Below are 114,066 nucleotides of genomic sequence, written 5' to 3' on the forward strand. Positions count from 1 at the left end.
GGCGACCCGCTTGCCGGCCTGCGTGTCCCAGCGGCGCATGACGAACGCGCCCACGATCGCCGTCGCCGCGGCGGCCGCGGCCAGGCCCCGGAGCACCAACGGCTCCGAGAACACCCACGGGCCGAGCGCGCAGGCGGCGGATACGCCCGCGATGGCCGACGGGGGCAGCAGCCGGTGCAAGGGTGGGGAATGGCGGTGACGTCCACGTGGCATGGCCAGAAACTTACCGCGCGTAGGCGAATCTTGGTGCCCCGCCCCGTAAAAACACAGCCATCCCTAAGCCTTCACGGAATTACAGCCCTAACACCAAGATCATTTATTGAGCAGGCCCGCGCGCGGAAGGCTCCGTACGCCCGCGGCAGCCCGCGCGGGGACCCGACCGTACGCCCCTCAACCCCGCCCGGACGCCCGCTCGTCCACACCAAGACCGCCGAAGTCGTGTCCAGTCGTGTCCTTTCCTTGGAGTTTCCTTTCCCCGATTCCCTACGCGGGTCCGCACGGAAGTACCGGCATGCCGTTGCCGTCCGCCCCATGGATCACCTCCGCGGACTGGAACCCGCTTTGGCGAGGCGAGTGAACCTCTCCCCCCAAGACACCGTCCTAGAGGGCGCAATGTCGCCGGATGCCCGAATCGGCACCGGATCCAAGCTCTTTCGCGGAACTACGGGATGCGATGTCTGTCAGGCCGGATGAGGAAATGTCGGGTGAGGTTCCGCCACGACCGGGCCGCGCGCGCCGGCTCCTGCGCGGCCCGCGCCCCGAGGCGGTGCCCCTTCTCGTCGGCCGAGCCTGTGCCCTGGTGGGCCTTTTGGACATCGCCGCCGGCGTCCTCCCGCGCTTCCGGCACAGCCGGACGCACACCCTCGCCGAGGTGCTGCCCGGGGCGCTCGGCCCCATCGCGGCGGCCCTCTCGCTCAGCGCCGGCGTCCTGTTGCTGCTGCTCGCCCAGGGTCTCGAGCGCGGCAAGCGGCGGGCATGGCGGGCCGCGGTGGCCCTGCTTCCGGTCGGCGCCGTGGCCCAGTTCGCCTACCGCGGCTCGCTGCTGAGCGCGGTCATCCCACTCGTCCTGCTGACCGCCCTGCTGCGCCACCGCGGCCGATTCGCGGCGCTGCCCGACCCGCGCAGCCGCTGGCGGGCGCTGGCCAACTTCGTCCTCATGGGCGCCGGTTCACTCGCCCTCGGGCTCGTCGTCGTCAGCGCCCATCCCACAACCCTGATCGGCAACCCGAGCCTGGCCGACCGCATCACCCACGTGCTGTACGGCCTGTACGGCGTCGAGGGCCCGGTCGACTACCGGGGCGCCACGTCCTGGACCGTCGCCTGCTCGCTGGGCGCCCTCGGCCTGCTCACCGCCGTCACCACGATCTACCTCGCCCTTCGCCCCGAACGTCCGGCCGCGCGCCTCACGGAGGAGGACGAGGCCCGGCTGCGGGCCCTGTTGGAGAGGCACGGCGGGCAAGACTCCCTCAGCCACTTCGCGCCGCGCCGCGACAAGGCCGTCGTCTTCTCGCCCAGCGGCAAGGCGGCCGTGACCTACCGCGTCGTCTCCGGCGTGATGCTCGCCGACGGCGACCCCATCGGCGACGTGGCGGCCTGGCCGGGCGCCATCGAGCGCTTCATGGACGTCGCCAAGGCCCACTCCTGGACCCCCGCCGTCATGGGCTGCTCGGAGACCGGCGGCGAGGTCTGGATCCGCGAGACCGGCCTCGACGCCCTCGGACCGGGCGACGAGGCGGTGGTGGACGGCGCGGATTTCTCGCTCGCCGGCCGCGCGATGCGCACCGTGCGCCGGACGGTCAAGCGCATCGAGCGAGCCGGTTACGACACCCGGGTACGACGAGTCCGTGACCTCGACAGGACCGAGCCGGAACGCGTCCGCCGCGCCACCGAGGACCGGCGCGGCACCGACACCGAACGCCGCTTCCCCCTGGCCCTCGGCCGGACCGGCGACCCCTCCGACGGCGACTGCCTCATCGCCACCGTTCACAAGGCCGAAGCCGTCCCGGGCCCGCACGGCGACCTCAAGGCGATCCCCCACTCCGTGCCGTGGCGAGCCGACGCCGTCCCCCTGGACCTGATGCGCCGCGACCGCTCGGCCGACCCAGGCCTCAACGCACTCCTCGTCCTCCCCCTCCGCTCCGCCGACCTGCCCCGCATCGGCCTGGCCGCCCCACGGACGGAGGGCTTCGTCGGGCTGCCGCTCCCCCTTCCGCGCCGCCTGCGCCACCGCACCACCCCCGCGCGCCCCCGCGCCCACGCCACGACGGACACCACCGTCCGCACGCCGGACACCGTCCACGCGGTGTGACCCGGACAGGTCCGGGCGGAAGCCCTCTGCCCCCCAGCCCCTGGGGCTTCCGCCCGGGCCGCACCCCTCGGCGCCGACCCCACACGCCCGCCACCGCACACCACCGCACGTCCGGCCCGGCCCGCCCGGGGCCTACGCTGAACGTATGAGCAAGCAGAGCGGACGCGGGCGCGTGGCAGGCCTTCCTGAATGGGACCGCTGCGCGGTCATGGGGGTCGTGAACGTCACCCCCGACTCCTTCTCCGACGGCGGCCGCTGGTTCGACACCACCGCGGCGGTCAAGCACGGACTCGCCCTGGTCTCCGAGGGCGCGGACCTGGTCGACGTCGGCGGCGAGTCCACCCGTCCCGGCGCCACCCGCGTCGACGAGGCCGAGGAACTCAAGCGCGTCATCCCCGTCGTCCGCGGCCTCGCCTCCGAGGGCGTCACGATCTCCGTCGACACCATGCGCGCGTCCGTCGCCGAACAGGCCCTCGCGGCCGGCGCCGCGCTCGTCAACGACGTCAGCGGCGGCCTCGCGGACCCCGCGATGATCCCGGTCGTCGCGGACGCCGGCGCCCCTTTCGTCGTCATGCACTGGCGCGGCTTCCTCGAGGGAGGCAACGTCAAGGGCGTCTACGACGATGTCGTCACCGAAGTCGTCGACGAGCTGCACGCACGCGTGGAGGCCGTTCTGGCGGGCGGCATCGCCCCCGACCGCATCGTCGTCGATCCCGGCCTCGGCTTCTCCAAGGACGCCGAGCACGACCTCGTGCTGCTCGCCCACCTCGACCGGCTGCTCGGCCTCGGCCACCCGCTGCTCGTCGCCGCCTCCCGCAAGCGCTTCCTCGGCAGGGTCCTGGCGGGCCCGGAGGCCGCGCCGCCGCCCGCGCGCGAGCGCGACGCGGCCACGGCGGCGGTCTCCGCGCTCGCGGCGCACGCCGGAGCCTGGGCGGTGCGCGTGCACGAGGTCCACGCGACGGCGGACGCGGTGCGGGTCGCACGCGCCGTCCAGGGAGCGCGCGACACGGCTCGCACGCCGGGCGCACACGCCCTGGAGCAGGGATCGCGCGCTCATGCGCACGACCCCTCACCCGCCCCCGCGCCGGGCGCGCACACCCCCGAACGGGGTGCGCACTCCCCCGAAGGAGCCCGGTGAGCGCCCCACACACCGACGTCGAGCAGGTGGAAGCCGCCAACACCGCCTTCTACGAGGCACTGGAGCGCGGCGACTTCGAGGAGCTGTCCTCCCTCTGGCTCACCCCGGGCGACCTGGGCGTCGACGAGACGTATCACGACCCGGCCGACAGCGGCGTGATCTCCTGCGTCCACCCCGGCTGGCCGGTGCTGACCGGCCGCGGCGAGGTGCTGCGGTCGTACGCGCTGATCATGGCGAACACCGAGTACATCCAGTTCTTCCTCACCGACGTGCATGTCTCGGTCACCGGCGACACCGCGGTCGTGACCTGCACGGAGAACATCCTCAGCGGCGGCCCGGCCCCCGAGGGCGGTGAGGAGCTGGGCCCGCTCGTCGGCCAGCTGGTCGTCGCCACCAACGTGCTGCGCCGCACCCCGGCGGGGTGGAAGCTCTGGTCCCACCACGCCTCGCCGGTACTGGCCGAAACCGACGAGGAAGAGGGCGACGAGACCCCGTAGTAAGTGGGTAGGCGCACCTCAGGAACGCTCGGCGGGAGCAACAAGTGGTTGGAATCACGCCGCCCCGGGTAGGGGCGGCTACCAACCCGTGAGCCGCCGGGTTCCCCAGGGGAAACACGCGATGAACCCTCCTGGCCCCGGCGCGCTCCCAGCCCCCGTGGAACGGCCCTGTCAGTGCCCGCAGGTAGATTCGTCCGAGGCCGGTGTGCCGCCCGCACGCGGTACGGACCGGTCGCTACCGACGATTGCAGGAGTGATTCGCGTGGATCGTGTCGCGCTGAGCGGCCTGAAGGCCCGCGGGCACCACGGTGTGTTCCCCAAGGAGCGCGAGGAGGGCCAGACCTTCATCGTGGACCTCGTGCTGGGCCTGGACACCCGGCCGGCCGCAGCCGACGACGACCTGGCGAAGACCGTGCACTACGGCATCGTGGCCGAGGAAGTCGTGGCCGTCGTCGAGGGCGAGCCCGTCAACCTCATCGAAACCCTCGCCGAGCGCATCGCCCAGGCCTGTCTGAAGCACGAAGGGGTCCAGGAGGTCGAGGTCCGCGTCCACAAACCGGACGCGCCGATCACGGTCCCCTTCGACGACGTGACCGTCACCATCACCCGGAGCCGAGTATGACCGCGTTCTTCACCGAGGGTCACAGCGACCCGACCGTACAGCCGGTACCCGCCTCCGTCGTCGAGCAGGTCGACGCCGCCGACACCACCCTGCACAACCCGCAGCGAGCCGTGATCTCCCTCGGCTCCAACCTCGGCAACCGCCTGGAGACCCTCCAGGGCGCCATCGACGCGCTGGAGGACACGCCGGGGCTGCGCGTCAAGGGCGTCTCCCCGGTGTACGAGACGGAGCCGTGGGGAGTGGAGCCGGGCAGCCAGCCCTCCTACTTCAACGCGGTCGTGGTCCTCAAGACGACCCTGCCCCCGTCCTCGCTGCTGGAGCGGGCGCAGGCGGTCGAGGAGGCCTTCCACCGCGTCCGCGACGAGCGCTGGGGCCCGCGCACCCTCGACGTCGACATCGTGGCCTACGCGGACGTCGTCTCCGACGACCCGGCGCTGACCCTGCCCCACCCGCGCGCCCATGAGCGCGCCTTCGTCCTCGCCCCCTGGCACGACGTGGAGCCCGAGGCCCAGGTGCCCGGCCGGGGCCCGGTGGCCGACCTGCTCGGCACGGTCACCCGCGAAGGCGTGCGGCCCCGCCCGGACCTGGAACTCCGGCTGCCCGAGTAGTCGTTAAGGTCAAGAAGATCGGCCACAGTCCGTGGCGATCCGGGGGAGCTGAAGGGACACCGTGAGAGAGCTGCGCATCAGGGTGCTGGCCGGCGTGTTCGTCGTCGCCGGCATCCTGTCCTGGGCGGGCGCCCGCCTCTGGAACTCGATCGGGACCCTGCCGAGCGTCCCTCTGGCCGCCCCCATCGTCCTCGCCCTGATCGCCGCGGTGCTGCTGGCCACCGCGCTCTCGCTGCGCGCCCGTCTCAGGGCCCAGCGTGAGCGCCGCCCCGGCGCCAAGGGCGTGGACCCCCTGATGGCCGCCCGCGCGGTCGTCTTCGGCCAGGCCAGCGCCCTGGTCGCCGCCCTCGTCGCCGGCATGTACGGCGGCACCGGCGTCTTCCTGCTGGAGGTCCTGGACATCCCCGCCCGTCGCGACCAGGCCATCTACGCCGGCTTCTCGGTCGTGGCGGGCATCGCCGTCATAGCGGCGGCCATCTTCCTGGAGCGGGTCTGCAAGCTCCCGGAGGACGACGAGCACAACGGCGCGGGCACGGCCCCGACGACGTAAGCGGCGCGCGGCACCTTCGCGAGCGGGCCCAAGGCATCACCGCGAGCGGGCCCGAGCCCTCAGCGCGCCATGATCAGACTCATCGCCTCGTTGCGCGTGGCCGCGTCCCGCAGCTGGCCGCGCACCGCCGAGGTGATGGTCTTCGCGCCGGGCTTGCGGATGCCCCGCATCGACATGCACATGTGCTCGCACTCCACGACGACGATCACACCGCGCGGCTCCAGGATCTCCATCAGGGAGTCCGCGATCTGCGTGGTGAGTCGTTCCTGCACCTGCGGGCGGCGAGCGTAGACGTCGACGAGCCTGGCCAGCTTGGACAGCCCGGTGATCTTGCCGGTGGTGGCCGGAATGTAGCCGACGTGCGCCACGCCCCGGAACGGCACCAGATGATGCTCGCAGGTGCTGTACACCTCGATGTCCTTCACTAGCACCATCTCGTCGTGCCCGAGGTCGAACGTCGTCGTCAGCACGTCCTCCGGCTTCTGCCACAGGCCCGCGAATATCTCCTTGTACGCCCTGGCCACGCGCCCGGGCGTCTCGCGGAGCCCCTCGCGGTCCGGGTCCTCCCCGACCGCGATCAGCAGCTCGCGTACGGCGTTCTCGGCGCGCTTCTCGTCGAACTCGCCGATGCGGCCCTCGCCGTCCAGCGTCACGGGGTCGGTCATGTGGTGCCTCGTTCCTGTGCGGGTGGCGCGTGTGGGTCACGCGTCTGAACTGCGGACATACGACGATGCCGCGCCCCCCAGGCTAAAACCAGGGGGGCGCGGCATCCATTCCGGGCCCGGTGAGGTCACCGGGGCCGGGGTGTCAGCTCTCGGGACGCTCCTCGGGAGCGGGCTCCGCGGCCGGGGCGGGCTCGGTCACCGTCGACTTGGCGGTGGTGATCGCCGGGGTCGCGCCGTTGGCGCCGTTCGTCAGGGCGAGCTCCTTGGGGGAGAGCACCGGCGGACGGGTGGACGGCGTACGGCGGGAGGAGCCGGTCCAGGCGGGCCGCGGCGGACGCTTGACGATGGGGGCGAAGATCTCGGCGATCTCCTCCTTGCCCAGCGTCTCCCGCTCCAGCAGTGCCAGGACCAGGTTGTCGAGGACGTCGCGGTTCTCGACCAGGATCTCCCAGGCCTCGTTGTGCGCCGTCTCGATGAGCTTCTTGACCTCCTCGTCCACCAGCGCGGCGACCTCTTCCGAGTAGTCGCGCTGGTGAGCCATCTCACGGCCGAGGAAGGGCTCGGTGTTGTCGCCGCCGAACTTGATCGCGCCGAGCCGCTCGGTCATGCCGTACTGCGTGACCATCGCGCGGGCCGTGGCCGTGGCCTTCTCGATGTCGTTCGCGGCGCCCGTGGTCGGGTCGTGGAAGACCAGTTCCTCCGCCGCGCGGCCGCCCAGCATGTAGGCAAGCTGGTCCAGCATCTCGTTGCGGGTGGTGGAGTACTTGTCCTCGTCCGGCAGGACCATCGTGTAGCCGAGGGCGCGGCCCCGGGACAGGATCGTGATCTTGTGGACCGGGTCGGAGTTCGGGGAGGCCGCCGCGACCAGGGCGTGTCCGCCCTCGTGGTACGCGGTGATCTTCTTTTCCTTGTCCGACATGATCCGGGTCCGCTTCTGCGGGCCCGCCACGACGCGGTCGATGGCCTCGTCGAGCATGTGGTTGTCGATCAGCTTCTTGTCCGAGCGGGCCGTCAGCAGGGCGGCCTCGTTCAGGACGTTGGACAGATCGGCACCGGTGAAGCCCGGCGTACGGCGGGCGACCGCCGACAGGTCGACGTCCGGGGCGACCGGCTTGCCCTTCTGGTGGACCTTGAGGATCTCCAGACGGCCCTGCATGTCCGGGCGGTCGACCGCGATCTGGCGGTCGAAGCGGCCGGGGCGCAGGAGGGCCGGGTCGAGGATGTCGGGCCGGTTCGTGGCGGCGATCAGGATCACGCCACCCTTCACGTCGAAGCCGTCCATCTCGACGAGCAGCTGGTTCAGGGTCTGCTCGCGCTCGTCGTGACCGCCGCCGAGGCCGGCGCCGCGGTGGCGGCCGACCGCGTCGATCTCGTCGACGAAGACGATCGCCGGGGCGTTCGCCTTGGCCTGCTCGAACAGGTCACGGACTCGGGAGGCACCGACGCCGACGAACATCTCGACGAAGTCGGAACCGGAGATCGAGTAGAACGGCACCCCGGCCTCGCCCGCGACGGCGCGCGCGAGCAGGGTCTTGCCGGTGCCGGGAGGGCCGTACAGGAGTACGCCCTTGGGAATCTTGGCGCCGACGGCCTGGAACTTGGCGGGCTCCTGCAGGAACTCCTTGATCTCGTGGAGTTCCTCGACCGCCTCGTCCGATCCGGCGACGTCGGCGAACGTCGTCTTCGGGGTGTCCTTGGTGATCAGCTTGGCCTTGGACTTCCCGAAGTTCATGACTCGGGAGCCGCCGCCCTGCATCTGGTTCATCAGGAACAGGAAGACGACCACGATCAGAACGAAGGGGAGCAGCGAGAGCAGGATGCTCACGAAGGCGTTCTGCTTCGTCGGCGAGACCGTGTAGCCGTCCGGGATCTGCTTGTCCTGGAACTTGGTCTGCAGGGTGTTGGCGATGGTCACACCCTGGTCGCCGATGTAGCTCGCCTGGATCTTCGAGCTGTCCTCGATCTTTTCGCCGTCCTTGAGCTGGACCTTGATGGTCTGCTCGTCGCCGGTGGTCAGCTTGGCCGACTCGACCTTGTTGTCATTGATCGCCTGGACGACCTGGCCGGTGTCCACCGTCTTGTAGCCGCCGGACGAGCCGACGACCTGCATCAACACGACCACGGCAAGGACGGCCAGCACGATCCACATGACCGGCCCACGGAAGTATCGCTTCACGTCCATCCATACGGAGCGGTGCCGCCCCGTCCCTCCTGCCATAGTGAGTTTGATAAGACAGTTCTTCTGACGGTACCCCAGCATTGTGGCCCGAAGCCGCACGCAGCCACTCGGCCGGCTGGCATTCCCGTCTCTGCATGCTCCAACGGCGCGAACCGCGCCGGGGTTCCCGATCGTCCTACAAGCCTCGCCCTTGTGGCTCAGCGCCGGGCCGGGGCCCGGCCGAGCCTGGGGGGGTCAGCCGCCGTAGACGTGGGGCGCGAGCGTACCGACGAACGGGAGGTTGCGGTACTTCTCGGCGTAGTCGAGGCCGTAGCCGACGACGAACTCGTTGGGGATGTCGAAGCCGACCCACTCCACGTCGATGGCGACCTTGGCGGCGTCCGGCTTGCGCAGCAGGGTGCACACCTTCAGCGACTCCGGCTCACGGGAGCCGAGGTTGGACAGCAGCCAGGACAGGGTCAGGCCGGAGTCGATGATGTCCTCGACGATCAGGACGTGCCTGCCCTTGATGTCGGTGTCCAGGTCCTTGAGGATCCGCACCACACCGGAGGACTGGGTGCCCGCGCCGTAGGAGGACACGGCCATCCAGTCCATGGTGACGGGGGTGGACAGCGCCCGGGCGAGGTCCGCCATGACCATCACCGCACCCTTGAGCACGCCGACGATGAGCAGGTCCTTGCCCGCGTACTCCGCGTCGATCTTCGCGGCCAGCTCGGCCAGCTTCGCGTCGATCTCTTCCTTGGTGATGAGCACCTGCTGGAGGTCGGCACCCATGTCTTTCGCGTCCACCCGCATCACTTTCGGTCGTCCCACCGGCCGTCCGCCCCTCCGAACAGGAGGCGAGGATTCAGCCTTGCCGAATCACCAGTCTGCCACCCTGACGCTGGGCCACGACTTTGCCGGGGAGATTGATCGCCCCCTGGCCGCGCCAACCGGTGATCAGCCGGTCGACTTCCTCGATGTGCCGGGCGAAGAGCGAACCCGCGGGGGCGCCCGCCTCGATGGCGGCGCGGCGCAGGATCCGGCGGCGCACGGCGGGCGGGAGGGCGTAGAGCTTGGCGCACTCCAGCAGGCCCGCCGCGTCGCGGACGGAGGCCTCGGCCTGACTGGCCCAGGCGTCGAGGGCGTCGGCGTCGTCCCGGGACAACTGGGCCGTACGGGCGAGGGCCTCCACGACGCCCTTGCCGAGCGCCTTCTCCAGGGCCGGCAGGCCCTCGTGGCGCAGGCGGGAGCGGGTGTAGGCGGGATCGGCGTTGTGCGGGTCGTCCCAGACGGGCAGCGACTGGACCATGCAGGCCCTGCGGGCGGTCTGCCGGTCGAGGGCGAGGAACGGGCGGCGATAACGGCCGTCGGCCCCCGAGACCGCGGCCATTCCGGACAGGGAGCGGATGCCGGAGCCGCGGGCGAGGCCGAGCAGGACGGTTTCGGCCTGGTCGTCGCGGGTGTGGCCGAGCAGGATCGCGGCGGCGCCGTGGCGCTGGGCGGCGGCGTCGAGGGCGGCGTAGCGGGCGTCCCGGGCGGCGGCCTCGGGGCCGCCCTCGCGGCCGACGGTCACGGCGGTGGACTCCACCGGGTCGAGGCCGAGTTCGCGCAGGCGCAGCACCACTTCCTGGGCGCGCAGGTCGGAGCCGGGCTGGAGGCCGTGGTCGACGGTGACACCGCCCGCGCGGATGCCGAGTTTGGGGGCCTCGAAGGCGAGGGCGGAGGCGAGGGCCATGGAGTCGGCGCCGCCGGAGCACGCCACGAGCACGAGCGGCGACGGCGGGCACTCGTGCGGGGGGTCGGCGAGGAGGTGGCTGTGTTCGTTGAGGATGTCGTGGAGGACGCGGCGGACCGCCAGGCGTATCGCCGCGACCGCAGGATGGGGACCCATGTCCGGTTCCCTTCATGAAGTTTTCGGGGGGTGAGCCCGAGGTTCGGTCACTCAGAGTGTGTAGATGGTGACAGAACCGGGCGGTTCCCCGAGCATTGCACGCCTCTCCATGGCCCACGGTCCCTCGGACGGGTGATTGAAGGGGCGTTCGCCTGCCGTCGGCCGGATTCGTTTCACGACCCTTCCCGCGGGGTCACGACTCGGCCCTGCGATGCACCCGCGCGACCCAGTCCGCCGGTTTGGCGATCTCCGCCTTGGTCGGGAGGGTGTTCGGGGAGGTCCACACCCGGTTGAAGCCGTCCATGCCGACCTGGTCGACGACGGCCCGCACGAAGCGCTCGCCGTCGCGGTACTGCCGGAGCTTGGCGTCCAGGCCCAGCAGCTTGCGCAGGGCCATGTCCAGGCGGGATGCCCCCTTGGCGCGGCGCTGCTGGAACTTCTCGCGGATCTCCGCGACCGAGGGCACCACGGCCGGACCCACGCCGTCCATGACGAAGTCGGCGTGACCCTCCAGGAGGGACATCACGGCGGTGAGCCGGCCGAGGATCTCGCGCTGGGCCGGGGTCTGCACGATCTCGACGAAGGAGCGCCCGCCGTCGTCCTCCTCGGCCTCGGGCCGGCCGCCGGCCAGGGACTGCGCGGCCTCCCGGATGCGCTCCAGGACGGTCATGGGGTCGACGTCGGTCTCGCCCAAGAACGACTGGATTTCGCCCTCCAGGTGGTCCCGCAGCCAGGGCACGGCGGTGAACTGGGTGCGGTGGGTCTCCTCGTGCAGGCACACCCACAGGCGGAAGTCGTGGGGCTGTACGTCGAGTTCGCGCTCCACGTGCACGATGTTCGGCGCGACGAGCAGCAGCCGCCCGCCGCCGCCCGCTCCGGCGGGCAGTTCGCGGGTGGCGGGGGCGAAGGTCTCGTACTGGCCGAGGACCCGGGAGGCCAGGAACGACAGCAGCATGCCCAGTTCGACGCCGGTGACCTTGCCGCCCACGGCGCCGAGGACCGCGCCGCCGGGGGTCGCGCCGCGGCGCTCCTGCATCTTGTCGAGGAGCGGTTTGAGGAGTTCCCGGAAACCGGCGACGTTGGCCCGGACCCAGCCCGGCCGGTCGACCACCAGCACGGGGGTGTCGTGGGTCTCCTCGATGCCGAGACCGGTGAACCCCCGGACGTGTTCCTCCGAGGCCTTGGCGTGCCGGCGCAGCTCGGCGACGACCGCACGGGCCTCGTCGCGGCTGACCTCGGGGCCCGGCCGCATCAGCCGGGTCGCGGTCGCCACCGCGAGGTTCCAGTCGACCATCCCAGGAGTTGCGGCACCACCGATGCTCGTCATGCGTCAACCGTACGTGAGCGCTGCCGCTTGGGGCAGGGCGTCGGGGTTGGCCGCGGCTGACGGGGTTTGTCCGGTGCGCGACGACTTCGGCGCCGACCGGACGCCGGACGACGTCACCGGCAGCCGCACGCGGCCAGGGCCGAGGCCGTCGCGTCCAGGGCCGACCGGGCCGCGTCCCGGTCCGGGGCGTCCGTGGCCAGGAACGCGAAGGCCAGCAGGTGGCCGTCCTGGTCCACGACCGTCCCGGCCAGCGCGTTCACCCCGGTCAGCGTCCCCGTCTTCGCCCGTACGATGCCGGCCGCGCCGTCCCCGTAACGAGTGGTCAGGGTGCCGGTGAAGCCGGCCACGGGCAGGCCCGTGAGGATGGGCCGCAGTTCGGGGTGGGCCGGGTCGCCGGACTTGGCCAGCAGGGCCGTCAGCAGATCCGCCGAGAGGCGGTTGTCGCGGTTCAGGCCGCTGCCGTCCTTGAACTCGGCGCCCTTCATGGGCAGTCCGAGCCGCTCGAGTTCGGCGTGGATCGCGCGGCCCGCGCCCGCGAAGTCGGCCCGCTCCCCGGTGGCCACCGCGGTCTGGCGGGCGAGGGCCTCGGCGAGGTCGTTGTCGCTGTTGGTCAGCATGCGTTCGACCAGTGCGGACAGCGGCGGCGAGGACACCTCCGCGAGGGTCTCGGCGCGGCCGGTCGCCTTGGAGGGACCGGGGGACGAGGTCTTGATGCCGTACTCGGCGAGGAACTCCCCGAACGCGCGGGTCGCCTCCGCCGCCGGGTCGGGCACGCGCTTGGCGGTTCCGCTGGTGGAGTCGTCGACACGGGCCTCGTCCGCCATCAGGGCGCTGACCCGCGCGAGGTTCTCGTCGTCCGCCCCGATCGGGTGGACCTCGTCACCCGCGTAGAGCGTGGTGTCGTACGACAGCGTCACCTCGCGCAAGCCGTCCTTCTTCAGGGCGGCGGCGGTCTTCTTCGCCAGGGTGCGCAGGCCGGCCTGGCCCTCGGCGTCCTCGCGGGCGGTGAGCGTGGGGTCGCCGCCGCCGACCAGGACGAGTTCCTCGGTGTCGGCCTCCAGGGCGGTACGGGTGGTGAGGCGGTGGTCCGGGCCGAGGGCGGACAGGACCGCGGCCGCGGTGGCGATCTTCGTGGTGGAGGCGGGGGTGAGCGCGGTCCCGGAGCCGGCGCCGTACAGGCGCTTGCCGGTGGTCACGTCCACGACGGCGGCGGACTGGCGGCCGCCGAGCGCGGGGGCGTCCAGGAGCGGGTCCAGGACGGCTGCCAGGGCCTTTTGGCCCGGTACCGACTTCACCCGGCCGGCGGCGCCGCCGAGACCGCTCAGGACGGACGCGGCGCTGGGGGCGGGCTCGGGGCCCTGGGCGGTCGTAGCGGAATTACGACCGTGATCTGCGCCACCCGTGTGCTCCCGGGCGACTGCCCGGTCCCGCTCGGCCGTACGCTGACCCGAGGAGTCCCAGGGACCGGCGGCGGTCACCACCCCGATGGCCAGCGCGAGGCCCGCGGTGGCGGCGCCGGTGGTGTACTGCCAGGTCTTCGGCCTTGTGACCTGCGTCGACACGGCTCGGCCGAGCCGCGCGACCCGCGGTCGCGTGGCCGTCGCGGCCCGTGCGAGACGCGGTCGTACGGCGCCCGCGATCCGTGCCAGCCGCGGTCCCGCGGCCCGCCAAGGCCTCAGCTCCGGCACGACCACCAGCCCCTTTCGCGATCACACACCTGCGTGAGGGACACTTAATCACCAGAACTATGTGCTGATCATGGAGGAGCCACCGGTGGAGTTCGACGTCACGATCGAGATTCCGAAGGGTTCGCGGAACAAGTACGAGGTGGACCACGAGACCGGTCGGATCCGCCTGGACCGTCGCCTCTTCACCTCGACCGCCTACCCGACCGACTACGGCTTCGTCGAGAACACCCTCGGCGAGGACGGCGACCCGCTGGACGCGCTGGTCATCCTGGACGAGCCGACCTTCCCGGGCTGCCTCATCAAGTGCCGCGCGATCGGCATGTTCCGGATGACGGACGAGGCCGGCGGCGACGACAAGCTGCTGTGCGTTCCGGCGACGGACCCGCGCCAGGAGCACCTGCGTGACATCCACCACGTGTCGGAGTTCGACCGCCTGGAGATCCAGCACTTCTTCGAGGTCTACAAGGACCTGGAGCCCGGCAAGTCCGTCGAGGGCGCCGACTGGGTGGGCCGCACCGAGGCCGAGGCCGAGATCGAGCGTTCCTACAAGCGCTTCAAGGACCAGGGCGGCCACTGAGCACCCAGTCCACCGATGGGCCGCACGCGCACGCGTGCGGCCCATTGTGTTTTGTTGTGTTTTGTGTGCGCATACTGAGGCTTGGCCTTATGGCGTCGTACAGGGAGCGCTGCGCAAGTGACGGATGCGGAGGACCGCAAGCCGCAGTCGGACGAGGCGACCGGCACGTTCGACCCCGAGATCACATCCGAGTTCGCCATTCCGGAAGGGCTCGCCGTCCCTCAGGGGGGCGAGTCGGAGACATCGTCCGAGTTCGCGCTCCCCCAGGGCTTCGACGCTCCGCCGGGCCCGCCCGTGGAGACGGAGGGGTCGGCGTTCAGCCTGCCGCGCACCTATCACGCCAAGGACGCGCCACCCGCGTTCACACCGGCGACCGGCGTTCCCGCGGTCAGTCTGACCAAGAACGTGCCCTGGCAGGACCGGATGCGCACGATGCTGCGCATGCCGGTGGCCGAGCGGCCCGCGCCGGAACGGATCCACAAGGCCGAGGAGGAGGGCCCGGCCGTCCCGCGCGTGCTCGACCTGACCCTGCGCATCGGCGAGCTGCTGCTGGCGGGCGGCGAGGGCGCCGAGGACGTCGAGGCGGCGATGTTCGCGGTCTGCCGGTCCTACGGCCTGGACCGCTGCGAGCCGAACGTCACCTTCACCCTGCTGTCGATCTCCTACCAGCCGTCCCTGGTGGACGATCCGGTGTCGGCGGCGCGTACGGTACGGCGCCGCGGGACCGATTACACGCGGCTCGCGGCCGTGTTCCGGCTGGTGGACGACCTCAGCGACCCGGAGAGCCACATCTCCCTGGAGGAGGCCTACCGGCGGCTCGCGGAGATCCGGCGCAACCGGCACCCGTATCCGACCTGGGTGCTGACCTCGGCGAGCGGGCTGCTCGCGGGCGCGGCCTCGGTGCTGGTCGGTGGTGACCTGATCGTGTTCATCGCCGCCGCGCTGGGCGCGATGCTCGGCGACCGGCTGGCGTGGCTGTGCGCGGGGCGGGGGCTGCCGGAGTTCTACCAGTTCACGGTGGCCGCGATGCCGCCTGCCGCGCTGGGGGTCGCGCTGAATCTGGCGGACGTGGATGCGAAGGCGTCCGCGGTGATCACCGGTGGGCTGTTCGCGCTGCTGCCCGGGCGGGCCCTGGTGGCGGGCGTCCAGGACGGTCTGACCGGGTTCTACATCACTGCCTCCGCGCGGCTGCTGGAGGTCATGTACTTCTTCGTGGGGATCGTCGTCGGGGTGCTGATCATCCTGTACTTCGGCGTGAACCTCGGCGCCAAGCTGAACCCGGACGCGGCACTGAACATCTCCGAGCGGCCGTACTGGCAGATCGGCGCGTCCATGCTGCTGTCGCTGACCTTCGCGGTGCTGCTGCAGCAGGAACGATCCACCGTGCTGGCGGTGACCCTGAACGGCGGAGTCGCCTGGTCGGTGTACGGCGCGCTGCACTACACGGCCGGCCTGTCACCGGTCGCTTCCACGGCCGTGGCGGCGGGCCTCGTCGGGCTGTTCGGGCAGTTGCTCTCGCGGTACCGGTTCGCGTCGGCCCTGCCGTACACGACCGCGGCGATCGGGCCCCTGCTGCCGGGATCCGCTACCTACTTCGGGCTGTTGTCCATCGCGCAGAACGAGGTGGACAAGGGGCTGGTGTCGCTGGCCACGGCCGCGTCCCTGGCCATGGCCATCGCCATCGGGGTGAACCTGGGGTCGGAGATCTCGCGCCTGTTCCTGCGGATTCCGGGCGGATCGGGGGCGGGGCGCAGGGCCGCGAAGCGGACTCGCGGTTTCTGAGCGCCCGCGCCCCTCCCGGGGTTCTAGTAGCCCTGGTTGTCGTACGGGTACTGGTTGTTCTGCTGCTGGCCGCCGTACTGCTGCTGGTTGCCGTAGGACTGCGGGTACTGCTGGGCGTAAGGCTGCTGCCGGCCGTAGTACTCGTTGCCGTACTGCTGCTGCGGGGGCTCGTCCGTCGGGTCGATGCGACGGAGCTGGGTCGTCGCGTCGTCCATCTGCGGCTGCTGCTGGTACTGCTGGTGCTGCTGCGCGGGCGGGGCCGCCGGCGCCTCGGCCGCCGCCCGCTTCTTCTTGGAGCGCTCGCGGAGGTACTCGATGATGATCGGGACGACCGAGAGGAAGACGATCAGGATGAGGATCGCCTCGACGTTGGTCTTGATGAAGGTGATCTGGCCGAGCCAGTAGCCGGCGAGGGTGACGCCGGTGCCCCAGGCGATGCCGCCGATGATGTTGTACGTCAGGAAGGTGCGGTACTTCATCCGGCCGGCGCCGGCCACGATGGGCGCGAAGGTGCGCACGATCGGCACGAAGCGGGCCAGCACGATCGCCTTCGGGCCGTACTTCTCCATGAACTCGTGGGCCTTCTCCAGGTTCTCCTGTTTGAAGAGCTTGGAGTTGGGCCGGTTGAAGAGCTTCGGGCCGAAGAACTTGCCGATCATGTAGCCGACCTGGTCGCCGATGACGGCGGCGAGCACGATCAGGGTGCAGACCAGCCACAGCGGCTGGGTGATGTACGTCCCCTCGGCCACGAAAAGGCCCGCCGTGAACAGCAGCGAGTCACCGGGCAGGAAGGCGAAGAGGCCCGACTCCGCGAAGACGATCAGCAGAATGCCGGGCAGGCTGAAGGTCTCGATCAGGTAGTCCGGGCTGAGCCACTCGGGGCCGAGCGCAAGCGTGGTCACGGGTTCGTGGCTCCTGCGGGGTGGGGCGGGCGGGGGCTGATGCTCAAAAGTACCAACGCGGCACTCCTACCAACGCACCGCTGGAGTCCCAGGTTCCATGGGCGCGCAAAGGATGCGCCGTGGTCCGGCTCGGGCAAAGCTGTGAACCATGGGCATCGAAGAGTACGGCGGCGGACAGGGCCCTCAGCCCGACGTCCTGGTGGTGACCACGAACGACGTACCCGGCCACCGGGTGCAGGAGGTCATCGGTGAGGTCTTCGGGTTGACGGTGCGCTCCCGGCATCTGGGCAGCCAGATCGGCGCGGGACTGAAGTCGATGATCGGCGGTGAGCTCAAAGGGCTCACCAAGACGCTGGTGGAGACCCGCAACCAGGCCATGGATCGGCTCGTCGAGCAGGCACGCGCGCGTGGCGCCAACGCGGTGCTCGCGTTCCGGTTCGACGTGACGGAGGCCGCCGACGTGGGCACGGAGGTGTGCGCGTACGGGACGGCCGTGGTCGTGGCCCGGGAGTAGGCCCCCCGGGCCGGACCTCATGCGTCGTGGCGGGCGGCGTTCGCCGTGATCGCGTCCCTGAGGTGCTGGGCGAGCCCTTCGCGCGTGGCGTCGTAGAACGCCTTGAAGCGCTCGTCCGAGACGTACATCTCACCCAGGCACCGGTGCATCTCGTACGGGCAGTCGTAGTACCACTTGCCGATGTGGCGGCGGTGTTCCTCGGCCAGGTCCATCGCCGCCTCACCGGTCGGCTGTTCGCCGGCGGCCATCAGGGCGCTGTAGCGCTCCATCCAGTCGGCACCTTCGGCCTGGATGCGTTTCCAGTCCTCCTTGGTGTAACTCGCGGCGCGGCGCTGCGACTCGGCGTAGGCCTCGGTGCCGCCCCAGCGCTGCTCCGCCTCCTCGGCGTACTGCTCCGGGTCCTTGTCGCCGAAGACCTCGAAGCGCTCCTCCGGCGTGAGATTGATCCCCATCGTGCGTGCCTCCATGGCCTGCTCCACGGCCGCCGCCATCTTCTGCAGCTTCTCGATCCGGGCGGTCAGCAGTTCGTGCTGGCGGCGCAGATGCGCGCGCGGGTCCGTGTCCGGATCGTCGAGCAGGGCGGCGACCTCGTCGAGCGGGAAGCCGAGCTCCCGGTAGAACAGGATCTGTTGCAGCCGGTCGAGGTCGCCGTCGCCGTAGCGCCGGTGGCCCGCGTGACTGCGCTCGCTCGGGACGAGCAGGCCGATGTCGTCGTAGTGGTGCAGCGTACGCACCGTCACACCGGCGAAGCCCGCGACCTGTCCCACGGAGTAGCTCACTTCGTCCGCTCCCTTCTCGGTACGCACTCCACGGTGAATCCTCACGCCACGTGAGGTGCAAGCCCATTTCATGTGACCGATTTGCCGCAATCGTCCGCTTATTGTGTCCCTCGTGGCTCAGGACTCCGCGCCGCAGGCGCCCGCTCCCCCGGCGACCCCGGCACGCGCCCTGCTCCCGTTGATCCTCCCCGCCCTGTTGGTGGGCGTGGGTGCGAGCCTGCTGCTCCTCGGGGTGAGCGAGGCGGCCGAGGCCCTTCAAGGCGTGCTGTGGAAGGACCTGCCCGACGCGCTGGGCGTGGGCCGCTATTCCGTGCTGTGGATGATGATCATGCTGACCGCGACCGGCGTGGCCGTCGGTCTGGTGGTGTGGAAGGCGCCCGGGCACGCCGGGCCCGATCCGGCCTCCACCGGTCTGGACGCTCCCGTCCTGCCGCCCGTCGCGCTGCCGGGCCTGCTGCTGGCGACCGCGCTGATGCTCGCGGGCGGCCCGAGCCTGGGCCCGGAGAACCCGATCATCGCCGTCAATGTCGGACTCACCTTCTGGCTCGGCTGCCGGTTCCTGCCCCGGGCGCCGGGTGCGCTGTGGCCGGTGCTCGCGGAGGCGGCCACGATCGGCGCGCTGTTCGGCACGCCGGTGGGAGCCGCCCTGGTGATCTCGGAGGCGCTGGCCGGGCGCAAGGCGCAGGGAGCCCTGTGGGACAACGTCTTCGCCCCGCTGATGGCGGCCACGGCCGGGGCCATCACCGCCTCACTGATCGCCCGTCCGGCCTTCGACCTGGACCTGCCCGCCTTCGGACACCCCGGCTGGGCTGACCTCCTGGCGGCACTGGTCGTCGCCTCGGCGGGCGCGCTGCTCGGCCTGACGGCGGTGTACGCCTTCCCGTACGTCCATGCCGCCTTCTCCCGGCTGCGGCACCCGATGCTGATGCTTCCGGTGGGCGGGGTGGTCCTGGGGCTGCTGGCGGCGCTGGGCGGGCATCTGACGCTCTTCAAAGGGCTGGACGAGGTCGGGGAGCTGGCCGCCGATCCCGACGGCTGGTCGTCCGGCGAGTTCGCCACCATGGCGGTGGTGAAGCTGGCCGCCATGGTCGTCGCGACCTGCTGCGGCTTCCGGGGTGGGCGGATCTTCCCGGCCGTCTTCGTCGGTGTCGCCCTCGGCCTGTGCGCCCATGCGCTGGTGCCGGAGGTGCATCCGTCGCTGGGCGTCGCGACGGCCGTGCTCGGTGTGCTGCTCGCCATCACCCGGCAGGGCTGGATCAGCCTGTTCGTCGCCGCCGTCCTGGTCGCCTCCCCCTCTCTCCTCGCCGTGCTGTGCGTGGCCTCGCTGCCCGCCTGGCTGCTGGTGACCGGCCGCCCTCAGTTGCAGCTGCGCGAGGACGGCACCCCGGTCCGCTGAACTCCCCCCGTCGCTCAAGGAGACTCAATGGCGCTGCACAAGGGCCCCAGCCGGCCCGATGACCGCCCCCTGGCCGTCAACCCCTTCTACGGCCAGGCCAACCCGGTCGTCGAAATGACCGAGGCACCACCCCAGCACCGCCTCCCGGACGGCCCGCTGCCGCCGATGACGGCCTATCAGCTCGTCCACGACGAGCTGATGCTGGACGGCAACTCCCGGCTGAACCTGGCCACCTTCGTCACCACCTGGATGGAGCCGCAGGCGGGGGTGCTGATGGCGGAGTGCCGGGACAAGAACATGATCGACAAGGACGAGTACCCGCGCACCGCCGAGCTGGAGCGGCGCTGCGTGGCGATGCTCGCCGACCTCTGGCACGCACCCGACCCGTCGGCGGCCGTGGGCTGCTCGACGACCGGTTCGAGCGAGGCGTGCATGCTCGCGGGGATGGCGCTCAAGCGCCGCTGGAGCAAGCGGAACACCGGCGGCCGCCCCAATCTCGTCATGGGCGTGAACGTCCAGGTCTGCTGGGACAAGTTCTGCAACTTCTGGGAGGTCGAGGCGCGCCAAGTGCCCATGGAGGGCGGGCGTTTCCACCTCGATCCGCAGGCCGCGGTCGAGCTGTGCGACGAGAACACCATCGGGGTCGTGGGCGTCCTCGGCTCCACCTTCGACGGCTCCTACGAGCCGATCGCCGACCTGTGCGCCGCCCTGGACTCCCTCCAGGAACGCACCGGGCTCGACATCCCGGTGCACGTGGACGGCGCCTCCGGCGCGATGGTCGCCCCCTTCCTGGACGAGGACCTGGTCTGGGACTTCCGCCTCCCCCGGGTGGCGTCCATCAACACCTCCGGGCACAAGTACGGGCTGGTCTACCCCGGCGTCGGCTGGGCCCTGTGGCGCGACAGGGCGGCCCTGCCCGAGGAACTCGTCTTCCGGGTGAACTACCTGGGCGGCGACATGCCGACCTTCGCGCTCAACTTCTCCCGCCCGGGCGCCCAGGTCGTCGCGCAGTACTACACCTTCCTGCGGCTCGGCCGCGAAGGCTACCGGGCCGTCCAGCAGGCCTCCCGCGACGTCGCCAACCACCTCGCCGAGCGCGTCGAGTCCCTCGGTGACTTCGAACTGCTCACCCGGGGCGACCAGTTGCCCGTCTTCGCCTTCACCACGGCACCCGAGGTGAAGGCGTACGACGTCTTCGACGTCTCCCGCCGGCTGCGCGAGCACGGCTGGCTGGTGCCCGCGTACACCTTCCCGCCGAACCGCGAGGACCTGTCCGTGCTGCGGGTGGTGTGCCGCAACGGCTTCTCCACCGACCTCGCGGCCCTGCTGATCGAGGACCTGGAACGACTGCTGCCGGAACTGCGACGGCAGTCGCATCCGCTGGGGCGGGACGTGGGGCAGGCGACCGCGTTCCATCACTAGGGCACGCTCTGCCGGCGGCTCTCACCGGGCCGCCTCCCCCAGAGCGAAGCGGTGCCAGCGCACCCCGTCCGCCGATATGCGGTATTCGCCGTTGCCGTAGCTGTCACTCCACAGCCAGCCGAGCGGGGTGCGGGTCACCGAGCCGGACGGGGCCCGGCCGCTGCCGCGCGGGCTGAAGGTGCGGGCGCCGTCGATGCTGCGCCAGACGCCGGTCTCGCCGTACACCGTGACGCTTCCGTCGCCGGCCGCGACGAGGTCGCCGAGGATCGACAGGGGTTCGACGCCCTCGCGGTAGGTCCAGACTCGCCTCCAGGTGCTGCCGCCGTCGGTACTGGTGTGGATCGCGCGCAGGCCGTTCTTCACCTGCTCCTCCTCCGGGAGCTGGCCCGGCTGGACGGCGAAGAGCCGCTCGGCGGCGGGGACGACGCGCAAGCCCCAACTCCCTCTGCCGGGACGGGCGATGCGCGTCACCGCCCAGGTGCGCCCGCGGTCGTCGCTCTTCGCCAGCGCCGGTCGGCCGGCGTCGTCGAGGCCGGAGACGAAGAGCGCGTCGCGGGCCACGTCACCGGCCGGTGCGAGGATGCCCTTCAACGGCGGTTGCCGCTTCAGGACGCGGTGTTCGCCGGTGTCGGGCATGACCACCAGCAGGCGGTTGCGGGCGCAGAAGCTGAGGTCCGGCTCCGGCTCCAGGCACTCCTCGGCCAGGAGAGCGCCCTCGGGGACGGTCGCGGTGCTGCCCCTCGGCCTGGTCGAACCGCGGGTCCAGGTGAGGCCGCCGTCCCGGGTGAACCAGGTCGGGGCCGGCTCCGACCAGTTCTCGCTCTGGTCGATGATCACGGCGCGGCCCGGCCCCAGCGCCGTGAGGCCCGCGGTGATGCCCAGGTCTCCGGTGACGTCCGGCAGCGGCGACGTGGCCAGGCCCCAGCGCCGGGCGCCCTTGTCGAGGACGGCCACGTGCTGTTCGCACCGGGGTTCCGCGCACTCCGCGAGCAGGGCGAAGCCCGAGCCGTCGGCAGCGAAGCCGAGACTGTGGGACCAGCCGGGCAGGCCCGGAGCGGAGGGTATGCGCGGAGGGGGAGCGGCCGAGCTTTCCCCGCGCCCGGAACGGGAATCCGACCCCGCTGCGTCGCACGCGGCCAGCGAGAGCAGCAGGAGCAGAACCGCGGCCGCGGCCCCGAGCGACAGCATCGCCCTCGACGTATGAAATCTCATGGATCCCCCCGGTCTGCGGTGGTCAGCAGCGGATTGCTACTTCTGGTACACCGCGGACCGGGCCCGGGTTCCACTCCCGTCCGGACTTTCTGCCGGACTACTTGCTCAACCGCCCGAACCTCCGCACCGCCAGCGGAAAGAACACCGCCAGCAGGACCAGCGGCCAGACGACCGCCGCCCAGATGTGGCCCGGTTCGCCGCCCGGGCTGCCGAAGAGGTCCCGGACGGCGGTGGCGGTCTGGGACATCGGGTTCCACTCGACCACCGTGCCCAGCCAGCCCGGCATGGACTCGGGGGTGGCGAAGGCGTTGGAGAGGAAACCGACCGGCCAGACCAGGATCTGCACGGCCTGCACCATCTCCGGCTTCCCCGCCACCATCGCCAGGTGGATGCCGATCCACAGCATCGCGAACCGGAACAGCAGCAGCAGCCCCACCGCGCCCAGGAAACCGCCCAACGAGCCGTTCGCCCGCCAGCCGAGCGCGTGGCCGACACCGATCAGCACCGCCAGGCCGAGCGCCGACTGGAGCATGTCGGCGACCGAACGGCCCACCAGCACGGCCCCGTTGGCCATCGGCATCGAGCGGAACCGGTCGATGACGCCCTTGTTGAGGTCCTGGGTGACGGCGATCATCGTGGCCTCCAGACCGAAGGCCATGGTGAGCGCGAGCATGCCGGGCACCAGATAGTCGATGTAGTCGCCCCGCACTCCCCGGCCGCCGCCGACGAGGTAGCCGAACATCACCAGCAGCATCACGGGGAAGACGAGCCCGACGACCATCTGGACCGGCTGCCGCGCCCAGTGGGCGAGTTCGCGGCGGGTCATGGTCCAGGAGTCGGTCAGTGCGTACGTGGTCATACGGCCTCCTTGGCCCGGTCCGCACGATCCGCGCGGTCCGCCGTCAGATGCAGGAACACCTCGTCCAGGGTCGGCCGGCGCAGGGCGACGTCCGCCGCCTCGATGCCGGCCTCCTCCAGGGCACGTACGACCCCGGAGAGCGCCGCCATCCGGTCGGTGACGGCGGCGCTCAGCAGCCGCCGGTCGGCGTCGACCCGGACGCCCGCCGGGTCGAACGGCAACAGGGCCACGGCGGCGCCCAGTTGCCCCGCGTCGCGCAGGACGACGTCGATACGGTCGCCGCCGATGGCCGCCTTCAGCTCGTCGGCCGTACCGTCGGCGACGACCCGTCCCGCGTCGACGACCGAGATGCGGTCGGCGAGCTGGTCGGCCTCCTCCAGGTACTGCGTGGTGAGCAGGACCGTCGTGCCGCCGCCCACCAGGGAGCGGACCGCGGCCCACACCTCCGCGCGGCCGCGGGGGTCGAGGCCGGTCGTGGGTTCGTCCAGGAACAGCACCTCCGGATCGGTGATCAAGGACGCGGCGAGGTCCAGGCGGCGCCGCATACCGCCGCTGTACTGCCGTACCGCCTTGCGGCCGGTTTCGGTCAGGTCGAAGCGCTCCAGGAGCTCGTCGGCCCGCACGCGCGCGTGCCGGGCGCCCAGGTGGTACAGGCGGCCGAACATCTCCAGGTTCTGGCGGCCGCCGAGTTCCTCGTCGAGGGCCGCGTGCTGGCCGAGCAGGCCGATGCGGTGGCGGACCTCGCGGGCCTGCCGTACGACGTCGTGCCCGGCCACCTCGACACGGCCGCCGTCGGGCCGCAGCAGGGTGGACAGGACGCGGACCAAGGTCGTCTTGCCGGCGCCGTTCGGGCCCAGCACGCCGTGGACCGTCCCGCGGGTGACCCGCAGGTCGAGACCGTCCAGGGCCTTCTTCTCGCCGTACTTCTTGTGTGCGCCTTCGACGTAAATCGCCGGGTCGGACACGAACACTCCCTCGCTAGTCAAAGTTGACTACAAGCTTGAGGGTAATACCCGCGACGTCGTTCGTCAAACTTGATTAGTCGACATCCTCCGAATGCCGCTCCCCCGTCGCGTACGGGTTCTCCTCGCCCTCCGCGAGGATGGCGACGAACGGCTCGCCCTCCCCCGCGAAGGTGTAGGCGCCGCCCTCGATCCGCTCGATCAGCCCCTGGGTCCACTCGGCCTCGGCGTCGGCCGTGTGGACCCAGAGGTTCATGATCTCGCCGATGTGGCCCAGCTGGCCGGGGCCTTCCTCGGGGACGTAGTGCTCGGTGACCGCCGAGCGCCACTCCTCGCTGCGCCGGATCCGTTCCTTGAGCAGGGACACCGTCTCCGCGCGCGGGAGGTCCACCATGAAGCCGATGGCCGCCGACTTGACGTCCATCTTCTGGTCGTAGGAGACCAGCGCCTCCCGGACCAGCCGGAGGTACTCCTCGGTGCCCTGCTCCGTGATCTCGTACTCGGTGCGGGGCGGGCCCCCGGCCGTGGACGGCGCGATCTCGTGCGCGTGCAGCAGCCCCTGCTTCGCCATCTGTTTCAGGGCGTGGTAGATCGAGCCGGGCTTGGCGTTGGACCACTCGTGCGCGCCCCAGTACTCCAGGTCGTTGCGCACCTGGTAGCCGTGGGCCCGCCCGTGCTGGCGGACCGCGCCGAGCACCAGGAGACGGATCGCTGACATGCGGTCCAGGTTATGGCCTTGGGCTTGCGCTCAGGACACGACCTATGCCCTCGGCCTAGGGCTCAGGACATGACCTGCGCCCTCGGCCCACTCCCCGCGCTCAGCCCTGGGCGAGGGCCACCAGCTCGAAGGCCGTCTTCCCGTCCAGCGACTCCCGGATGATGTCCGCGTGCCCGGCGTGCCGGGCGGTCTCGCGGATCAGGTGCAGGCAGAGCCAGCGCATCGAGAGCCACTCGTCCTTGGGGTTCCAGGACGCGGCCGGCAGCAGGAAGGTGTCGTCCAGGCTCGGGACCGACCGGATGAACGCCTCCGTCTCGGCGGCCACTTTCTCGTAGTACGCGAGTTGCTGTTCCACGGTCTCGTCACCGACCAGCTGGAAGCACTCGTGCCAGTTCGTCTCGTCCCGGTGGACGGCCGGCGGCTCGCCCTTGGCGCGGGCGATCCAGCCCTGTTCGACCTCGGCGACGTGCTTGAGCAGTCCGGCCAGGGACAGTTCGCTGGCGCTGGGGTGCGAGGACGCCTGCTCGTCGGTCAGGCCCAGCACCGACCGGCGGATGCCGCCGCGCTGCTCCGCGATGAAGTCGAGCAGCGCTCCGCGCTCGTCGCCGGGTGCTTCCGCGGGAACGTGAGTGACCATGGCCGGCCGCCTTTCGTCGGTGGGGCTCCTTGCCTGACACCCACGAAGCTACGGGCCATTGAGGTCAGTTTCTGGCCTCAATGGCCCGCGCGGAGAGAAATACCTGCCTGGGGGAAGAACAGCGGCCCTAGAAGGGGAAGCCGCTCCGCCCGTGCTGCACCGAGATCCACTTCAGCGTGGTGAACGCGTCCAGCATCGTCTCGCCGTTCAGACGGCCGAGCCCGGAGTGCTTCTCGCCGCCGAAGGGGACGATCGGCTCGTCGTGGACAGTGCCGTCGTTCACGTGGAACATGCCCGTGTCGATCCGCTTGGCGAAGGAGACGCCCCGCTCGATGTCCCCGGTGTGGACGGCGCCGCTGAGGCCGTAGGGGGTGTCGTTGACGAGGCGCACGGCCTCCTCCTCGCCGTCGAACGGGACGAGGAAGACGACCGGTCCGAAGACCTCCTGCCGGAGCAGGGCGGAGTCGGCCGGAAGGCCGGTCAGGACGGACGGCTCGACGAGGTTGTCGGTGGTCGCACCCCGCACCAGGGCGGTCGCCCCCTCGGCCACGGCCTGCTCGACGACGCCCGAAACGGCGTCCGCCTGCGAGGAGTTGATGACCGGACCGATGACGGTCTCCGGGTCGCGCGGGTCGCCGGCCTTGAGCGTCCTCACCTTGGCGACGAACTTCTCCGTGAACTCGTCGGCGATCGTACGGTCGACCAGGACGCGGTTGGCGGCCATGCAGACCTGGCCCTGGTGGACGTAACGGCTGAAGACCGCGGCGTCGACGGCGTAGTCGAGGTCGGCGTCGTCGAGGACCACCAGCGCGCTGTTGCCGCCGAGTTCGAGGACCGAGCGCTTGAAGTTCGAGGCGCAGACCGTCGCGACATGGCGGCCGACCTTGTCGGAGCCGGTGAAGGAGATGACCTTCGGGATCGGGTGCTCGATGAAGGCGTCGCCGATCTCGGCTATGTCGGTCACCACGACGTTGAGCAGTCCGCCCGGCAGGCCCGCGTCCTCGAAGAGCTTCGCGACCAGGGTGCCGCCGACGATCGGGGTGTTCTGGTGCGGCTTGAGGACGACGCCGTTGCCGAGCGCGAGGGCCGGGGCGACCGACTTCAGGGACAGCAGGAAGGGGAAGTTGAACGGGCTGATCACACCGACGACCCCGACCGGGACGCGGTAGACGCGGTTCTCCTTGCCGTCCACCGGCGAGGGGATGATCCGGCCCTCGGGGCGCAGCGCCAGATGGACCGCCTCGCGCAGGAACTCCTTGGCGAGGTGGAGCTCGAAGGCCGCCTTCAGCCGCGTACCGCCGAGCTCGGCGATGATCATCTCGCTGATCTCCGCCTCCCGGTCCTCGATGATCCTGAGGGCCTTCTCGAAGACGGCGCGGCGCGCGTACGCGTTGGTCGCGGCCCACTCCTTCTGGGCGCGGGCGGCGGCCTGGTAGGCCTGATCCACCTCGTCGACCGTGGCTATGGTGATCGAGGCGAGCTTCTCACCGTCGTACGGGTTGAAGTCGATGATGTCCCAGGAGCCGGTGCCCGGGCGCCACTCACCGTCGATGTACTGCTGGGCCAGGTCGGTGAAGTAGGACGACATGTGATCCCTCAATCCCCTAACGGGCATCCCTGCGGACACCTGATCAGCTTCTGATCAGCTCCACGGTCAGATCATCCCCACGGTCTGATCACGCGTCATCGTACTTGTGTTTCAAGACAGTTGGAGGAGACCCCGGAGAAGGTCCCGGCTCTCGTGCGGGCCCGGGCTGTCGTGCTGGAGTTCCTTCAGCGCCTTCTCGTACTGGGCGACGTCCTCGTGCTTGTCCAGATACAGCGCGCTGGTGAGCTGCTCCAGATAGACGACGTCCGACAGGTCGGACTCCGGGAAGCTGAGGATCGTGAAGGCGCCGGACTCGCCGGAGTGGCCGCCGAAGCTGAACGGCATGATCTGCAGGCGCACGTTGGGGCGTTCGGAGATCTCGATGAGGTGCTGGAGCTGCCCGCGCATCACCTCCCGGTCGCCGTAGGGGCGGCGCAGGGCGGCCTCGTCGAGGACGATGTGGAACTCCGGGGCGTTCTCGTCGACGAGGTACTTCTGCCGCTCCAGGCGAAGCGCCACCCGCCGTTCCACGTCGGCCTCGCTCGCGCCCTTCATCCCGCGCCGGACGACCGCGCGGGCGTAGGCCTCGGTCTGCAGCAGGCCGTGCACGAACTGCACCTCGTACGCCCGGATCAGCGCGGCGGCGCCCTCCAGGCCGACGTAGGTGGGGAACCAGCTGGGCAGCACGTCGGAGTAACTGTGCCACCAGCCCGCGACGTTGGCCTCCTTGGCGAGGGAGAGCAGCGAGGTGCGCTCGACCTCGTCCGTGATGCCGTACAGCGTCAACAGGTCTTCGACGTCCCTGGTCTTGAAGCTCACCCGGCCCAACTCCATCCGGCTGATCTTCGACTCGGACGCGCGGATCGAATACCCCGCGGCCTCACGCGTGATCCCGCGTGCCTCACGCAGTCGCCTGAGTTGCGAGCCGAGCAGCATGCGCCGCACCACCGATCCGGGCTCTCCCGCGCTCACGTTCGCCAGCCTCCCCAACCTCTTCAGGGCCCGAAGTCTGCCACTAAAACACTCCGAGCTGTACTCGCCTGATTACAGAGACGGAAAGAAGCCAAAGATTTCCTTCAGGAAGGGGGAAGCGGAAGGCAAGCGGGGAGCGAGAAGATGGCGGAAAAAATGGCCAACAAGCGGTACGGGAGGGTCCAATTCGGTCACGTGCACGTGCATCTGCCCTTGCATCTGCTGTACGCATCCGAAACCATGGTCCCGCGCAACCGCTGCATCGCAACGACCGCGAATTCCCGGGAGTGCCTCGCATGGGGACGAATGGATCGACCATGCTCGAGCCGTTACGGCAGGGCCTTCCGCCGCTGGATCCCGCGGCCGTGTCCAACGCCGCCTCCTGCGCACTGCCCGCCCGCTACGAAGCGGTCCGCGAGGCACGGCAGTTCACCCGCAGAACACTGGACCAGTGGGACATAGGCGAACGATTCGACGACGTCTGCCTGGTCGTGTCCGAACTCGTCACCAACGCGCTGCGTCACGGCCTGCCGCTTCCCCACCGCCACCCTTCCAACGAGGCCCTGCGGGCCACGCCTTTCGATCCGTCGACCCACCCGCGCGGGTGCGAGCAGACGCCTCCGGTACGGCTGCATCTGATGCGGTGGACCGAGCGGCTGGTGTGCGCGGTGCGCGACCCCAGCCACGACAGCCCGGTCGCGCGCGACTCGGACGACTTCTCGGCGGAGTCCGGGCGCGGGCTGTTCCTGGTGGACTCCTTCGCGGACGGCTGGGGCTGGCACCCGCTGGCCGGCACGCTCAACGGCAAGGTGGTCTGGGCGCTGTTCCGACTGCCGCAGGGGCCGCGGCCGAGCCCTGCCGAGTGAGGAACCGCGGCGCTTCACGGCGTCACGGTTCTACGCGCGTAACCACTCCGTCACGGCGCGTACTGACGCCGATTGCCCGGAATGTTCCGCGAGTTGCCCGGCCGGGCGTCAGCCCGCTATCAAGTGGTCGAACTCGCCGTCCTTGATGCCCAGGAGCATCGCCTCGATCTCGGCGCGGGTGTAGACGAGCGCCGGTCCGTCCGGGAAGCGCGAGTTGCGCACGGCTACATCACCGCCGGGCAACCGGGCGAACTCCACGCAGGAGCCCTGCGAGTTGCTGTGCCGGCTCTTCTGCCAGGCGACACCGCTGAGCTGGGTCGCGGCCATGCCGTTGTACACGCCGGACGCGTCTTCAACGTCGTACACGTCGTGGTCCACAGGTCGCTCCCCGGTGGTGCACTGGCTGGTGAGGCCATTGATGCATTGGTCAACTGACCCGGATCATAACCCTGTTCATGTGCAGATGCATGGGAGGATGCACGGGCAGATGCACGTGCACGTGGGGTGTTCCTGCGGTTACAGCTGTGACGTGCGCTTCGGCGAAGCCTTCCCCGCCATCCCCCGTCCATGACCTTCCGCGCTGCCTGCCGAGCCGGTTCGTCCGGATCGAATCGCTCGTGTATGAGGAACAGACGCACACAGAGCCGTTCGTGTTCCAACATCTGTGAACGTCTCGGCCCACAGTCTTGACCGGATCGCCGTCCTCCCAGTGGACGCCCGGCATCCGTCTCGCCGAGGTCGGGCGGCTACCTGGTGCCGGAGGGTTGTGCGCCCGGCACCTGCCCGGCGAAACGACCGCACCCGATGACGGTGAGGTCGTCATCGGGTGCGGTTGCCCTGTCGGGTCTTCGACGGGGATACGACCGGGCAGTCCGCCGAGTGGGTTCGGACGCGTGGGCCACAGGCGCTCGTACGGATTCGGGAGGTGCCGTACGTCGGTGAGCGCAGGGGGCGCCTGGTCGGGGGTGGGGTGTCGGCCGTCGGTCGGGCGTGGGGCTCGGTCGGCCGTCGGAGGTGGGGGGTCGGCCGTTAGTCGGGGGTGGAGTGCGGGTCGGCGGTCGGGGTGGGTGTCGGTCGGCGGGTCAGCGGCTCGCGTAGGGCAGGAGGGCCATCTCGCGCGCGTTCTTTACGGCCTTGGCGAGCTGTCGCTGCTGCTGTGCGGAGATCCGGGTCACGCGGCGGCTGCGGATCTTGCCGCGATCGGAGATGAACCTCCGGAGCAGGTCGGTGTCCTTGTAGTCGATGTACTCGACGCCGGCCTGGTCCAGCGGGTTGGGCCGGTTCTTGGCGGGCTTGCGTTCGGTCTTGCGGGGCATGGGGTCAGACCTCCAGGAGGGTGTCGAAGGCGGGCGGCAGCCGCTTCCAGGCGTCGCGCCCGGCGGCGTACTCGGCGTCGGTGAGCAGGCAGGACTCCAGCAGCCGTTCCAGGCCGTCGCGGTCCAGGCCGGGCGAGGTGAAGACGAGGCGCTGACCGCGGTCACCGTGCTCCGGGTGCCAGTCCAGGGCCGCGGCGGCGCGGCGCACGGGCGGGACCAGCTCCCAGGCGGCGTCGGGGAGGGAGGCGAGCCAGGGGCCGGCGCTCTCCACGCACAGGGCGCCCCCGGCCGCGTCCCAGTGGAGGAGCGTGTCCGGCTTGTCCGCCAGCCAGAACCGGCCCCGGCTGCGGGCGGCGGCGCAGGTCAGGTCCTCCAGCGCCGCGTACAGCCGCTCCGGGTGGAAGGGGCGGCGCCGGTGCCAGACGAGAGTGGAGACGCCGTGCGCGTCGGCCTCGACGGGCAGCAGCGCGCAGGCGGGGTGCTGGGCGGCGGCTGCCGCTTCCACGTCGAAGCCGGAGAGGACGGCGGCGGCCAGGGCGCCTTCGCCTCGCGGCGAGGCGGTGTGACCTGCTGTCGGGCCGACGGGACCGGCAGGCGGGGCGCCACGGCCCGCCATCGGAACGCCGGGACCGGCCGGATGGTCGGTGCCGCCGGCCTGAAGGTCGCTGTCACCGGCCCGAACGTCGCCGTCACCGGCCCGAAGGTCGCCGCGACCGGCCCGAAGGTCGCTGTCACCGGCCGGACGGTCGCTACCACCGGCCCGAGAGTCGCCGTCACCGGCCCGAAGCTCGCCGCCACCGATCCGAACGGCGCCGTCACCGGCCCGAAGGCCGCTGTCACCGGCCGGACGGTCGCTACCACCGGCCCGAACGCCGCCGGGACCGGCCCGAAGGTCGCCGTCACCGGTCCGAACGGCGCCGTCACCGGCCCGAAGGTCGCTGGGACTGGCCGGATGGTCGTTGCCACCGGCCCGATGGTCGCTGTCACCGGTCCGAACGGCGCCGTCACCGGCCCGAAGGTCGCTGGGGCTGGCCGGATGGTCGTTGCCGTCGGCCCGATGGTCGCTGTCACCGGTCCGGACGGCGCCTGGACCGAGCAGTGGGTCGTCGGCGCTCAGCGGTGGGGCGGCATGGTCGATCCGTACGTGGTGGGCCGTCGGGTGCAGTTGGGTGAGTAGTTCACGGTCCTCGTCGTCCGCCTCCGGGGAGTCGAGGACGGCCAGGACGGGGGCGTACTCCAGCTGGCGCGCGAAGGTGTCGGCGACGGTGCGCTGGTCGGTGGCGGCGGCTGCCAGGCCCCGCTCGGCCAGGTCGTCGCCGTTGCCGAGGTACGGCAGCAGCAGCGCCGGGTCCACGGCGGTGACCACGCCGGTGACGGTGAGGCCGCCGGAGGCGACCACCTCCGCCATCGCCTTGGGCTCGACGGAGTCCCACAGCTCGACGATCGCGAGCGGAGTGCCCTGATCGGCCAGCCGTCGCAGCTCCGGCACCAGGTCCTCGCGCAGCGCGCAGCACGCGCAGTCGTTGACGAGGGGCGCCTGGCCGGTGTCACGGACGCCGGTGGCGTCGCGGATCGTCCGGACGACCGTGCCGGCGGGGGCCGTGGCCAGGTCGTGGTGGAGGACGACGCTGCCGGGGACCTGGGCGAGCAGCCGGTCCACGGCGGCCCTGCGGGCGTCGGCGTGCAGTCCGCCGACGATCACGACGGGAAGCATCAGCCCTGCTTTCCGTACCGCCGCTCGAAGCGCTCCACGCGTCCGGCGGTGTCCAGCACGCGCGCGGTGCCGGTGTAGAAGGGGTGGCTGACGTTGGAGATCTCGACGTCCACGACCGGGTAGGTCCGGCCGTCCTCCCACTCGATCGTCTTCTCGCTGGTCATCGTCGAGCGGGTGAGGAAGGCGTGGTTCGCGGCGCGGTCACGGAAGACGACGAGGCCGTACGGCGGATGGATTCCCTTGCGCATGGCGGTTCAGCGCTCCTCTCGGAAGTCGACGTGCCGGCCGGCGACCGGGTCGAACTTGCGCAGGGTCATGCGGTCCGGGTCGTTGCGGCGGTTCTTGCGGGTGACGTACGTGTAGCCGGTCCCGGCCGTGGACCGGAGCTTGATGACCGGGCGGAGTTCGTTGCGAGCCATGACTGGTACCTTACTGAAAATGAATTCCATTTACGACAACGCTTCAGGAGAGGTGCGTCACCCATGTCCGCCCACTGCATGCTGACCGGGGCCCGGCCCGGCTTCGGCAACCACATCTCCCACTCCCACCGGCGCACTTCCCGCCGCTTCGACCCCAACATCCAGAGCAAGCGGTACTGGCTGCCGAGCGAGGCCCGCTTCGTGCGCCTGAAGTTGAGCGCGAAGGGGATCAAGACCGTCGACGCGATCGGCGTCGAGGCGGCCGTGGCACGCATCCGCGCGCGTGGGGGGCGAGTCTGATGGCCAAGAAGAGCAAGATCGCGAAGAACGAGCAGCGGCAGGAGACCGTCGCGCGGTACGCCCGGCGGCGGGCCGAGCTGAAGGAGATCATCCGGCGCCCGTCGACGCCGGAGGCCGAACGGCTCGCCGCACAGCAGGAGTTGCGCCGCCAGCCGCGCGACGCGAGCGCCACACGCGTGCGCAACCGGGACCAGGTCGACGGGCGCCCGCGCGGGTACTTCCGGACGTTCGGGCTGTCCCGGGTGTCGCTGCGGGAGCAGGCCCACGCGGGACATCTGCCCGGGGTTCGCAAGTCGTCCTGGTAGGGCCCGTCTCGGCGGTGGCCGTTCTGGTCCTGGTTACGTCCTGGTAGCTTGCGGCCGTACCGTCCGAACCGGCTCATCCTGGGGGCTTGCAGTGACTTCGTCGACGTACGCGCGCGTGGCGCGCAGGACGGCGTACGCGCGCGTGCCGCGCAAGCGGATGCGGATCGCGGCCGTGGCCGCCGGTCTTGCCGGTGTTCTCGTGCTGAGCGGGTGCAGCGACGACGGATCCTCCGACGACGGCTCGCCCAGCGCGAGCCCCACGCCGTCCGCCACCGAGACCGCCGACACCGGCGGGGGCGGCGGCGGTACGGCCTCGCCCGCGGGCGAGCTGGAGGGCAGTTGGCTCGCCACGACCGACGGCAAGGCCGTGGCGCTGATCGTCACCGGCAGCAAGGCGGGGCTCTTCGTGACCGGCGGGACCGTGTGCAGCGGCACGGCGGGCGAGACGATCGAGCTGGAGTGCTCCGACGGCACCGAGGACCGGTCGAGCGGGACGGTCGACTCCGTCGACAAGGACACCCTGAAGGTGACCTGGGCCGGCGGCCTCGGCGCCGAGACGTACCGCAAGGCGGATGGCGCCACCCTGCCCACGGGGCTGCCGACGGCGGGGCTGGGCGGCTGACGCACAGTCGTATGCGTGATGATCCATGCACGCGATCCGTCACGCACCCCTGAGGACACCCATGCGCACCACCGCCCTCCTCCCCCTCACCGCCCTCGCAGCGGCCCTTCTGCTGACCTCCTGCGGCGACGACGGAGGCGGCGACGCCGGTGGCGGGGACGGGAAGAGGGGCGAGGGTTCTACGGCCGCCTGCGCGATCGGGGACATGGAGACGCGGGTCGGCCCCGCCAACCCCGCCCCGGCCGCCGGGGACACCGGCAACGTGACCCTCACGCTCACCAACAAGGGCGCCGCGTGCACCCTGGACGGCGTGCCCGCCGTGACCCTGAAGGCGGGCGGCACGTCGGCGGACGTCGCCCCCGCCCCGGCGGCGCCGAAGCGGACGCTCGCCAAGGGCGGCACGACGGCGTTCACCGTCACCTATGTGCGCGGCGGGACGGACGGCCTGGCCGTGAAGACGGCCGAGTTCGCCCTGCCCGGCGATGACGGGACACGGAGCTTCCCGTGGTCGTACGGCAATGTCGCGCTCAAGGGGGACCAGCCGGACGCCTCGGTGAGCGGGTTCCAGCAGGGGGACTGACGGGTTCCAGCAGGGGGACTGACGGGTTCCTACTCCAGGCGGCGCCGAGCCTTCACCTGGGCCTGGTCGGCCGCCTCGGCGCCCTCGGTCCAGCCCGCCGCGTCGCTGACGCCGCGCAGCCGGGTGGTGGTGGTCTCGGGGAACATCCGGTCGAGCCGGGTCGTGACCGCGACTTCCCGGGTGGCCAGGACCGGCAGCAGGTCGTCGCTGACCTGGGTCTCGGCGGCCCGCGTGAGGCGGGTGCCGATGCGGTGGGCGTAGGCGGCAAGGAAGGACTGCCGGAAGGTCTTGGTCCGCTTGCGTCCGCCCGCGCGCTGGGCCGCCTCCGCCTTGGCCATCGCCGTCTGGGCCTGGACGAGCAGCGAGGTGTAGAGCAGCTCGACCACCTCCAGATCGGCCTCGAAACCGACCACCGTGGAGAAGCCGAGGGGTTCGTTCCACACCGCGCGGCAGTGGTTCGCCCCGGCCACCGCGTCCAGCAGCACCGCCTTGGCCTGCTCGTACGGCGGCTCCACACCGATCCGGCAGGCGCCGGGGGCGTCCGGGTCGGGCGCCTGCGCCGACAGCAGGGCCTCGTCCACGCTGTGCCGGGCCATCAGCTCCTGCGCCTTGGCGGTCAGCGCCTCCGCCTCCTCGGGGAAACCGGTGGCCTCGGCCTTGGCGAGCAGCGCGCGGATCCTGGTCAGCATCCGGGACTCGGGCCTGCGCGACTGCTGCTGCTCGTCCAGGGGTTCGAGGCGCGGCAGCCGCAGGAGCAGGCGGTACAGCTCCAGGACGGCGGTGGCGTGAGAGAAGCGGTCCGCGGGGGGCGGGGGTGTGGCGTCCAGCCCGTCCAGCTGGGCGCGCCAGCGGGGACCGCGCGGAATGTCGTCGGGCGCCTGCGCGTGGACGAGCGCGGCCAGCAGGCGCTCGTGTACGTCGTCCAGGTCCCGGCGGACGATCCGGACCACGTCGGCGGGCTGCCAGCCGCGCCGCCAAGCCGCCGCGACGAACTCCCGTCCCCTGCGCTCCAGTTCCGCGTCCGCGCCCGGATCGGCGGCGAGGAGGGACGCGCCGGTGTCCAGGGCCGTATCGGAGTCGGTGTGCAGGGCGGCCTGGAAGGCGAGGTCGACAGTGCGGGGCGTGCTGGTCACGGGGGGATCGTGTCATGCGGGTGGGAGGGGCGTTGGGTGGGCCGGTGGCTTGGGGGGCTCGGCGGCGGTGCGGTCGGGTCCCGGGCCGCCGGAGGGCGAGGGGGCGCGCGGCGGCGGGGCAGGCGGGGCCCAGGCCGCCGGACGGCGACGGAGCGCCCGGCAGCGATGCGGTCAGGTCGCAGACCGCCGAACGGCGACGGAGCGCCCGGCAGCGATGCGGTCAGGTCCCAGACCGCCGGACGGCGACGGAGCGCCCGGCGGCGGGGCAGTCGGGGGGCCGGGGCCCAGGCCGCCGGACGGCGGGGCCCTGTGGCGGTTCGGGGCGTGTCTCGGTCCGCGAAATTCGGTCGCCCGCGCGCGTGGGGGCTCCAAGCATGGGCCCCATGGTGGACATGTCTCTGTACGCGGCGTTCCTCGTCGCCGCCTTCGCGCTCTGTATCACCCCGGGCCCCGACATGATGTTCATCGTGGCGATGGGCGGGAGAGGCGGGCCCACGGCCGGGGTGATGGCGGCGTTCGGTGTGGCGTGCGCGATGCTCATGCACACGGTCGCCGCGGCCCTCGGTCTCTCGGCCCTGTTCAACACCCTGCCGACGCTCTACCACGTGCTGCGCTGGGTGGGCGCGGCCTATCTGCTCCACCTCGCGGTGAAGGCCTTCCGGGACCGTTCGGTGCCGGGTGAGGAGGAGCCCGGGGGCTCCGGCTCCGGCATGCGGCGCGCCTTCTGGCAGGGCGCCGTCACCAACCTGCTGAACCCCAAGGTGATCCTCTTCAACGTGGCGTTCCTGCCGCAGTTCGTGGACCCGTCCCTCGGCCATGTCCCCGGCCAGCTCCTGCTGCTCGGCGGCACGCTCGTGCTGATGGGATTCCTCTGGGACGGCTTCGTGGGTCTGCTGGCCGGCCGTCTCGCGGATCTGCTCCGCCGGAGCAAGCGCGTGAACCGCTGGCTGAACATCGTCTCCGGCACGGTGTTCACGGGTCTGGCAGTGCGGTTGGCGGTGACATCTCCGAAGTAAAGGCGCAGGTGAGGGCCGATTGTCAGACCCCCCTGCCACACTCGCCGGCATGACCGACCGGTGGGCTCTCGCGCCGGCCGAGGACGGCGGCGTGGAGCTCGCCCCCCTCGGCCCGGACGGGCTGCCCGCCGCGCCGGTCGTGCGGGAGCCGGACCTCGCCGCGGCGGTGCGCGGCAGGCCGGAGGTCGCGCGCTGGGTCTGGCGTTCCACCGCCGAGGTCTACCCGCGCCTGCTCGCCACGGGGGTGCGAGTGGAGCGGTGCTACGACATCGAGGACGCCGAGACCCTCCTGCTCGGCCACGAGGGGCGGTACGGCGAACCCCGTTCCGCGGCGGCCGCCCTGGCCCGCCTGCGCGGCGGACCCGTACCGCCCGACCCGCCCCAGCGCGCCGCCGAACCGGGCGCGCAGTCCCCGTTGTTCGAGCCGCAGGCCGTCCGTCTCCCGCTGACCGACCTCCTGGAGGTCTACGCCGAACAGCAGCGACGGCACGACAAGGCCGAGCACCCGGAGCGGATGCGGCTGCTGACGGCGGCCGAGTCGGCGGGGATGCTGGTCGCCGCCGAGATGAACCGGTCCGGGCTGCCGTGGAGCGCCGACGTCCACCGCCGCGTGCTGCACGAACTGCTGGGCGAGCGGTACGCGGGCGGCGGAGAGCCCCGCCGCCTGGCCGAGCTGGCCGACGAGGTGTCCGCCGCCTTCGGCCGCCGGGTCCGGCCCGATCTGCCCGCCGATGTCGTCAAGGCCTTCGCGCAGGCCGGCATCAAGGTCCGGTCGACCCGCCGCTGGGAGCTCGAGTCCGTCGACCACCCGGCCGTGGCGCCGCTGATCGAGTACAAGAAGCTGTACCGGATCTGGGTGGCGCACGGCTGGTCCTGGCTCCAGGACTGGGTGCGGAACGGGCGGTTCAGGCCGGAGTTCCTCGCGGGCGGCACGGTCACCGGACGCTGGGTGACCAACGGCGGGGGCGGGCTGCAGATCCCCAAGGTGATCCGGCGTGCGGTCGTCGCCGACCCCGGCTGGCGGCTGGTGGTCGCCGACGCCGACCAGATGGAGCCGCGCGTGCTGGCCGCCATCTCGCGCGACCCCGGTCTGATGGAGGTGGCGGGCCGGGAGAGCGACCTCTACCAGTCGGTCTCCGACCGGGCCTTCTCCGGCGACCGCGACCAGGCCAAGATCGCCGTCCTCGGCGCGGTCTACGGCCAGACCTCCGGCGACGGCCTGAAGAACCTGGCCGCGCTCCGGCGCCGCTTCCCCCGCGCGGTGGCCTACGTCGACGATGCCGCGCGGGCCGGTGCGGAGGGGCGGCTGGTGCGCACCTGGCTGGGCCGCACCTGCCCGCCGGCGGCCGGTTCGGGCGAGGACGCCGTGGAGGAGGCGGGCATCCCGGTCGCGGACGAAGCGGAGGAGGCGCAGCAGCAGTGGGTGCCGGGATACGCGTCCACCGACGCCCGCGCGCGAGGCCGCTTCGCCCGTAACTTCGTCGTCCAGGGCAGCGCCGCCGACTGGGCGCTGCTGCTGCTCGCCGCGTTGCGCCAGGCCTGCGCGGGCAAGGCGGCCGAGCTGGTCTTCTTCCAGCACGACGAGGTCATCGTGCACTGTCCCGAGGAGGAGGCGGAGGCGGTGGTGGCGGCGATCCGGGAGGCGGCGGAGCTGGCGGGGCGGCTGACGTTCGGGGAGACGCCGGTGCGGTTTCCCTTCACCACGGCGGTGGTGGAGTGCTATGCGGACGCGAAGTGATCAGGCGTGGTGTCGTGATCAGGCGTGGCGTCCGGCGCGGGCGCGGAGCTCCGGGCCCTCGTTCTCGGCCAGCAGCAGACCGAGTTCGGCGAGGACGCCCTTCTCGTCGGTCCCGTCGAGGGCGTCCAGGGCCGCCCGCCAGGCCGCCCGGGCCTCGGTGACGCGTCCCGCCTCGCGGAGCAGAAGACCGTGCTGGTGGCGGGCGAGACCGCCGGTGTAGCGGTCGGCGCGGGCCTCGGCCCGGCGCAGCAGCTCGGCGCACTCCCGGTCGGCCCGTTCGGTACGGCCGAGCAGGCGCAGGGAGCGGACCAGGCCGAGGCGGGTCTGCGACTCGCCGTGCCAGTCGCCGTGGCCGTCGAGGACGCGCAGGCTCTCCTCGAAGTGCCGGGCGGCGGCGGCCGGTTCGCCGAGGGTGAGCTGGGCGTAGCCGATGTTGCACCGCGCGTAGATCTGGATCAGGACGTGCCCGATGGTCTCGCCGATGGCCAGTGAGAGGCGGTGCTGTTCGATGGCGGCTCGCGGGTCGGTGTGCTCGTACAGGTTGCCGAGGTGCTGGTGGGTGACGGCCTCGCCGTACGGGTCGTTCAACTGCCGTGAGTAGGCGAGGCTCTGGCGCAGCGCCCGCTCCGACTCCGGGTAGCGGCCGAGGCCTTCGAGCAGCAGACCTCGGTTGTTGAGGCAGCGGCGCATCCAGGAGACGACGCCGAGCCGCTGCCAGATGGTCAGGGCCTGGTCGTTGAGGGCGAGGGCCTCGCTCTGGCGGCCGGTGAGGAAGTGCACCCCGGCCAGGTCGCCGAGGGCGTACGCCTCGGCCGCCGCGTCCCCGAGGCGCCGGGCGACGCGCAGGCCGGCCCGGCCCAGGACCTCCATCTCGGCCAGCCGACCGCGCCGTTGGAGGTAGGGAAAAATCAACCGCAGCAGGGTGCAGACGCGGGCGGCGATGCACGGGGCGGGCACGTCGGCGTACCGCTCGGTGAGCGCGACGATGTTCGCCAGCTCCGCGTCGCCCCAGGCGAAGGCGGCCTCGGGGCCGTCGAAGGGGTGGACGCCCGCGACCTGGGCCGCGTGTTCGGAGGGCTGGCAGGACGTGGGGCGACGGCGGTCGTCCTGGTCGAGGCCGGGTTCGACGATCGCGGTGAGGACGCGTTCGGCGAGGGCGGCGTACCAGCTGAGGGCGGTCTCGGCGACGGCGGTACCGCCTTCGGTGCCGGCCAGTTCGCGGGCGAAGTCGCGGACCAGGTCGTGGGGGACGTAGCGGCCGAGCGCCGTCTCCTCCAGGAGTGCCACGTCGACGAGCCGGTCGAGAGCGTCCTCGGCGCGCCGGGTGCCGATGCCGCTGAGGCGGCCGAGCAGGGGGGCGCCGTACTCGGGCAGGTCCAGGGCGCCGATCCGGCGCAGCACGAGGGCCGCGTCCCGGTCGGCCTCGCGGTCGGAGGCGGCGAGCGCGTCGTGCGCCACGGCGAGGGAGCGGCGGACGCTGAGATCGTCGTACTCGAGCTGCTGCAGTCGCCGCTCGGTGGCGGCCAGTTGGCGTGCCAGCACGTCGGGGGTGAGCGCGCTGCGCGCGGCGAGCCGCGCCGCGACGACCCGGAGGGCGAGCGGGAGGCGTCCGGTGAGTGCTACGAGGGGGTGGCCGGCGTCGATGCCGTCGTCCCGTCCGGACACCGCCCGCAGCAGCGCCGCGCTGTCCTCGTCGGACAGGGGTGCGAGCGGGAAGCGCCGGACGCCGTCGAGGGCGGCGAGGGACGAACGGCTGGTGACGATCACGGCGCAGCCGGGCCCGGCGGGCAGCAGCGGCCGTACCTGGGCGGCGTTCGCGGCGTCGTCGAGGACCAGGAGCGTGCGGGTGGGCGCGAGCATCGAGCGCAGCAACGCGGCTGCCGCGTCGGGGTGTTCGGGGATGGCGCGCGGGTCGGCGCCGATGTCCCGCAGCAGCGCGGCGAGGGCCTGGGCGGCGGAGAGGGGGAGCATGCCGGGGGTGGCGCTGTGGAGGTTGACGTAGAGCTGGCCGTCGGGGAAGCGGCCGGCCAGGGCGTGGGCGACGTGAAGGGCGAGCGCGCTCTTTCCTATGCCGGCCATGCCGGTGAGGACGGTGATGGTGGTGCTGGGAGTGGGGGCGGCGAGGGTGCCGTGGAGGGCTTCGGCGAGACGGGCGCGGCCGGTGAAGTGAGCTGGGGGTGGCGGAAGTTGGGCTGGGCGGGGCGCGGCGATGGGGTACGGCGGAGGCGTGGCGGTGGGTTGGGCGTCGGCGGCGCCGGGGCTTGAGGGCTGCTCGGTGGGCGTGGCGTCAGGGCTGGCGGGCTGCCTGGTGGTGGCGTCGAGGCTCGGGGACTGCTCGGTGGGCCTCGCGTCAGGACTGGAGGGCTGCTCGGTGGGCCTGGCGTCAGGGCTGGCGGGCTGCCTGGTGGTGGCGTCGAGGCTCGGGGACTGCCCGGTGGGCCTCGCGTCAGGACTGGAGGACTGCCCAGTGGGCCTCGCGTCAGGACTGGCGGGCTGCCTGGTGGTGACGTCGAGGCTCGGGGACTGCTCGGTGGGCCTCGCGTCAGGGCTGGGGGGCTGCCTGGTGGTGGCGTCGAGGCTCGGGGACTGCCCGGTGGCTGGGCGGTTGCCGTCGCCTGCGCGATCGACCCCGTCGGCGTGGCGGCGGTCACCGCTGCGTGCGCTGCCGCCCGTACGGCCTGCGTCGCCAAGTCCCGTACGGATTCGGCCGCCTTCGCCGCCGGCCCCCTCCTCCACGGCCCCCCGCAGCACCTCCATATGTGCCCCGCGTACGCCAGGTCCCGGCTCCACGCCGAGTTCCTCGACGAGCCTGCGGCGCAGGTCGCGGTGGACGGCGAGGGCCTCCGCCTGACGGCCGCCGCGGTGGAGGGCGAGCATCAGCTGGCGGTGGTAGGCCTCGCGCAGCGGGTGTTCGGCGGCCAGGGCGGCCAACTCGGGGAGCAGGGCGTCCAGTCGGCCGTCGGCGAGGGCCAACTCGGCGTCGTAGCGCCACTCCAGGAGCAGCAGCCGCGCCTCTTTCAGGCGCTGCACGAGGGGGAAACCGCCCACGTCGGCGGGGAGTCCGCCGAGCGGCGTGCCGCGCCACAGGGCGAGGGCGGCGGCGCACTCGCGGGCGGTGCCGTGCCAGTCGCGGGCGAAGTGGGCGGCGCGGGCGGCGGCGAGGTGCGCGTCGAAGACGTGGACGTCCAGTTCGCCGTCGTCGACCCGCAACAGGTACCCGGGCGGGACGGCGCGCAGCCGGGAGGGGTCGTCGAGGAGTCGGCGGAGCCGCGTGACGTGGTTGTGCAGGGAGGCGTGCGCGGAGGGGGGCGGCGCCCCGCCCCACAGGGCGTCCTTGAGCGCGTCGACGGAGACGGTACGGCCGGCTTCGAGGAGCAGCGCGGCGAGGAGTGCGCGGGCTTTGGGACTGCTGATGGGCCGGACGACGAGCCGGTCGCCGCACGCGCCGACCGAGCCGCCGCCGCTGCCGCCACTGCCACTGCCACTGCCACTGCGACTGCTGCCGCCACTGCCACTGCCGCCGCTGTCGCCGCTGTCGTAGAGAACCGGCGGCCCCAGCAGTCCGAACCGCAGCTCGTACCGCTTCACGCCGCCCACTGCCTTTCCGCGCGCCCGACGGGGTGCGCACCACGGCGTACCCCGGCCGTCGTGGCGGGTTTCCGCCCCTCGACAGCGGAATTCCGCCACCTCCGCCCGACGGGCCACCCGCCGGGATCCGCTACTGTTCCGGCCGTCCGACAAGATCGTCTCGACGACTTCAGGCCGAGCGGCCGGAGACGGCGCGGAGAACCGTTGGCCACATGTTAGCGATCCGTTGGTGCGACCTGATGTGATCAATCCATCGGATCTGGCCCGACGGTGCGCGCGTAAGACGCGTTGCTCGGGGGAGTGTTGCCGCCGCGGCCGGATCCGGGGACGCACACGGGTCCCGGTCGGCGGAGGTGACCGACCGGGACCCGCGTCCCCTCCCTCAGCGACCGGTCGTCCGGAGTCGCTCCGCGGGGCTGGCGCGGATCGCGTCCACCAGGCCCGCGACCAGCCGTGCCCGGTCGGCCATGGTGGCGACGAGCAGGTACTCGTGGTCCGCGTGGGCGCCGCCCCCGACCGCTCCGAGCCCGTCGAGCGTCGGGACGCCCAGGGCGGCCGTGAAGTTGCCGTCGCTGCCACCGCCGACGGCCACGCCCTCGATGCCGGGCCGCAGGCTCCGGGCCAGGGCCATGAGCGAGGTCGACGCGGACTCGGGCATGGGGGGCCGGCCGACCCCTCCCCGCACGGAGATGACAGCGCCGTCGAGACGGGGGGTCAGGGCGGCGAACGCCGACTCGACACGCTCCTTCTCCTCGGCCGACTCGACGCGGACGTCCACGAACACGGTCGCCTGCGCGGGAACGACGTTGTCCTGGGTACCGGCGGCGGCAACGGTCGGCGTGACGGTCGTACCGATCCCGGGCCGCGAGAGAGCCGCGATCTCCAGCACCTGGTGGGCCGCCTCGATCAGGGCGTTCACTCCCGCGGCGGGTTCCAGGCCCGCGTGCGAGGCGCGGCCGGTGATGGCGACCTCGAAGGTGCCGCAGCCCTTCCGGCCCGTCTTGAGGGCGCCGCCGTCGGCCGCCCCCTCGAACACCAGCACGGCGCCGCAGGCGAGGGCACGCTCCTCGATCAGGGCCCGGGAGGCCCGGGAGCCGACCTCCTCGTCGGCGGTCACCAGGATCTCCACGCCCGCCAAATCGTCGAGCAGCGCCAGGCCGTGGATCGCCTGCACGAGACCGCCCAGCATGTCGAACACACCGGGCCCGGTCACCCGGCCGTCCTCGACCTTGAACGGGCGGCGCTCCAGGGTGCCGAGCGGGAACACGGTGTCGTGGTGGCCGAGGATCAGCACCTTCGGCTCACCGCCGCCCGACCAGTGCACATGCGGTCCGGCCTCGCTCTCCACGAGTACGGCCGTCCCGCCGAGGCGGTCCTCCACGACACCGGCGACGGCTCGGGCCGAGGCCTCCAGCGCCGCGTGGTCGCGGGAGGGGGACTCGGTCTCGACGAGGATCCGGAGGTCGTCGAGCATCGCGTCGACGCTGACCGACGTGGTCGTGTGCATGGTCATGCGGGGAGCCTAACGGGACGCTTCACGGACCGGTCCGACGCCGCTTGGCCGCCCGAGGCGGCCGTACGCGCGATGCCTTCTCCCCCGGTGTGCGGAGCCATGCTCAGGCCCCCGTCCGCGCGACGACGCGCACGGAGCTCTCCAGCGCGGTCAGGAAGCGGTCGTCGGTCTCCGCCGTCTGGGGCAGGGACAGCGTGACGAAGCCGCTCTTGCCGACGTAGACACCCCGTTCCAGCATCTCGTGGAAGAGCAGCTCCACCGGGCGCCGGTCCGTGCCGGCCAGGTCCGAGGCCCGGACCAGGGGGGCGTCGGTGGGATGGATCCCCATGAGGGACCCCCACCCGGTGGCCTGGAAGCCGTACTCCCGCAGCATGGCGTCGGCCCGCTTGCGCAGGTCCTCGCCGCGCTGGAACAGCTCGGCCAGACACGACCGCGTGAGCACCGTGCCGAGCATGGCCGCGCCGGCCGCCATGGAGAAGCGGTTGTTGTTGAAGGTGCCGGAGTGGTCGAGGGAGCGCTGCCCGCCGCGCGCGATCTGGAGCATCAGCTCCCGGGCACCGCCGACCGCTCCGAACCCGAAGCCACCGCCGAGGTACTTGCCCAGCGTCGTCAGATCCGGTCGGACGCCCAGCAGGGACTGGCCGCCGCCGTAGGCCATGCGCGAGGTCTGGACCTCGTCGAAGACGAGCACGCTGCCGTTCTCGTCGCACAGGCTTCGCAGCCCCTGGAGGAAGCCCGGAACGGCCTGGATGCGTCCGCCGGAGCCGAGCATCGGCTCGACCAGGACACAGCCGAACTGCTCGGGGAACCGCCGGAACGCCTCCCGTACGCCGTCGAGGTCGTTGTAGTCGCAGATGACGGCGTCGAACGGCACGTCGAGGGCCGGGCGGCCGCGGCTGAAGCTGAGGAAGCCGCCGTGGTAGCCGCCGTCGAACACCAGGATCCTGGCCCGGCCGGTGGCCTTCAGGGCGAGGTTGATGGCGACGAGGTTGGCCTCGGTGCCGGAGGGGGTGAAGCGGACGAGGTCCAGCGCGAAGCGCTCGCAGAGCATCCGCGCGACCTCGGCCTCCTCCGCCGCGACGGTGCCGAACGTCCAGCCCTTGTCGAGCACCTCCGTGACGGCCTGTCGTACCGCCTCCGGGTTGTGCCCGGCGAGGCCGACGCTGTAGTCGCCCAGGTAGTCGAGGTACTCGTGGCCGTCGACGTCCGTGAGACGGCAGCCGGCGGCGGAGGCGACGGTGAAGGGGAACGGGTCGAAGTCGAGCACGGAGCGAGTGGTTCCCGAGGGCAGGAAGGACCTGGCCCGCGCGTGCAGCTCCCGGCTGACCGGACGCTTCTCGGCGTACCGCCGGTGGACGTTCTCCAACGCTTTGGTGATCACGATGCTCTCAATCGGTCGGTCTGAGTCAGGATGTGGTCGGAAGGGGCGCCCGGTCCGGCCGGGTGGACCACAGCACCGCGGCGATCGCGGCGCCGAGCACGACCGGCGCCGTCCAGGCCCACGCCTCGTCCAGGGAGATGGTGTGGCCGAGGACCACCGAGGACGCCGCCGCGCCGCTGATCACGGCGGCCCGGATGATCGCGTTGACCCGGCCCAGCAGGTCCTCGGGGATCGCGTTGTACCGGTATTCGTTGGTGGTGACGTTCATCCCGCCCTCGCCCATGGACAGCAGGAAGAACCCCGCCAGGACCGCGGCCGGGGAACCGAGGAGCATGGCCGCGCCGCCCAGACCGCAGAAGGCGAACCAGATGCCGACGCGGGTCTGCAGTCCCCGCCCCGGTGCGACCCGTGGGGTGACCCACGCGCCGATGGCGGCGCCCGCGGCCCCGAGACCGAGCGCCGTCCCCGTGGTCTGCGGGTTCCAGTGCCAGTGCGTCTGCGCGATGACGACGAGGACGGTCGGCAGGGCACCGGCACCCAGGTTGAAGACGGTCATCGCCACCGTCAGCCGCCGCACCTGCTTGAGGCGCCAGAAGCAGCTGAAGCCGTCCGTCAGCATCTCGCGGAAGACACTCGGTCCGCGCTCGCCGGTGGCGCGCAGCGGCAGCCAGGCCGCCGCCCCCGCCGTGACCAGGAAGGTGGCCGCGTCGATCCAGAGCGCGCCGCGGGCGCCCAGCGTGCCGAGCAGGACGCCGGCCACGGCCGGGCCCACGAACCGCACCACGGAGATGGTCGTGGTGTAGCGGCTGTAGGCCTTGGCCAGGCTGTGGGCGGGGGCGATCTGCGGAATCAGCCCGAAGTCGCTCGTCAGCTCCGAGGTCAGTCCGCCGCAGCCCACCAGGAAGAGCAGCACGAGCACGGCCACGACGTTGTCCTCGGAGACGACCAGCGGCAGCAGCGCCACGAGGACGCACTGCGCCACCTCGGCCCAGACGAACACCCGCCGGCGGTCGAAGCGGTCGACGACGACACCGAAGACCGGCGAGAGCGCGTACGGCGCGAGCTGGACGCCGAAACTCAGCGCGGCGACCGTCGTCGATCCGGTGACCGTGAGCAGGACCAGCGGCATGGCCACGTTCAGGAACGTGTTGCCGAGCCGGGAGACGGCCGAGGCGAGGGTGAACACCCAGAAGTGGCGCATCGAGCCCTCGGATCCGGCCGTCTCGCCGCCGTCCCGCACGGTCGTGCCGGACGCCGCGTCGTCCGTCACGGCGCCACCCCGGGATCCGGCTCGGACTCCTCGTACTCGACGACGAACCGCTCCCGCAGCGCCTCCACCAGGGCGGGCACCTCGTCGACGGAGTCGACGCGGAACCCCGCCATGCCGGCCCGGCTCGTGGAGTACAGCATCCCGGAGATCCGGTCCCCCGGCCTGACGGTGATGGCGACGCTCTCGACCTGGGGGATCCCGGCGAACACGTCGGCGCCCGGGACGCGGCGCACCACACCCCGGCGCACGGGGAACATCAGGAAGCCGTGGATCCCGTCCGCCGGCTCGGGCGTCCACGCCGGCCGGCCGCCCAGCTCCGTGGCCAGGAAGTGCTCCCAGACATCGAAGCCGTAGGCGCGCAGGAGGGTCTGCGGGATGCCTCCGCCGCCCGGACGGCAGGCGATCTCGCCGACGACGAGCCCGGCCGCGGTGCGGAAGACCTCCAGGTGGGTGACGGAGTCGGCGAGCCCCATCGCCCGTACGACATCCCGGTGCAGCGCGGTGAGTTCCCTCGCCTCGTCGCTGTCGGCGGGCAGGGTGTGGGAGCCGAAGACCGAGCCCTTGGCGCGCAGCGGCGGGCTGGTGTACTTCGACACGGCGGTGAACCGCACCTCGCCGTCGTGGACGAGCCCGTCGCAGTGGTACTCCTCCTCGAACTCCACGAAGTCCTCGATGAGGAAGGGCGCTTCGTCGTTGCTGAGCAGGGGACCGCCGGCCCGGGCGATCCGGGTGACGTCCGCCTCGGTCCGCACCACATGGACGTTCGCGGCTCCGTCGCCCCAGGCGGGCTTGATCACCGCGGGCAGCCCGTGCCGGCGCAGGAACTCCGCGACGCTCGCGTCGGACGGGGCCAGCGTGGTGCGTGCGACGCGCAGGCCGGCTCTGCGCAGCCTCGCCTTCATCGCGTTCTTGTTGCAGAACGCGTGGGCCACGTCGAAGGGAATGCCCGGCATTCCCAGGTAGCTGCGGAGGTAGCCCGCGGTGGGTATCGAACTCTCCGCCGGTGCCACGATCGCGTCGAACGTGTAGCGGTTCATCAGGTCGAGCGTGGCGTGTCTGACCTCGTCGAGGTTCTGCACGCTCTTGACGAGGGTCACCGACTCCATCCCGTCCGTCGACGGGTAGTCCGGCAGACAGTCGGGTTCCGTGATCAGCGACAGGCGGATCCCGGGATCCCGCAGGATCCGGGTCACGAGCTCCTGTCGGCGGCGGTTCACGACGAGGACGTCGCGGACGTGCGGGGACATGGCTGGTTTCACCTTCCCGGGGTCAGGGCGCGGACAGCGCGGCCGCGGCCAGCGGCTCGTTCAGCAGGTCTCTGAGGCCTTCGACACCGCCGTCGATCCTGGCGAGATGGGGCAGGTACGTCGTGCAGGACCCGACGTCGGCACCGATGTCCCGCAGTCCGGCCATGACGTCGTCGAAGTACGCCCGGGTGTGCGGCATGTCGAGACCGGCCCGGTCGGCGAGCCAGCGGATCGTGAGGAACGCCGGCACGTCCTCCGTGAGCACCCGGGAGCCGCGCAGCTCGTCGATGCTGCCGCTGGACAGCGAGCGGTAGATGCCCCGGCAGGACTGCATCATGGCGTAGAAGGAGTCCTGGGGCGGCAGGCCGTACTGCCGCTGGATGATCTCGGGGAAGGTCTGCGCCTCGGCCCCGAACTCCCTTGCCAGCAGCACGCGTTCCCGGTCCAGCAGGTCGAGACGGGCGGCGAGCCGGGCCGGGATGCCGTCGATGTAGTGCGTGTATCTGATCCCGTTGCGCGTCTTCTCCAGGTTCTCCGGATCGAGCGCCACCCCCACGTGGATGATGTATCCGAGCGGGTTGAAGAGCAGGTCGATGCCGTCGCAGACCCTCAGGTCCGGCCAGGACGGCCGGCCGATGCGCTCGCCGAGCGGGAACATCCGGCGCAGCGCGGTGAGCGCCCGGTCCGGGTCGCGCGAGTACACCGACACGTTCACCGAGATCTTGCGCTTGTACTGGACCGTGCTGCCGATCACCCGGGTTCCGTAGAACGAGTCCTCGACGAGGACGACCGAGGTGTCCCGCAGCCGGGGCGAGTCCCTGATCCACTTGGCCAGGACGGGCTGCCCGCCCTGGCCGCCGCGGACGAAGACGATCACCTTGCCGCTGAGGTCCACCGAGCGTTCGAGGTGGTCCAGCAGCTCCAGCCTGAGGTGCGGAATGTCGGGGACGGTGACGACGAGGACGCCGGCGTCGCCCAGGGCCTGCCGGCCCTCTTCGCTCCACAGCGAGCCGAACTGGCTCTCGGCGAGCGTGCAGGTCTCCACCGAGCCGGTCACGAGGTTCTCCATGACCAGCCGGGTCCAGTCCCGGCCGCGCTCCCTGACGGAGGCGGAGCTCTCGAAGGACAGCAGACGGGCGCCGAGCCCGTGGTGGGGCTTGGTCAGCTCCAGGTCGGCCAGCAGGGTCAGACCGACGTGACCCGCGCCGATAACAACGATGTCGGACATGGTGAGGTGCTCGCCCTAGCTGCTGAGTCGGACCATGGTGTTGCCGTGCCGGGCCGCGACGTCGTCCGGCAGGACATAGGACCGCAGGAGCAGGCGCTCGCACTTGTCGGGCTGGATCGTGTCACGACCGTGCACACAGTGGTCGTTGGGGATCAGCACCGCCTCACCCTTCTGGATCGCGATGCCGTACCGGCGGCCCACCTCGAGGGCGGCCCGGCTCAGCTCGGTCAGGGCCCGCGCCGCCCGCTCCGCCTCGGCCGGGGCGAGACCGGCGGCCGGGGTGTAGGTGCCGAAGTTGAGCCGGACGACCGGCGGCACGCCCTCCTCCTCGACGAGCAGTTCCATCCGGCGCACCCGCTCGAACCCCCAGGACAGGGCCGATCCCGAGCGGGCCTCGAAGTCGCGGCGGCGCAAGGCGTCCTTGGTCTCCTCCGCGAGCAGTCCGAGCACGTCGCGGGCCGGCGCGAGGAGGGTCCTGGGGACCTCGCCGGAGGCGATGTGCGGCACCAGGACCAGCGTGCGGGGGCGGCAGTTGTCGCTCGCCCAGGCCAGGTCGTTGTGCATGCTCAGCAGGTCCGTGCCGGAGCTCTTCTCCGACGACAGGGTGGTGGGCCGGATGTCGGTGATGTACGAGTGGTTGTACTCGGCGTAGGCGACGCAGGCGCCGATCGCCTCACCGAGCAGCAGGCACAGGACCTTGCTCCGCTCGACGTCGTCGAAGCACGGCAGGTTCCGCACATGCACCGGGTCCCCGTCCGAGGCGGCGAAGGCCTTGCTGACGTAAGGGAGTTCCGTGCGGACGTCGAGCCGGCCGCGGATGTAGGAGACGTAGCGGAACTCGGTCTGTCCCGGGCAGTTCTCCAGGACCGACTCGACGAGGCCGGCGAGGTGGTCCTGTTCGCCGGGCCGCAGCTCGACGATGGGCAGGGTGCGCATGAAGGTTTCTCCTCGGAGGTCTGGCTGCGGCGCGCTCAGGCGAAGGCGACGAAGACCTGGCGGTCGCCGGTGTAGGGGTGGCGGCCGTGCATGGCGGCGCGGTTGTCGACCAGCAGCACGTCACCGGCCTCCCACTGGACGGCGACCTCGCAGCTCTCGAGCGTGTCGCGCACCACGTCCATGTACGCGCCGGGGATCTCGGTGCCGTCGCCGAAGGTCGCGCCGTAGCCGATCCAGGTCTCCCAGCGCTCCATGTCGGTGACGTCGGGGACGGTGCTCGGGTCCTTGCGCCAGATGTGGGTCTGGTTGAACCAGGCCTGGCGCCCGTCCGCGCCGACCTCGACCGTGCCGGGCGTGCGGTTCGTGGTCAGCAGGCCGAGCGGGGTCCACTTGGCGGAGGTGTAGCTCGCCAGGCAGTGCTCCATGACGTCGTCCCGGGAGTCCGTCTCGAAGGTCTCCGGCCACGACTTGATGCCGCTGGGGTCCCCGGCGGCGTGCGGCAGGTGCTGGATGTAGCTGACGCCGCGCTCCCGGAAGGCGTCCCGGACCTCGGGCGGGAGCGTGGAGTAGACCCGGTGGCCGTCCACGATCGTGGTGGCTCCGCCCTCCTCGGCCACCACACTGCAGCCGAAGATCAGCGTCGCGGGATGCCAGGGTGCGTACGACAGTTCGTTGTGCGCGCGCACCGCGCGGGTCCGGTCGGGGCCGGACGCGTTGTAGACCAGACCGCGCTCCGCGTGGCGGGGGGCGTCGCCGCCCTTGTACGCCGCCAGCTCACCGAGGAGGCCGCGGGCCACGTCCTCGAACTCGTCGATCGACAGGACGTCGAAGCCTCGGAACAGCACCGCTCCGGTCTCTTCGAGGAGGCGTCGCGCCAAGTCCCGCTGCTCGGCTCCGATGCCCGCCAGCACCTTGGCCGGATTCGGGTCGTCGCCGATGTTCTCGACGACGGACGGGAAGCCGGGTGCGAAGGAGAAGGAGCCTGCGGTCGTCTTCGTGCTATCCACGATGTTCTCCAGGAGGAATCAGTTGGTCGGCCCGAAAGTGGCCAGGAGGAGCGAACGGTCGCCCGATGCGGCCGCGTTCCGGCGGGCGCTGTCCCACTGCCGGAACGCGGACTGAAGATGAGGGGAGCCGGCCGTCGCCGACCAGCACATGCCGGTCAGGGGGCGGGCCTTGGCGCCCCGGAACAACTTGGCGTCGTAGGACGCGCGTCCGTAGTGGACGCGTTTGTAGGAGTTCTCGATCGCGAAGCGGATCGGCTCGTAGATCGCGAGGTTGAAGTATTCGGCGGCACCGGCCAGCCGGTCGTAGTCCAGACCGAGCTGGCGGACGTAGACCGTGTCGCCCCACAGGAACGTGAGGCAGACGCCGAGCACTTCGCCGGCCGAGCGCATGACGAAGAGATGGCTGTATTCGTCGACCTCGCTCGTCAGCGTGCGAAGGTAGCGCGCGCGTTCCTCGGTCGATGTGCTGTCGCCGTACTTGCTCTGGAGTTTGGTGAAGAGCAGATTCGAGGTGCCGAGCAACTCCCCGAGCCGGACGGCGGAGACGTCGTACCCGGCCTCGGCGAAGACCTCGGTCTCGCGGCGGGCCGCCGCCGAGCGCTTGCGGCCGAGGGAGTGCAGATACCCGACGTAGCCGTCCCAGGAGTCCCACTCGATGTCGACCTCGCACTCGACGTCGCAGACGAACGAGCCGTCGGTTCCGCGGGCGTCCTCGAGCTGCCGGGTCCCGGCCCCGTTCAGATAGAGGGCGGAGGTGGCGGGGGACCCCCATTCCCGGCGCAGTCCGTCGGCCGCCCGGAGCAGGGCGTCGAGGATCCCGGCGGCCTCGGCGCGGGGTGCGGCCGGGTCGACCAGGAACTCGTTGGAGTAGGCCGCGCTCTGGCCCAGGACCAGGTTCGGCGACCAGTCCCGCGCGCGGAAGTCTCCGGCGGAGCGCAGGAACCCGGTGAAGACGTCGTACGGGGCCAGCGTGCCCGGACGCTGCCGGTACACCGGCAGCAGCCCGTCGAGCCTGCCGCCGCCGTCCCGGTGCGTGACGTAGGCGACGTCCGGGCGGCGGAGGTGCTCGTAGGCGCGCAGCCAGGGGCCGCTGACGTAGAACGAGCGGCCTGCCGTGAGGCGGGTCAGTGCGTCTTCGTCGATCTCGGCGAGGCTGTGCACCACATGAGTCGAGGTCATCGTCCGGTGCCTCCCCCGACGAGGGCCACGTCGCCGCCGTGCACGACCGCCATGTCGCCGCCGAAGTCGCCGCCGAGGTCGCCCCCGGATTCGCCGCCGGATTCGCCCCCGGATTCGCCGACCGAGTCGAGGCCGAAGGCGGTGTGCACGGCGCGCACGGCCTCGCCCACGTCCTCGGCGCGGGTGACCACCGAGATGCGGATCTCGGAGGTCGAGATCAACTCGACGTTCACGCCCGCGTCGGACAGAGCGGTGAAGAAGTCCGCCGTGACGGCCGGGTCGGTCTTCATGCCCGCGCCGACCAGGGAGATCTTGCCGATCTGGTCGTCGTAGCGCAGCGAGTCGAAGCCGATGCCGGCCTTGTTCCTCTCCAGGGCGTCGACGGCCCTGCGGCCCTCGGCCTTGGGGAGGGTGAAGGAGATGTCCGTCCGTCCGGTGGCGGCGGACACGTTCTGCACCACCATGTCGACACCCGCCTGGGCGTCCGCGACGGTACGGAAGATCGCGGCGGCCTCGCCCGGCCGGTCCGGCACACCCACGACCGTGATCTTGGCGTCGGAGGTGTCGTGCGCGACACCGGAGATGATGGCCTGCTCCACCTGCTTGTTCCCCCTTGCTTGCGGTCAGTCGTCGGCGGTCGTTCCGGCCGGGACGGGAGCGTCGTCGGCCGGGTCGGGATCGGTGAACGTGCGGTTGGCGGGCAGGACGACGGCTGCCAGCAGCGGCACCACTCCGGCGCCGAGGAAGACCCAGGCGAGACCGGCCGTCGAGGCGAGCGCCCCGGCGACCAGGGCGCCGAGCGGGAAGACACCCCAGGTGATCCACCGGTAGGCGGCGTTGACCCGGCCGAACAGCGCGGGCGGGATGGTGGTCTGGCGGTAGGACACGATCGCCACGTTCCAGACGATGACGACGAGGCCGTAGCAGAACAGTCCCGCGGCCACGACCGGCACGCTCGGTACCGCGAGCGCCAGGAAGCACAGGCCGAGCACCGGGCCGCCGTACCGCATGAGCGGTTCCCGGCCGATGCCCTCGACCAGGCGGCCGGAGACCAGGCCCGCGAGGACGCTGCCGACGGCCAGGCAGGACAGCAGCAGGCCGTAGGCGGCCTCGGACAGCCCCAGCCGGCCGGGCGCCACCGCCCACAGGGGCAGCAGGGTCAGGCACATGGAGTACGAGAAGTTGTTCGCCGCGGCGGCGACGGCGAGTCGGCCGAGGTCCGGACGGCGCCGGAAGTAGCGCAGGCCCTCGCCGAGTTCGAAGCGCAGCGCCTTGAAGGACACGGGCCGCTTGGGCGCCGCCGCGTCCCCGCCGGCCGCGGCGGTCACCGAGCCGGGCGCCGACGCGGCGGGGAGCCGGCCGAGCGCCCACACGGTGACCGCGTACAGCACACAGACCGTGGCCAGGCCCTGCCCGGACCCCAGCGCGACGACGAATCCGCCCAGGGCCGGGCCGAGGAGTTGCGCGAGGAAGGTCTGGGTGGACTGCACCACCGCGTTGGCGCGCGGCAGTTGCCCGGTCTCCACCAGGCGGGGCAGCGCCGACTGCGCCCCGACGTCCACGAACGTGCCGGCGCAGCCGATGGCGAACGCGCTGACAGTGAGCAGCCACAGCGGCAGCCGGTCGGCCACCGCCAGCAGGCAGGTCACCGTGATGAGGGCCAGGCGCAGCCCCGAGGCCCAGCGCATCACCGTGCGCGGCTCGTAGCGGTCGGTGACGACGCCCGCGGGGAGCGTGGCGACGAGCCAGGGCAGCCGGACGGCGACGCCGACCATGCTGACGGCGAACGCCGAGCGGGTCATGCCGAGGGCCAGCAGCGGCACCGCGATGCGGTAGATCCCATCGGCGAGGTCGGAGGAGACCACGGCCGACTGGAATATGCGGAACGGCTTGCCCAGCGGCTGCTTCCCGGCGGTTCCCGCGCCGGACCTGAGTCGGCTCAGCACAGCCCGTCCACCAGTACCACCGAGCTCATCCGGGCGCCGTGGTTGGCGTTGAGGACCTCTCCGCCGGCCGGGACCCCGTGGCGCAGCAGCACACCGGTGGGGCGGCCGCCGAACAGGAACGGACCGAGGACGAAGGGGACGTCGGCCCGCTCCACCTCGCCGGTCACGGTGTGCGAGAACTCCATGCCGATGCGGTCGGGCTCGGCGAAGCGCTGAATGATGTACGGGTGCTCGGCTCGGTCCACCAGGTCCAGCGCGCCCTGCCACGCGGCCTCGGAGACCGTACGGCCGATCATCACGCCGGTGCCGCCGTAGCCGCTGGTCGGCTTCAGCACCAGCTCCTCGCGGTGCGCGCGGGCATGGGCGAGCGTTTCCCCGTGCACGGCGCCCGGTGTGGACAGCAGCGCGGTCCAGGGCACATGACGTTCGACGAGCCGCCGGTCGGCAGGGTCGAGCAGGTCCAGGTCCGACCAGAGCCAGGCCAGCGTCGTCTTGTCGCTGAGCAGCCAGGCGGCCTCGGTGGTGTGCATGCGCACCCGGTCGGCGAGGACGGCCCGGGTCAGCGCGTCCAGTCCGGGGCTCGGCGGCTGGTCGGACTGGAAGAGCCGGAACACGGCGTCCACCGGTCTGCCGTCGAGCGTCAGCGCGCCCGTGCCGTCGAGGGCCAGGTCGTCCATGGCGCAGGCCACCATGTCGAGGCCGTGCCGACGGCCGCTCTCGCACATGGGCCGCATCCAGTCGATGAACGCCCGGGTGTCGTCGAGGCCTGGTGGCGTCCCCTTGCTGAACGCGGGGATGACGACCAGGGCCCCCTCGGACAGGCCGAGGGAGGAGCGGATGACCGACGACCGCCCGTCGGCCGTGGAGTCGGGGGCGCCGAAGGTGACGCCCCCCTCCTCACCGAGGTCCTGGCACAGGTCGGTGAAGCGCCGGGCCATGACGTCCGCGTGGAGCGTTCCGCCGAGCGCCCCGTCGATGTTGAACTCGACGAACTGGGGCACACCCGCGGAGTAGACGATGTCCGGGCGGGCGGAGACGAGCAGGTCGTCGTCGAGGGGATCGGAGTGCCGCACCAGGGGGGTGTCCCGCGGCGGGACCCGCAGGGCCGCCATCAGCTCCCCGGCTGTGCCGGCCCGGCGCCGGCACGCCTGGAGCACCAGCTCCATCAGGTGCCGCGAGACCGATCCGAGTTCCGTGTAGTGCGTCCGGTCGAGGAAGACCGGACGCAGCGGGCGCCAGGGTCCCTTGGAGCCCGTCACTCCGTCGTACACGTCCGCGGCCCGGGCCGTCGCCCGCTCGGTGAACGCCGTGCGCAGGTCAGCGGGAAGGCGTTCCCACTGGTCGCCCGAGGTGTTCCCGCCGATTGCCGTCGCTTCCACAATTCCTCCCGCTTCCCGGCCCATTGGGCTACAGCGCGTACTTCGCGATCTCGAACCCGAGGGCGTCTTCCAGATCCGCGATCAGCTCCAGGCCACGCGCCCTGGCCTGCTCGGTGGTCTCGGCGGGCAGGCAGCAGAACCCGAAGACCGTGAAGTTGCCCAGCTGCCGCGGGATGTGCTGACCGCTGCTCAGATTCAGCGAGTACGCCAGCGGACGGTGCTTCTCCTTGATCTTCTCGATGCGCTCCTCCACACCCTCGGGAAGCACACCGCCGGTGACGCTGCCCAGCGCGATGGAGATGCCCGCCGAGCCGAAGGGCGGCCGCTGGACGGTGAACTCCTCGCCCAGGTGCTCCTGGACCAGCAGCCGGAACGGGTCGTCCCCGGTGATGTGCCGGTAGACGAACGGCGCCATGCCGCCCATGATCCGGCCGTTGACCTCGACCAGGACGGGTCCGTCGGCGCTCATGATGAACTCGACGTGGTACAGACCGACGGTCAGATCGAGTTCGCCGAAGACGGCCCGCATGTACTCCTCGACGTCGCTCTGCTCGGCGTCGGTCAGACCGGCCGGGAGCACCGCCGCGACCTCGTACAGCGGATTGTGCGTGGCCTGCTCACGCCGGGCGATCATGAAGACCTCGATCTCGCCGTCGCGGGCGATGACCTCGGCCGAGTGCAGGACGCCCTCGACGTACTCCTCCATGAGCAGCCGGGTGCTGACCAGGGTTGCCAGCGTCTGGCTCAGCGCCTCGCGGGAGGCGGGCAACTCGTCGAAGTAGGCGCGCAGTTCGTCCTCGGTGCGGACGATCGCGACGCCTTCCTTGCCGGCGCTGCGGCTGGGCTTGATGACCAGCGGGAGGCCCAGGTCGCGGGCGGCGTCGAGCGCCTGCTCGCGGCCCTCCACCCGGACGTGGCGGGCGGAGCGCAGCCCGGCGGCGCGCAGGGCGTCCCGGCACAGGTCCTTGGTGACGGCGGTCTCCATGGACCGCACGGACGTCGCCCTGATGCCGAGGGCCTCGGCGGCCCTGACCGTGGGGACCACGGCGGGCTCGGAGGTGGTGAGGACGGCGTCGACCGGCCGCTCGGCGTGGATGCGCCGCAGGCAGTCGGTGAGGTCCGCCTCCAGGTGGTCGATCGTGACCACCTGGTCGGCGTGGCCGAGGGCCGCCGCGAGGCGCTCGCTCGGCATCTTGCCCAGCAGAAGCGCGGAGGCGTCCTCGGGGCGTACGAACGTCACGAAGTGGCCCATGCCCTTGGCGGATTCGAGGGCCGGGAGCGTGGGGCCGGTGCTGTCGACGAAAACTACGTGAGCCATGTCGGACTCCTCCTAGAACATGGGGTAGATCGAGGAATCCGGCTTGGCCTTCTTGGACGAGCCGAAGAGCCGCCGGAAGAACGAGATGATGGATTTCACGTGGGTACTCCGTTGCGCCTGAGGTGGGTCGAAGTGCGGTGCGGCACTAGATGAGCTGAAGCAGCTGCTGGGCGACGAAGTCGTGGCCCGCGTCGGTGAAGTGGATCCGGTCGACGAACAGCCACTGGTCGTCGGCGAGCGCCTCGGCGAGCACGGGGCTGAGGTTGACGAAGCCGGCCCCCAGTTCCTTGGCGCCCGCCTCGATGCGGGCGGCGTAGTCGAGATTGACCTCGGTGCGCAGGATGTCGCCGTAGACCGTGGTGAAGCCGCCGATGGCGTCCAGCTCGGCGAAGATCTCCTCCTCCTCGGGGGATCCCTTTGGGCGCACCCAGCCCGCGAGCGGCTGCAGGACGTAGGTGAGCTTGGCGCCCAGGTCGTCGGCGACGAGCTGCCACAGCTTCAGGTGTCGCAGCGTCAGGTCGGTGGCGTAGGAGAGCTGTTCGTCCAGCGTGGGGACGGGCTCCTCCCGCGGTGCGGGGCGGGCGGAGCCGAGGCCGCGCAGCCGCTGGAGCATCGAGGCGGAGTCGGCGGCCTCGGCGGGCAGCGCGTCGAAGAACTGGTTGCAGTTGAAGAAGGCGCCGTGGTCGCCGCGCCGCGACTGCGGCTGACGGGCCAGACCGAGGTTGTTGAACCCCGAGAAGAGCACGATCTCCTCGACCTTGGGCAGCAGGTGCCGGTAGAGGGTCAGCAGCAGCACCTCCTGGGTGGAGTTGAAGCTGCGGCCGCCGAAGTTCAGCCAGGGCTCGGGGCGCGGGTCGTGGACGGTCAGCCGGGAGGGCAGGGTCCAGTCGTCACCGGCGGCTCCGATGCCGAAGACGGTGGAGCTGCCCGCCAGCAGCCGTACCGAGTCGACGCCCTCGTGGTCGGCCACCGACAGGGGCCGGCCGTCGGCGTCGTGCGCGTACCGGAATCCGACGGAGTCGGTGTTGACGGTCTTGGAGCGGTGGCCGGCGGGGTGGAAGTACATGAGGTACGGAAGCCAGCGGACGTCCCCGCCGTCGGTGAACTTGGCTTCGTAGTCCCGCATCTGCGGCGTGAGTCGGGCTCGCGCGGACATGGAGTTCAACATCCTTGGGTCGATCAGGGTGAGTCCGGTGGGACTTAGAGGGCGGTCTGTGCGGAGCGGGCGAGCCCGGCCCGGTCGAGTGCGGCGGCGACCTCCCGGCGGGCGGTCGCGTCCAGGCCCCGCACCGGGCGGGGCAGGCTGTCCGCGGGAATCAGGCCGAGCTGCTCGGCGGCGGCGGACATCACCCGCAGGCTGCCGTGGCGCCGGAACAGCGCCCACAGCGGCTCCAGCGCGTCGGAGAGCCGGGTGACCAGAGCGGCGTCACCGGCCGCGGCGGCACGGGTCAGGGCCTGCGCGGCCGCGGGGAAGAGTCCGCCGACGACCGAGTACCAGCCGTCGCAGCCGGCGTTCAGCCCGGCCGCCGCCTCCCAGTCGCCGCTGACACCGACGGTGACCGTGCCGGGGATCGCCGCGCGGATCTCCGCGACACGCTCCCTCGCCCGGACGGGATCGGCCGGGGCTCCCGGGATCTTGATCGAGCCGACGTTCGGCAGCCGTGCGATCCGGCCGTACAGCTCCGGCGAGAAGTCCACATGGGTGGTGCCGGGGTTGTCGTAGACGCACAGCGGGACGGACAGCTCGCGGGTGACGTCCTCGTACAGGCCGAAGACCTCGTCGTCGGAGAGCGCCTGGTACGTCATCGGGGCCAGCAGCACCGCGCTCGCCCCCGCGCGTTGCGCGTCCTCGGCGAGGGCCAGGACGTCGCGGGTGCGCAGGGCACCGATGCCGACCATGACAGGGACCCTGTCCGCGGCGTCCACGGCGACTTTCGCGGCGCGGGCGCGTTCGGCGCGGCCGAGGTAGGCGTAGCTGCCCGTGGAGCCGAGCGCCCCGATGGAGTCGACGCCCGCGGCGGCGAGGCGGGACACCAGGCCCGCGTACGCCTCCTCGGCCACCCCGGCGTCCGTGACGGGCGTCAGCGGGAAGGCGCTGAGCCCGGTGAACAGGGCGGTCACAGGCAGACCTCCACGACCTCGGCGAAGCGGGACACCATCTCGTCGATGTCGGACTCGGTGGCCACGAACGGCGGGGCGAACAGCACGTGGTTGCCGGCCTCGCCGTCGACGGTGCCGTAACCGGGGTAGAGGAGCAGACCCCGGTCCAGGCCCTCCTTCTTCATCCGCCCGACCAGCGCCGAACCGCCGAGCAGGGGGGCGCGGCCGTCCCGGTCCTGGACGAACTCCACGCCGGTGAACAGGCCCCGGCCGCGGACGTCACCGACGTTCGGGTGGCCGGAGAGCCGGTCGAGCAGGCCCTTGCGGAGCTGTTCGCCACGGGCCCGGACGTTCGTCAGCAGGTCCTCGTCGACGATGGTGCGCTGCACCTCCAGCGCGATCGCGCAGGCCAGCGGGTGGTTGACGTGCGTCTGGCCGTTCTGCAGCACACCCGAGCCGTCACCGAGCACGTCGTGGATCGCGGTGGAGACGAGGACCGCGGAGATCGGCTGGTAGCCGGCGGCCAGTCCCTTGCCGACCGCCACGATGTCGGGCACCACGCCGTCCTCCAGGTAGGCGTAGTGGTGTCCGGTGCGGCCCATGCCGGCCATGACCTCGTCGAGGATCAGCAGGACGCCGTGGCGGCGGCACACCTCGGCGACCTTGGCCAGATAGCCCTCGACCGGGGGCACGGCGCCGTTGGTGGAGCCGACCACCGTCTCCAGGACGAAGGCGGCCACCCGGTGGGCCCCCAACTGCCGGATGCGGGCGTCGAGTTCGTCGGCGAGCCGCTGGGCGTAGGCCGTCTCCGTCTCGTCCTCCCGCTGGTCGCGGTAGGCGTAGCAGGGCGAGACGAACTCGGCCGGGCCGAGCAGCGGTTCGAAGACCGAGCGGCGCTGGCGGTTGCCGGAGATCGCGAGGGTGCTCAGCGAGCTGCCGTGGAAGCTCTGGCGGCGCGCGATGACGGTCTGCCGCTCGCCCTCCCCGCGCTCGCAGTGGTACTGGTAGGCGATCTTGAGGGCGAGTTCCATCGCCTCGGACCCCCCGGAGAGGAACTGCGCGCGGGCCAGGCCGCCGGACTGGCCGACCAGCAGCTCGGCCAGTTCCTCCGCCGCCGCGGTGGTGAAGCTTCCGGCGTGCGCCCAGGACAGGTCGCGGGCGTGCCGCTCCAGGGCCTCGGCGATGCGCGGGTGGCGGTGGCCGAGGCTGGAGACGGCCACTCCGCCGCAGGTGTCGAGGTAGCGCTTGCCCGTGCGGTCCTCCAGCCAGACGCCGTGGCCGCTGTCGGCCCAGACGGGCTGCTTGCCGATGTTCTTGTAGAGGACGCTGGACATCACAGTTCCCAAGCGGTGTCGGCGCGGTGGGCGCGCGGGCTGAAACGGGACGTGCCGGACACTCGGCGCAGGAGCGCGGCGGGCAGACAGTCGGTCATGAACACGAGGGCTGCGTAGAGCCGCAGGAACATCTCGGGTCTCTTCCTGGTTCCGGGGTCTGATGGGGCTGGCCGGGCGGCCTCGGAGGTGTGGCCGGCGGGCTCAGTCGAGCGGGACCAGTTCGCGCCAGTCGCCGGCCTCGACGAACTCCGGCTGGTCCGCCTTCCGAAGCAGGAACCGGCCGAGGACCAGGACGTCGATGCCGGTGCGCATGAAGCACTGGTACGCCTCCCGCGGCGTACGGACGATCGGTTCGCCGCGCACGTTGAACGAGGTGTTGACGAGGACGGAGCAGCCGGTCCGCTGCCTGAAGGCCCGCAGCAGCCGGGTGAACTCGGGGTTGCGGTCCTCGTCCACGCTCTGCACCCGCGCCGAGAGGTCCACGTGGGTGATGGCCGGCAGCTCCGAGCGCACCTCGTTGATGCTGCCGAGGTCCCGGCGCGGCTCGGCGTCGTCCGGCGTCACCGCGATGCTCTGCGCGATCTCGGAGACCATGAGCATGTACGGACTCTCCATCCGGAGGTCGAAGTACTTCTCCATGTCCTCCCGGAGCACGGCCGGCGCGAACGGCCGGAAGGACTCCCGGAACTTGATCTTGAGGTTCATGGTCTTCTGCATCTCGGCGTTGCGCGGATCGCCGAGGATGGACCGGGCGCCCAGGGCGCGTGGCCCGTACTCCATCCGGTCCTGGAACCAGCCGATGACGGCGCCCTCGGAGAGGTGCTCGGCGGTGGCCGCGTACACGCTCGCCGGGGACTCGGGGTCGTCGGCGAGTTCGGTGAACGGGTAGCCGTTCTCCGTGAGGAAGGCGCGGATCTCGTCGTCGGAGTAGCCCGGCCCGAGCAGCGAGCCGCTCATCCCGTCCCGGGCCGTGCCCAGGTGCGGCCGGCCCGAGACGGGCACCGCGGCGGTGAGGGCGGCGCCGAGAGCGCACCCCGCGTCCCCGGCGGCGGGCTGGACCCAGATGTCGTCGAACAGGCCGGTCCGGCTCAGCTTGCCGTTGGACACGCAGTTGAGCGCGACCCCGCCGGCCAGGCACAGCCGCCGTTCGCCGGTCAGCTCGGCCGCCCGCCGGGCGAGCCCCAGGACAGCCTCCTCGGTGACGAGCTGCACCGAGGCGGCCAGGTCGCACTCGCGCTGGGTCAGCGGACTCTCGGGTTCGCGGATCGGCCCGCCGAACAGCTCCTCGAAGGCCGCGCCGACCATGCGCCGGCCCCGCACGTACTCGAAGTACCGGGGATTGAGGGTGAAGGAGCCGTCCGGGCGCAGGTTGATCAGCTCGCGCCGGATCAGATCGGCGTAGCGCGGCTCGCCGTACGGCGCCAGGCCCATCAGCTTGTACTCGCCGGAGTCCACCTTGAAACCGCAGTAGTAGGTGAACGCGGAGTACAGCATGCCGAGCGAGTGCGGATAGGAGATCGAGTTGACCAGTTCGAGGGAGTTCCCGCGACCGTGCCAGATGGTCGTGGTCTGCCACTCGCCGACGCCGTCGATGGTGAGGACAGCGGCGCTGTCGAAGGGCGAGGGGTAGTACGCCGAGGCCGCGTGCGACTGGTGGTGACGGGAGGCGCGCGGCCTGGGCGGGACGCCCCGTCCCAGCGCCAGCAGCTCCTCCTCGACCCGGCCGAGCGCGTTCCGCTTCCACCGCAGCCACTCCGGGTACACCGCGGTGAAGGCACGCAGGCCCCCCGGACCCGCGCTGCGGAAGGAGGAGCGCACCCGCTCGTACTTGAGCTCGGGGTCTTCGTAGTAGACGACCTGGTCGAGGTCGCCCAGCGCGATCCCCGCGTGGTCGAGGCAGTAGCGGATCGCCTCCCGGGGGAACGCGGAGTCGTGCCGCACCCGGGTGAACCGCTCCTCCTGCGCGGCGGCGACGACGACTCCGTCCTTGACGAGGGCCGCGGCGCTGTCGTGGTAGTAGGCCGAGATTCCGAGGATGTACGAGGGCATCTAACCGATCACTTTCACTGCTGGGTGATGCATCAGGGGCTGAGCCGCCCGGACGTCCCGCGGTGTCCGGTCGGCTCCGGCCGGGATGAGCCGGCGCAGGGAACTGCGCAGCGCGGCCAGCGGTCCGTCGTCCTCGGACGGCACGGTGGCCAGGGAGGCGTAGCCGACGCGCACGCGCTCCCACTCGCCGCGGATCCGCTCGGGCTCGGTGGGCGCGATCCGGCGCAGGTGCGTGTCGATGGCCTCCGCCGCCCAGGCGGAGTGCCCGGTCGAGACGTTGTCGATGGTGTTGTGGATGTCGACGAAGCGGGTGCTGAAGCCGTAGTACTTCAGGAAACGGCGGGCGCTGCGGTAGCTGCCGCCCACCCCGGAGAGCTCCATGGCCAGGTTCAGGCCCAGGATCTCCGGCAGGAACGTGCGGGGCAGCTTGCCGATGCACAGCCAGTACACCGGCAGACGCAGCGACTCCTCGCGGACGCGCTCATCGTGGGCGAAGGCGCGGCTGCCGGTGGGCGGCAGCTCGACACCCATCTGCCGCAGCCCGTCCCGGTAGATCTTCGGGTGGTTGAGCGGCATCTGCCCGTTGCCCAGCTCGTCCCAGTAGATCTCGAAGAGCGGGAAGCCGATCCGCGAGGACGCCAGGTGGACGTCCGTGAAGCCCTGCAGCCACGAGCCGTCGATCAGGGTGAGCGGCGCGAGCTGGACGGTGGAGTCGATGACGTCCGCACGCGAGGGCAGCGCGTCCGGGTCGGTCTCGGAGAAGGCGAGGTCGTGCTGGTCGTGCTGGTCCAGCAGCCAGGGCCGCAGCCCGTCCTGGGGCCATTGGGCCGGCAGCGACCGGCCGTCCCGGTCCACCTCCGCGCGGCTGGCCCGCAGCCAGCGCTGTACGTAGTCCACCGCGTAGGCGCGGGTACGGGGGGACAGTGCCCTGCCCTGGAGCTGGAAGTACGCCTCGCGCAGCCCCATGGGCGCCGAGCCGGTCCCGGCGTCCTCCCCGGCCGTCGGACGAGGCGAGGGGGCGGGGTAGGCCGAAGCCTGGACGTCGTCCCCCGACCCGTCGCCGCGCTCGGCGGGAAGGCCGTCGATCCACCGGTGGATGATGGTGAGGTCCTGCGGGCTGAAGATACGGAACATGCGGCCCCGCGGTCCGATCAGACCCCGCACCAGGGGGCTGCGGGCGTGGTCGCCCGGCCGTACCAGAAGGCTGTCCGCCAGGGCCCGCACCAGCGGCAGCGGGGCGACCTGCGCCTCGCGCAGCCAGTCCGACAGCGCGCGTCCGTCGAGCTTGAACTCGTGGTGGTACACCGCCGCTTCACGGGCGCGCCGCTGGATGAGCTCGGCCATGGCCCGCTCGGGGTCCAGCGCCGCGGCGCAACGGTCCAGCAGCGCGGCGTTCCACCGCTCCAGCGCGGCCGCGAGCCAGGCGGCTCCGCGCACGATGCGCTCCTGCGCCCCGGGCACGGTGTCGGCGCACAGCTCGGCCACCTCGGCGCACTGGGCACGCGGGTCCGTCACGTCGGTACGTCCCGACGCGGTGCCGAGGTCCAGCCGCGACCAGTCGACGGCGGACTCGCGGTAGGGACGCAGCGCCGCGAGCGCCGGCAGCGGGCCGAGGGTGCGCCAGGCGAGGTCCGCGCCGATGAGTTCGAAGAAGTACGCGTCACTGCGCCGCGTCATCGCGAGCAGCACGGCGGGCAGCGCGAACATGTCGTCGTGGATGGCCGCGACGCTGGCCAGCTCCTCGGCCGGCAGCGAGTTCTCGTTGAGCAACTCCCGCTCCAGGAGCAGCCGGTACTCGTCGAACCGGGAGGCCCGGGGGCTGCCGACCCCGATGTCGTCGGCGAGCAGTGCCAGCGCCTGGAGCTGCAGGTCGTCCTCGAAGACCCCCGGGGCGCTCAGGCCCTGCAGACAGGCGCCGAGTACGGACGCCATCGGCAGCGCCTCGATCAGCAGACTGCGGATGACCTGCTCGAGGGCCTGTTCGCCCTCGTCCGCCGCCCGCGCCAGCTGAGCGGCGTGGGCGGCGTCCTCGCGGTGCCGGGTCACCCGGTCGAGGACCTGCTTCAGGGAGTCGGTGTCCCGCTGCCCCTGCCCCGCCCCGGCCACCTGCTCCATGAGGGCGTCCACGTGCGCCACCTCGAAGAGCGCCTCGGGCTCGATGGCCTCCTTGTAGAGGCTCCGCCACACGGACCTGTCCCCCCTCGTCCTTCTCCTGAGCGCTGTGCTTGTTCAGCGCATGGCGATTGCTCAGCGCATCGCTTGCTCAGCGCATCCGTTGCTCAGCGCCCGATGATTTTTTGTTCGGCGCATGACAAATAAGACCGGCTCGCCGCCCGGCACCCCGATGTGGCGTGCCGGATTCGGCCCCGCTCGTACGACGGCGGACCGGGCGGTGAACTCAGATCACGATCAGAGGGAGCCGGTCTCGCCTTGCGTCGCGGCAAAGTCCCCCTGCGCGGCCCGCGGGGTGACGATCCCCCACTGGGAGTCCCCCGCCAGGACGCTGCGCCCCCACTGGGAGTCCCCCGCGACGGCGGCCGGCCCGAAGTCGGCACCGGCTCCGGCGAGTCCGGCGATGGCGAGCGCCGCGAGGGCGCTCAGGGCGTAGCGGAGCCACACCTTGGACATGTCAACCTCTGCTTTCCGAAGGTCCATATCCGCAGCGGTACTGGCGGATCCCCTCTGGACCTCCAACAGCATGCAGGGCGGCTCCGACCTGTGGAAACGGCCTTTGGCAGCATGAACAGGCAATGCGCGAACCGGTAGGGGGGATATATGTGCACAGATGATGACACAGGCGATAAGGGGCCGGTCGAGATCTGCGAGGAAGGCCTCGCTTACTACTCCGATGCACTCGGCGGCTCCGCGGTCCCGGGGAACGCTCCCCGCTGCCTGCTGGACCTCGGTCTCATCAAGGAGTTGCCGGGCGGCAAGCTCACGCCCATCGCGCCCCGTACGGCGGGAGCGTCCCGGATGAGCCGCCTGGAGCGGAGCATCGCGGACCAGCAGCGGACGCTGGAGGCCGTCCGGGCCTCGCTGTCCCGGGCGGAGCGCGCCTATCTGGACAGCTACGGGCGGCAGAACTCCCCGCTGATCCGCGAGGTCCAGGGCGCCGAGGCCATCAGCGCCACCCTGTCGGCGTCCGTCCGGGCCTGCCGACGGGAACTGCTGACCGCCCAGCCGGGCGGCGGGCGCCCGCAGGAACTGCTGCAGAAGGCCCTGCCCGACGACCTCAGCGCCCTCGCGCGCGGGGTGGAGCAGAAGACCATCTACCAGCACACGATTCGTTCTCACGCGCCGACGCTCGCCTACGCGGAGGAGATCTGCCGGGCGGGCGGCGAGATCCGCACGGTGGACGAGGTCTTCGACCGGCTGATCATCTGCGACCGGCAGATCGCCTTCGTACCGGATCCCGAATCGGAGCGCGCGGACCTCGCCCTGGCCATCGAACATCCGGGAGTCGTCCGCTACCTGGTGGGCATCTTCCACCACATCTGGCAGCGGGCGGCGCCCATCCAGCCGAACACGCTCAGCCATCTGACCCCGACCGTGACGAACGACATCCGCCGCGCCGTGCTCCAGCTGATGATCGACGGCCACACGGACACGGTCATCGCGTCCCGGCTCGGCATGAGCGTCCGCAGCGTCACCAACCACATGCGCTGGGCCTCCGACCTCTTCGGCAGCCGCAGCCGCGCCCAACTCGCCTACCGCATAGGCCGTAGCGGCTTCTTCGACGACGCCGCGTAGGAAGCCACCCCGTGCGGGGCCGTCGGGCGGCAGCCAACGCCGACCTCGCTGCCACCGACGCCCCGCCGGACCGGCCCGCCTGCCGCTTCCCCCCGACCCAACGAAAAAAGACCAGGTCAGAGGAGATCTGACCTGGTCCTGAAAAGAGCCGCCTTCGGGATTCGAACCCGAGACCTACGCATTACGAGTGCGTTGCTCTGGCCATCTGAGCTAAGGCGGCGCACTGTCCGCACTATGGTGCGATCAGCAACGTCGGTAAGTCTACACAGTTTCCGGGGGTGCTCCGCACCAGGGCCGGAGGCACCCCCTCCGGGGCTGGTGGCAGGGCTATGAGCAGCGCTTCTTGTCCGTCGGCGGGGTCCCCCGCAGGAGGTACGCGTTGATCGTGCGGTCGACACAGTCGCTGCCCCGGCCGTACGCCGTGTGGCCGTCGCCCTCGTAGGTGAGGAGGCGGGCCGAGGAGAGCTGGGCGGCCAGGGAGCGGGCCCAGCGGTACGGGGTCGCCGGGTCGCGGGTGGTGCCGACCACCACGATCGGCGCCGCCCCCTTCGCCTCGATGCGGTGCGGTGCGCCCGTGGCGGCCACCGGCCAGTACGCGCAGTTCAGGGAGGCCCAGGAGAGGCCCTCGCCGAAGACGGGGGACGCCTTCTCGAAGGCGGGCAGCGCCGCCCCCACCTGCTCGGGGGTGTCGAAGGCGGCCGGAAGGTCCAGGCAGTTCACGGCGGCGTTGGCGAACATCAGGTTCGCGTAGCGGCCCTCGGCGTCCCGCTCGTAGTAGCTGTCCGCGAGGACCAGCAGCCCCGCGCCGTCGTTCTCCTTCATCGCCGAGGTCAGCGCCTCCCGCAGCTGTGCCCAGGCCGCCTCGTCGTACATCGCCGCGATCACGCCGATGGTGGCGAGGGACTCACCGAGCTTGCGGCCGTCCACGTCACCGGTGGGGATCGGCCGGCCGTCGAGCTTCCCGAAGAACGCCTTGAGGTTGGCGCCGACCCGGTCGGCCCTCGTGCCGAGCGGGCAGTCCGGCTGCTGGACGCAGTCCCGCGCGAACGCCCGGAACGCCGTCTCGAACCCCGCCGTCTGGTCGAGGTTCATCCGGCGGGCGGGCAGGGAGGGGTCCATCGCGCCGTCCAGCACCAGACGGCCGGCGCGCTTCGGGAAGAGTCCCGCGTACGTCGCCCCGAGGAAGGTGCCGTACGACGCCCCCACGTAGTTCAGCCGCTCGTCGCCCAGCACGGCACGCAGGATGTCCATGTCCCGGGCCGCCTCGACGGTGGACACATGGCGCAGCAGCTTCGGCGAGTGCGCGCCGCAGCCCTCGGCGAACTTCTGGTACGCCGCCACCAGTTCGGCCGTCTCCGCGGCGTCGTCGGGCGTGATGTCCGTCTGCGTGTACGTGTCCATGGCGGGCCCGTCCAGGCATTCCACGGGTTCACTGCGAGCGACGCCACGCGGGTCGAGCGCCACCATGTCGTAGCGGGCGCGGACCTCGGCGGGGTAGCCGATCCCGGCGTACGCCTGGAGGTAGCCGACCGCCGAACCCCCCGGTCCGCCCGGGTTGACCAGCAGTGATCCGATCCGCTTGCCCGGTCCGGTGGCCTTCTTGCGGGAGACGGCCAGCCGGACCTCGGCTCCCTCCGGCTCCGCGTAGTCGAGCGGGGCCCTCAGGGTGGCGCACTCGAAGCCGGGGACCCCGCAGTCGCGCCAGTTCAGCTTCTGCCCGTAGTACGGCGCGAGCGCGTCGGGCGTCGCCTGCGGCAGCGCGGCGAGTGCGGCCTCCGCGGCCGGGCTCGCGGAACTCGTCGAGCCGCCCGTGGAACACGCCGAGACCACCAGCGCGGCGACGGCGAGCAGGGCACCCGCCGCGCGGGCTCCGTGGGGACGAGGGCGGGCGTGGGGACGAGAGGACCGGGAGCCGGGTGTGCGGGTCGGGTGGGGGCGCCTGAGGTGCATCGGTCGAGCGTAACTCTGCGCAGCCGCTCGGATGCCCTCCGTGCAGGTCACGGCTCGTACGGATTACCTGGTCAACCTGTCGTTGATCGCGGGGTGGCGGACGCCGGTCGCTGGGCATTCCGAGGCCCTCTCCGCCCGCTCCCGGCCCGTTCTCAGCCCGCTCTCAACGCCATGGTCATCGCCTCCACCGCCAGCAGCGGCGCCACATTGCGGTCCAGGGCGTCCCGGCACGCGGCGATGGCCTCGATACGGCGCAGGGTGGACTCCGGGGTACCGCTGCGGGCGAGCCGGTCCAAGGCGTCCTGGGCGTCCTCGTTGGCCATGGCCACCCTGGAGCCGAGCTGGAGGGCGAGGACGTCCCGATAGAAGGCGGTGAGGTCGGTCAGGGCGAGGTCGAGGCTGTCGCGCTGCGTACGGGTGCGCCGTCGCTTCTGCTTGTCCTCCAGGTCCTTCATCACGCCCGCCGTGCCGCGCGGGAGCCGGCCGCCCTGGGCCGCGCCGAGGGCCGCCTTCAGCTCCTCGGTCTCCTTGCCGTCCATCTCCTCGGCGAGCTGCTTGGCGTCCTCGGCCGCCGCGTCGACGAGTTCCTGCGCGGCCTTGAGGCAGCCGCCGATGTCGTCGACGCGCAGCGGCAGCTTCAGCACGGAGGCCCGGCGCTCGCGGGCGGCGGGGTCCGTGGCCAGTCGGCGCGCGCGGTCGACGTGGCCCTGGGTGGCGCGGGCCGCGGCGGCGGCGACCGCGGGCTCGATGCCTTCCCGCCGTACGAGCATGTCGGCCACGGCGTCGACCGAGGGCGTGCGCAGGTTCAGGTGGCGGCAGCGGGAGCGGATCGTGGGCAGCACGTCCTCGATGGAGGGGGCGCAGAGCAGCCAGACCGTGCGGGGGGCGGGTTCCTCCACGGCCTTCAGGACGGCGTTGGCCGACTTCTCGTTCAGCCGCTCGGCGTCCTCGACGAGGATGACCTGCCAGCGGCCGTTCGCCGGCGAGGTGAACGACTTGCGGACGGTGTCCCGCATGTCGTCGGCCAGGATCTGGGTGCCCACGGCGGCGACGGTCGTGACGTCGGCATGGGTGCCGACGAGAGCCGTATGACAGCCGTCGCAGAAGCCGCAGCCGGGGGCTCCGCCGAGGGCTCGGTCGGGGCTGACGCACTGGAGCGCGGCGGCGAAGGCCCGGGCCGCCTGGGTCCGGCCGGCACCGGGGGGGCCGGTGAACAGCCAGGCGTGCGTCATCTTCGACGCCTCCGGCGGCGGGGAATCGGTGGCGGCGGCGGTGACCAGGGCGTCGGCGTCCCGGGCAGCGGCGGTGAGCTGCTCGCTCACCTTCTCCTGCCCCACCAGGTCGTCCCACACGGTCATGACACCCGCCGCCCTTCCGTCCACATGTCGCGGTACGCCCTCCATTGTGGGGGGCGGCACTGACAACGGCGGGCCGCTGCCACGTCGGTGCCCTTGCCGAGGCCGACACCAACGCCAAGCGGCGACCGGGTTACGGCCGCCGCTGCAACGGTCCTACGACGCGGTCGGCTCAGCGCCTCCCGCGCCCCCGCCCGTCGTCGTGCTCGTCGTCCCGCGGGCCCAGCAACTCGTCCGCCAGAGACGGGAGGTCGTCCAGCGGGGTCTCCTCGGCCCAGTCCGACCGAGGGCGCCGACGCCGGCGCGCCTCCGGCTCGTCGGCCTGCGGGTCGACCTGCGGCAGCTCGCGGGTGCGGTCGTCCGCTCCCTCCGGCCGTCGCTCACCCTCCGGCCGTCGCTCACCCTCCGGTCGTCGCTCACCCTCCGGTCGTCGCTCGTCGCGGAAGAAGCCCGGCGGCACCCGGTCCGCGGGATCCTCACCCCGTACGGGAGGCAGCACCGCTGTCTCGTCCGCGGCCCTCGGATCCACCTGAGGCAGAACCGTGGTCTCGTCGTCCCCGCCCGCAGCCGGACGCACCGGAGGCAGCACGGCCGTCTCATCCGCAGCCCTCTCCGCACGCACCGGAGGCAGCACGGCCGTCTCGTCGGCAGCCCCCTCCACACGCACCGGAGGCAGCACCGCGGTCTCATCCGGGGCACCCGTCACCGCGTCCCCGGCCCCCGGCACCTGACCAGCGGCTCCCGGCACCCGGTCTCCAGCCCCCGGCACCTGACCGGCGGCTCCTGGCCCAAGGCCCCCGACCCCCGGCACCTCACCGGCGGCTCGCGCCCCCGGGTCTCCAGCCCCCGGCGTCCGATCCGAGCCTCCCCGGTCCTGCCCCGAGGCTCCCCGGTCCTGCCCCGAGCCTCCCCGTTCCTGACCCGAGCCTCCCCGGTCCTGACCCCAAGCTCCCCGCCCCCGGTCCGCAGCCCCCCGCGCCCCACCAGGGCCGTCCCCCGGCTGCGGCAGTTCCGCCGTGACCTCGGAGTCGCCGCCCGCGGACCGCGCCCCCGCGCGCGGGAGCACCGCCGTGTCCTCCACCGGGCCGCCCGAGGCGTTCGTCGGGGTCACGACGGGTGTCGGGACAGTCGCCGCGTCCACACCGGCCGTGGGCGCCGCAGGAGCCGCGGGCTTCGGGCCCGCCTCCGCCGCGGCCGCCGCCTGCTCGGCGAGGCGCCGTGCCTCCTCGGCCCGCAGCAGGGCCTCCTCCGCCTTGCGCTGCTTCTCCAGGCGCCGCGCGTCGGCCTCGGCGCGCAGCCGGGCCTCCTCCTCGGCCTGCCTGCGCCGACGCTCCTCCTCCGCCTTGCGGCGGGCCTCTTCCTCGGCGCGGGCCTTCTCCTCGGCGAGGAGCCGCTGGCGTTCCTCCTCGGCACGGCGTGCGGCCTCCTCGGCGCGCAGCCGGGCCTCCTCCGCCTGCCGTTCGGCCTCGCGGCGCTGCGCCTCCTCCAGCTCGCGGCGCTTGCGCTCCTCCTCCTCGGCGCGCAGCCGGGCGAGCTGCTCCTGGCGCTCGCGCTCGAGGCGCTCTTCCTCGGCCTTGCGGGCGGCCTCGGCCTCCGCGCGCAGCCGGGCCTCCTCCTCGGCCTTGCGGCGCGCCTCCTCCCGGGCCTGGATCTCGGCCTCGGACAGCGGCAGCAGCTGGTCGAGCCGGTGCCGTACGACGGTGGTGACGGCCTCGGGCTCCTGGACCGCGTCCACGACGAGGTAGCGCCCGGGGTCGGCGGCGGCCAGCGTGAGGAAACCGGAGCGCACGCGCGCGTGGAACTCCGCGGGCTCCGACTCCAGCCGGTCCGGCGCCTCGGTGAAGCGCTCGCGGGCGGTCTCCGGGTCGACGTCGAGCAGGACCGTCAGATGCGGCACCAGGCCGTCCGTGGCCCAGCGGTTGATCCGGGCGATCTCCGTCGGCGACAGGTCACGGCCCGCCCCCTGGTAGGCCACCGAGGAGTCGATGTACCGGTCGGAGATCACGACCGCGCCGCGCTCCAGGGCGGGCCGGACGACGGTGTCCACGTGCTCCGCGCGGTCGGCGGCGTACAACAGCGCCTCCGCGCGGTGCGAGAGCCCGGCGCTGGAGACGTCCAGCAGGATCGACCGCAGCCGCTTGCCCACCGGCGTCGCACCCGGCTCGCGGGTGAGGACGACCTCGTGTCCCTTGCCCCTGATCCACTCGGCGAGCGCCTCGGCCTGGGTGGACTTCCCGGCGCCGTCGCCGCCCTCCAGGGCGATGAAGAAACCGGTGCCGGCGGGCGCCGGCTCGGGGTCGTCGCCGCCGAGCAGCGCGTCGCGCAGGTCGTGCCGCAGCGGCACTCCGGACCGGTCGTCGACCTTGGCCAGTACCAGCGCGGCCACCGGCAGCAGCAGCGCGCCGACCAGCATCAGCGTGAAGGCCGCACCGCCGTGCGCGAACACGAACCGGCCGCTCTCCAGCCGGTGCGGGCCGATCGCGGCGGCCACCACGGGCGCGACGAGCACACCGAGCGCCACGAACACCCGTACGACCGCGTGCAGATGCTCGGTCGTGCGCGGGCGGCGGAAGTCCTCGGTCTCCTGGTCCAGCAGCGTGTGACCGGTGTTGGCGGCCACGCCCGCGAACACGCCCGCGAGGGCGAGCACCAGCAGGACGGTGGTGACGTCCGGGACGAGCCCGGCGACCAGCAGCGCGACGCCGGTGAACGCGATGGCCAGCGCCAGCAGACGGCGCCTCGACAGCGACACCAGCACCTTGGGCGCCGTACGGATGCCGACGACGACTCCGCCGGTCAGCGCGAGCACCATCAGGCCGTACAGCACCGGGCCGCCGCCGAGGTCCTTGGCGTGCAGCACCGAGACGGCGACCGAGGCCGACACCGCGCCCGCGACGGCCGCGCAGGCCGGCACCAGCAGCGGGATCGCGCCGGTACGGCCCTTGTCGACACCGGTGCCCGTCTTGGGCCGGCGCAGCCCCTCCAGCGGGGAACGCGCGCGTGGGGTGCGGGTGTCGGGGAGTTCCAGGAAGGTCACCACGGACAGCGACGCGGCGAACAGACCGGCCGCCACGTACGAGGCGAGCGCCGCCCGGTGCTCGCCGAACCAGTCGATCCCGGTGCCCAGCAGGTTGTTGAACAGGGCCGCGGTGACCAGCGCGGCGGCCGCGAGGGGCACCGCCAGGAAGCTGGTGCGCAGCGACAGGCGGCGCAGCGCGTCCATGTGGTCCGGCAGGGGGCGTACCGTCGCGCCCTCCGGGGGCGGGCCCGGCAGCAGGGCGGGCGCCGCGCTCTCCCGGCACACGGTCCAGAAGCGCTCGGCGACTCCGGTCACGAAGACGGTCACCAGCAGGACGGCCAGGGCGTTGTCCGGCGTCCAGTCGATCCACAGCGGCGCGACGATGAGCAGCGCGGCGCGCAGCCCGTCCGCGCCGACCATGGTCCAGCGCCGGTCGAGCGGACCGTCCTGGGAGGTCAACGAGGTGAGCGGGCCGAGGAGTACGGCGCCGAAGAGCAGCGTGGCGAGGACGCGGGCCCCGAAGACGGTCGCCACTGCGAACGCCACGCCCCGGTACCCACCGCCGAACGAGCCCTCGGAGATGGCCGCCTGGAGTGCGAGGAGGACCAGCACGAGGAGGGCGAGGACATCCCCCACCCCGCTCACGAGCTGTGCGCTCCACAACCGCCTGAGCTGCGGTCGGCGCAGCAGCGAACGGACCGCGCGTTCGCGGGAGTCCGCCGCCAGGGCTTCGTCGGGGGCCGGGTGGGGGGCCGTCGGCTGCTCGGCTCGCGTCATGCTTTCAGCCTATCGGGAGCCACCGACAGCCCGTGGCTGCCGTCCGAACAGACGCCCGCCCCGACACCAAAGAGTGATGCCGGGGCGTTCGTTTCGCGAAGCGGAACCGGGGTCCCGCCGCTTCGGGCTCAGTCCTCCGCGGCCGACTTCGACGCCGAGGTCTTCTTCGCGGCGGCGGTCTTGGCGGCGGCCGTCTTCTTCGCGGTCGTCGTCTTCTTCGCCGCGGTCTTCTTCGCGGCCGTCGCCTTCTTGGCCGGAGCCTTCTTGGCGGCGGTCTTCTTGGTCGTGGCCTTCTTCGCCGTCTTCTTGGCGGGAGCCTTGGCACGCTTCTCGGCGAGCAGTTCGTAGCCGCGCTCGGGGGTGATGTCCTCGACGCTGTCGCCGGAGCGCAGGGTCGCGTTGGTCTCCCCGTCGGTGACGTAAGGCCCGAAACGGCCGTCCTTGACCACCACCGGCTTCTCGCTGACCGGGTCGGTGCCCAGCTCCTTCAGCGGCGGCTTGGCGGCGGCCCGGCCGCGCTGCTTGGGCTGGGAGTAGATCTCCAGCGCCTCTTCGAGGGTGATCGTGAAGAGCTGGTCCTCGGTCTGGAGCGACCGGGAGTCCGTGCCCTTCTTCAGGTACGGCCCGTATCGGCCGTTCTGCGCGGTGATCTCCTGGCCCTCGGCGTCGGCGCCGACCACGCGCGGGAGCGACATCAGCTTCAGGGCGTCGTCGAGCGTCACCGTGTCCAGCGACATCGACTTGAACAGCGAGGCCGTCCGCGGCTTCACGGCGTTCTTGCCGGTCTTCGGGGTGCCCTCGGGCAGGATCTCGGTGACGTAGGGGCCGTAGCGGCCGTCCTTGGCGACGATCTGGTTGCCGCTGACCGGGTCGGTGCCCAGCTCGAAGTCACCGCTCGGCTTGGCGAGCAGTTCCTCCGCCAGCTCCACGGACAGCTCGTCCGGCGCGAGGTCGGTCGGGATGTCCGCGCGCTGGTGCTGCTCGGTGTCCTTCTCGCCGCGCTCGATGTAGGGGCCGTAGCGGCCGACCCGCAGCACGATGTCGTTGCCCACCGGGAACGAGGACACCTCGCGGGCGTCGATCGCGCCGAGGTCGGTCACCAGCTCCTTGAGGCCGCCGAGGTGGTCCCCGTCGCCGTTGCCGGCGTCGGCCGCGCCGCCCGCGCCCGTGCCCTCGCCGAAGTAGAACCGCTTCAGCCACGGCACGGACTGCGCCTCGCCGCGGGCGATGCGGTCGAGGTCGTCCTCCATCTTGGCGGTGAAGTCGTAGTCGACGAGCCGCCCGAAGTGCTTCTCCAGCAGGTTGACCACGGCGAAGGACAGGAAGGACGGCACGAGGGCCGTGCCCTTCTTGAAGACGTAGCCGCGGTCGAGGATCGTGCCGATGATCGAGGCGTACGTCGACGGGCGGCCGATCTCGCGCTCTTCGAGCTCCTTGACCAGGCTGGCCTCGGTGTAGCGGGCCGGGGGCTTGGTGGCGTGCCCGTCGACCGTGATCTCCTCGGCGCTGAGCGCGTCGCCCTCGCTGACCTGGGGCAGCCGGCGCTCGCGGTCGTCCAGTTCGGCGTTCGGGTCGTCGGCGCCCTCGACGTAGGCCTTGAGGAAGCCGTGGAAGGTGATCGTCTTGCCGGAGGCGCTGAACTCGACGTCCCGGCCGTCGGCGGCGGTGCCGCCGATCTTCACGGTGACGCTGTTGCCGGTCGCGTCCTTCATCTGGGAGGCGACGGTCCGCTTCCAGATCAGCTCGTAGAGCCGGAACTGGTCGCCGGTCAGGCCGGTCTCGGCAGGCGTGCGGAAACGATCACCCGAGGGGCGGATCGCCTCGTGCGCCTCCTGCGCGTTCTTGACCTTCCCGGCGTAGGTGCGCGGGGCGGGGGGCAGGTAGTCGGCGCCGTACAGCTGCGTGACCTGGGCGCGGGCCGCGGCGACCGCGGTCTCGCTCAGGGTCGTGGAGTCCGTACGCATATAGGTGATGAAGCCGTTCTCGTACAGCTTCTGCGCGATCTGCATCGTCGCCTTGGCGCCGAAGCCGAGCTTCCTCGAGGCTTCCTGCTGCAGCGTCGTCGTACGGAAGGGGGCGTACGGCGAGCGGCGGTACGGCTTGGACTCGACGGAGCGGACGGCGAACCGCGTCTGCTCCAGGGCGGCGGCCAGGGCGCGGGCGTTCGCCTCGTCGAGGTGGAGGGTGTTCGCGCTCTTGAGCTGTCCCAGGGAGTCGAAGTCGCGGCCCTGCGCGACCCGCCTGCCGTCGACGGTCTGGAGGCGGGCGACCAGCGACGACGGGTCCGACGGATCTCCCGCGCGGCCGGTCGAGAAGGTGCCCGTCAGGTCCCAGTACTCAGCGGAACGAAACGCGATGCGCTCGCGTTCCCGCTCGACGACGAGCCGGGTGGCGACGGACTGGACGCGGCCCGCCGACAGCCGCGGCATGACCTTCTTCCACAGGACCGGCGAGACCTCGTAGCCGTAGAGGCGGTCGAGGATGCGGCGGGTCTCCTGGGCGTCGACCAGCTTCTGGTTGAGCTCGCGCGGGTTGGCCACGGCGGCCTGGATCGCGGCCTTGGTGATCTCGTGGAAGACCATCCGCTTGACCGGGACCTTGGGCTTGAGCACCTCCTGGAGGTGCCACGCGATGGCCTCGCCCTCGCGGTCCTCATCGGTGGCGAGGAAGAGCTCGTCGGAGTCCTTCAGCAGGTCCTTGAGCTTCTTGACCTGGGCCCGCTTGTCCGCGTTGACCACATAGATCGGCTCGAAGTCGTGTTCTACGTCCACACCGAGTCGGCGAACCTCGCCGGTGTACTTCTCCGGCACCTCCGCGGCGCCGTTGGGGAGGTCGCGGATGTGCCCGACGCTCGCCTCGACAACGTATCCGGGGCCGAGATAGCCCTTGATCGTCTTCGCCTTGGCAGGCGACTCGACGATGACGAGTCGGCGGCCGCCCTTCGCGGTCTCGCTGGTCGGGGACAACTTCGCTCTTCTCTCCGGTCGACGCTGGGTGGCCTCCCCAGGCCTTGCTCTCCCGGGGTCGGGTACTGGTGACGCTGCGGAGTGTGACGGTACATCCCGCCCCCGTGTCAAACGGGAAAAGCCCGCAACGGCCACTCGAACGGTAACCCGACTACCGCCATTCCTGCCGCCCGGAGTGCCGACCGGCCTTTTCGAGCCTTTCCGGACGATCACGTACCGGTGATCGGAGTCCCAGCTCCGGCGCGGTGCGCGCCGCGCTTCTCACAGGCGGGTGAAGCACCACGCGGCGAGGACGAGCGCGATCACGGCGGCGAGGCTCGCGAGGGTCGCCGATGCGACGGGGTTCACACCGTGGGCGACCGGTTCCCGGTGCCGCACCCGGGCCGCCGTCCAGATCAGGAGCCCGGCTCCGAACAGGGCGAACACCAGTCCCGCGAAGATCGCCGGTCCGCTCTCCATGGCGCTTTCCGCCCCTTTTCTCCGCTCCGCGCGTGCCTCAGCCCCGCGAGGCTGTCACGCGCGGACGGCGGCCAGGAGAACCCCGGGTGAACGCGCGGCCGACGCGGCTGTGGACCGCGCTGGGCGGCCCGGACGGGCATCGCGGTCCGTCACGGCCGAGCAGCCCGCCGGCGCCTTCCCAGCGTCGCCGTGCGCCGCCCGCCGCCCGCCCGGGACCCGGCACCGAGGTCGGCTCGAATCCGCCGTCCCCGACCACTCCCGAGACCTCACGCGGGCTCCAGGAACCCCTGCTCCACCAGCAGCCGGATCTGCGCGGGCGTACGGTCGCGCAGCAGTACGGGGTCCTCGCCCACCAGTTGGGCGATGGCGTCCAGGATGCGGCCCGCGCTGAGCGTGCCGTCGCACACGCCCGCGAACCCGGCGCCGACCGTGTCCACCTTGGTGGCCCGGCGCATCCCGCGGTTCTGGCGCAGCACCACGTGTTCGGGGTCCTCGGCGCCGGGCAGCCCGACCTGTTCCTGGACGATCTCGGCGACGAGCCGGAAGTGCCCTTCGAGCAGGGCGGCGTCATCGTGCTCGCGCAGATAGTCGAGGCGGTCGAAGTGCGCCCGTACGGTGTCGCCGAGCGGCTGCTCGACCGGGTGCGGCCACTCCTCGACGGTGACGGACGGCACGGCGGAGCCCGTCCTGCGCAGCGTGATCCAGCCGAAGCCGACGGCCTTGACCTTCCGCGCCTCGAACTCGTCCAGCCAGGCGTCGTAGCGCGCCTGGTACTCGGCGGGGTCGCCGCGGTGGTCCCCGGCGTCCCGCAGCCACAGCTCGGCGTACTGCGTGACGTCCTGCACCTCGCGCTGGACGATCCACGCGTCGCACCCGCGCGGCACCCATGACCTCAGTCTGTCCTGCCAGTCCTCCCCCGCGACGTGCTGCCAGTTGGCGAGGAACTGCGCGAACCCGCCGTCGTTCAGCCGTTCCCCCGCCCCTTGAACGAGCGAGCGGCACAGATCGTCCCCGCCCATCCCGCCGTCCCGATAAGTCAGCCGGGCACCCGGCGAGATCACGAAGGGCGGGTTCGACACGATCAGGTCGTACGTCTCGTCCTGCCTGAGGGGCTCGAACAGCGAGCCCTCGCGCAGATCGGCGGCGGGCGCGCCGGACAGCGCGAGCGTCAGCGCGGTGATGTGCAGCGCGCGCGGGTTGAGATCGGTCGCCGTCACACGGGTGGCGTGCTGGGCGGCGTGCAGGGCCTGGATCCCGGAGCCGGTGCCGAGGTCGAGGGCGGCGGAGACGGGCGTACGGACGGTGATGCCGGCGAGCGTCGTGGAGGCGCCGCCGACCCCGAGGACGACGCCCTCGTCGGTGCTGCCGATGCCTCCGGCGCCGCCGACCGCGCAGCCCAGGTCGGACACGATGAACCAGTCCTCGCCGGCCGGCCCGCCGTACGGCCGTACGTCCACGGTCGCGGCGAGTTCGTCCTCGCCGGCCCGCACCAGCCACCCGGTCTCCAGGCAGGCCTCGACGGGCAGCACACCGGCCACGCGCGCGTGGGGCACCGGCTGCTGCAGGAGGAACAGCCGTACGAGGGTCTCCAGCGGCGTGTCCCCGCGGGTCGCGCGGAGTGCGGGGACGGTCTCGCTGCGGGCGAGCGCGGCATACGCGGGCGCGCCCAGCAGGTCGAGCAGGCCGTCGGCGGTGAAGGAGGCCCCCAGCAGGGCGTCCCGCAGTCGTGCGGCGACTTCGGGACGGCCGGAGGCGGGGGCGGCGGGCAGAGCGGGCAGCCTGGAGGTACTCACGCCCCCATTGTGACCCGCGCTACCGGCTCGCCGCGGCCGCTCGGCCTCAGCCCGCCGCCGCCGTCGCGGCCCCGGACGCCGACTTGCAGCTGGACTGCGTGGCCATGGCCTGGCCGACCTCGCCCTCCTCCAGCGTCTTGAGCGCGTTGCTGCCGCTGGTGCTGAGCTTGTTCAGCTCGGTGGCGATGTCCTTCAGACCGTCGGCGAACTTGGCCTGGTCCTTGGTGTCGAGGTCGTCGACCTGCTTCTTCAGGGAGGCGTACGAGGCGGAGATGCTGTTGAGCTCCTTGACCGCGTCCGTCTGCTTCTTCTCGCCGTTCTCCACGTCCGGCGCCCCCGCCTTGTCCACGGCCGCCCCGATCGCCTTGTAGGCGTCGGACATGTCCTGGAAGGCCTGCGAGTCGGTCTTCTGGACCTCCTCCGGCGTGCTGTTGTCCGAGGTCTCCTTCTGGATCGCGGCGTTGGCGGACTCGATCTTCTTCGCCTGCGGCTGTACGGCGTCGCAGACCTGCTTGGCCCAGGCATCCAGCTTGTCGTTGCCGTCGTCGCTGCTGCATCCCGACAGCGCCAGTACCAGTACCGCACCGCCGGACAGTGCGGCCACGAGCTTCTTGTTCACCGGATTGGTCCCTTCCATGGCTCTCGGCCCCGGAACATACACGCCGGAAGGTGTGCAACCGCATGCCTGACGTCCGGTATGCGGAACTTTATGGGTATTTATCCCGAGCGAGAGAAGGCTCACGGCCAGGGGCGCGCGCATGCGAAGGGCGGGCGTCCGACGTGTCAACACACGCCGTCCGCCCGCCCTTTGAGCCGGGTTGTGCGAAGGGATCTACGAAACCACCGCCGGATCAGGCGACTTGGCCGCCCGGTCGGCGTTTCCCTCCTCCCCCATCGAGATCCCACGCCGCTTGGAGATGTACACCGCACCGGCGATCACCAGGAACGACAGCACCGCGATCAGCACCCGGGCGCCGATGTTCTTGTCGTCGCCGTACGAGAAATCGATCACCGCGGGCGCGATCAGCAGTGCCACCAGGTTCATCACCTTCAGCAGCGGGTTGATCGCGGGACCGGCGGTGTCCTTGAAGGGGTCGCCGACCGTGTCGCCGATCACCGTGGCGGCGTGGGCCTCACTGCCCTTGCCGCCGTGGTGGCCGTCCTCCACGAGTTTCTTGGCGTTGTCCCAGGCACCGCCGGAATTGGCGAGGAAGACCGCCATCAGCGTGCCCGCGCCGATCGCGCCCGCCAGGAAGGCGCCGAGGGCGCCGACGCCGAGGGTGAAGCCGACGAAGATCGGCGCCATCACGGCGAGCAGACCGGGGGTGGCCAGCTCCCTGAGCGCGTCCCTCGTACAGATGTCGACGACCTTGCCGTACTCCGGCGTCTCGCTGTAGTCCATGATCCCGGGCTTCTCCCGGAACTGCCGCCGCACCTCGTAGACCACCGAACCGGCCGACCGCGACACGGCGTTGATGGCGAGTCCGGAGAAGAGGAAGACGACCGCCGCGCCGGCGATGAGGCCGACGAGGTTGTTGGGCTGCGAGATGTCCATGACCAGGTTCATCGGAGCGTCCGCACCGCTGAACTTCTCCCCCACGTCGCGCGCGCCCGTCTCGATCGCGTCGCGGTACGAGCCGAAGAGCGCCGCCGCCGCGAGGACCGCGGTGGCGATGGCGATGCCCTTGGTGATGGCCTTGGTGGTGTTGCCGACCGCGTCGAGGTTGGTGAGCACCTGGGCGCCCGCGCCCTCGACGTCGCCGGACATCTCCGCGATGCCCTGGGCGTTGTCGGAGACCGGTCCGAAGGTGTCCATGGCGACGATCACGCCGACCGTGGTGAGCAGACCGGTGCCGGCCAGCGCCACCGCGAACAGCGCCAGCATGATCGACGTACCGCCGAGCAGGAAGGCGCCGTAGACGCCCAGGCCGATCAACAGGGCGGTGTAGACAGCCGATTCGAGACCGATCGAGATGCCGGCGAGGACCACGGTGGCGGGACCCGTGAGGGACGTCTTGCCGATGTCCTGCACCGGGCGGCGGTTGGTCTCGGTGAAGTAGCCGGTCAGCTGCTGGATCACAGCGGCCAGCAGGATGCCGATCGCCACGGCGACCAGCGCGAGGATCCGCGGGTCACCGTTCTTGCCCTGGATCGCGGCGTCGGTGACGCCCTCCAGGTCGGCGTACGACGAGGGCAGGTAGACGAAGACCGCGATGGCCACCAGGGCCAGCGAGATCACCGCGGAGATGAAGAAGCCGCGGTTGATCGCCGTCATGCCGCTGCGGTCGCTGCGGCGCGGGGCCACGGCGAAGATGCCGATCATGGCCGTGAGCACGCCGATCGCGGGCACCAGCAGCGGGAAGGCGAGGCCCGCGTCGCCGAAGGCCGCCTTGCCGAGGATGAGCGCGGCGACCAGGGTCACCGCGTACGACTCGAACAGGTCGGCCGCCATGCCCGCGCAGTCGCCGACGTTGTCGCCCACATTGTCGGCGATGGTCGCGGCATTGCGCGGGTCGTCCTCCGGAATGCCCTGCTCGACCTTGCCGACCAGGTCGGCGCCGACGTCGGCGGCCTTGGTGAAGATGCCGCCGCCGACACGCATGAACATGGCGATGAGAGCGGCTCCGAGACCGAAGCCCTCCAGCACCTTCGGCGCGTCGGCCGCGTACACCAGCACCACACAGGAGGCGCCCAGCAGACCGAGCCCCACCGTGAACATGCCGACGACGCCGCCCGTGCGGAAAGCGATCTTCATGGCTTTGTGCGAGACGGCGGTGAGATCCTTTTCCGGCTCACCCTCCGCCGGGGTCGCTTCCCTGGCCGCGGCGGCGACGCGCACATTGCTGCGCACGGCGAGCCACATGCCGATATAACCGGTGGCCGCCGAGAACGCGGCGCCGATCAAGAAGAACACCGATCGGCCGGCGCGCTGATTCCAGTCGTCCGCGGGCAGCAGCATGAGCAGGAAGAACACGATCACGGCGAATACGCCGAGCGTGCGAAGCTGCCGGGCCAGATAGGCGTTGGCGCCTTCCTGGACCGCCGCCGCGATCTTCTTCATGCTGTCGGTGCCCTCGCCCGCCGCGAGCACCTGGCGTACCAGGACCCCCGCGACCACCAGCGCCGCCAGGGCGACGACGCCGATGACGATCACCAGGGCACGGTTGCCGTCCGTCAGGACTGCGGCTGCGAAGGTTGTGGAGTGATCCAACTGATGAGGGGTAGAAAGCCCCGCCATTCGTCCTCCTTGACGCTTGGGCTGAGCTCAAGATGTGGACGGATTGTAGGTACCGGAACCTGATCAAAACAGTGCGCGGTAAACGGAATTGGTCTTCACGTGCTCTTCAGCAAATGATCGCCGGTCACCCACCGAACCCGAAAGGGGTAATGCCTCAAAGCCATTGACGGCACGATTGGCCCAGGCGAGAACTTGATCGAATTATCGGGCTATTGATCGTGAAGGAATTCACGAATTACGCCGATGGGGTGGCCGGACATGCCGAAGGGCCCCACCGCGGTGGTGCCCTTCGGGTGATCTCGCTGCTGAGCCGCGCTCAGGGAAGCTCGGCGACGGCAGGGGTCGTCGGCCAGGTCATACGGATCAGGCCGCCGTGTTCCCCGGCGGAGACCTCGACGTCGTCGACCAGACCGCTGATGACCGCGAGGCCCATCTCGTCCTCCTCGGCCTCCGCGTCGGCGTCCCCGCCCGCGGCGCCCGGCGCCCGGTCCCCCGGGGCGGAGCGCGGCGCCTCGTCACCGACCTCGATGGAGAACTGCTTCTCCTCCTCGATCAGTACGACCTTCACCGGCGCCGTGACCCCGCCGAGCTGATGCAGTCCGACGGCACGGGTGCACGCCTCGCCGACCGCGAGCCGCACCTCGTCCAGGACGGCCTCGTCCACTCCGGCCCTGCGTGCCACCGCTGCCGCGACCAGACGTGCGGTCCTGACGTGCTCGGGCAGCGCGCTGAAGCGGAGTTCAACGGTGGCCATGCATCCCCCTCGCAACTACGGGCGTGCTGTCCGGAGGGCCGGGCTGCCGAAAGCCCGGTCCCCCTTCTTTGAACTTCTTCCGTCCCGGGCGCGCCATGGGGCATGCCCGGGTCCGGCGATCAGTCGGTGACCGCTTCTGCCGGCCGATGACCAGCTTTCGCGATCGGTGACCGGCTTCGGTCGGTGACCGCTGATCAGTCGGTGGCCGCCACCGCTTCCTCGACCGAGGTGTGGATCGGGAACACCTTGGTGAGGCCGGTGATGCGGAAGATCTTGAGAATGCGCTCCTGGTTGCAGACCAGGCGCAGCGAGCCCTCATGGGCACGCACCCGCTTCAGGCCGCCGACCAGCACGCCGAGCCCGGTGGAGTCGAGGAAGTCCACGCCCTCCATGTCGACGACGAGGTGGAAACTCCCGTCGTTCACCAGCTCGACCAGCTGCTCGCGCAACTTGGGCGCGGTATATACGTCGATTTCTCCACCGACCTCGACGACCGTACGATCGCCGACGGTACGGGTCGACAGGGACAGGTCCACGGATCCTCCAGCACCTTGCTATCGAGCGGTCGTCCCTCGGGACACCTCGGCTTGAAGCCCCCAGGACGGTTCGCCAGCCGCGATGGCATTCAATCACTTACCGGCAGGCGTGCACGACGCCTTGGTCCCATTGTCCGTCACGCCAGTGACACACTCGGTGCCGATGGCCAAGAATCACCGATCCGATCGAACCCCGACGGGCCCCGTTTCCCGGGTGGACCCGGGCACGGTCCTGGGCCGGCTCGCCTCGGGGCCGAGCCGGGCTTCGCGCATCACTCATACGGAGCATGTGCCCCCGCGAGCGGGTCGGCATGCCGTCTGGCCTGACCGGATCCGTTCGGAGGTTCTCGCCGCCGTCCAGGCCGCCGGGGTCGAGCACCCCTGGGCCCATCAGGCACGCGCCGCCGAGCACGCCCTGGACGGCGATTCGGTGGTCGTCGCGACGGGCACCGCCTCCGGCAAGTCGCTGGCCTATCTGGTGCCGGTGCTCTCCGCCCTCCTGGACGGCTCAGAGGCCTCGAACGGCCGTGGCGCCACCGCGCTCTACCTGGCGCCCACGAAGGCTCTGGCGGCCGATCAGTGCCGTTCGGTGAAGGAACTTTCACATCCGCTGGGCCATTCCGTCCGGCCGGCGGTGTACGACGGGGACACGCCGTTCGAGGAACGCGAGTGGATCCGCCAGTACGCCAACTACGTCCTCACCAACCCGGACATGCTGCACCGCGGTGTCCTCCCCTCGCACGCCCGCTGGTCCTCCTTCCTGAAGGCGCTGAAGTACGTCGTCATCGACGAGTGCCACACCTACCGCGGTGTCTTCGGCTCGCACGTCGCCCAGGTGCTGCGCCGGCTGCGCCGACTGTGCGCCCGCTACGGCGCGTCGCCCGTCTTCCTGCTCGCCTCCGCGACCGCCGCGGAGCCCTCGGTGGCCGCCCGTCGCCTCACCGGCCTGCCGGTCGTGGAGGTGGCCGACGACGCCTCCCCACGCGGAGAACTGGTGTTCGCCCTCTGGGAGCCGCCGCTCACCGAGATGCAGGGCGAGAAGGGCGCCCCGGTCCGCCGTACCGCCACCGCCGAGACGGCGGATCTGCTCACCGACCTGGCGGTGCAGGGCGTGCGCTCGGTCGCCTTCGTCCGCTCCCGGCGCGGCGCCGAGCTGATCTCGGTGATCGCCCAGGAACGCCTGGCCGAGGTCGACCGCTCCCTGGCCCGCCGGGTGGCCGCCTACCGCGGCGGCTACCTCCCGGAGGAGCGGCGCGCCCTGGAACAGGCCCTGCACTCGGGCGAGCTGCTGGGCCTCGCCGCCACGACCGCCCTCGAACTCGGCATCGACGTCTCCGGCCTGGACGCGGTGGTGATCGCCGGATACCCGGGCACGCGCGCGTCCCTGTGGCAGCAGGCGGGCCGGGCCGGCCGCTCCGGCCAGGGCGCGCTGGCGGTCCTCGTCGCCCGGGACGACCCGCTGGACACGTTCCTCGTCCACCACCCCGAGGCCCTCTTCGGCCAGCCCGTGGAATCCACGGTCCTGGACCCCGACAACCCCTATGTCCTCGCCCCGCACCTGTGCGCGGCCGCGGAGGAGCTGCCGCTGGTCGAGGAGGACCTGGCGCTCTTCGGACCCGCCTGCGAGGAGCTGCTCCCGCAGCTGGAGGCCGCGAAGCTGCTCCGGCGCCGGACCAAGGCCTGGCACTGGACACGCCGGGAACGGGCCGCCGACCTCACGGACATCCGCGGCGGGGGCGGACGCCCGGTCCAGGTCGTCGAGTCCGGCACGGGCCGGCTCCTCGGCACGGTCGACGCGGGCGCGGCGCACACGACGGTGCACGAGGGCGCGGTCCACCTGCACCAGGGCCGCACGTACCTGGTCCGCTCCTTGGACCTGGAGGACTCGGTGGCCCTGGTCGAGCAGGCCGCGCCGTCGTACTCGACGGTGGCCCGGGACACCACCTCCATCTCCGTCCTGGAGACGGACACGGAGATCCCGTGGGGCGACGGCCGCCTCTGCCACGGCTCCGTCGAGGTCACCAACCAGGTGGTCTCCTTCCTGCGCCGCCGGGTGATCACCGGCGAAGTACTGGGCGAGACGAAACTCGACCTCCCTCCTCGAACGCTGCGCACCCGCGCGGTGTGGTGGACGGTCACCGAGGACCAGCTCGACGCGGCCCGGATCTCCCCGGAGATCCTCGGCGGCGCCCTGCACGCCGCCGAGCACGCGTCGATCGGCCTGCTGCCGCTGTTCGCGACGTGCGACCGCTGGGACATCGGCGGCGTCTCGGTCCCCCTCCACCCCGACACCCTGCTCCCGACGGTCTTCGTCTATGACGGCCACCCCGGCGGCGCGGGCTTCGCGGAACGCGCCTTCCACACCGCCCGCGCCTGGCTCACCGCCACCCGCGAGGCCATCGCCTCCTGCGAGTGCGAGGCCGGCTGCCCGTCCTGCGTCCAGTCCCCCAAGTGCGGCAACGGCAACGACCCACTCCACAAGAGGGGCGCGGTACGGCTGCTCACGGAGCTGTTGCGGGGGGCGCCGGAGATACCGGAAGCCCTGGTGGACCCGGGGGTCCCGCCCGCGCCCTGACCTCCGCCGCGAACGGTCCGCCGCCCGCCGCCGCGGTCACGTCCGAGACGTCGCCCACGAGCGCGCAACGGACCAGCCGGGTGCCCTGCGCGCGAGCCACCTCGTCCGCCCGCGCGCAGGCCGCCGCGGCTCCCTCCGCCCAGTGGTCGGCCGCCGCCAGCGCGGCGAGGTCGGCGCCGCCCGCCGCGCGGTGCCGGGTGACGACGGCCTGCCCCAGGGCGAGCACGACTCCGAACACCACGCAGAGGACGGCCACGACGGCGACGGTCCACACGGTGGCGGAGCCCTGGTCGCCCGAGCCGCGGGAGTTCATCGGCTCACCCCTCTCGTCCCCGAGGGCGCCGGAGGGGCCTGCTCAGGCGCCGCCCCGGCCTGCTCAGGCGCCGCCCCGGCCGCGTCTCCTACGGCCGTGGCCTCTTCCGCCGTGGCCTCTTCCGCCGCCGCCACGGCCACCTCCCGTACCTCGAAGGGCAGTCCCCGCAGCGCCGGCGGCTTGGCTACGACGACCACCCTGACGTGGCCGCCGGTGCGGCTGACGGTGACCTCGGCGCCCGACGGGGCGGCTTCCTCGGTCACCGCCACGACCGCGTCGGCCGGATCCTGGCGAGCCGCCGCGCGGGCACCCGTGCGGGCCGCGTCCACGCACTGGATCTGGGCGGCGATGACGAGCAGCCCCCACACCAGCGCCATCGCGAACATGACCAGCACGGGCAGCACCACCGCGGACTCCGCCGTCACGAACCCGCGGTCGGCCGCGCGCTCTCCCCGCCTCCTACATCCGCGCATCGAGCGCCTTCTTCACGATCGCCTGCAGCTCCGCGCTGACCTGCCCGCTGGTCACCACCTTGTAGAGCACGACGGCGAACGCCACCGCCGCGATGATCCCCATCGCGTACTCCGAGGTGACCATCCCCGAGTCCCGCCGCGCGCCGAACGCCCGCATACGTGCCCGTACTACTCGCATCGCCTGTAGTGCCTTGTTCATGTGAACCCCCGTGGGAATCAGTCCTGTTGCCTACGAATGCCGCGCGCCGAACGACTGCCGTGGCCCGCGTCTGGTCGGTGCCGAGTGAATGCCTCGCCCGCGTCTGGTCGGTGCCGAGTGAATGCCTCGCCCGCGCCTGTTCGGGCCGATGGCCTGGTCAGTGCCGTCGCCTGGTCAATGCCGACCGCCAGGCTCAGTGCCGTCGGCTGGTCGGTGCCGACCTCCGGGCTCAGTGCCGTCGGCTGGTCAATGCCGACCGCCGGCTCAGTGCCGATCTCTCGTCATCCACCACCCCCTCCCAGCACCCCGTCCGCCAGCCCGATCACCACCGGCAGGACACCCACCGCGATGAAGGCGGGCAGGAAGCACAGCCCCACCGGCGCGGAGACCATGACCGCCGCCCGCCGCGCCCGGGCCGTAGCACTACGCGCCCAGGTCGCGCGGGCGTCCGCCGCCAGCCGTGCGGCCGGGCCGGCCGCCGGAAGTCCGGACACATCGGCCCGCTCCAGCAGCCTCGCGAGGTCACCGGCGCCGGGGAGTGCCGCCAACTTCCGCCAGGCCTCACCCGGTTCGCCGCCCAGTCGCACCTCCGCCGCACCCCGCGCCAGCCCTTCCCCCACCGGACCGCCCAGCGCCTCGCCCACGGCCTGCGCAGCGATCACCGGCCCGGCTCCGGCGGCCACACAGGCCGCCAACAGATCCGCGGCGAGGGGAAGTTGCCGGGCCGCCTCGGCGGCGTCGTACTCCTCGTCCACGGAGGCCGCCCGCCGCCCGCGCCACCGGTCCACGGCAACCGCGCAGACCAGTCCCGCCCCGACGCCCGCGAGACCGCCGACCAGCACCCATCCCGCGCACCCCACGGCCACGGCAGGAACCCACCGCCGCACCAGCCCCCGTACGTCGAACCTCGGCGCGACCGGAACCATCTCCCCGGCGCCCACGAGCGCGACCATCCGCCGCCGCACCCTCCGCTCACACCGCACGGCCCCCACCCACCGCACCAGCCACACCAGGCCCAGCGCCATCCCCACAACAACCCCCAGCCTGTGGACAACTTCCGCACTCACAGCCCCTCCTCACCCGACCTCCGATGCACAACCCGCCGCCCTCACACCCCCGCCGGCCCCCTTCACACCCCCTCCGCCCCCCGAACAATCCGCAGCGCCCACCAGACCCCCACCCCCTCCAGAACCCCACCGGCGAACAGGCACCCCAGCCCTGACCCGGTATGCAGCAGCACCCGCAGCGGATCGGCGCCCATGACCGCGCCCAGGAGCAGCCCCAGGACCGGCAGCCCGGCGAGCATCAGCGCCGTGGAGCGGGCGCCGGCCAACTGCGCTCGCAGGTCGGCTCGTTGGTCCCGTTCGGCCCGTAGCGCCGCTTCGAGCCGGTCGAGTCCGGCCGCGAGGCCCGCCCCCTGGTCGACAGCCACTCGCCAGCACGCGGCGAGTCCGCGCAGCCCCTCGGCACCCGGTTGCCGTGCCGCCGCGGCCAAGGCGCCGGGGACCTCGCCGCCGAACCGCGCGGCGGCCAGTACCGCCGTCTGCGCGTCACCGAGCCCGCCGGAGTCCCGCGCCGCCCGCAGCAACGCCTCGCCCGGCTGCCGTCCCGCGCGCACCTCCCCGGCGAGCGCCGCGCAGAGCGCGATCACCGCGTCGCCGCGCCGTTCCCGCGCCCGGCGCTCCTGGCCGGCCACCCGCACCCGCCGCAGCAACGGCACCCCGGCCGCCCCGGCGATCAGCGGCAGCACCGAGGCCCCGAGCACCGCCAGCACGAGCCCGACGACCACCGCCCCCCACTCGGCCCGCAACCGCCCCCGGATCCGCCGCAGTTCCTCGACCGCCGACCGCCAAGCGGGCGGCCCGGCCCCCACCACCCCGCCTCCGGCCAGCAGCAACCGAGCTCGCCGCGCCCCGGTGTCCCGCCCGCTCAGCAGCCACAGAGCGGCACCGGCTACCAGCACCGCCGCGCCCGCCGAAGGGCCGCCCATCGCCGTCTCACCCATCGCGATCCCCGCTCCCCACCTCGAATTCCCCGTCCCGGAGCAGCCCCCGCAGCCGCCCCCACCCCCGCTCCGCCACGAACGCCCCCGCCTGCCACCGCAGCGCCGGCACCGTCCGCACCAGCCCGGACGCGTCCCGCTCCAGCACCTGCACCTCGGCGACCCGCCGCCGTCCGTCGCGCCCTCGTACGAGATGCAGGACCACCGACAGCGCGGCCGCCAACTGGCTGTGCAGCGCGGCCCGGTCGAGCCCCGCCGCCGTGCCGAGCGCCTCGAGCCGGGCCGGCACATCGGCCGCCGCGTTGGCGTGCAGGGTGCCGCAGCCGCCCTCGTGGCCCGTGTTGAGCGCCGCCAGCAGATGGACCACCTCCGGTCCGCGCACCTCCCCCACGACCAGCCGGTCCGGGCGCATCCGCAGTGCCTGGCGGACCAGGTCCTGGAGCGTGACGAGCCCGGCGCCCTCCTGGTTGGCGGGTCTGCTCTCCAGCCGGACGACGTGGGGGTGGTCGGGCCGCAGTTCCGCGGAGTCCTCGGCGAGCACGATCCGTTCGCCCGGTCCGACCAGGCCGAGCAGCGCGCTCAGCAGCGTGGTCTTGCCGCTGCCGGTGCCGCCGCTGATGAGGAAGGACAGCCGTGCCTCCATCAGCGCCCGCAGCACCCGGTCCCCGCCCGGCGGGACCGTGCCGGCGGCCACCAGTTCGTCGAGCGTGAACGCGCGCGGCCGTACGACCCGAAGGGACAGGCAGGCACAGCCGACGGCCACCGGGGGCAGCACGGCGTGCAGCCGGGTCCCGTCGGGCAGCCGGGCGTCGGCCCAGGGTCGCGCGTCGTCCAGGCGGCGTCCGGCCACGGCGGCCAGGCGCTGCGCGAGGCGCCGTACGGCCGCCGCGTCGGGGAAGCGCACCCCGGTCAGTTCGAGACCGCCGCCGCGGTCCACCCACACCCGGTCCGGAGCCGACACCAGCACATCGGTCACCGACGGGTCGGCGAGCAGCGGTTCGAGCGGGCCGCTGCCGACCAGTTCGGACCGCAACTGCTCGGCGGCCCCGAGAACTTCGGCGTCCCCCAGCACCCGCCCCTGCTCGCGCAGCGCCTGCGCCACGCGCGCGGGTGTCGGCTCGGCCCCGCTCTCCGCCAGCCTGCGCCGCACCCCGTCGAGCAACGCCGGGGTCAGATCGGCCCCACCAGAGGAACGGGGCACCTCGAGCCCCGGAAACGTACTCATGGTGCCGCCCCCGCCTCGCGCGGCACCGAGCAGCGCCCCTGAAGTCCCAGCTCCGTACTCACGCCGCACCCGCCTCCACCAACGCCCGCTCCCAGAACTCCCGGCAGAAGCGCGCCAGTGGGCCCCGGCCCGCCGCGGCGGGTGGTGTCCTGCTGTCGTGCGCGCGGCGCAGGCCGGCCTCGACCGGTACCTCTCCGGCCAGCGGAAGGCCGAGGAGCCGGGCCACCTCGCGGTCGTCGAGGCCGGGGGCGTACGGTCCGCGCACCGCCACCCGCAGATCCCCGAGCACCATCCCGACCGCGGAGGCCACCCGCCCGGCCGCCGCGACGGCGCGCAGTTCGCCGGGGACGACGAGGAGGCCGAGGTCGAGCTGGGCGAGCGCCTCGGCGACGCCGTCGTCGATCCGGCGCGGCAGGTCCACCACGACCGTGCCGCCCCGGCGCCGGGCGGCGGCCAGCACCGCCCGAACGGCCTGCGGCGGGACGGCGACACAGTCCCCGCGGTCCCAGCTGAGCACCCGCAGGGAGTGGAGCTCGGGCAGCGACTCCTCCAGGGCGCCGCCGCCGACCCGCCCGCGCGAGGCAGCGAAAGCCGGCCAGCGCAGCCCCTCGGCGGTCTCGCCGCCGAGGAGTACGTCGAGTCCGCCGCCCAGGGGATCGGCGTCCACGAGCAGGGTGCGCAGCCCCTCCCGCGCGGAGGTGACGGCGAGGGCGCACGCGAGCGTGGACGCCCCCGCGCCGCCCCGCCCGCCGATGACTCCGACGGTGAGGGCGGGCCTGCCCACGCCCTCGGCGACGTCGGCGATCCGGTCGACCAGCCACTGCTCCCCGTCGGGGAGCATCAGGACATGGTCGGCGCCGATCTCGACGGCCCGCCGCCATACCCCGGAGTCGTCCTGGTCCCGGCCGACCAGCACCACCCCGCCTCTGCGGGCGGCTCCGCGCACCCGGCGTGCGGCGTCGTCGCCGACCAGGACGAGCGGCGCGGCCTCCCAGTTTCCGTGCGTCTCCGGGACGCCGTGATGGACCTCGGGCGTGGCGCCCGCCGCCGCGCACAGGCGCAGCAGGTCGTCCAGCAGATCGGCGTCCTCGGTGACGATCAGTGGTGCGCCCGGCCGGCCGGAGGCGGCGGGCGGTGGTTCCTTTGTGACGGCTGCGGCCACTTCTCTCCCCCTTCGCTGCTTCTCTCGCGCGGCCCGTGCGGCCCCGCGATTCCCGAACGTGTGAAGAACCGGCGACCGGTCTCCATAGGAGCGGCCGATACGAACCGGCCAAACACGCCCGACTAACCGCAACCGGCCATGAAGTCGGCTCCGGCGGGACGCGTTGGAATCACGGTGCAGCGATGCCGGAAATCGTGTGGATCTTGGTCGATAACTGTGGACAACTCAGTGGTTGTGAATATCGCTGTCACCCATACCGGTGACCCCAGTACGGGCCTCGTACGGGCCCCGCACGGACCTCGCACCGGCCGCCGCACGGCTTCCGCAGAGCAGCAAGACGACTACGCACAGTGACGAATCCTGGGCATGGCTAAAGGACGGCCGCAGCCGTCTCGATACGGCCCTGCGGCCGCGTAAGAAGAGTGAAAACCCGTCCGGACATGCGACGACCCCCGCCGGGGGGGAGAGCGGGGGTCGTCCCCACGGCCGACTCGGGGGGGGAGGAGTCGGACCGGGTTAGCACGGTCGCGAACGATCCGTGACTTCCATGGTGTACCCGAGAGCCCTCTCAGGCAAACCCACGCGCCCCACCTTACGCCGAATGGGCTGCGCCTATGCTCGGGGTCGTGGAAAACCACTCCTTGCCCCGCACAGCGGCCTTCTTTGACCTGGACAAGACGGTCATTGCGAAGTCGAGCACGCTCACGTTCAGCAAGTCCTTCTACCAAGGCGGACTGATCAACCGCAGGGCCGCCTTGCGGACCGCCTACGCCCAGTTCGTCTTCCGGGTGGGCGGTATGGACCATGACCAGATGGAGCGCACGCGCGAGTACCTCTCCGCGCTCGTCCGAGGCTGGAACGTCCAGCAGGTCAAGGAGATCGTCGCCGAGACCCTGCACGGCCTGATCGACCCGATCATCTACGACGAGGCCGCCTCCCTCATCGAGGAGCACCACACGGCAGGGCGCGACGTCGTGATCGTGTCCACGTCGGGCGCCGAGGTCGTCGAGCCGATCGGCGAACTGCTCGGCGCCGACCGCGTGGTGGCCACCCGGATGGTCGTGGGGGACGACGGCTGCTTCACCGGGGAGGTGGAGTACTACGCCTACGGCCCGACGAAAGCGGAAGCCATCAGGGAGCTGGCCGAGTCCGAGGGGTACGACCTCTCCCGGTGCTACGCCTACAGCGACTCGGCGACCGACCTGCCGATGCTTCAGTCCGTCGGTCATCCGCATGCCGTGAACCCGGACCGGGCGCTGCGCCGCGAGGCACTCGCGCGCGGGTGGCCGATTCTCGACTTCCACCGCCCGGTACGGCTCAAGCAGCGGCTGCCCGCGCTCTCCGTCCCGGCCCGTCCGGCGCTCGTCGCGGCGGCGGCCATAGGAGCCGCGGCGGCCACCGCGGGGCTCGTCTGGTACGCCAGCAGGCGCCGTACGGCAATGGCCTGACCTGCGTCGACACCGGCCTGTGGAACCGCCCGACCGACCGGTGCCCGTTTGGCTCAGGTTTGGGCCCAAAAGTAAAGAACCGCAGCCAGGACTTCCGCTTGCTCCGGAGTCGGAGTAGAAAGGAGTCAACGGCCCGCGAGACCAAGGACATCCGAGAGGATCACCTTAAAAACGCAATTGGCCCCACGGACCGAGCATGAACACCGGGCACCCACGCGACGTCGACCCGTCGATTACGGGCCAGCCGCACCAGGTGACGGGCAAAGTCCCCGGCCTGATGGGCAACATATCGAGGACGCTTGGTAACCAGGTGAACATGCCAGCGGCGGTACGAATCCTCGTACCGCCGCAACCCTTTTCCGGGGGGCCTTACGCGGCCCCGCGCTGCAGCGCCTCGCACACCGCCGTCGACTCGCGCGCACCCAGCTCGACCGCCTTGCCGCAGTGGGCGATCCAGGCGGCCATGCCCTCGGCGGTGCCGGAGACATAGCCGTCGAGCGCCGCGAGATAGGCGGCGGCGCCGAGTTCGGCGTAACCGACCTCGGAGGGGCACACGGACTTCGGGTCGAGGCCGCTGCCCACCAGCACGATCCGCTCGGCCGCCCGCGCGACGAGGCCGTTGTGGGAGGTGAAGGGGCGCAGCGCCAGCAGCTCACCGTGCACGACGGCGGCGGTCACCAGCGCCGGGGCCGAGCCGCCCGCGATGATCAGCTCGGACAGTCCGTCCAGCCGGCCGTGGACCTCCTCGGCGCTCGGCGGCGGCAGCTCCACCAGCGGCTCGTCGACCGGCTCGCCCGCCTGACGCGGCCGTCCGACCTCCGGGCCGTTGGTCGCCGCCGCCACCAGGTGCAGCCGGGCCAGCACCCGCAGCGGCGACTGGCGCCAGATGGACAGCAGTTGGCCCGCCTCGGCGGTCAGCCGCAGGGCGGCGCCCATGACGCGCGCCTCGTCGTCACCGCTGAAGTCGGTGCGCCGGCGCACCTCCTCCAGCGCCCAGTCGGCTCCGGACAGCGCCGCCGAGCCGCGGGCGCCGCGCAGCGCCGCCTCGGAGGTGATCTCGTTGCTGCGGCGGCGCATGATCCGGTGTCCGTAGACCCGGTCCACGGCCTTGCGCACGGACTCCACGGACTCGGCCACACCGGGCAGCGCACCCAGGGCGGCGAGCGGATCGGCGGTCGCGCCTGTCGTACTCATGAGTACGACATTACGCATCCGGCGGCCGGACCCCACGATCGAGTGGCGTTCTTCACGCGAATCCGTCCTGCGCCGCCGCCCCGGCACTACCCTTACTGAACATGAAAATTGCTTTCGTCGGGAAGGGCGGCAGCGGCAAGACGACCCTGTCCTCCCTGTTCATCCGGCATCTCGCGGCGGCCGGGGCACCGGTGGTCGCGATCGACGCCGACATCAACCAGCACCTGGGTGCCGCGCTGGGCCTGGACGACTCCGCGGCGGCCGCGCTGCCCGCGATGGGCGACCGGCTCCGGCTGATCAAGGACTATCTGCGCGGCTCGAACCCGCGGATCGCGTCCGCCGAGACAATGATCAAGACGACCCCGCCCGGCGAGGGCTCACGGCTGCTGCGGGTGTGCGAGCCCAATCCGGTCTACGACGCCTGCGCACGGCCGGTGGAACTCGACGGCGGCGCCGTCCGTTTGATGGTCACCGGCCCCTTCACCGACGCCGACCTGGGGGTCGCCTGCTACCACTCCAAGACCGGAGCGGTGGAGCTGTGCCTGAACCACCTGGTGGACGGGCCGGGCGAGTACGTCGTGGTGGACATGACCGCCGGCTCCGACTCCTTCGCCTCCGGCATGTTCACCCGCTTCGACATCACGTTCCTCGTCGCCGAGCCGACCCGGAAGGGGGTCTCCGTCTATCGCCAGTACAAGGAGTACGCCCGTGACTTCGGCGTCGAGCTGAAGGTCGTCGGCAACAAGGTGCACGGTCAGGAGGACCTCGACTTCCTGCGCGCGGAAGTGGGCGACGACCTGCTCGTCACGGTGGGGCACTCGGACTGGGTGCGCTCCATGGAGAAGGGCCGCCCGCCCCGGTTCGACCTCCTGGAGGACGTCAACCGCCGCGCCCTGCACCGGTTGCGGGAGGCGGCGGACGCGACGTACGAAGGGCGCGACTGGGAGCGCTACACGCGCCAGATGGTGCACTTCCACCTGAAGAACGCCCAGTCGTGGGGGAACGAGCGGACGGGGGCCGACCTGGCCGCGCAGGTCGACCCGTCCTTCGTACTCGGCGAGAGCGTCGCCGCTCCCGCCTGAGCCGGAGCTACTGCCGGGCCGCCGGCGCCCCGGGCACGCCCTTCGGGGCCGGGGCGGGGCGGTCCGAGAGGAAGGACTCCCAGCCCCGCCTCGGGGCCTCGCCGACCTTCAGGGTGGTGAGCCTGGCCAGCACGTCGGGGTCCTGGGCGTCCAGCCAGTCGGCGAGCTGACGGAAGGAGACGCAGCGCACCTCGGGCTTGGTGCACACGCCCTCGATGACGTCCTCGACGGCACGCATGTAGGTGCCGCCGTTCCAGGACTCGAAGTGGTTGCCGATGATCAGGGGCGCGCGGTTGCCGTCGTAGGCACGCTGGAAGCCCTGGAGCAGGCCGTCGCGCATCTGGTTGCCCCAGAACTCGTACTTGTCGGGGTCACCCTGGCTGGTGGTGCCGGACTGGTTGACCATGAAGTTGTAGTCCATGGTCAGCTGCTCGAAGGTGCGCCCGGGGAACGGCACGAGCTGCATCGACAGATCCCACAGGCCGTCCTTCTTCTTCGGCCAGACCTGGTCGTTGACCCCGCTGGTGTCGTAGCGGAACCCCAGCTCGCGGGCGGCCTGCATGAAGTTCTTCTGGCCCTCGAGGCAGGGCGTGCGGGCGCCGATGAGCTCCTTGTCGTAGTCGAAGGGCAGCGGCGAGGCGGTCTTCATCCCGGTGTTGGTCTTCCAGGACTTCACGAACTGCTTCGCCTGGGCGATCTCGTCCTTCCACTCCTCGACGGACCACTCGCCGACGCCGCCGCCCTTGCCGCAGAAGTGGCCGTTGAAGTGGGTGCCGATCTCGTTGCCCTCCAGCCACGCGCCGCGCAGCTGCTCCACGGTGTCGGCGATGCCCTGCTCGTCGTTGAAGCCGATGTCGGAGCGGCCGGGCGAGTGCTGCGGCGGCCGGTACAGGTCGCGCTTGTGCTCGGGGAGCATGTACACGCCGCTCAGGAAGTACGTCATGGTCGCGTTGTTGGCCTTGGCGACCTTGCGGAAGTGGGAGAACAGCCGCTGGCCGTCCTCGCCCGCGCCGTCCCAGGAGAACACCACGAACTGCGGCGGCTTCTGACCGGGCTTCAGCCGCTCGGCTCTGGGCAGGTGCGGCTGGGCCCCGGTGTAAGCGGTCGAACCGTCGCCGATCAGCCGGACCACGCTCTTGGGCGGGCCCTGGGCCGGCTTCTCCTTCTGCGGGCCGGAAACCCCGGCCCGGGAGGCGTCGCTGCCGATCGAGCAGCCGGCGAGTGATGCGGCACAGACCGCGGCGACCACGGCGCCCGCGGCGATCCTCTGGGTGGCGGCCATGTTCCGCCCACCTACTTCCTTCTCTCAGGCCAACGCGGATAGGGCGTTTTCCGCTGATACGCCGGAAAGCGCCGACAGCGCCGCCAAAGTCGCACGAGGCCAAGAAGGAATTAGTACGACAAGCCGACAAAAAGGCCACTTCACTCTTCTGGGTGAGCTATTCGACCATTTGCCCGGAAAGTCTATGCTCTCCCTTTACTCTGCATTACGATCCGTTTACCGAGCGTTGATTCATCCCGCCGCTGCACGCCGTGACCCACGGCCGCGACCCGCCCCCGCTTCCCACGGGGGACCACCAGATCCGCGACCGCGCTGCCCCGGAGGAGACGGGAAACCATGTCAGCCTGCGTCCCCACACGTACCACCGACCCCACTCGGACCGAGCGCGACCACGAGCCGCACAGTCCGCCGCCCACCCGTCCCCGCCGGTTCCGCATCGCCGGCGCCGACGTCTCCGCGTCGATCGCGGTCTTCCTGATCGCCCTGCCGCTGTCCCTCGGCATCGCGCTCGCCACCGGCGCGCCCCTCCAGGCCGGGCTCGTGGCCGCCGCCGTGGGCGGGCTCGTCGTCGGCCGGCTCGGCGGCTCCGCGCTCCAGGTCAGCGGCCCCGCCGCCGGTCTCACGGTGGTCACCGCCGACCTCATCCAGCGCTACGGCTGGCGCACCACCTGCGCCATCACCGTCCTCGCCGGACTCGCCCAACTGGGCCTGGGCTGCCTGCGCGTGGCGCGCACCGCGCTCGCCGTCAGCCCCGCCATCGTGCACGGCATGCTCGCGGGCATCGGCGTCACCATCGCCGTCGCCCAGCTGCACATCGTCCTCGGCGGCACTCCCCAGAGCTCCGTCCCCGACAACCTGCTCGCCCTGCCCGCCCAGTTGGCCGATCTGCATCCGGCCGCCGTGTCGGTGAGCGCCCTCACCCTCGCGCTGCTGTTGCTCTGGCCACGCCTCCCCGGCCGGGCCGGACGGCTGCTGCGCAAGATCCCGGCCGCCCTTGTCGCCGTCGCCGGCGCGACCGCGACCGCCTCGCTCGCCGGACTTCAGCTGCCCAAGGTCGACCTGCCGTCCTGGAGCAGTCACGCCCTGGCCGGACTCCCCGAGGGCCCGGTGCTCGGCCTCGTGGCCGCCGTGCTGACCACCACCCTGGTGTGCAGTGTGCAGTCCCTGCTCGGCGCGGTCGCCACCGACAAGATGGTCGCCGCCCGTCCCGGACTGCCCGCCCGTGTCGGCCGCTCCGACCTCGACCGCGAACTGCTCGGACAGGGCGCCGCCAACATCGTCTCCGGCGGCCTCGGCGGACTGCCCGTGGCGGGGGTCGCGGTGAGAAGTACGGCGAATGTGCACGCCGGTGCCGTGAGCCGGAACTCCACGATGCTGCACGGCGTTCTCGTAGTAGTCGCCACGCTGCTGATGGTCCCGCTCCTGGAGCTCATCCCGCTCGCCTCGCTCGCCGCCCTGGTGATGGCCGTCGGCATCCAGATGGTGTCCCTGCACCACATCCGCACGGTGACCCGACACCGGGAAGTGCTGGTCTACGCCGTCACCACCGCCGGCGTGGTCTTCTTCGGCGTCCTGGAGGGCGTGACGCTGGGGATCGCCGTGGCCGTCGCCGTCTCCCTGAACCGGCTCGCCCGCACCCGCATCACCCATGAGGAGAAGGAAGGAGTCCATCACGTACACGTCCGAGGCCAGTTGACCTTCCTCGCCGTGCCGCGACTCAGCCGCGCCCTGCACCTCGTCCCCCAAGGAGTCCGGGCCGTCGTGGAATTGGACGGGTCCTTCATGGATCACGCGGCGTACGAGACGCTCCAGGACTGGCAGAACACGCACACCGCGCAGGGTGGTTCCGTCGAGCTCACGGGCCGCCGAGCGGGGTTGCGGATCGCCGAGCCCGGGGTCCCCACCACCTCGCACACCGAGGCGGGCGCCGCCGACCTGGCCGCCTCCACCGGTTGCCGCTGCCGTCCCTGGACGCCCTGGCGCAACCACCAGTGCGAGCGCCCGGACCCGGCGCCCTCGTCCGGTGCGGGACCGGACGCGCCCAGCGGTGACGTCGCGGCGGACGCGCCCGGGGCCGGCCATGGCCCGAGCGGGCATGAACTGGCGCGTGGCATCAGCGCGTTCCAGCGCCACACCGCTCCGCTGGTGCGCGGTGAGCTGGCCCGGCTGGCGCGAGAGGGGCAGCGGCCCTCCCAGCTGTTCCTCACCTGCGCCGACTCGCGCCTGGTCACCTCGATGATCACCTCCAGTGGTCCGGGAGACCTGTTCGTGGTGCGCAATGTGGGCAACCTCGTGCCGCTTCCCGGCGAGGAGAGCGGGGACGACTCGGTGGCGGCCGCGATCGAGTACGCGGTGGAGGTGCTGAAGGTGCGCTCCATCACGGTGTGCGGGCACTCCGGGTGCGGGGCGATGCAGGCGCTGCTGAACTCCGAGCCCGGCGGCGCGCGGACCCCGCTCAAGCGGTGGCTGCGGCATGGGCTGCCGAGTCTGGAGCGCATGGCCGAGGGCGAGGGCCCGGGGGCGCGGCTGGCGGGGCGGGAGCCGGCCGACGCGGTCGAGCAGTTGTGCCTGACCAATGTGGTTCAGCAGCTGGAACATCTGCGGGCCCATGAGTCGGTGTCCCAGGCACTGCGGGACGGGATGCTGGAGCTGCACGGGATGTACTTCCACGTGGGCGAGGCACAGGCGTATCTGCTCGCCGGGTCGGACGAGGACCGGGTGTTCGATCATGTGCGGGCGGCGGACCTGTCCGCCTGAGCGGCGGGAGCCGGGGCCGGAGTGTGAAAGGCGTTACAGCGGCTGAACTCCGCCTGGTCAGCGTCCGTGGGTACGGGTGACGCCGACTGCCGGACAACGGCCGTGGACAGGGCCGCACACAGGTCTAAACCAATTTCCCGTCGGCCCTTGTCATCGGGCCCCCGGGTCTGATGAGCTGTGGCCTGGGACACAACGGACACCCTGGGAAAGGGAGATGTCGTGAGCAACGAAAGCCTGGCCAACCTCTTGAAGGAGGAGCGACGCTTCGCGCCGCCCGCTGACCTGGCCGAGCACGCCAACGTCACCGCGGAGGCGTACGAGCGGGCCAAGGCTGACAGGCTCGGCTTCTGGGCCGAGCAGGCCCGTCGGCTGACCTGGGCCAAGGAGCCGACACAGACGCTGGACTGGTCGAACCCGCCGTTCGCGAAGTGGTTCAAGGACGGCGAGCTCAACGTCGCGTACAACTGCGTGGACCGGCATGTCGAGGCCGGGCTCGGGGACCGGGTCGCCATCCACTTCGAGGGCGAGCCCGGCGACAGCCGCGCGATCACCTACGCCCAGCTCAAGGACGAGGTCTCCAAGGCAGCGAACGCCCTGCTGGAGCTCGGTGTGCGGCAGGGCGACCGGGTCGCCGTCTACATGCCGATGATCCCCGAGACGGCGGTCGCGATGCTCGCGTGCGCCCGGATCGGCGCCGCTCACTCGGTCGTCTTCGGCGGCTTCTCCGCCGACGCGCTCGCGACCCGCATCCAGGACGCCGACGCACGTGTCGTCATCACCTCCGACGGCGGCTACCGGCGCGGCAAGCCGTCCGCGCTGAAGCCGGCCGTCGACGAGGCGGTCTCCAAGGCGGGCAACGTCGAGCACGTCCTCGTGGTCCGGCGCACCGGCCAGGAGGTCGCCTGGGACGACAGCCGGGACGTGTGGTGGCACGAGGTCGTGGACCGGCAGTCCGCCGAGCACGAGCCGGAGGCGTTCAACGCCGAGCAGCCGCTGTTCATCCTCTACACCTCGGGCACCACGGGTAAGCCGAAGGGCATCCTGCACACCTCCGGCGGCTACCTCACCCAGGCGTCGTACACCCACCACGCCGTCTTCGACCTCAAGCCGGCAACCGACGTCTACTGGTGCACGGCCGACGTCGGCTGGGTCACCGGGCACTCGTACATCGTGTACGGGCCACTGGCCAACGGCGCCACCCAGGTGATGTACGAGGGCACCCCGGACACCCCGCACCAGGGCCGGTTCTGGGAGATCGTGCAGAAGTACGGGGTGACGATCCTGTACACGGCGCCCACCGCCATCCGTACGTTCATGAAGTGGGGCGACGACATCCCCGCGAAGTTCGACCTGAGCAGCCTGCGGGTGCTCGGGTCGGTCGGTGAGCCGATCAACCCCGAGGCGTGGATCTGGTACCGCAAGCACATCGGCGGCGACCGCACCCCCATCGTGGACACCTGGTGGCAGACCGAGACCGGCGCGATGATGATCTCGCCGCTGCCGGGCGTCACCCAGACCAAGCCCGGCTCGGCGCAGACCCCGCTGCCCGGCATCTCCGCGACGGTCGTCGACGACGAGGCGAACGAGGTGCCGAACGGCGGCGGTGGCTATCTGGTGCTGACCGAGCCGTGGCCGTCGATGCTGCGCACCATCTGGGGCGACGACCAGCGCTTCCTCGACACCTACTGGTCGCGGTTCGAGGGCAAGTACTTCGCCGGTGACGGCGCGAAGAAGGACGACGACGGCGACATCTGGCTGCTCGGCCGCGTCGACGACGTCATGCTCGTCTCCGGGCACAACATCTCCACCACCGAGGTCGAGTCGGCCCTGGTCTCCCACCCGTCGGTCGCCGAGGCGGCCGTGGTGGGCGCGGCGGACGAGACCACGGGCCAGGCGATCGTCGCCTTCGTGATCCTCAGGGGTACGGCGGCGGAGACCGAGGGCCTGGTGGCGGAGCTGCGCGACCACGTGGGCGCCACCCTCGGCCCGATCGCCAAGCCGAAGCGGATCCTGCCGGTGGCGGAGCTGCCCAAGACCCGCTCCGGCAAGATCATGCGCCGACTGCTGCGGGACATCGCGGAGAACCGCGAGCTGGGTGACGTCACCACCCTGACCGACAGCAGCGTCATGCAGCTCATCCAGGCCAAGCTCCCGGCGGCACCGAGCGAGGACTGACGGCCGTCACGACGGAGACGCCCGGCACGCACCGTGCCGGGCGTTTTCCCGTGCCCGGGCGGGATCCCGCGTGTGCGCCCCCGCCGTACGTTAGATAGGCTAAACAAAACGCAATTCCACAAAAGGTGCGCCGGGAAGTCTGGTCGGCAAGTGTTTGTGCTGCCCAACCACCGGAGGTCCCCGTGTCCGCGCCCAGCACCCCCCGCAAGATCCTCGACCGGCTGACCCTGCCGGAGCGGACCTTCGTCGCGGATGCGCTGCGGACCGAGACCGTCGGCGGTGTGCTGCTGCTCATCGCCGCCGTCGCCGCACTGGTCTGGGCGAATGTTCCCTCGCTGAGCGACAGCTACGACAGCGTCAGCCACTACCACTTCGGCCCCGAGGCGCTGGGCCTGGATCTGTCGGTCGCGCACTGGGCCGCCGACGGGCTGCTCGCGATCTTCTTCTTCGTCGCCGGTATCGAGCTCAAGCGCGAGCTGGTCGCCGGTGATCTGCGGGACCCCAAGGCCGCCGTCCTGCCGGTGGTGGCCGCGCTGTGCGGAATGGCCGTACCGGCCCTCGTCTACGCGCTCACCAACCTCAGCGGCGGCGGCTCCATGGACGGGTGGGCCGTGCCCACGGCCACCGACATCGCCTTCGCGCTCGCCGTGCTCGCCGTCATCGGCACCTCCCTGCCGAGCGCGCTGCGCGCCTTCCTGCTCACCCTCGCGGTCGTCGACGACCTCTTCGCGATCCTGATCATCGCGGTCTTCTTCACGGAGAGCCTGAACTTCGCCGCACTCGGCGGCGCCTTCCTCGGCCTCGCCGTCTTCTGGCTGCTGCTGCGCAAGGGGGTGCGCGGCTGGTACGTGTACGTCCCCCTGGCGCTCGTGATCTGGGCGCTGATGTACAACAGCGGCGTCCATGCCACCATCGCCGGTGTCGCCATGGGCCTGATGCTGCGCTGCACCCGGCGCGAGGGCGAGCAGCACTCCCCCGGCGAGCACATCGAGCACCTGGTCCGGCCGCTCTCCGCAGGGCTTGCGGTGCCCCTGTTCGCGCTGTTCAGCGCCGGTGTCGCCATCTCCGGCAAGGCGCTCGGCGACGTGTTCACGCAACCGGAGACCCTGGGCGTCGTCCTCGGACTCGTGATCGGCAAGGCGGTCGGCATCTTCGGCGGCACCTGGCTGACCGCACGGTTCACGAAGGCCTCGCTCAGCGACGACCTCGCCTGGGCCGACGTGTTCGCCGTGGCGACGCTGGCCGGGATCGGCTTCACCGTCTCGCTGCTCATCGGCGAGCTCGCCTTCGAGGACGACGCGGCGATGACGAAGGAGGTCAAGGCGGCGGTCCTGGTGGGCTCCCTGATCGCGGCCGCACTGGCGACCGTGCTGCTGAAGATAAGGAACGCCCGGTACCGCCGGATGGTGGAGGCGGAGGAGCTGGACGAGGATCTGTCCGGCATCCCGGACATCTACGAGCAGGACGACCCGGAATACCACCTGCGGATGGCCGCCATCCACGACCGCAAGGCCGCCGAGCACCGCCGGCTCGCCGCGCTGAAGGCCGCCGAGCGGGAACGGCTTGCCGAAGTGACGGGCGGGGCAGGCGAGGACAACGACCGTCGGGCATGATCTGACGGGACGGTACAAAAGACGAGTCTCACCCACATGGTCAGAAGAGGGAGAACGCGATGAGCGCACCCGACGGCAGCCCGGTCGGCGCCGAACGCAGCATCGGCCAGCTGTTCGCCTCGGCGACGACCGAGATGTCGGCGCTGGTGCATGACGAGATCGCGCTGGCCAAGGCCCAGCTGAAGCAGGACGTCAAGCGCGGCGCCACCAGTGGCGGCGCGTTCATGGTGGCCGGCGGGGTGCTGGTGTTCTCCCTGCCGATGCTCAACTTCGCCCTGGCGTACGGCATTCGGACCTGGAGCGACTGGAATCTCGCGATCTGCTTCCTGCTGTCGTTCGCGGCGAACGTCCTCATCGCCGGCGTGCTCGCCCTCATCGGTGTGGTCTTCGCGAAGAAGGCCAAGAAGAGCCAGGGCCCGCAGAAGGTCGCCGCGTCGATGAAGGAGACCGCGGGCGTCCTGCAGAAGGCGAAGCCGCACCCGCGCCCGGCGCCGGCCCTGGAGGACCGGTCGCCCGCCGCCATCGAGGCTGTGGCACGCTCGACGTCATGACGGACCCGGCCCCCACCCCTACGGCGCAACCCGCCTCGGTCGTACGACTCGACGGTCCCTGGACCCATCGGGACGTGGCCGCCAACGGCGCGCGCTTCCACATCGCCGAGATGGGTGACGGGCCGCTGGTCCTGCTCCTGCACGGCTTCCCGCAGTTCTGGTGGACCTGGCGGCACCAGCTGCCGGCGCTGGCCGACGCCGGGTTCCGGGCCGTCGCCATGGACCTGCGGGGTGTCGGCGGCAGCGACCGCACCCCGCGCGGTTACGACCCGGCGAACCTGGCGCTCGACATCACCGGCGTGATCCGCTCCCTCGGCGAGCCGGACGCCGCTCTTGTCGGGCACGACCTGGGCGGCTATCTGGCGTGGACGGCGGCCGTGATGCGCCCGAAGCTCGTACGGCGGCTCGCGGTCGCGTCCATGCCGCATCCGCGGCGCTGGCGCTCGGCAATGCTCTCGGACGTCAAGCAGACGACCGCCGGTTCCTACATCTGGGGGTTCCAGCGCCCCTGGATCCCGGAGCGCCAGCTCACCGCCGAGGACGGGGCGCTGGTGGGCCGGCTGGTCCGGGACTGGTCGGGCCCGCGGCTGCCGGAGGACGACGCGGTGGACACGTACCGCCGCGCGATGTGCATCCCCTCCACCGCGCACTGCTCGATCGAGCCCTACCGCTGGATGGTCCGCTCGCTGGCCCGTCCCGACGGCATCCAGTTCAACCGCCGGATGAAGCGGCCCGTCCGGGTGCCGACCCTGCATCTGCACGGCTCCCTCGACCCCGTGATGCGCACCCGCAGCGCGGCCGGCTCCGGCGAGTACGTCGAAGCCCCCTACCGCTGGCGCCTGTTCGACGGACTCGGCCACTTCCCCCACGAAGAGGATCCGGTCGCTTTCTCGGCCGAACTGGTCAATTGGCTGAAGGATCCCGAACCCGATCGGTGATCGTTCCGACGCGCCCGGTATGCGGATCTGAACATCTGTACTACGAACAGCCAATTGCCCGGCGCATAGGCCAATTGGGGGCCCTGGGGGCGGTTATCGACCTTGGGGCAGGGGCACACGTCGGGGTATGGGCTGGACGCACGACTACAGTGACGCAGCACGCAACCGACGCTCGGGCAACGCCCTGAGCCCCCACCAGGGAGGCGCCGCACCGCAGATGGCGGGCACCGACCTCCGGGTGGGCATTCCGCGCATCCTGCGCCGCCGGGCCCGCTGGGTCTCGGTACGCCTGCGCCACCCCCGCGGCTGACCCCGCCGGGCCCGCCTGCGACCCGTCGCGGCCGACCCCGCCGACCCCGCCGACCTTTGAGGGCTACAGCGCGCAGCTGTCGCTGTCCACCTGCTGGTTCGCGCTGCGTCCGGCGGCGATGTCCTCCTGGATCTCGTCCGCGGTGAGCGCGTAGCCGGTGTCGGCGTCGTCGAGGGACTTGGCGAAGACCACGCCGTACACCTTGCCCTCGGGCGTGAGCAGCGGGCCGCCGGAGTTGCCCTGGCGGACGGTCGCGTACAGCGAGTACACGTCGCGGTGCACGGTGCCGCGGTGGTAGATGTCCGGGCCGTTGGCCGGGATGCGGCCGCGGACGCGGGCGGAGCGGACGTCGTACGCGCCGTTCTCCGGGAAGCCGGCGATGATCGCGTCGTCGCCGCTGCGGGCGTCGTCGGCGGTGAACTGCAGCGCGGGCGCGTCCAGATCCGGCACGTCGAGCACGGCGATGTCGCGCTTCCAGTCGTACAGCACGACCTGCGCGTCGTACTTGCGGCCCTCTCCGCCTATCTGGACGGTGGGTTCGTCGACGCCGCCCACCACATGGGCGTTGGTCATCACCCGGCGGTCGGCGAAGACGAAGCCGGTGCCCTCCAGGACCTTGCCGCAACTGTCGGCGGTGCCCACGACCTTGACGATGGATCGCTTCGCGCGCGTGGCCACGGCGCTGTTGGCGAGCGCCGGGTCGGGGGGCTGTACGTCGGTGATGGGCTCGTTGGAGAACGGGCTGAAGACCTGCGGGAAGCCGTTCTGCGCGAGGACCGAGGAGAAGTCGGCGAACCAGGTGTCGGCCTGCGCGGGCAGCGCCCGGGACACGCCGAGCAGCACCTTGGAGTTGCGGACCTCCTTGCCGAGCGTGGGCAGGGTGGTGCCGGCCAGCGCCGAGCCGATCAGCCAGGCGACCAGGAGCATCGCGACGACGTTGACCAGGGCGCCGCCGGTGGCGTCCAGGGCGCGGGCCGGGGACCAGGTGATGTAGCGACGCAGCTTGTTGCCGAGGTGGGTGGTCAGGGCCTGCCCGACGGAGGCGCAGACGATGACCACGACCACGGCGACGACCACGGCCGTCGTGCTCACCTCGGAGTTGTCCGTCAGGGCGTCCCAGAGCACGGGGAGCAGGTAGACGGCGACGAGGCCGCCCCCGAGGAAGCCGATCACCGACAGGATGCCGACGACGAAGCCCTGCCGGTAGCCGACGATGGCGAACCACACCGCCGCGACCAGCAGCAGGATGTCCAGCACGTTCACCGCTTCAAGCCTCGCCTCGTCACTTCCCGGCCCCCCGGATTACAGAACACGGCGCCCAGCCTGTCATGACCGCCAGTCGAGCGGGACCTGCTTCTCCCTGTCCCAGGGCCGCTCCCAGCCCGCGAAGTGCAGCAACCGGTCGATGATCCCGGCGGTGAAGCCCCAGACGAGGGCCGATTCGACCAGGAATGCCGGACCTCGGTGGCCGCTGGGGTGGACGGCGGTGGCGCGGTTGGCGGGGTCCGTGAGATCCGCCACGGGGACCGTGAAGACCCGGGCCGTCTCGTTCGGATCGACGACCCCGACCGGGGTCGGCTCGCGCCACCAGCCGAGGACGGGGGTGACCACGAAGCCGCTGACCGGGATGTACAGCCGGGGCAGGACGCCGAAGAGCTGGACGCCGGCCGGATCGAGCCCGGTCTCCTCCTCGGCCTCGCGGAGAGCGGCCCGCAGCGGCCCGTCGGCCTTCGGGTCGCCGTCCTCGGGGTCGAGGGCTCCACCGGGGAAGGAGGGCTGGCCCGCGTGCGAGCGCAGGGAGCTGGCCCGCTCCATCAGCAGCAGCTCGGGGCCGTGCTCACCCTCACCGAAGAGGATCAGGACCGCGGACTGCCGTCCCGCGCCGTTCGCCGGCGGCAGGAAACGGCTCAGCTGCAGCGGCTCGACGGTCTCCACCGCTCGCACCACCGGGTCCAGCCAGGCGGGCAGTCCTTCCTTGCTCAGCGCCACCGGCCCGCCCTGTGTCTCGCTCGCGCGTGTCATCGCACCCCCCGTCGTCCTGCCGATTCCAACGCCCACGCACGGCGAGATCGTTCCTGGACCGGGCCCTGAGATCGCCCCTGAGATCGCCCCTGAGACGCTCCCCGAAGGCCTCCCGGGGCCTCCTCCGTACGGCTCGTCATCCGGCCCCCAGCGGCGGTGCCGCCCGGCCACCCGCGTCCAGGTAGGACTGCGGCGGCTTCAGACGCTGGCCCGGGAAGCCGCCCTTCTCGTACTTGAGCAGCTTCTTCGCCTTCTCCGGGTCCGTCTCGCCCTCGCCGTACGCGGGGCACAGCGGGGCGATGGGGCAGGCGCCGCAGGCCGGCTTGCGGGCGTGGCAGATACGGCGGCCGTGCCAGATGACGTGGTGCGAGAGGTCCGTCCACTCGCTCTTCGGGAACAGCGCGCCGATCTCGGCCTCGATCTTGTCGGGGTCGGTCTGCTCGGTCCACCGCCAGCGCCGTACGAGCCGCTGGAAGTGGGTGTCCACGGTGATCCCCGGCCGCCCGAAGGCGTTGCCGAGCACCACGAAGGCGGTCTTCCGGCCGACGCCGGGCAGCTTGACCAGGTCCTCGAGGCGGCCCGGCACCTCGCCGCCGAACAGCTCCGCCAGGCCCTTGGACAGCCCTATGACCGACTTGGTCTTGGCCCGGAAGAACCCGGTCGGGCGCAGGATCTCCTCGACTTCCTCCGGGTTGGCGGCGGCCAGGTCCTCGGGGGTGGGGTACTTGGCGAAGAGCGCCGGTGTCGTCTGGTTCACGCGCAGGTCGGTGGTCTGGGCGGACAGGACCGTGGCGACCAGGAGCTGGAAGGGGTTCTCGAAGTCCAGTTCGGGGTGGGCGTACGGGTAGACCTCCGCGAGCTCGCGGTTGATCCGGCGGGCCCGGCGGACGAGGGCGGTGCGGGACTCGGCCCTCGGAGGCTTGACGGCGGCCTTCTTCGGCTTCACGGCAGCGGCCGTCTTCGGCTTCACCGCAGCGGCCGTCTTCGGCTTCACGGCAGCCTTCTTCGCGGCGACGCCCTTCCCCGCCGTGACCGCCTTCTTCGCCACGGCAGCCTTCGTTGCCGCTTTTGCCGGTTTCCTTCCGCCACCGGGGTCCTGTTCGCCCACAGCGGAATCACGACGTACAACCACCCGCCCAGCCCCCTTGGCCTGTGCTCTCACCGGCGATTTGGACACCCGGCCAGCCTAAAGCCCGGCACCGACATCCGCCCCGGGCCCTGAAGATCAGCCCCCAATTGGACCCCTGCCGCTTACCTCGGGACACCTGTGCGGCATCCTTGTGACAGATCACACTGTTTGGACCGTCCGGCAAGATGGGGAACACGGTCCCCTGGTACCAAGGGGGAGCAAGATCCCCTGAGCAGGTCGACAAGGAGAGAACTCGTGGACGACGTTCTGCGGCGCAACCCGCTCTTCGCGGCTCTCGACGACGAGCAGTCCGCGGAGCTGCGCGCCTCCATGAGTGAGGTGACCCTCGCGCGCGGGGACTCCCTCTTCCACGAGGGCGACCCCGGTGACCGGCTCTACGTCGTCACCGAGGGCAAGGTCAAGCTCCACCGCACCTCCCCCGACGGCCGCGAGAACATGCTCGCCGTCGTCGGCCCCGGCGAGCTGATCGGCGAGCTGTCGCTGTTCGACCCGGGCCCGCGCACGGCGACCGCCACCGCGCTGACCGAGGTCAAGCTGCTGGGCCTCGGCCACGGCGACCTCCAGCCCTGGCTGAACGCCCGCCCCGAGGTGGCCACCGCGCTGCTGCGTGCCGTCGCCCGACGGCTGCGCCGCACCAACGACGCGATGTCCGACCTGGTCTTCTCGGACGTCCCCGGCCGTGTGGCACGCGCGCTGCTGGACCTCTCCCGCCGCTTCGGCGTGCAGTCGGAGGAGGGCATCCACGTGGTCCACGACCTCACGCAGGAGGAGCTGGCCCAGCTGGTCGGCGCGTCCCGCGAGACGGTCAACAAGGCCCTGGCCGACTTCGCCCAGCGCGGCTGGCTCCGCCTGGAGGCCCGCGCGGTGATCCTGCTGGACGTGGAACGCCTCGCGAAGCGCTCCCGCTAGCTCCCGCTAGCCCGCACAGCCCCTACGAAGGGCCCCGCCGCAGGGTGGGGCCCTTCGTGCGTGTCCGGCCGCCCTGAAGCACGGTCCCGACCGGCGGCACCGGCGGACGACACCGGCGGGCGGTGCCACGTTCGGCGCAGCCCGCTCGCGCCGCCGCCGTAAATCACCTGCCTCGGGGTCGGTGCCCGGGCACAGTGAACTCATGGCCGGTACGGATCACCGCAGGGGACTCGACGCCCAGGGGTACATCGAGCGGGAGGGATCACTCGCGCGTGTCGCCCACGACTTCCGTCCGGTCGTCGCCGCCGCGCGGGACAGGCTGCTGGCTGTGTTCGGGGCGCGGCTGCACAGCGCGTACCTGTACGGCTCGATTCCGCGCGGCACCGCGCGCGTGGGGCGCAGCGATCTCGATCTGCTCGTCGTGCTGCGGGAGGAACCGACCGACGGGGACCAGGAGGACGCCCGGGTCCTCGGTGAGGCGCTGGACAAGGAGTTCCGGCAGATCGACGGGGTCGGCACGCTGCTGCACAGCCGCGCGCAGGTGCTGAGCGAGCTGGAACGGTACGACATGGGCTGGTTCGTGTCCTGCCTCTGTACGCCCCTCCTCGGCGAGGACCTGGCCGAGTACCTCCCGCGCTACCGCCCCGACTCCCTGCTCGCGAGGGAGACCAACGGCGAACTCGGCCGCCTGCTGCCCCGCTGGCGCGAGCGGATCGCCGGCGCGGCCGACTCTGAGGAGGCCCGCAGGCCGCTCGTGCGGTTCATGTCCCGCCACCTGGTCCGCACCGGTTTCACGCTGGTCATGCCCCGCTGGAACGGCTGGACGAGCGATCTGCACGAGATGGCGGAGGCGTTCGCGTCGTACTACCCGGAGCGCGCGGACGCGATGCGCGCGGCGGCCGTTCTCGGGTACGAGCCGAGCGGTGACGCGGCGGTCCTGCGGTCGTACGTCGACGACCTGGGCCCTTGGCTCGCCGAGGAGTACGCGCGCGTGCACGGCGTGAAAACGCCGCGCCCCTGGGAGCCCGCCTAGATGAGCCGGTGGGCCCGCCTAGATGAGCCGGTGAGCCCGCCTGGATGAGCCGGTGAGCCCGTGAACCGGCCTAGATGAGCCCGTGCTCGGAGAGATAGTCCATCTGGGCCCGCACCGACAGCTCCGCCGCGGGCCACAGGGAGCGGTCCACGTCGGCGTACACATGGGCGACGACCTGTTCCGGCGTCCCGTAGCCGTCCTCGACCGCCGTCTCGACCTGGGCGAGGCGGTGGGCGCGGTGGGCGAGGTAGAACTCGACGGCGCCCTGGGCGTCGTCGAGGACCGGCCCGTGTCCCGGCAGCACGGTGTGGACACCGTCGTCGACCGTGAGGGAGCGCAGCCGCCGCAGGGAGTCGAGGTAGTCGCCGAGACGGCCGTCAGGGTGGGCCACGACGGTCGTTCCGCGCCCCAGGACGGTGTCACCGGTCAGCACGGCCCGGTCGGCCGGGAGATGGAAGCACAGGGAGTCGGCGGTGTGGCCGGGCGTGGGCACGACCCGAAGCTCGAGACCGCCCACGCGCACGACGTCTCCCGCCCCGAGCCCCTCGTCGCCGAGCCGCAGCGCGGGGTCCAGGGCGCGCACCTTGGTGCCGGTGAGCTCCGCGAAGCGGGCGGCGCCCTCGGCGTGGTCGGGGTGGCCGTGCGTCAGCAGGGTGAGGGCGACGCGCTTGCCGGCCTGCTCGGCGGTGTCGACGACGTGCCGCAGATGGCCCTCGTCGAGCGGACCGGGGTCGACCACGACGGCGAGCGCGGAGTCCGGCTCGGACAGGATCCAGGTGTTCGTGCCGTCGAGGGTCATCGCGGAGGCGTTGGGCGCGAGGACGTTCACCGCGCGCGGGGTGGCCGGGCCCGAGAGAATCCCGCCCCGCGGCTGGCCGGGAAGAGTGCTTGCGTCCGTCATGCGGGGGCTCCACCGGTCGGTGTGGTCGGGATGTGCTTGGTGAACTCGTCGTGCCCCGGCCAGGACAGCACGATCTCGCCGCCCTCCAGGCGTGCCTCCGCCAGCACGGGCGTCATGTCCCGCGCGGGGGCGGCGGCGAGCGCCTCGGCGGCCGTGCCGTAAGGGGCGAGCTGGCGCAGGGTGGCGATGGTGGGCGGCATCATCAGCAGCTCGCCGCGGTCGTACGACCGAGCCGCTTCGCCGGGCCCGGTCCACACCGTGCGATCGGCTTCCGTGGAGGCGTTGCGCGTGCGCTGGCCCTCCGGGAGGGCGGCGACGAAGAACCAGGTGTCGTAGCGGCGGGACTCGAACTCCGGGGTGATCCAGCGGGTCCAGGCGCCGAGCAGATCGGAGCGCAGGACGAGGCCTCGGCGGTCGAGGAACTCGGCGAAGGAGAGATCGCGGGCGACGAGGGCGGCGCGGTCGGCCTCCCAGTCGGGGCCGGTGGTATCGCCGACGACGGAGTCGGGCGCGGGACCGGCGAGGAGGACACCGGCCTCTTCGTACGTCTCCCGCACGGCGGCGCACACGATGGCCTGCGCGCCCGCCTCGTCCACGCCGAGCCGCTCGGCCCACCACGCGCGCGTGGGGCCCGCCCAGCGGACGTGCCGCTCGTCGTCACGGGGATCGACCCCGCCACCGGGATAGGCGTACGCCCCACCCGCGAAGGCCATGGAGGCCCTTCTGCGCAACATGTGAACGGCGGGCCCGCTGTCGGTGTCCCTGAGCAGCATGACCGTGGCGGCGCGCTTCGGCGTCACCGGGGTGAGGGCACCGTCCGCGAGCGCGCGGATGCGGTCGGGCCACTCCGGGGGATACCACTGACCGTTCGCCATGTCGGGAGGCTATCTCGGGGCGCGCGGATGTTCGAGAGGTGCCTGAGGTGAGGGCGGCGGCTTGCATGGCGCGTGCCTGTGGTGAGGGCGGCGGCTCGTACCGCGCGTACCTGTGATGAGGGCGGCGGCCTGCGCCGCGCCTGCCTGTCGTGAGGGCCGCAGCTTGTACCGCACCTGCCTGTGGTGAGGTCAGCGGGCTGTGCGGGGCGCCGCCGGAGCCGTAGCCGGGAGCCTCCGCGACCGTACGACTGCGGAGCCGCGGGCGCCTACGGCGGGGGCCGCCCGCTACGCGCACCCCCGCCCGAGCCGCCAGGCACCGCGGGTGTCACGCGCTCGTGAGCTCCACCTGCACCTCGACCTCGACCGGCGCGTCCAGCGGGAGCACCGCGACGCCGACCGCGCTGCGCGCGTGGACGCCCTTGTCGCCGAGGACCTCACCGAGAAGCTCGCTCGCGCCGTTCACCACAGCCGGCTGACCCGTGAAGTCCGAGGCCGACGCCACGAAGCCCACGACCTTCACCACACGCGCAATGCGGTCCAGGTCACCGGCCACGGACTTGACCGCGGCGAGGGCGTTCAGGGCACAGGTGCGGGCGAGTTCCTTCGCCTCCTCCGGCGTGACCTCCGCGCCCACCTTGCCGGTGACCGGAAGCTTGCCCTCCACCATCGGGAGCTGGCCGGAGGTGTAGACGTACACACCCGACTGCACGGCCGGCTGATACGCGGCCAGCGGCGGCACGACCTCCGGCAGCGTCAGACCCAGCTCGGCCAACCGGGCCTCCACCGCGCTCACGCCTGCTTCTCCTGCTTCGCGCGCTTCAGGTAGGCCACCAGCTGCTCGGGGTTGTTCGGCCCGGGCACGACCTGGACGAGCTCCCAGCCGTCCTCGCCCCAGGTGTCCAGGATCTGCTTCGTGGCGTGGACGAGCAGCGGCACAGTTGCGTATTCCCACTTGGTCATGTGGCCGACTTTAGCCGCTGCCGTACGAGGCCTCGCGCACACGTTGTCCACAGCCTCCGGCGTGATCCGGCGGCCGACTGGTTAGGCTCGAAGACGTGAGCAGGCTTCAGGTCGTCAGCGGCAAGGGCGGGACCGGAAAGACCACGGTCGCCGCCGCCCTCGCGCTCGCCCTCGCCACCGAGGGGAAGCGGACGCTTCTCGTCGAGGTCGAGGGCAGGCAGGGCATCGCGCAGCTCTTCGAGACGGAGGCGCTGCCCTACGAGGAGCGGAAGATCGCCGTCGCTCCGGGGGGCGGGGAGGTGTACGCCCTCGCCATCGACCCCGAACTGGCCCTTCTGGACTACCTCCAGATGTTCTACAAGATGGGCGGCGCCGGCCGGGCGCTGAAGAAGCTCGGCGCCATCGACTTCGCCACCACCGTCGCGCCGGGCCTCAGAGACGTCCTCCTGACCGGCAAGGCCTGCGAGGCCGTACGCCGTAAGGACAAGGGCGGACGGTTCGTGTACGACTACGTCGTCATGGACGCACCGCCCACGGGCCGTGTCACCCGCTTCCTGAACGTCAACGACGAGGTCGCGGGCCTGGCCAAGATCGGCCCGATACACAACCAGGCCCAGGCCGTGATGCGGGTGCTGAAGTCCAAGGAGACGGCCGTACACCTCGTGACGCTGCTGGAGGAGATGCCGGTCCAGGAGACCGCCGACGGCATCGCCGAACTGCGCGCGGCCCGCCTCCCCGTGGGCCGGGTCATCGTGAACATGGTGCGCCCCCAGATGTTGGACCCGGCGGAGCTGGAACTCGTACGGGCCACACCGCGTACGGCCATCGCGCAGTCCCTGTCGGCGGCCGGCCTCGGCGGCGCGCGGCGCGGCGGGCACGCGGAGCGCCTCGTGGACCCGCTGCTGCACCAGGCCGAGGAGTACGCCGAGCGCTACGAGCTGGAGCACGAACAGCGTGCGGTCCTCGGCGAACTGGATCTGCCGCTGCACGAACTGCCGCTGCTCACCGAGGGAATGGACCTGGCAGGGCTGTACGAACTGGCCACCGAGCTGCGAGAACAGGGGATGACATGAGCCCGGAAGCCGGCGCCCAGGCAGGCTCGAAGACGGGGCCTCAGTCGGGCACGAAGACAGGGGCACAGGCAGGCACGAAGACAGGGGCCCAGGCAGGCACCCACCATCTGGCCCCCGCGCGCAACCTGGACGTGGACCCGCTCCTCGACGACCCCAAGACCCGCATCATCGTGTGCTGCGGCTCCGGTGGCGTCGGCAAGACCACCACCGCCGCGGCCCTCGGCCTGCGCGCCGCCGAGCGGGGCCGCAAGGTCGTGGTCCTCACCATCGACCCCGCCCGCCGGCTCGCCCAGTCCATGGGCATCGACTCGCTCGACAACACCCCGCGCCGGGTGAAGGGCGTCGAGGGCGACGGCGAACTGCACGCGATGATGCTCGACATGAAGCGCACCTTCGACGAGATCGTCGAGGCGCACGCGGACCCCGAGCGGGCCGCCGCGATCCTGGGCAACCCCTTCTACCAGTCGCTCTCGGCGGGCTTCGCGGGCACGCAGGAGTACATGGCGATGGAAAAGCTCGGCCAGCTGCGGGCGAAGGAGGAGTGGGACCTGATCGTCGTCGACACCCCGCCCTCCCGCTCCGCCCTGGACTTCCTGGACGCCCCCAAGCGGCTCGGGTCCTTCCTGGACGGCAAGCTGATCCGGGTCCTCCTCGCCCCGGCGAAGGTCGGCGGCCGGGCCGGCATGAAGTTCCTGAACGTCGGCATGTCGATGATGACCGGCGCGCTCGGCAAGCTGCTGGGAGGTCAGCTGCTGAAGGACGTCCAGACGTTCGTGGCCGCGATGGACTCGATGTTCGGCGGCTTCCGTACGCGCGCGGACGCGACGTACAAGCTGCTCCAGGCGCCCGGGACGGCGTTCCTGGTGGTCGCGGCGCCGGAGCGGGACGCGCTGCGCGAGGCCGCGTACTTCGTGCAGCGGCTGGCCGCCGAGGACATGCCGCTCGCGGGTCTGGTGCTCAACCGTGTCCACGGCAGCGGCGCCGACCGGCTGTCGGCCGAGCGGGCGCTCGCCGCCGCGGAAAATCTTGAGGAGTCCCGCATTGTCGATCAGGAGGGCGGGAAAGCTGGACTTCGTAACTCTCCCGACACGTACGGCAGTTCAGAATCTCCAGCGACCGAGGCCCCGTCCGAAGCCGCAGCGGCAGGCTCCCCCGCCACCACGGACCCGGTCCCGGCACAGCCCGACCAGCTCACCGCCGGCCTGTTGAGGCTGCACGCGGACCGTATGCAACTGCTCTCCCGCGAGCAGCGCACGCGTGACCGCTTCACCGCGCTTCACCCTGAGGTGGCGGTGGCCGAAGTGGCCGCGCTGCCCGGCGACGTACACGACCTCGCGGGGCTGCGGGACATCGGAAACCGGCTGGCGACGGGCCGCCCGGAGCTGCCCGACCCTGGGGCCTGAAGCAGCACGGCTGAACCGAACCACCGGGATTCAAACCACCGGAGCGCTCCGAACCGAGCCACCGGAACGCTCGGGAACCAAACCACCGGAGCTGCCCACCCCCGTGGCCTGGACCAACCGGTGAGCTGTCAGCTCACCGCCGCGTAGTTCTCGTACACCTCGTCATCGTCGAGGGGCAGGATGCCCGCCCCGCGCTCGTACTCCGTACGAGCCGTCTCCAGCAGCCGGCGCCATGAGGTGACGGTGGGCCGCCTGCGCAGCAGTGCGCGGCGCTCCCGCTCCGTCATGCCTCCCCACACGCCGAACTCGACGCGGTTGTCGAGCGCATCGGCCAGACATTCCGTGCGTACCGGACATCCGGTGCACACCGCCTTGGCCCTGTTCTGCGCTGCTCCCTGAACGAACAGTTCATCCGGATCGGTAGTGCGGCAGGCCGCCTGCGCACTCCAGTCGGTTACCCAGCCCATACCGGCGCCGTCCTCTCCCGAATCGAGGCTCCCCCACGGCGGCAGCGGCATATTCACCGCCGCCAGTTGAGGACGTTACGGAAGGTGGGCACAGCGCAACACCCCCAGCGGGCCCAAT

General features: G+C 71.7%; 100 protein-coding genes, 1 tRNA gene and 1 pseudogene (1 of these 102 only partly in view). 32 read left to right on the top strand and 70 right to left on the bottom strand.

Translation table 11 applies throughout. From position 1 onward, the window contains the following. Nucleotides 1-213, bottom strand: partial view of a hypothetical protein gene (locus AC068Z_RS09220; protein WP_478553877.1) — the beginning only. Its footprint begins 1,224 nt before the window's first position; only the first 213 of its 1,437 coding nucleotides appear in the window; it begins with the start codon at nt 211-213; the stop codon falls past the left edge of the window. A 484-nt stretch (nt 214-697) separates the two neighbouring features. Between AC068Z_RS09220 and AC068Z_RS09225 the strand changes: the two genes are divergently transcribed. From AC068Z_RS09225 to AC068Z_RS09250, 6 genes are all read left to right on the top strand, one after another. Further along, a complete protein-coding gene (locus tag AC068Z_RS09225) occupies nt 698-2,308 on the top strand; it encodes a phosphatidylglycerol lysyltransferase domain-containing protein (protein WP_478553879.1) in 1,611 nt (536 codons plus the stop codon). 145 nt (nt 2,309-2,453) lie between these two features. Then, nucleotides 2,454-3,446, top strand: a complete 993-nt coding sequence (folP, locus tag AC068Z_RS09230; RefSeq protein WP_478553881.1) for a dihydropteroate synthase — start codon at nt 2,454-2,456, stop codon at nt 3,444-3,446. Then, nucleotides 3,443-3,943 (top strand): nuclear transport factor 2 family protein, encoded by a 501-nt coding sequence (locus AC068Z_RS09235; RefSeq protein ID WP_478553882.1) that lies wholly within the window; start codon nt 3,443-3,445, stop codon nt 3,941-3,943. Before folP ends, AC068Z_RS09235 begins: the two co-directional genes overlap by 4 nt. A gap of 262 nt (nt 3,944-4,205) precedes the next feature. Next, nucleotides 4,206-4,565, top strand: a complete 360-nt coding sequence (gene folB / locus AC068Z_RS09240; protein WP_186283819.1) for a dihydroneopterin aldolase — start codon at nt 4,206-4,208, stop codon at nt 4,563-4,565. Further along, nucleotides 4,562-5,173 (top strand): 2-amino-4-hydroxy-6-hydroxymethyldihydropteridine diphosphokinase, encoded by a 612-nt coding sequence (gene folK / locus AC068Z_RS09245; protein WP_478553885.1) that lies wholly within the window; start codon nt 4,562-4,564, stop codon nt 5,171-5,173. The genes folB and folK overlap by 4 nt, the downstream gene beginning before the upstream one ends. Before the next feature lie 61 nt (nt 5,174-5,234). After that, entirely contained in the window at nt 5,235-5,723 is a 489-nt protein-coding gene (locus AC068Z_RS09250; protein ID WP_478553887.1) for a DUF3180 domain-containing protein, read from the top strand. A gap of 59 nt (nt 5,724-5,782) precedes the next feature. On the opposite strand, the gene folE is transcribed toward AC068Z_RS09250, so the two are convergent. The 6 genes from folE to dacB all read right to left on the bottom strand — a co-directional run bounded on the left by folE (nt 5,783) and on the right by dacB (nt 13,461). Next, a complete protein-coding gene (folE, locus tag AC068Z_RS09255) occupies nt 5,783-6,388 on the bottom strand; it encodes a GTP cyclohydrolase I FolE (protein WP_478553889.1) in 606 nt (201 codons plus the stop codon). 142 nt (nt 6,389-6,530) lie between these two features. After that, nucleotides 6,531-8,570 (bottom strand): ATP-dependent zinc metalloprotease FtsH, encoded by a 2,040-nt coding sequence (ftsH, locus tag AC068Z_RS09260; protein ID WP_478553891.1) that lies wholly within the window; start codon nt 8,568-8,570, stop codon nt 6,531-6,533. Nucleotides 8,571-8,801: 231 nt separating this feature from the next. Then, entirely contained in the window at nt 8,802-9,362 is a 561-nt protein-coding gene (hpt, locus tag AC068Z_RS09265) for a hypoxanthine phosphoribosyltransferase (RefSeq protein ID WP_269664621.1), read from the bottom strand. Nucleotides 9,363-9,414: 52 nt separating this feature from the next. Next, entirely contained in the window at nt 9,415-10,440 is a 1,026-nt protein-coding gene (gene tilS / locus AC068Z_RS09270) for a tRNA lysidine(34) synthetase TilS (RefSeq protein ID WP_478553892.1), read from the bottom strand. Between the two features lie 193 nt (nt 10,441-10,633). Next, nucleotides 10,634-11,767, bottom strand: coding sequence for a zinc-dependent metalloprotease (locus AC068Z_RS09275; protein ID WP_478553894.1), 1,134 nt, complete (start codon nt 11,765-11,767; stop codon nt 10,634-10,636). A 113-nt stretch (nt 11,768-11,880) separates the two neighbouring features. Beyond that, the gene (gene dacB / locus AC068Z_RS09280) at nt 11,881-13,461 is read right to left on the bottom strand and encodes a D-alanyl-D-alanine carboxypeptidase/D-alanyl-D-alanine endopeptidase (protein ID WP_478553896.1); all 1,581 of its coding nucleotides are present in this window, start codon (nt 13,459-13,461) and stop codon (nt 11,881-11,883) included. Nucleotides 13,462-13,540: 79 nt separating this feature from the next. On the opposite strand from dacB, the gene AC068Z_RS09285 reads away from it, so the two are divergent. Together AC068Z_RS09285 and AC068Z_RS09290 are read left to right on the top strand one after the other, a co-directional pair. Further along, a complete protein-coding gene (locus AC068Z_RS09285; protein WP_015658794.1) occupies nt 13,541-14,032 on the top strand; it encodes an inorganic diphosphatase in 492 nt (163 codons plus the stop codon). Between the two features lie 117 nt (nt 14,033-14,149). Further along, entirely contained in the window at nt 14,150-15,814 is a 1,665-nt protein-coding gene (locus AC068Z_RS09290; RefSeq protein WP_478553898.1) for a threonine/serine exporter family protein, read from the top strand. Nucleotides 15,815-15,837: 23 nt separating this feature from the next. Here the strand turns inward: AC068Z_RS09290 and AC068Z_RS09295 are convergent, their stop codons facing one another. Further along, entirely contained in the window at nt 15,838-16,716 is an 879-nt protein-coding gene (locus tag AC068Z_RS09295; RefSeq protein WP_478553900.1) for a DedA family protein, read from the bottom strand. 148 nt (nt 16,717-16,864) lie between these two features. On the opposite strand from AC068Z_RS09295, the gene AC068Z_RS09300 reads away from it, so the two are divergent. After that, the gene (locus tag AC068Z_RS09300; RefSeq protein WP_451722861.1) at nt 16,865-17,230 is read left to right on the top strand and encodes a YbjQ family protein; all 366 of its coding nucleotides are present in this window, start codon (nt 16,865-16,867) and stop codon (nt 17,228-17,230) included. 17 nt (nt 17,231-17,247) lie between these two features. Here AC068Z_RS09300 and AC068Z_RS09305 read toward each other — a convergent pair whose 3' ends face one another. Continuing rightward, complete coding sequence (locus tag AC068Z_RS09305; RefSeq protein ID WP_478553902.1) at nt 17,248-18,009, bottom strand: MerR family transcriptional regulator; 762 nt, start codon at nt 18,007-18,009, stop codon at nt 17,248-17,250. 112 nt (nt 18,010-18,121) lie between these two features. On the opposite strand from AC068Z_RS09305, the gene AC068Z_RS09310 reads away from it, so the two are divergent. Together AC068Z_RS09310 and gad are read left to right on the top strand one after the other, a co-directional pair. Continuing rightward, nucleotides 18,122-19,405 carry an ion channel protein gene (locus AC068Z_RS09310; protein ID WP_478553904.1) on the top strand — a complete coding sequence of 428 codons (1,284 nt, stop codon included), beginning with the start codon at nt 18,122-18,124 and terminating at the stop codon, nt 19,403-19,405. A gap of 27 nt (nt 19,406-19,432) precedes the next feature. Continuing rightward, the gene (gene gad, locus AC068Z_RS09315) at nt 19,433-20,827 is read left to right on the top strand and encodes a glutamate decarboxylase (RefSeq protein WP_478553906.1); all 1,395 of its coding nucleotides are present in this window, start codon (nt 19,433-19,435) and stop codon (nt 20,825-20,827) included. 21 nt (nt 20,828-20,848) lie between these two features. Here gad and AC068Z_RS09320 read toward each other — a convergent pair whose 3' ends face one another. From AC068Z_RS09320 to AC068Z_RS09350, 7 genes are all read right to left on the bottom strand, one after another. Beyond that, nucleotides 20,849-22,039 carry a beta propeller repeat protein gene (locus AC068Z_RS09320; protein WP_478553908.1) on the bottom strand — a complete coding sequence of 397 codons (1,191 nt, stop codon included), beginning with the start codon at nt 22,037-22,039 and terminating at the stop codon, nt 20,849-20,851. A 97-nt stretch (nt 22,040-22,136) separates the two neighbouring features. After that, nucleotides 22,137-22,898: an ABC transporter permease gene (locus tag AC068Z_RS09325; RefSeq protein ID WP_478553910.1), complete on the bottom strand. Its 762-nt coding sequence runs from the start codon at nt 22,896-22,898 to the stop codon at nt 22,137-22,139. Beyond that, a complete protein-coding gene (locus AC068Z_RS09330; protein WP_478554531.1) occupies nt 22,895-23,869 on the bottom strand; it encodes an ATP-binding cassette domain-containing protein in 975 nt (324 codons plus the stop codon). Before AC068Z_RS09330 ends, AC068Z_RS09325 begins: the two co-directional genes overlap by 4 nt. A gap of 67 nt (nt 23,870-23,936) precedes the next feature. Further along, nucleotides 23,937-24,578 carry a PadR family transcriptional regulator gene (locus AC068Z_RS09335; RefSeq protein ID WP_478553912.1) on the bottom strand — a complete coding sequence of 214 codons (642 nt, stop codon included), beginning with the start codon at nt 24,576-24,578 and terminating at the stop codon, nt 23,937-23,939. A gap of 100 nt (nt 24,579-24,678) precedes the next feature. Further along, nucleotides 24,679-25,215 (bottom strand): DinB family protein, encoded by a 537-nt coding sequence (locus AC068Z_RS09340; protein WP_478553914.1) that lies wholly within the window; start codon nt 25,213-25,215, stop codon nt 24,679-24,681. A gap of 127 nt (nt 25,216-25,342) precedes the next feature. Then, nucleotides 25,343-26,803 (bottom strand): aldehyde dehydrogenase family protein, encoded by a 1,461-nt coding sequence (locus AC068Z_RS09345; RefSeq protein ID WP_478553916.1) that lies wholly within the window; start codon nt 26,801-26,803, stop codon nt 25,343-25,345. 111 nt (nt 26,804-26,914) lie between these two features. Beyond that, nucleotides 26,915-27,739 (bottom strand): helix-turn-helix domain-containing protein, encoded by an 825-nt coding sequence (locus tag AC068Z_RS09350; RefSeq protein ID WP_451722962.1) that lies wholly within the window; start codon nt 27,737-27,739, stop codon nt 26,915-26,917. Between the two features lie 353 nt (nt 27,740-28,092). Here AC068Z_RS09350 and AC068Z_RS09355 point away from each other — a divergent pair, with 353 nt between their 5' ends. Beyond that, nucleotides 28,093-28,641, top strand: coding sequence for an ATP-binding protein (locus AC068Z_RS09355; protein ID WP_478553918.1), 549 nt, complete (start codon nt 28,093-28,095; stop codon nt 28,639-28,641). Nucleotides 28,642-28,749: 108 nt separating this feature from the next. Here AC068Z_RS09355 and AC068Z_RS09360 read toward each other — a convergent pair whose 3' ends face one another. The 5 genes from AC068Z_RS09360 to rpmG all read right to left on the bottom strand — a co-directional run bounded on the left by AC068Z_RS09360 (nt 28,750) and on the right by rpmG (nt 32,090). Then, nucleotides 28,750-29,019, bottom strand: coding sequence for a DUF397 domain-containing protein (locus tag AC068Z_RS09360; RefSeq protein WP_478553920.1), 270 nt, complete (start codon nt 29,017-29,019; stop codon nt 28,750-28,752). Between the two features lie 704 nt (nt 29,020-29,723). Next, nucleotides 29,724-29,957 carry a 30S ribosomal protein S18 gene (gene rpsR, locus AC068Z_RS09365; RefSeq protein ID WP_478553922.1) on the bottom strand — a complete coding sequence of 78 codons (234 nt, stop codon included), beginning with the start codon at nt 29,955-29,957 and terminating at the stop codon, nt 29,724-29,726. 4 nt (nt 29,958-29,961) lie between these two features. After that, on the bottom strand, nt 29,962-31,671 hold the full coding sequence (locus AC068Z_RS09370; protein ID WP_478553924.1) for a CobW family GTP-binding protein: 1,710 nt from the start codon (nt 31,669-31,671) through the stop codon (nt 29,962-29,964). Then, nucleotides 31,671-31,919, bottom strand: coding sequence for a type B 50S ribosomal protein L31 (locus AC068Z_RS09375; protein WP_451722841.1), 249 nt, complete (start codon nt 31,917-31,919; stop codon nt 31,671-31,673). Before AC068Z_RS09375 ends, AC068Z_RS09370 begins: the two co-directional genes overlap by 1 nt. 6 nt (nt 31,920-31,925) lie before the next feature. Continuing rightward, nucleotides 31,926-32,090, bottom strand: coding sequence for a 50S ribosomal protein L33 (gene rpmG, locus AC068Z_RS09380; protein WP_184594658.1), 165 nt, complete (start codon nt 32,088-32,090; stop codon nt 31,926-31,928). A 63-nt stretch (nt 32,091-32,153) separates the two neighbouring features. Here rpmG and rpmB point away from each other — a divergent pair, with 63 nt between their 5' ends. The 4 genes from rpmB (at nt 32,154) to AC068Z_RS09400 (ending at nt 33,897) form a co-directional block, all read left to right on the top strand. After that, nucleotides 32,154-32,390 (top strand): 50S ribosomal protein L28, encoded by a 237-nt coding sequence (gene rpmB / locus AC068Z_RS09385; RefSeq protein ID WP_451722840.1) that lies wholly within the window; start codon nt 32,154-32,156, stop codon nt 32,388-32,390. Beyond that, nucleotides 32,390-32,695: a 30S ribosomal protein S14 gene (gene rpsN, locus AC068Z_RS09390; RefSeq protein WP_478553926.1), complete on the top strand. Its 306-nt coding sequence runs from the start codon at nt 32,390-32,392 to the stop codon at nt 32,693-32,695. Before rpmB ends, rpsN begins: the two co-directional genes overlap by 1 nt. Before the next feature lie 157 nt (nt 32,696-32,852). After that, nucleotides 32,853-33,317, top strand: a complete 465-nt coding sequence (locus AC068Z_RS09395) for a hypothetical protein (RefSeq protein WP_478554532.1) — start codon at nt 32,853-32,855, stop codon at nt 33,315-33,317. 61 nt (nt 33,318-33,378) lie between these two features. Beyond that, complete coding sequence (locus AC068Z_RS09400; RefSeq protein WP_478553928.1) at nt 33,379-33,897, top strand: DUF4232 domain-containing protein; 519 nt, start codon at nt 33,379-33,381, stop codon at nt 33,895-33,897. A gap of 29 nt (nt 33,898-33,926) precedes the next feature. Here the strand turns inward: AC068Z_RS09400 and AC068Z_RS09405 are convergent, their stop codons facing one another. Continuing rightward, nucleotides 33,927-35,030 (bottom strand): DUF2786 domain-containing protein, encoded by a 1,104-nt coding sequence (locus AC068Z_RS09405; protein WP_478553930.1) that lies wholly within the window; start codon nt 35,028-35,030, stop codon nt 33,927-33,929. A 383-nt stretch (nt 35,031-35,413) separates the two neighbouring features. Between AC068Z_RS09405 and AC068Z_RS09410 the strand changes: the two genes are divergently transcribed. Together AC068Z_RS09410 and AC068Z_RS09415 are read left to right on the top strand one after the other, a co-directional pair. Next, nucleotides 35,414-36,046: a LysE family translocator gene (locus AC068Z_RS09410; RefSeq protein WP_478553932.1), complete on the top strand. Its 633-nt coding sequence runs from the start codon at nt 35,414-35,416 to the stop codon at nt 36,044-36,046. Nucleotides 36,047-36,095: 49 nt separating this feature from the next. Further along, nucleotides 36,096-37,784, top strand: a complete 1,689-nt coding sequence (locus AC068Z_RS09415) for a bifunctional 3'-5' exonuclease/DNA polymerase (RefSeq protein ID WP_478553934.1) — start codon at nt 36,096-36,098, stop codon at nt 37,782-37,784. Between the two features lie 18 nt (nt 37,785-37,802). Here the strand turns inward: AC068Z_RS09415 and AC068Z_RS09420 are convergent, their stop codons facing one another. The 20 genes and pseudogenes from AC068Z_RS09420 to AC068Z_RS09515 form a co-directional block, all read right to left on the bottom strand. Then, nucleotides 37,803-41,372, bottom strand: a complete 3,570-nt coding sequence (locus AC068Z_RS09420; protein WP_478553936.1) for an AfsR/SARP family transcriptional regulator — start codon at nt 41,370-41,372, stop codon at nt 37,803-37,805. 382 nt (nt 41,373-41,754) lie between these two features. After that, nucleotides 41,755-42,885 carry a M20 family metallopeptidase gene (locus AC068Z_RS09425; RefSeq protein WP_478553938.1) on the bottom strand — a complete coding sequence of 377 codons (1,131 nt, stop codon included), beginning with the start codon at nt 42,883-42,885 and terminating at the stop codon, nt 41,755-41,757. A gap of 103 nt (nt 42,886-42,988) precedes the next feature. Further along, nucleotides 42,989-44,266 (bottom strand): aspartate aminotransferase family protein, encoded by a 1,278-nt coding sequence (locus AC068Z_RS09430; protein ID WP_478553940.1) that lies wholly within the window; start codon nt 44,264-44,266, stop codon nt 42,989-42,991. A 25-nt stretch (nt 44,267-44,291) separates the two neighbouring features. Continuing rightward, complete coding sequence (locus AC068Z_RS09435; RefSeq protein ID WP_478553942.1) at nt 44,292-45,536, bottom strand: MFS transporter; 1,245 nt, start codon at nt 45,534-45,536, stop codon at nt 44,292-44,294. Next, nucleotides 45,533-46,783 carry an ATP-grasp domain-containing protein gene (locus AC068Z_RS09440; RefSeq protein ID WP_478553944.1) on the bottom strand — a complete coding sequence of 417 codons (1,251 nt, stop codon included), beginning with the start codon at nt 46,781-46,783 and terminating at the stop codon, nt 45,533-45,535. The genes AC068Z_RS09435 and AC068Z_RS09440 overlap by 4 nt, the downstream gene beginning before the upstream one ends. 22 nt (nt 46,784-46,805) lie before the next feature. After that, nucleotides 46,806-48,011 (bottom strand): NAD/NADP octopine/nopaline dehydrogenase family protein, encoded by a 1,206-nt coding sequence (locus AC068Z_RS09445; protein ID WP_478553946.1) that lies wholly within the window; start codon nt 48,009-48,011, stop codon nt 46,806-46,808. A 15-nt stretch (nt 48,012-48,026) separates the two neighbouring features. Then, the gene (locus tag AC068Z_RS09450; protein WP_478553948.1) at nt 48,027-48,947 is read right to left on the bottom strand and encodes a TauD/TfdA family dioxygenase; all 921 of its coding nucleotides are present in this window, start codon (nt 48,945-48,947) and stop codon (nt 48,027-48,029) included. 35 nt (nt 48,948-48,982) lie between these two features. Continuing rightward, nucleotides 48,983-49,954, bottom strand: coding sequence for a TauD/TfdA family dioxygenase (locus AC068Z_RS09455; RefSeq protein ID WP_478553950.1), 972 nt, complete (start codon nt 49,952-49,954; stop codon nt 48,983-48,985). Between the two features lie 18 nt (nt 49,955-49,972). Then, on the bottom strand, nt 49,973-51,133 hold the full coding sequence (locus AC068Z_RS09460; RefSeq protein ID WP_478553952.1) for a GNAT family N-acetyltransferase: 1,161 nt from the start codon (nt 51,131-51,133) through the stop codon (nt 49,973-49,975). Nucleotides 51,134-51,225: 92 nt separating this feature from the next. Beyond that, nucleotides 51,226-51,744: pseudogene (locus AC068Z_RS09465) on the bottom strand (ACT domain-containing protein); the annotation flags it as partial. A 12-nt stretch (nt 51,745-51,756) separates the two neighbouring features. Next, a complete protein-coding gene (locus AC068Z_RS09470; RefSeq protein WP_478553954.1) occupies nt 51,757-53,079 on the bottom strand; it encodes an MFS transporter in 1,323 nt (440 codons plus the stop codon). Next, nucleotides 53,073-54,458 (bottom strand): ATP-grasp domain-containing protein, encoded by a 1,386-nt coding sequence (locus AC068Z_RS09475; protein WP_478553956.1) that lies wholly within the window; start codon nt 54,456-54,458, stop codon nt 53,073-53,075. The genes AC068Z_RS09470 and AC068Z_RS09475 overlap by 7 nt, the downstream gene beginning before the upstream one ends. A 28-nt stretch (nt 54,459-54,486) precedes the next feature. Next, nucleotides 54,487-55,776: an ATP-grasp domain-containing protein gene (locus AC068Z_RS09480; protein WP_478553958.1), complete on the bottom strand. Its 1,290-nt coding sequence runs from the start codon at nt 55,774-55,776 to the stop codon at nt 54,487-54,489. Between the two features lie 145 nt (nt 55,777-55,921). Then, nucleotides 55,922-56,932: an SGNH/GDSL hydrolase family protein gene (locus AC068Z_RS09485; RefSeq protein ID WP_478553960.1), complete on the bottom strand. Its 1,011-nt coding sequence runs from the start codon at nt 56,930-56,932 to the stop codon at nt 55,922-55,924. Between the two features lie 44 nt (nt 56,933-56,976). After that, nucleotides 56,977-57,897, bottom strand: coding sequence for a dihydrodipicolinate synthase family protein (locus AC068Z_RS09490; protein ID WP_478553962.1), 921 nt, complete (start codon nt 57,895-57,897; stop codon nt 56,977-56,979). Then, nucleotides 57,894-59,210 (bottom strand): aspartate aminotransferase family protein, encoded by a 1,317-nt coding sequence (locus AC068Z_RS09495; RefSeq protein ID WP_478553964.1) that lies wholly within the window; start codon nt 59,208-59,210, stop codon nt 57,894-57,896. Before AC068Z_RS09495 ends, AC068Z_RS09490 begins: the two co-directional genes overlap by 4 nt. Beyond that, on the bottom strand, nt 59,210-59,341 hold the full coding sequence (locus AC068Z_RS09500) for a hypothetical protein (protein WP_451722814.1): 132 nt from the start codon (nt 59,339-59,341) through the stop codon (nt 59,210-59,212). Before AC068Z_RS09500 ends, AC068Z_RS09495 begins: the two co-directional genes overlap by 1 nt. A gap of 70 nt (nt 59,342-59,411) precedes the next feature. Beyond that, nucleotides 59,412-61,259, bottom strand: a complete 1,848-nt coding sequence (locus AC068Z_RS09505; RefSeq protein WP_478553966.1) for a carbamoyltransferase family protein — start codon at nt 61,257-61,259, stop codon at nt 59,412-59,414. Then, on the bottom strand, nt 61,260-63,446 hold the full coding sequence (locus AC068Z_RS09510) for an iron-containing redox enzyme family protein (RefSeq protein ID WP_478553968.1): 2,187 nt from the start codon (nt 63,444-63,446) through the stop codon (nt 61,260-61,262). Between the two features lie 222 nt (nt 63,447-63,668). Then, nucleotides 63,669-63,887, bottom strand: coding sequence for a hypothetical protein (locus tag AC068Z_RS09515; RefSeq protein ID WP_478553970.1), 219 nt, complete (start codon nt 63,885-63,887; stop codon nt 63,669-63,671). Between the two features lie 147 nt (nt 63,888-64,034). On the opposite strand from AC068Z_RS09515, the gene AC068Z_RS09520 reads away from it, so the two are divergent. Beyond that, on the top strand, nt 64,035-65,009 hold the full coding sequence (locus AC068Z_RS09520) for a helix-turn-helix domain-containing protein (protein ID WP_478553972.1): 975 nt from the start codon (nt 64,035-64,037) through the stop codon (nt 65,007-65,009). A gap of 146 nt (nt 65,010-65,155) precedes the next feature. Here AC068Z_RS09520 and AC068Z_RS09525 read toward each other — a convergent pair. The 11 genes from AC068Z_RS09525 to bldG form a co-directional block, all read right to left on the bottom strand. Next, nucleotides 65,156-65,229 (bottom strand) — tRNA-Thr (locus AC068Z_RS09525). Between the two features lie 107 nt (nt 65,230-65,336). Further along, nucleotides 65,337-66,959, bottom strand: a complete 1,623-nt coding sequence (locus tag AC068Z_RS09530) for an alpha/beta hydrolase (RefSeq protein WP_478553974.1) — start codon at nt 66,957-66,959, stop codon at nt 65,337-65,339. Between the two features lie 152 nt (nt 66,960-67,111). Then, nucleotides 67,112-68,317, bottom strand: coding sequence for a DNA polymerase III subunit delta' (locus AC068Z_RS09535; RefSeq protein WP_478553976.1), 1,206 nt, complete (start codon nt 68,315-68,317; stop codon nt 67,112-67,114). Nucleotides 68,318-68,486: 169 nt separating this feature from the next. Further along, nucleotides 68,487-72,110, bottom strand: a complete 3,624-nt coding sequence (gene tmk, locus AC068Z_RS09540; RefSeq protein WP_478553978.1) for a dTMP kinase — start codon at nt 72,108-72,110, stop codon at nt 68,487-68,489. A gap of 128 nt (nt 72,111-72,238) precedes the next feature. Then, nucleotides 72,239-75,076, bottom strand: coding sequence for a type I DNA topoisomerase (gene topA, locus AC068Z_RS09545; RefSeq protein ID WP_478553980.1), 2,838 nt, complete (start codon nt 75,074-75,076; stop codon nt 72,239-72,241). 261 nt (nt 75,077-75,337) lie between these two features. After that, a complete protein-coding gene (locus AC068Z_RS09550; protein ID WP_478553982.1) occupies nt 75,338-75,535 on the bottom strand; it encodes a hypothetical protein in 198 nt (65 codons plus the stop codon). 266 nt (nt 75,536-75,801) lie between these two features. Beyond that, the gene (locus AC068Z_RS09555; RefSeq protein WP_478553984.1) at nt 75,802-77,328 is read right to left on the bottom strand and encodes a DUF7059 domain-containing protein; all 1,527 of its coding nucleotides are present in this window, start codon (nt 77,326-77,328) and stop codon (nt 75,802-75,804) included. Nucleotides 77,329-77,374: 46 nt separating this feature from the next. Next, nucleotides 77,375-77,965 (bottom strand): small secreted protein, encoded by a 591-nt coding sequence (locus tag AC068Z_RS09560; protein ID WP_478553986.1) that lies wholly within the window; start codon nt 77,963-77,965, stop codon nt 77,375-77,377. Nucleotides 77,966-78,160: 195 nt separating this feature from the next. Beyond that, entirely contained in the window at nt 78,161-80,566 is a 2,406-nt protein-coding gene (locus AC068Z_RS09565) for a sodium-translocating pyrophosphatase (protein ID WP_478553988.1), read from the bottom strand. A gap of 316 nt (nt 80,567-80,882) precedes the next feature. Continuing rightward, complete coding sequence (locus AC068Z_RS09570) at nt 80,883-81,320, bottom strand: ATP-binding protein (protein ID WP_478553990.1); 438 nt, start codon at nt 81,318-81,320, stop codon at nt 80,883-80,885. Between the two features lie 194 nt (nt 81,321-81,514). Next, nucleotides 81,515-81,856, bottom strand: a complete 342-nt coding sequence (bldG, locus tag AC068Z_RS09575) for an anti-sigma factor antagonist BldG (RefSeq protein ID WP_003975386.1) — start codon at nt 81,854-81,856, stop codon at nt 81,515-81,517. An 82-nt stretch (nt 81,857-81,938) separates the two neighbouring features. Between bldG and AC068Z_RS09580 the strand changes: the two genes are divergently transcribed. Beyond that, entirely contained in the window at nt 81,939-84,431 is a 2,493-nt protein-coding gene (locus tag AC068Z_RS09580) for a DEAD/DEAH box helicase (RefSeq protein ID WP_478553992.1), read from the top strand. Here AC068Z_RS09580 and AC068Z_RS09585 read toward each other — a convergent pair. The 7 genes from AC068Z_RS09585 to ssd form a co-directional block, all read right to left on the bottom strand. Then, nucleotides 84,358-84,744 carry an Rv3654c family TadE-like protein gene (locus tag AC068Z_RS09585; RefSeq protein ID WP_478553994.1) on the bottom strand — a complete coding sequence of 129 codons (387 nt, stop codon included), beginning with the start codon at nt 84,742-84,744 and terminating at the stop codon, nt 84,358-84,360. The genes AC068Z_RS09580 and AC068Z_RS09585 overlap by 74 nt on opposite strands. Beyond that, entirely contained in the window at nt 84,741-85,217 is a 477-nt protein-coding gene (locus tag AC068Z_RS09590; protein ID WP_478553995.1) for a TadE family type IV pilus minor pilin, read from the bottom strand. Before AC068Z_RS09590 ends, AC068Z_RS09585 begins: the two co-directional genes overlap by 4 nt. Then, entirely contained in the window at nt 85,204-85,416 is a 213-nt protein-coding gene (locus AC068Z_RS09595) for a DUF4244 domain-containing protein (protein ID WP_478553997.1), read from the bottom strand. Before AC068Z_RS09595 ends, AC068Z_RS09590 begins: the two co-directional genes overlap by 14 nt. Before the next feature lie 281 nt (nt 85,417-85,697). Then, nucleotides 85,698-86,483 carry a type II secretion system F family protein gene (locus AC068Z_RS09600; protein WP_478553999.1) on the bottom strand — a complete coding sequence of 262 codons (786 nt, stop codon included), beginning with the start codon at nt 86,481-86,483 and terminating at the stop codon, nt 85,698-85,700. Between the two features lie 62 nt (nt 86,484-86,545). Beyond that, a complete protein-coding gene (locus AC068Z_RS09605) occupies nt 86,546-87,421 on the bottom strand; it encodes a type II secretion system F family protein (protein ID WP_478554000.1) in 876 nt (291 codons plus the stop codon). Beyond that, nucleotides 87,414-88,643, bottom strand: coding sequence for a TadA family conjugal transfer-associated ATPase (locus AC068Z_RS09610; RefSeq protein ID WP_478554002.1), 1,230 nt, complete (start codon nt 88,641-88,643; stop codon nt 87,414-87,416). Before AC068Z_RS09610 ends, AC068Z_RS09605 begins: the two co-directional genes overlap by 8 nt. Nucleotides 88,644-88,701: 58 nt before the next feature. Next, entirely contained in the window at nt 88,702-89,805 is a 1,104-nt protein-coding gene (ssd, locus tag AC068Z_RS09615; protein WP_478554004.1) for a septum site-determining protein Ssd, read from the bottom strand. Between the two features lie 614 nt (nt 89,806-90,419). Between ssd and AC068Z_RS09620 the strand changes: the two genes are divergently transcribed. After that, complete coding sequence (locus tag AC068Z_RS09620; RefSeq protein WP_478554005.1) at nt 90,420-91,253, top strand: HAD family hydrolase; 834 nt, start codon at nt 90,420-90,422, stop codon at nt 91,251-91,253. A 369-nt stretch (nt 91,254-91,622) separates the two neighbouring features. On the opposite strand, the gene AC068Z_RS09625 is transcribed toward AC068Z_RS09620, so the two are convergent. Beyond that, on the bottom strand, nt 91,623-92,447 hold the full coding sequence (locus AC068Z_RS09625) for a Fic family protein (protein ID WP_478554007.1): 825 nt from the start codon (nt 92,445-92,447) through the stop codon (nt 91,623-91,625). A gap of 101 nt (nt 92,448-92,548) precedes the next feature. Here AC068Z_RS09625 and AC068Z_RS09630 point away from each other — a divergent pair, with 101 nt between their 5' ends. Further along, entirely contained in the window at nt 92,549-93,529 is a 981-nt protein-coding gene (locus AC068Z_RS09630; protein ID WP_478554009.1) for an ATP-binding protein, read from the top strand. 7 nt (nt 93,530-93,536) lie between these two features. Here the strand turns inward: AC068Z_RS09630 and AC068Z_RS09635 are convergent, their stop codons facing one another. Continuing rightward, nucleotides 93,537-94,811, bottom strand: coding sequence for a polysaccharide deacetylase family protein (locus AC068Z_RS09635; RefSeq protein ID WP_478554011.1), 1,275 nt, complete (start codon nt 94,809-94,811; stop codon nt 93,537-93,539). A 336-nt stretch (nt 94,812-95,147) separates the two neighbouring features. Here AC068Z_RS09635 and AC068Z_RS09640 point away from each other — a divergent pair, with 336 nt between their 5' ends. From AC068Z_RS09640 to AC068Z_RS09665, 6 genes are all read left to right on the top strand, one after another. Next, entirely contained in the window at nt 95,148-97,568 is a 2,421-nt protein-coding gene (locus AC068Z_RS09640) for a bifunctional SulP family inorganic anion transporter/carbonic anhydrase (protein ID WP_478554013.1), read from the top strand. Between the two features lie 219 nt (nt 97,569-97,787). Beyond that, nucleotides 97,788-99,743, top strand: a complete 1,956-nt coding sequence (gene acs, locus AC068Z_RS09645; RefSeq protein ID WP_478554015.1) for an acetate--CoA ligase — start codon at nt 97,788-97,790, stop codon at nt 99,741-99,743. A 182-nt stretch (nt 99,744-99,925) separates the two neighbouring features. Then, nucleotides 99,926-101,356, top strand: coding sequence for a Na+/H+ antiporter NhaA (gene nhaA, locus AC068Z_RS09650; protein WP_478554017.1), 1,431 nt, complete (start codon nt 99,926-99,928; stop codon nt 101,354-101,356). A 59-nt stretch (nt 101,357-101,415) separates the two neighbouring features. Continuing rightward, nucleotides 101,416-101,907, top strand: a complete 492-nt coding sequence (locus AC068Z_RS09655; protein WP_478554019.1) for a phage holin family protein — start codon at nt 101,416-101,418, stop codon at nt 101,905-101,907. Further along, a complete protein-coding gene (locus AC068Z_RS09660; protein ID WP_478554021.1) occupies nt 101,904-102,845 on the top strand; it encodes an alpha/beta fold hydrolase in 942 nt (313 codons plus the stop codon). Before AC068Z_RS09655 ends, AC068Z_RS09660 begins: the two co-directional genes overlap by 4 nt. A 127-nt stretch (nt 102,846-102,972) precedes the next feature. Continuing rightward, nucleotides 102,973-103,155, top strand: a complete 183-nt coding sequence (locus AC068Z_RS09665) for a hypothetical protein (protein ID WP_451722759.1) — start codon at nt 102,973-102,975, stop codon at nt 103,153-103,155. A 63-nt stretch (nt 103,156-103,218) separates the two neighbouring features. Here the strand turns inward: AC068Z_RS09665 and AC068Z_RS09670 are convergent, their stop codons facing one another. The 3 genes from AC068Z_RS09670 to nth form a co-directional block, all read right to left on the bottom strand. Then, nucleotides 103,219-104,418 (bottom strand): MarP family serine protease, encoded by a 1,200-nt coding sequence (locus AC068Z_RS09670; RefSeq protein WP_478554024.1) that lies wholly within the window; start codon nt 104,416-104,418, stop codon nt 103,219-103,221. Between the two features lie 63 nt (nt 104,419-104,481). Further along, complete coding sequence (locus tag AC068Z_RS09675) at nt 104,482-105,177, bottom strand: NUDIX hydrolase (RefSeq protein WP_478554026.1); 696 nt, start codon at nt 105,175-105,177, stop codon at nt 104,482-104,484. Nucleotides 105,178-105,313: 136 nt separating this feature from the next. Then, the gene (gene nth / locus AC068Z_RS09680) at nt 105,314-106,285 is read right to left on the bottom strand and encodes an endonuclease III (RefSeq protein ID WP_478554028.1); all 972 of its coding nucleotides are present in this window, start codon (nt 106,283-106,285) and stop codon (nt 105,314-105,316) included. A gap of 276 nt (nt 106,286-106,561) precedes the next feature. On the opposite strand from nth, the gene AC068Z_RS09685 reads away from it, so the two are divergent. Next, the gene (locus AC068Z_RS09685) at nt 106,562-107,236 is read left to right on the top strand and encodes a Crp/Fnr family transcriptional regulator (RefSeq protein WP_015658871.1); all 675 of its coding nucleotides are present in this window, start codon (nt 106,562-106,564) and stop codon (nt 107,234-107,236) included. A 202-nt stretch (nt 107,237-107,438) separates the two neighbouring features. Next, entirely contained in the window at nt 107,439-108,269 is an 831-nt protein-coding gene (locus AC068Z_RS09690) for a nucleotidyltransferase domain-containing protein (RefSeq protein ID WP_478554033.1), read from the top strand. Nucleotides 108,270-108,339: 70 nt separating this feature from the next. On the opposite strand, the gene AC068Z_RS09695 is transcribed toward AC068Z_RS09690, so the two are convergent. The 4 genes from AC068Z_RS09695 to AC068Z_RS09710 all read right to left on the bottom strand — a co-directional run bounded on the left by AC068Z_RS09695 (nt 108,340) and on the right by AC068Z_RS09710 (nt 111,005). Then, nucleotides 108,340-109,170, bottom strand: coding sequence for an MBL fold metallo-hydrolase (locus tag AC068Z_RS09695; protein ID WP_478554035.1), 831 nt, complete (start codon nt 109,168-109,170; stop codon nt 108,340-108,342). Then, entirely contained in the window at nt 109,167-110,045 is an 879-nt protein-coding gene (locus AC068Z_RS09700; protein ID WP_478554037.1) for an NUDIX hydrolase, read from the bottom strand. The genes AC068Z_RS09695 and AC068Z_RS09700 overlap by 4 nt, the downstream gene beginning before the upstream one ends. A 325-nt stretch (nt 110,046-110,370) precedes the next feature. Beyond that, nucleotides 110,371-110,838, bottom strand: coding sequence for a RidA family protein (locus AC068Z_RS09705; RefSeq protein WP_478554038.1), 468 nt, complete (start codon nt 110,836-110,838; stop codon nt 110,371-110,373). Next, entirely contained in the window at nt 110,835-111,005 is a 171-nt protein-coding gene (locus tag AC068Z_RS09710) for a DUF4177 domain-containing protein (protein WP_478554039.1), read from the bottom strand. The genes AC068Z_RS09705 and AC068Z_RS09710 overlap by 4 nt, the downstream gene beginning before the upstream one ends. Before the next feature lie 95 nt (nt 111,006-111,100). Here AC068Z_RS09710 and bagA point away from each other — a divergent pair, with 95 nt between their 5' ends. Together bagA and bagB are read left to right on the top strand one after the other, a co-directional pair. Then, complete coding sequence (gene bagA, locus AC068Z_RS09715; RefSeq protein ID WP_478554040.1) at nt 111,101-112,078, top strand: ATPase BagA; 978 nt, start codon at nt 111,101-111,103, stop codon at nt 112,076-112,078. Continuing rightward, nucleotides 112,075-113,481 (top strand): ATPase BagB, encoded by a 1,407-nt coding sequence (gene bagB, locus AC068Z_RS09720; RefSeq protein WP_478554042.1) that lies wholly within the window; start codon nt 112,075-112,077, stop codon nt 113,479-113,481. The genes bagA and bagB overlap by 4 nt, the downstream gene beginning before the upstream one ends. Before the next feature lie 128 nt (nt 113,482-113,609). On the opposite strand, the gene wblA is transcribed toward bagB, so the two are convergent. Beyond that, on the bottom strand, nt 113,610-113,948 hold the full coding sequence (wblA, locus tag AC068Z_RS09725; protein ID WP_067033339.1) for a transcriptional regulator WblA: 339 nt from the start codon (nt 113,946-113,948) through the stop codon (nt 113,610-113,612). Nucleotides 113,949-114,066 lie beyond the last annotated feature (118 nt).

It is taken from the genome of Streptomyces sp. NPDC043726 (assembly GCF_056436565.1).

What these genes read in the sequence shown, in the direction of transcription:
- AC068Z_RS09225 (WP_478553879.1), top strand. Translation starts at nt 698, where the DNA reads ATGTCGGGTGAGGTTCCGCCACGACCGGGCCGCGCGCGCCGGCTCCTG.
- folP (WP_478553881.1), top strand. Translation starts at nt 2,454, where the DNA reads ATGAGCAAGCAGAGCGGACGCGGGCGCGTGGCAGGCCTTCCTGAATGG.
- folK (WP_478553885.1), top strand. Translation starts at nt 4,562, where the DNA reads ATGACCGCGTTCTTCACCGAGGGTCACAGCGACCCGACCGTACAGCCG.
- folE (WP_478553889.1), bottom strand. Translation starts at nt 6,388, where the DNA reads ATGACCGACCCCGTGACGCTGGACGGCGAGGGCCGCATCGGCGAGTTC.
- ftsH (WP_478553891.1), bottom strand. Translation starts at nt 8,570, where the DNA reads ATGGACGTGAAGCGATACTTCCGTGGGCCGGTCATGTGGATCGTGCTG.
- hpt (WP_269664621.1), bottom strand. Translation starts at nt 9,362, where the DNA reads ATGCGGGTGGACGCGAAAGACATGGGTGCCGACCTCCAGCAGGTGCTC.
- tilS (WP_478553892.1), bottom strand. Translation starts at nt 10,440, where the DNA reads ATGGGTCCCCATCCTGCGGTCGCGGCGATACGCCTGGCGGTCCGCCGC.
- AC068Z_RS09275 (WP_478553894.1), bottom strand. Translation starts at nt 11,767, where the DNA reads ATGACGAGCATCGGTGGTGCCGCAACTCCTGGGATGGTCGACTGGAAC.
- AC068Z_RS09300 (WP_451722861.1), top strand. Translation starts at nt 16,865, where the DNA reads ATGGGCATCGAAGAGTACGGCGGCGGACAGGGCCCTCAGCCCGACGTC.
- gad (WP_478553906.1), top strand. Translation starts at nt 19,433, where the DNA reads ATGGCGCTGCACAAGGGCCCCAGCCGGCCCGATGACCGCCCCCTGGCC.
- AC068Z_RS09320 (WP_478553908.1), bottom strand. Translation starts at nt 22,039, where the DNA reads ATGAGATTTCATACGTCGAGGGCGATGCTGTCGCTCGGGGCCGCGGCC.
- AC068Z_RS09325 (WP_478553910.1), bottom strand. Translation starts at nt 22,898, where the DNA reads ATGACCACGTACGCACTGACCGACTCCTGGACCATGACCCGCCGCGAA.
- AC068Z_RS09335 (WP_478553912.1), bottom strand. Translation starts at nt 24,578, where the DNA reads ATGTCAGCGATCCGTCTCCTGGTGCTCGGCGCGGTCCGCCAGCACGGG.
- AC068Z_RS09340 (WP_478553914.1), bottom strand. Translation starts at nt 25,215, where the DNA reads ATGGTCACTCACGTTCCCGCGGAAGCACCCGGCGACGAGCGCGGAGCG.
- AC068Z_RS09345 (WP_478553916.1), bottom strand. Translation starts at nt 26,803, where the DNA reads ATGTCGTCCTACTTCACCGACCTGGCCCAGCAGTACATCGACGGTGAG.
- AC068Z_RS09350 (WP_451722962.1), bottom strand. Translation starts at nt 27,739, where the DNA reads ATGCTGCTCGGCTCGCAACTCAGGCGACTGCGTGAGGCACGCGGGATC.
- AC068Z_RS09355 (WP_478553918.1), top strand. Translation starts at nt 28,093, where the DNA reads ATGCTCGAGCCGTTACGGCAGGGCCTTCCGCCGCTGGATCCCGCGGCC.
- rpsR (WP_478553922.1), bottom strand. Translation starts at nt 29,957, where the DNA reads ATGCCCCGCAAGACCGAACGCAAGCCCGCCAAGAACCGGCCCAACCCG.
- AC068Z_RS09370 (WP_478553924.1), bottom strand. Translation starts at nt 31,671, where the DNA reads ATGCTTCCCGTCGTGATCGTCGGCGGACTGCACGCCGACGCCCGCAGG.
- AC068Z_RS09375 (WP_451722841.1), bottom strand. Translation starts at nt 31,919, where the DNA reads ATGCGCAAGGGAATCCATCCGCCGTACGGCCTCGTCGTCTTCCGTGAC.
- rpmG (WP_184594658.1), bottom strand. Translation starts at nt 32,090, where the DNA reads ATGGCTCGCAACGAACTCCGCCCGGTCATCAAGCTCCGGTCCACGGCC.
- rpmB (WP_451722840.1), top strand. Translation starts at nt 32,154, where the DNA reads ATGTCCGCCCACTGCATGCTGACCGGGGCCCGGCCCGGCTTCGGCAAC.
- rpsN (WP_478553926.1), top strand. Translation starts at nt 32,390, where the DNA reads ATGGCCAAGAAGAGCAAGATCGCGAAGAACGAGCAGCGGCAGGAGACC.
- AC068Z_RS09395 (WP_478554532.1), top strand. Translation starts at nt 32,853, where the DNA reads ATGCGGATCGCGGCCGTGGCCGCCGGTCTTGCCGGTGTTCTCGTGCTG.
- AC068Z_RS09400 (WP_478553928.1), top strand. Translation starts at nt 33,379, where the DNA reads ATGCGCACCACCGCCCTCCTCCCCCTCACCGCCCTCGCAGCGGCCCTT.
- AC068Z_RS09410 (WP_478553932.1), top strand. Translation starts at nt 35,414, where the DNA reads ATGGTGGACATGTCTCTGTACGCGGCGTTCCTCGTCGCCGCCTTCGCG.
- AC068Z_RS09415 (WP_478553934.1), top strand. Translation starts at nt 36,096, where the DNA reads ATGACCGACCGGTGGGCTCTCGCGCCGGCCGAGGACGGCGGCGTGGAG.
- AC068Z_RS09425 (WP_478553938.1), bottom strand. Translation starts at nt 42,885, where the DNA reads ATGACCATGCACACGACCACGTCGGTCAGCGTCGACGCGATGCTCGAC.
- AC068Z_RS09440 (WP_478553944.1), bottom strand. Translation starts at nt 46,783, where the DNA reads ATGTCCCCGCACGTCCGCGACGTCCTCGTCGTGAACCGCCGCCGACAG.
- AC068Z_RS09445 (WP_478553946.1), bottom strand. Translation starts at nt 48,011, where the DNA reads ATGTCCGACATCGTTGTTATCGGCGCGGGTCACGTCGGTCTGACCCTG.
- AC068Z_RS09450 (WP_478553948.1), bottom strand. Translation starts at nt 48,947, where the DNA reads ATGCGCACCCTGCCCATCGTCGAGCTGCGGCCCGGCGAACAGGACCAC.
- AC068Z_RS09460 (WP_478553952.1), bottom strand. Translation starts at nt 51,133, where the DNA reads ATGACCTCGACTCATGTGGTGCACAGCCTCGCCGAGATCGACGAAGAC.
- AC068Z_RS09480 (WP_478553958.1), bottom strand. Translation starts at nt 55,776, where the DNA reads ATGGCTCACGTAGTTTTCGTCGACAGCACCGGCCCCACGCTCCCGGCC.
- AC068Z_RS09485 (WP_478553960.1), bottom strand. Translation starts at nt 56,932, where the DNA reads ATGTCCGCGCGAGCCCGACTCACGCCGCAGATGCGGGACTACGAAGCC.
- AC068Z_RS09495 (WP_478553964.1), bottom strand. Translation starts at nt 59,210, where the DNA reads ATGTCCAGCGTCCTCTACAAGAACATCGGCAAGCAGCCCGTCTGGGCC.
- AC068Z_RS09500 (WP_451722814.1), bottom strand. Translation starts at nt 59,341, where the DNA reads ATGTTCCTGCGGCTCTACGCAGCCCTCGTGTTCATGACCGACTGTCTG.
- AC068Z_RS09505 (WP_478553966.1), bottom strand. Translation starts at nt 61,259, where the DNA reads ATGCCCTCGTACATCCTCGGAATCTCGGCCTACTACCACGACAGCGCC.
- AC068Z_RS09515 (WP_478553970.1), bottom strand. Translation starts at nt 63,887, where the DNA reads ATGTCCAAGGTGTGGCTCCGCTACGCCCTGAGCGCCCTCGCGGCGCTC.
- AC068Z_RS09520 (WP_478553972.1), top strand. Translation starts at nt 64,035, where the DNA reads ATGTGCACAGATGATGACACAGGCGATAAGGGGCCGGTCGAGATCTGC.
- AC068Z_RS09530 (WP_478553974.1), bottom strand. Translation starts at nt 66,959, where the DNA reads ATGCACCTCAGGCGCCCCCACCCGACCCGCACACCCGGCTCCCGGTCC.
- AC068Z_RS09535 (WP_478553976.1), bottom strand. Translation starts at nt 68,317, where the DNA reads ATGACCGTGTGGGACGACCTGGTGGGGCAGGAGAAGGTGAGCGAGCAG.
- tmk (WP_478553978.1), bottom strand. Translation starts at nt 72,110, where the DNA reads ATGACGCGAGCCGAGCAGCCGACGGCCCCCCACCCGGCCCCCGACGAA.
- AC068Z_RS09550 (WP_478553982.1), bottom strand. Translation starts at nt 75,535, where the DNA reads ATGGAGAGCGGACCGGCGATCTTCGCGGGACTGGTGTTCGCCCTGTTC.
- AC068Z_RS09560 (WP_478553986.1), bottom strand. Translation starts at nt 77,965, where the DNA reads ATGGAAGGGACCAATCCGGTGAACAAGAAGCTCGTGGCCGCACTGTCC.
- AC068Z_RS09565 (WP_478553988.1), bottom strand. Translation starts at nt 80,566, where the DNA reads ATGGCGGGGCTTTCTACCCCTCATCAGTTGGATCACTCCACAACCTTC.
- AC068Z_RS09570 (WP_478553990.1), bottom strand. Translation starts at nt 81,320, where the DNA reads ATGGCCACCGTTGAACTCCGCTTCAGCGCGCTGCCCGAGCACGTCAGG.
- AC068Z_RS09580 (WP_478553992.1), top strand. Translation starts at nt 81,939, where the DNA reads ATGGCATTCAATCACTTACCGGCAGGCGTGCACGACGCCTTGGTCCCA.
- AC068Z_RS09585 (WP_478553994.1), bottom strand. Translation starts at nt 84,744, where the DNA reads ATGAACTCCCGCGGCTCGGGCGACCAGGGCTCCGCCACCGTGTGGACC.
- AC068Z_RS09590 (WP_478553995.1), bottom strand. Translation starts at nt 85,217, where the DNA reads ATGCGCGGATGTAGGAGGCGGGGAGAGCGCGCGGCCGACCGCGGGTTC.
- AC068Z_RS09595 (WP_478553997.1), bottom strand. Translation starts at nt 85,416, where the DNA reads ATGAACAAGGCACTACAGGCGATGCGAGTAGTACGGGCACGTATGCGG.
- AC068Z_RS09605 (WP_478554000.1), bottom strand. Translation starts at nt 87,421, where the DNA reads ATGGGTGAGACGGCGATGGGCGGCCCTTCGGCGGGCGCGGCGGTGCTG.
- AC068Z_RS09610 (WP_478554002.1), bottom strand. Translation starts at nt 88,643, where the DNA reads ATGAGTACGTTTCCGGGGCTCGAGGTGCCCCGTTCCTCTGGTGGGGCC.
- AC068Z_RS09620 (WP_478554005.1), top strand. Translation starts at nt 90,420, where the DNA reads ATGCTCGGGGTCGTGGAAAACCACTCCTTGCCCCGCACAGCGGCCTTC.
- AC068Z_RS09625 (WP_478554007.1), bottom strand. Translation starts at nt 92,447, where the DNA reads ATGAGTACGACAGGCGCGACCGCCGATCCGCTCGCCGCCCTGGGTGCG.
- AC068Z_RS09630 (WP_478554009.1), top strand. Translation starts at nt 92,549, where the DNA reads ATGAAAATTGCTTTCGTCGGGAAGGGCGGCAGCGGCAAGACGACCCTG.
- AC068Z_RS09635 (WP_478554011.1), bottom strand. Translation starts at nt 94,811, where the DNA reads ATGGCCGCCACCCAGAGGATCGCCGCGGGCGCCGTGGTCGCCGCGGTC.
- AC068Z_RS09640 (WP_478554013.1), top strand. Translation starts at nt 95,148, where the DNA reads ATGTCAGCCTGCGTCCCCACACGTACCACCGACCCCACTCGGACCGAG.
- AC068Z_RS09655 (WP_478554019.1), top strand. Translation starts at nt 101,416, where the DNA reads ATGAGCGCACCCGACGGCAGCCCGGTCGGCGCCGAACGCAGCATCGGC.
- AC068Z_RS09660 (WP_478554021.1), top strand. Translation starts at nt 101,904, where the DNA reads ATGACGGACCCGGCCCCCACCCCTACGGCGCAACCCGCCTCGGTCGTA.
- AC068Z_RS09665 (WP_451722759.1), top strand. Translation starts at nt 102,973, where the DNA reads ATGGGCTGGACGCACGACTACAGTGACGCAGCACGCAACCGACGCTCG.
- AC068Z_RS09675 (WP_478554026.1), bottom strand. Translation starts at nt 105,177, where the DNA reads ATGACACGCGCGAGCGAGACACAGGGCGGGCCGGTGGCGCTGAGCAAG.
- AC068Z_RS09690 (WP_478554033.1), top strand. Translation starts at nt 107,439, where the DNA reads ATGGCCGGTACGGATCACCGCAGGGGACTCGACGCCCAGGGGTACATC.
- AC068Z_RS09695 (WP_478554035.1), bottom strand. Translation starts at nt 109,170, where the DNA reads ATGACGGACGCAAGCACTCTTCCCGGCCAGCCGCGGGGCGGGATTCTC.
- AC068Z_RS09700 (WP_478554037.1), bottom strand. Translation starts at nt 110,045, where the DNA reads ATGGCGAACGGTCAGTGGTATCCCCCGGAGTGGCCCGACCGCATCCGC.
- AC068Z_RS09710 (WP_478554039.1), bottom strand. Translation starts at nt 111,005, where the DNA reads ATGACCAAGTGGGAATACGCAACTGTGCCGCTGCTCGTCCACGCCACG.
- bagB (WP_478554042.1), top strand. Translation starts at nt 112,075, where the DNA reads ATGAGCCCGGAAGCCGGCGCCCAGGCAGGCTCGAAGACGGGGCCTCAG.
- wblA (WP_067033339.1), bottom strand. Translation starts at nt 113,948, where the DNA reads ATGGGCTGGGTAACCGACTGGAGTGCGCAGGCGGCCTGCCGCACTACC.